69 protein-coding genes and 3 tRNA genes are annotated in these 88,065 nt (G+C 38.7%); 38 read left to right on the top strand and 34 right to left on the bottom strand.

The window, feature by feature from the left end:
• Positions 1-249 precede the first annotated feature (249 nt).
• A complete protein-coding gene (gene queE, locus D5018_RS05710; RefSeq protein WP_121838050.1) occupies positions 250-918 on the top strand; it encodes a 7-carboxy-7-deazaguanine synthase QueE in 669 nt (222 codons plus the stop codon).
• A gap of 97 nt (positions 919-1,015) precedes the next feature.
• On the top strand, positions 1,016-2,206 hold the full coding sequence (locus D5018_RS05715; RefSeq protein ID WP_121838051.1) for a hypothetical protein: 1,191 nt from the start codon (positions 1,016-1,018) through the stop codon (positions 2,204-2,206).
• A gap of 46 nt (positions 2,207-2,252) precedes the next feature.
• Here the strand turns inward: D5018_RS05715 and D5018_RS05720 are convergent, their stop codons facing one another.
• From D5018_RS05720 to D5018_RS05745, 6 genes are all read right to left on the bottom strand, one after another.
• Positions 2,253-2,696 carry a hypothetical protein gene (locus tag D5018_RS05720; protein ID WP_133309240.1) on the bottom strand — a complete coding sequence of 148 codons (444 nt, stop codon included), beginning with the start codon at positions 2,694-2,696 and terminating at the stop codon, positions 2,253-2,255.
• Between the two features lie 114 nt (positions 2,697-2,810).
• On the bottom strand, positions 2,811-3,140 hold the full coding sequence (locus D5018_RS05725) for a hypothetical protein (protein ID WP_133309241.1): 330 nt from the start codon (positions 3,138-3,140) through the stop codon (positions 2,811-2,813).
• Positions 3,141-3,234: 94 nt separating this feature from the next.
• A complete protein-coding gene (locus D5018_RS05730) occupies positions 3,235-4,278 on the bottom strand; it encodes a PLP-dependent cysteine synthase family protein (RefSeq protein WP_121838054.1) in 1,044 nt (347 codons plus the stop codon).
• A 79-nt stretch (positions 4,279-4,357) separates the two neighbouring features.
• Positions 4,358-4,442 (bottom strand) — tRNA-Tyr (locus D5018_RS05735).
• 42 nt (positions 4,443-4,484) lie between these two features.
• Positions 4,485-4,569, bottom strand: a tRNA-Tyr gene (locus tag D5018_RS05740).
• 32 nt (positions 4,570-4,601) lie between these two features.
• A tRNA-Tyr gene (locus D5018_RS05745) sits at positions 4,602-4,686 on the bottom strand.
• Positions 4,687-4,811: 125 nt separating this feature from the next.
• On the opposite strand from D5018_RS05745, the gene D5018_RS05750 reads away from it, so the two are divergent.
• The 3 genes from D5018_RS05750 to D5018_RS05760 all read left to right on the top strand — a co-directional run bounded on the left by D5018_RS05750 (position 4,812) and on the right by D5018_RS05760 (position 7,886).
• Positions 4,812-5,246: a VC2046/SO_2500 family protein gene (locus tag D5018_RS05750; protein WP_121838055.1), complete on the top strand. Its 435-nt coding sequence runs from the start codon at positions 4,812-4,814 to the stop codon at positions 5,244-5,246.
• A 70-nt stretch (positions 5,247-5,316) separates the two neighbouring features.
• Complete coding sequence (locus D5018_RS05755) at positions 5,317-5,607, top strand: DUF406 family protein (RefSeq protein WP_121838056.1); 291 nt, start codon at positions 5,317-5,319, stop codon at positions 5,605-5,607.
• A 95-nt stretch (positions 5,608-5,702) separates the two neighbouring features.
• Positions 5,703-7,886, top strand: coding sequence for an EAL domain-containing protein (locus D5018_RS05760; RefSeq protein ID WP_121838057.1), 2,184 nt, complete (start codon positions 5,703-5,705; stop codon positions 7,884-7,886).
• A 66-nt stretch (positions 7,887-7,952) separates the two neighbouring features.
• On the opposite strand, the gene D5018_RS05765 is transcribed toward D5018_RS05760, so the two are convergent.
• Both D5018_RS05765 and D5018_RS05770 read right to left on the bottom strand, forming a co-directional pair.
• Entirely contained in the window at positions 7,953-8,438 is a 486-nt protein-coding gene (locus D5018_RS05765; protein WP_121838058.1) for a YchJ family protein, read from the bottom strand.
• Positions 8,439-8,440: 2 nt separating this feature from the next.
• Positions 8,441-8,989, bottom strand: coding sequence for a hypothetical protein (locus tag D5018_RS05770; protein WP_121838059.1), 549 nt, complete (start codon positions 8,987-8,989; stop codon positions 8,441-8,443).
• Between the two features lie 177 nt (positions 8,990-9,166).
• On the opposite strand from D5018_RS05770, the gene D5018_RS05775 reads away from it, so the two are divergent.
• Positions 9,167-10,348: an anthrax toxin-like adenylyl cyclase domain-containing protein gene (locus D5018_RS05775; RefSeq protein ID WP_121838060.1), complete on the top strand. Its 1,182-nt coding sequence runs from the start codon at positions 9,167-9,169 to the stop codon at positions 10,346-10,348.
• Between the two features lie 643 nt (positions 10,349-10,991).
• On the opposite strand, the gene D5018_RS05780 is transcribed toward D5018_RS05775, so the two are convergent.
• Positions 10,992-13,355, bottom strand: coding sequence for a hypothetical protein (locus D5018_RS05780; RefSeq protein WP_133309242.1), 2,364 nt, complete (start codon positions 13,353-13,355; stop codon positions 10,992-10,994).
• Positions 13,356-13,712: 357 nt separating this feature from the next.
• Entirely contained in the window at positions 13,713-15,563 is a 1,851-nt protein-coding gene (locus D5018_RS05785; RefSeq protein ID WP_121838062.1) for a M2 family metallopeptidase, read from the bottom strand.
• Between the two features lie 415 nt (positions 15,564-15,978).
• Here D5018_RS05785 and D5018_RS05790 point away from each other — a divergent pair, with 415 nt between their 5' ends.
• The 6 genes from D5018_RS05790 to D5018_RS05815 all read left to right on the top strand — a co-directional run bounded on the left by D5018_RS05790 (position 15,979) and on the right by D5018_RS05815 (position 27,739).
• The gene (locus D5018_RS05790; protein ID WP_121838063.1) at positions 15,979-19,095 is read left to right on the top strand and encodes an ankyrin repeat domain-containing protein; all 3,117 of its coding nucleotides are present in this window, start codon (positions 15,979-15,981) and stop codon (positions 19,093-19,095) included.
• A gap of 141 nt (positions 19,096-19,236) precedes the next feature.
• On the top strand, positions 19,237-22,206 hold the full coding sequence (locus D5018_RS05795; protein WP_121838064.1) for an ankyrin repeat domain-containing protein: 2,970 nt from the start codon (positions 19,237-19,239) through the stop codon (positions 22,204-22,206).
• Between the two features lie 76 nt (positions 22,207-22,282).
• Positions 22,283-22,903 (top strand): TetR family transcriptional repressor PsrA, encoded by a 621-nt coding sequence (gene psrA, locus D5018_RS05800; protein ID WP_121838118.1) that lies wholly within the window; start codon positions 22,283-22,285, stop codon positions 22,901-22,903.
• Between the two features lie 59 nt (positions 22,904-22,962).
• Positions 22,963-25,239, top strand: coding sequence for an acyl-CoA dehydrogenase (locus D5018_RS05805; RefSeq protein WP_121838065.1), 2,277 nt, complete (start codon positions 22,963-22,965; stop codon positions 25,237-25,239).
• Positions 25,240-25,436: 197 nt separating this feature from the next.
• Positions 25,437-27,092 (top strand): ankyrin repeat domain-containing protein, encoded by a 1,656-nt coding sequence (locus D5018_RS05810; protein ID WP_121838066.1) that lies wholly within the window; start codon positions 25,437-25,439, stop codon positions 27,090-27,092.
• Between the two features lie 20 nt (positions 27,093-27,112).
• Positions 27,113-27,739: a hypothetical protein gene (locus D5018_RS05815; RefSeq protein ID WP_121838067.1), complete on the top strand. Its 627-nt coding sequence runs from the start codon at positions 27,113-27,115 to the stop codon at positions 27,737-27,739.
• A gap of 46 nt (positions 27,740-27,785) precedes the next feature.
• Here D5018_RS05815 and pyk read toward each other — a convergent pair whose 3' ends face one another.
• Together pyk and D5018_RS05825 are read right to left on the bottom strand one after the other, a co-directional pair.
• A complete protein-coding gene (gene pyk, locus D5018_RS05820; protein WP_121838068.1) occupies positions 27,786-29,225 on the bottom strand; it encodes a pyruvate kinase in 1,440 nt (479 codons plus the stop codon).
• 260 nt (positions 29,226-29,485) lie between these two features.
• Positions 29,486-30,340: a MurR/RpiR family transcriptional regulator gene (locus D5018_RS05825; protein WP_121838069.1), complete on the bottom strand. Its 855-nt coding sequence runs from the start codon at positions 30,338-30,340 to the stop codon at positions 29,486-29,488.
• 349 nt (positions 30,341-30,689) lie between these two features.
• On the opposite strand from D5018_RS05825, the gene zwf reads away from it, so the two are divergent.
• The 5 genes from zwf to D5018_RS05850 all read left to right on the top strand — a co-directional run bounded on the left by zwf (position 30,690) and on the right by D5018_RS05850 (position 37,097).
• Positions 30,690-32,162: a glucose-6-phosphate dehydrogenase gene (zwf, locus tag D5018_RS05830; RefSeq protein ID WP_121838070.1), complete on the top strand. Its 1,473-nt coding sequence runs from the start codon at positions 30,690-30,692 to the stop codon at positions 32,160-32,162.
• Between the two features lie 58 nt (positions 32,163-32,220).
• Positions 32,221-32,922: a 6-phosphogluconolactonase gene (pgl, locus tag D5018_RS05835; RefSeq protein WP_121838071.1), complete on the top strand. Its 702-nt coding sequence runs from the start codon at positions 32,221-32,223 to the stop codon at positions 32,920-32,922.
• A gap of 121 nt (positions 32,923-33,043) precedes the next feature.
• Entirely contained in the window at positions 33,044-34,870 is a 1,827-nt protein-coding gene (edd, locus tag D5018_RS05840; protein WP_121838072.1) for a phosphogluconate dehydratase, read from the top strand.
• Between the two features lie 15 nt (positions 34,871-34,885).
• Complete coding sequence (locus D5018_RS05845) at positions 34,886-35,530, top strand: bifunctional 4-hydroxy-2-oxoglutarate aldolase/2-dehydro-3-deoxy-phosphogluconate aldolase (RefSeq protein WP_121838073.1); 645 nt, start codon at positions 34,886-34,888, stop codon at positions 35,528-35,530.
• 505 nt (positions 35,531-36,035) lie between these two features.
• Complete coding sequence (locus D5018_RS05850) at positions 36,036-37,097, top strand: diacylglycerol/lipid kinase family protein (protein WP_121838074.1); 1,062 nt, start codon at positions 36,036-36,038, stop codon at positions 37,095-37,097.
• Positions 37,098-37,654: 557 nt separating this feature from the next.
• On the opposite strand, the gene pheA is transcribed toward D5018_RS05850, so the two are convergent.
• Entirely contained in the window at positions 37,655-38,833 is a 1,179-nt protein-coding gene (gene pheA, locus D5018_RS05860) for a prephenate dehydratase (RefSeq protein WP_121838076.1), read from the bottom strand.
• 99 nt (positions 38,834-38,932) lie between these two features.
• Here pheA and D5018_RS05865 point away from each other — a divergent pair, with 99 nt between their 5' ends.
• A complete protein-coding gene (locus tag D5018_RS05865; RefSeq protein WP_121838077.1) occupies positions 38,933-39,529 on the top strand; it encodes a class I SAM-dependent methyltransferase in 597 nt (198 codons plus the stop codon).
• Here D5018_RS05865 and D5018_RS05870 read toward each other — a convergent pair.
• The gene (locus D5018_RS05870) at positions 39,492-41,426 is read right to left on the bottom strand and encodes a hypothetical protein (protein ID WP_165905005.1); all 1,935 of its coding nucleotides are present in this window, start codon (positions 41,424-41,426) and stop codon (positions 39,492-39,494) included. The two genes, D5018_RS05865 and D5018_RS05870, sit on opposite strands and share 38 nt — an antisense overlap.
• Before the next feature lie 232 nt (positions 41,427-41,658).
• Here D5018_RS05870 and D5018_RS21640 point away from each other — a divergent pair, with 232 nt between their 5' ends.
• From D5018_RS21640 to D5018_RS05880, 3 genes are all read left to right on the top strand, one after another.
• The gene (locus D5018_RS21640) at positions 41,659-41,802 is read left to right on the top strand and encodes a hypothetical protein (RefSeq protein ID WP_165905006.1); all 144 of its coding nucleotides are present in this window, start codon (positions 41,659-41,661) and stop codon (positions 41,800-41,802) included.
• Between the two features lie 330 nt (positions 41,803-42,132).
• On the top strand, positions 42,133-43,071 hold the full coding sequence (locus D5018_RS05875) for a chemotaxis protein CheV (protein ID WP_121838079.1): 939 nt from the start codon (positions 42,133-42,135) through the stop codon (positions 43,069-43,071).
• Positions 43,072-43,176: 105 nt separating this feature from the next.
• Positions 43,177-43,821, top strand: coding sequence for a hypothetical protein (locus D5018_RS05880; RefSeq protein WP_121838080.1), 645 nt, complete (start codon positions 43,177-43,179; stop codon positions 43,819-43,821).
• 408 nt (positions 43,822-44,229) lie between these two features.
• On the opposite strand, the gene D5018_RS05885 is transcribed toward D5018_RS05880, so the two are convergent.
• The gene (locus D5018_RS05885; RefSeq protein ID WP_121838081.1) at positions 44,230-44,724 is read right to left on the bottom strand and encodes a hypothetical protein; all 495 of its coding nucleotides are present in this window, start codon (positions 44,722-44,724) and stop codon (positions 44,230-44,232) included.
• Positions 44,725-44,858: 134 nt separating this feature from the next.
• Positions 44,859-45,224 carry a DUF2750 domain-containing protein gene (locus D5018_RS05890; protein WP_121838082.1) on the bottom strand — a complete coding sequence of 122 codons (366 nt, stop codon included), beginning with the start codon at positions 45,222-45,224 and terminating at the stop codon, positions 44,859-44,861.
• A 78-nt stretch (positions 45,225-45,302) separates the two neighbouring features.
• Between D5018_RS05890 and D5018_RS05895 the strand changes: the two genes are divergently transcribed.
• On the top strand, positions 45,303-46,505 hold the full coding sequence (locus D5018_RS05895) for a lytic murein transglycosylase (RefSeq protein ID WP_121838083.1): 1,203 nt from the start codon (positions 45,303-45,305) through the stop codon (positions 46,503-46,505).
• A gap of 48 nt (positions 46,506-46,553) precedes the next feature.
• On the opposite strand, the gene D5018_RS05900 is transcribed toward D5018_RS05895, so the two are convergent.
• From D5018_RS05900 to D5018_RS05910, 3 genes are all read right to left on the bottom strand, one after another.
• Positions 46,554-46,973 (bottom strand): secondary thiamine-phosphate synthase enzyme YjbQ, encoded by a 420-nt coding sequence (locus D5018_RS05900; RefSeq protein WP_121838084.1) that lies wholly within the window; start codon positions 46,971-46,973, stop codon positions 46,554-46,556.
• A 12-nt stretch (positions 46,974-46,985) separates the two neighbouring features.
• Positions 46,986-48,770 carry a DUF3413 domain-containing protein gene (locus tag D5018_RS05905; protein ID WP_121838119.1) on the bottom strand — a complete coding sequence of 595 codons (1,785 nt, stop codon included), beginning with the start codon at positions 48,768-48,770 and terminating at the stop codon, positions 46,986-46,988.
• A 103-nt stretch (positions 48,771-48,873) separates the two neighbouring features.
• Entirely contained in the window at positions 48,874-49,086 is a 213-nt protein-coding gene (locus tag D5018_RS05910; protein WP_121838085.1) for a YejL family protein, read from the bottom strand.
• 74 nt (positions 49,087-49,160) lie between these two features.
• Between D5018_RS05910 and yejK the strand changes: the two genes are divergently transcribed.
• Positions 49,161-50,192: a nucleoid-associated protein YejK gene (gene yejK, locus D5018_RS05915; protein ID WP_121838086.1), complete on the top strand. Its 1,032-nt coding sequence runs from the start codon at positions 49,161-49,163 to the stop codon at positions 50,190-50,192.
• Positions 50,193-50,197: 5 nt separating this feature from the next.
• On the opposite strand, the gene D5018_RS05920 is transcribed toward yejK, so the two are convergent.
• Positions 50,198-50,704, bottom strand: a complete 507-nt coding sequence (locus D5018_RS05920; RefSeq protein ID WP_133309244.1) for a hypothetical protein — start codon at positions 50,702-50,704, stop codon at positions 50,198-50,200.
• Positions 50,705-51,080: 376 nt separating this feature from the next.
• Between D5018_RS05920 and D5018_RS05925 the strand changes: the two genes are divergently transcribed.
• A complete protein-coding gene (locus D5018_RS05925) occupies positions 51,081-52,589 on the top strand; it encodes a hypothetical protein (RefSeq protein ID WP_121838088.1) in 1,509 nt (502 codons plus the stop codon).
• 77 nt (positions 52,590-52,666) lie between these two features.
• On the opposite strand, the gene D5018_RS05930 is transcribed toward D5018_RS05925, so the two are convergent.
• Positions 52,667-54,013, bottom strand: a complete 1,347-nt coding sequence (locus D5018_RS05930; RefSeq protein ID WP_121838089.1) for a dihydroorotase — start codon at positions 54,011-54,013, stop codon at positions 52,667-52,669.
• A 223-nt stretch (positions 54,014-54,236) separates the two neighbouring features.
• Between D5018_RS05930 and D5018_RS05935 the strand changes: the two genes are divergently transcribed.
• A complete protein-coding gene (locus D5018_RS05935; RefSeq protein ID WP_121838090.1) occupies positions 54,237-55,106 on the top strand; it encodes a 6-carboxytetrahydropterin synthase in 870 nt (289 codons plus the stop codon).
• A 26-nt stretch (positions 55,107-55,132) separates the two neighbouring features.
• Here the strand turns inward: D5018_RS05935 and D5018_RS05940 are convergent, their stop codons facing one another.
• The gene (locus D5018_RS05940) at positions 55,133-55,906 is read right to left on the bottom strand and encodes a hypothetical protein (RefSeq protein WP_121838091.1); all 774 of its coding nucleotides are present in this window, start codon (positions 55,904-55,906) and stop codon (positions 55,133-55,135) included.
• A 113-nt stretch (positions 55,907-56,019) separates the two neighbouring features.
• On the opposite strand from D5018_RS05940, the gene D5018_RS05945 reads away from it, so the two are divergent.
• Complete coding sequence (locus tag D5018_RS05945) at positions 56,020-56,859, top strand: M23 family metallopeptidase (RefSeq protein ID WP_121838092.1); 840 nt, start codon at positions 56,020-56,022, stop codon at positions 56,857-56,859.
• Between the two features lie 59 nt (positions 56,860-56,918).
• On the opposite strand, the gene D5018_RS05950 is transcribed toward D5018_RS05945, so the two are convergent.
• Positions 56,919-57,416, bottom strand: a complete 498-nt coding sequence (locus D5018_RS05950; RefSeq protein WP_121838093.1) for a hypothetical protein — start codon at positions 57,414-57,416, stop codon at positions 56,919-56,921.
• A gap of 102 nt (positions 57,417-57,518) precedes the next feature.
• The gene (locus tag D5018_RS05955) at positions 57,519-57,929 is read right to left on the bottom strand and encodes a YccF domain-containing protein (RefSeq protein WP_121838094.1); all 411 of its coding nucleotides are present in this window, start codon (positions 57,927-57,929) and stop codon (positions 57,519-57,521) included.
• A 144-nt stretch (positions 57,930-58,073) separates the two neighbouring features.
• Between D5018_RS05955 and D5018_RS05960 the strand changes: the two genes are divergently transcribed.
• Positions 58,074-58,985, top strand: coding sequence for a 1-aminocyclopropane-1-carboxylate deaminase/D-cysteine desulfhydrase (locus D5018_RS05960; RefSeq protein WP_121838095.1), 912 nt, complete (start codon positions 58,074-58,076; stop codon positions 58,983-58,985).
• Between the two features lie 48 nt (positions 58,986-59,033).
• On the opposite strand, the gene D5018_RS05965 is transcribed toward D5018_RS05960, so the two are convergent.
• Both D5018_RS05965 and D5018_RS05970 read right to left on the bottom strand, forming a co-directional pair.
• Positions 59,034-59,543, bottom strand: coding sequence for a hypothetical protein (locus tag D5018_RS05965; RefSeq protein WP_121838096.1), 510 nt, complete (start codon positions 59,541-59,543; stop codon positions 59,034-59,036).
• Entirely contained in the window at positions 59,536-62,244 is a 2,709-nt protein-coding gene (locus D5018_RS05970) for an Ig-like domain-containing protein (RefSeq protein WP_121838097.1), read from the bottom strand. Before D5018_RS05970 ends, D5018_RS05965 begins: the two co-directional genes overlap by 8 nt.
• A gap of 206 nt (positions 62,245-62,450) precedes the next feature.
• Here D5018_RS05970 and D5018_RS05975 point away from each other — a divergent pair, with 206 nt between their 5' ends.
• The 4 genes from D5018_RS05975 (at position 62,451) to D5018_RS05990 (ending at position 67,041) form a co-directional block, all read left to right on the top strand.
• Entirely contained in the window at positions 62,451-63,323 is an 873-nt protein-coding gene (locus D5018_RS05975; RefSeq protein WP_121838098.1) for a prohibitin family protein, read from the top strand.
• 9 nt (positions 63,324-63,332) lie between these two features.
• Complete coding sequence (locus tag D5018_RS05980) at positions 63,333-64,007, top strand: alpha/beta hydrolase (protein ID WP_121838099.1); 675 nt, start codon at positions 63,333-63,335, stop codon at positions 64,005-64,007.
• A gap of 340 nt (positions 64,008-64,347) precedes the next feature.
• Positions 64,348-66,396: a bifunctional metallophosphatase/5'-nucleotidase gene (locus D5018_RS05985; protein ID WP_121838100.1), complete on the top strand. Its 2,049-nt coding sequence runs from the start codon at positions 64,348-64,350 to the stop codon at positions 66,394-66,396.
• A gap of 159 nt (positions 66,397-66,555) precedes the next feature.
• Positions 66,556-67,041 carry a hypothetical protein gene (locus D5018_RS05990; RefSeq protein ID WP_121838101.1) on the top strand — a complete coding sequence of 162 codons (486 nt, stop codon included), beginning with the start codon at positions 66,556-66,558 and terminating at the stop codon, positions 67,039-67,041.
• A gap of 81 nt (positions 67,042-67,122) precedes the next feature.
• On the opposite strand, the gene D5018_RS22240 is transcribed toward D5018_RS05990, so the two are convergent.
• Entirely contained in the window at positions 67,123-67,602 is a 480-nt protein-coding gene (locus tag D5018_RS22240; RefSeq protein ID WP_121838102.1) for a prepilin-type N-terminal cleavage/methylation domain-containing protein, read from the bottom strand.
• 140 nt (positions 67,603-67,742) lie between these two features.
• Complete coding sequence (locus D5018_RS06000) at positions 67,743-70,151, bottom strand: TonB-dependent receptor (RefSeq protein WP_121838103.1); 2,409 nt, start codon at positions 70,149-70,151, stop codon at positions 67,743-67,745.
• A gap of 265 nt (positions 70,152-70,416) precedes the next feature.
• Between D5018_RS06000 and D5018_RS06005 the strand changes: the two genes are divergently transcribed.
• Together D5018_RS06005 and ushA are read left to right on the top strand one after the other, a co-directional pair.
• Entirely contained in the window at positions 70,417-71,694 is a 1,278-nt protein-coding gene (locus D5018_RS06005) for an APC family permease (RefSeq protein ID WP_121838104.1), read from the top strand.
• Positions 71,695-72,013: 319 nt separating this feature from the next.
• Positions 72,014-73,765, top strand: coding sequence for a bifunctional UDP-sugar hydrolase/5'-nucleotidase UshA (gene ushA / locus D5018_RS06010; protein WP_121838105.1), 1,752 nt, complete (start codon positions 72,014-72,016; stop codon positions 73,763-73,765).
• Positions 73,766-73,794: 29 nt separating this feature from the next.
• On the opposite strand, the gene D5018_RS06015 is transcribed toward ushA, so the two are convergent.
• Positions 73,795-74,997, bottom strand: coding sequence for a multidrug effflux MFS transporter (locus D5018_RS06015; RefSeq protein ID WP_121838106.1), 1,203 nt, complete (start codon positions 74,995-74,997; stop codon positions 73,795-73,797).
• 110 nt (positions 74,998-75,107) lie between these two features.
• On the opposite strand from D5018_RS06015, the gene D5018_RS06020 reads away from it, so the two are divergent.
• The 3 genes from D5018_RS06020 to D5018_RS06035 all read left to right on the top strand — a co-directional run bounded on the left by D5018_RS06020 (position 75,108) and on the right by D5018_RS06035 (position 78,172).
• The gene (locus tag D5018_RS06020) at positions 75,108-75,305 is read left to right on the top strand and encodes a hypothetical protein (RefSeq protein ID WP_121838107.1); all 198 of its coding nucleotides are present in this window, start codon (positions 75,108-75,110) and stop codon (positions 75,303-75,305) included.
• Positions 75,306-75,995, top strand: a complete 690-nt coding sequence (locus D5018_RS06025; protein WP_121838108.1) for an IS982 family transposase — start codon at positions 75,306-75,308, stop codon at positions 75,993-75,995.
• 905 nt (positions 75,996-76,900) lie between these two features.
• Entirely contained in the window at positions 76,901-78,172 is a 1,272-nt protein-coding gene (locus tag D5018_RS06035) for an ankyrin repeat domain-containing protein (RefSeq protein ID WP_121838109.1), read from the top strand.
• A 484-nt stretch (positions 78,173-78,656) separates the two neighbouring features.
• On the opposite strand, the gene D5018_RS06045 is transcribed toward D5018_RS06035, so the two are convergent.
• From D5018_RS06045 to ppk1, 3 genes are read right to left on the bottom strand one after another with little or no spacing between them, the layout of a single operon-like run.
• Positions 78,657-79,307, bottom strand: a complete 651-nt coding sequence (locus tag D5018_RS06045) for a glutathione S-transferase (RefSeq protein WP_121838111.1) — start codon at positions 79,305-79,307, stop codon at positions 78,657-78,659.
• Positions 79,308-79,331: 24 nt separating this feature from the next.
• A complete protein-coding gene (gene ppx / locus D5018_RS06050) occupies positions 79,332-80,813 on the bottom strand; it encodes an exopolyphosphatase (protein WP_121838112.1) in 1,482 nt (493 codons plus the stop codon).
• A 1-nt stretch (position 80,814) separates the two neighbouring features.
• Positions 80,815-82,899 carry a polyphosphate kinase 1 gene (gene ppk1 / locus D5018_RS06055; protein ID WP_121838113.1) on the bottom strand — a complete coding sequence of 695 codons (2,085 nt, stop codon included), beginning with the start codon at positions 82,897-82,899 and terminating at the stop codon, positions 80,815-80,817.
• A gap of 600 nt (positions 82,900-83,499) precedes the next feature.
• Here ppk1 and D5018_RS06060 point away from each other — a divergent pair.
• A complete protein-coding gene (locus tag D5018_RS06060) occupies positions 83,500-84,255 on the top strand; it encodes a hypothetical protein (protein ID WP_121838114.1) in 756 nt (251 codons plus the stop codon).
• Here the strand turns inward: D5018_RS06060 and D5018_RS06065 are convergent.
• Positions 84,153-86,318: an ATP-binding protein gene (locus D5018_RS06065; RefSeq protein ID WP_121838115.1), complete on the bottom strand. Its 2,166-nt coding sequence runs from the start codon at positions 86,316-86,318 to the stop codon at positions 84,153-84,155. The two genes, D5018_RS06060 and D5018_RS06065, sit on opposite strands and share 103 nt — an antisense overlap.
• Positions 86,318-86,998: a proteobacterial dedicated sortase system response regulator gene (gene pdsR / locus D5018_RS06070; protein WP_121838116.1), complete on the bottom strand. Its 681-nt coding sequence runs from the start codon at positions 86,996-86,998 to the stop codon at positions 86,318-86,320. Before pdsR ends, D5018_RS06065 begins: the two co-directional genes overlap by 1 nt.
• Before the next feature lie 197 nt (positions 86,999-87,195).
• Between pdsR and pdsO the strand changes: the two genes are divergently transcribed.
• Positions 87,196-87,927 carry a sortase-associated OmpA-like protein PdsO gene (pdsO, locus tag D5018_RS06075; RefSeq protein WP_121838117.1) on the top strand — a complete coding sequence of 244 codons (732 nt, stop codon included), beginning with the start codon at positions 87,196-87,198 and terminating at the stop codon, positions 87,925-87,927.
• The last annotated feature ends 138 nt before the right edge of the window (positions 87,928-88,065 follow it).

Raw genomic sequence — 88,065 nt, forward strand, 5'->3', positions numbered from 1 at the left:
TTGTGCAAACAAATCCATTTTTATCGTCAGTTGAAGGGAATTTGCAGATCTGATCGCCACTTTTTCAAACAGTTCCATGAAAAAGTTTAATTGCTTAGAAAGTGATCACATTGTGTAGATACCTATGGGTATGGGCGATTTAATATCTTTTATTCTTCGCTTTTGAGAGAGTTGTACTTGCAGCTAAAGTAAAAATCCTCTATAACAGCGTCCCTTAATTCAAAGCTCAACAGTAAAATTGGTGTCTCAATGCAATATCCAGTAAATGAAGTGTTTGAAACCATTCAAGGTGAAGGTAGTCATACTGGAGTTCCTGCAATTTTTGTTCGTCTTCAAGGTTGTCCTGTAGGCTGTAGTTGGTGCGATACTAAGCAAACGTGGGAGCAGGAGCTGCATAATCAAGTTGCACCAGAAGAAGTCATTCAGGTTGATGGTACGATAGGGCGCTGGGCAATGCATTCCGCTGAATCTTTAATGTCCGCTTTTCAAGATAAAGGGTTTACTGCCAAATTAGTTGTGATAACTGGCGGGGAGCCATGTATTCATGACTTAACGGAATTAACGCAAGGGCTACATGCCAACGGTTATCAAGCCCAAATTGAAACCAGCGGCACATTTGCAGTTAAGTGCGATGAGCAAACCTATGTGACAGTGTCACCGAAAATTAATATGAAAGGCGGGTATAAGGTTTTAGATCAAGCCTTAAAGCGAGCGAATGAAATTAAGCATCCAATAGCCAAGCAAGGGCATATTGATGAGCTGGATGAGCTACTTGACGGCGTTGATCTATCTGAAAAGACGATTTGTTTACAGCCCATTAGCCAAAAGCCTAGAGCTACTGAATTAGCCATGGCAACGTGTATTAAACGTAACTGGCGTTTATCAATTCAAACCCATAAATATTTAGATATTGATTGATATTTGCTCACTGTAATAGATTGATTAATAGATATTAACGTGACAGTTTTAGTTATTTGTAATATTTTTGAAGCGTCAATGTTATTATTGTTTCATTATGTCTATTACCACTTCCGCACCTACATCTCGAGTTGAGTTCATTAATGCTGCCGACTTTTATACATCAGAGGAAGCGTTAACTAATTTAGAAGATGGTTCATTTCATCAAGGTTCTGTTATTCGATTGCATTTGAATGACGGAACCTTTGCTTTCTATTATGTTAATTCGCCACTGCCAACTTCACCTGAAAATAGGCAGCTTTTGATTTCCCATTATTTGAATAAAACGGAAGGGTACACATTTACAGAGGCTAACAAATTAGTTAAGGAACACCTAAAGACTTTTGCACTATATACAACAGAGTTAAATACGCAGGACAATCAGATTCACCACGCATTGCTGGCTGCTTTTCATTGTATTGAATTAAAACAGAAAAAGCAGGCTCAACGCCTCAGCGAGCAACAGGCTTCGTTGATTAATAATCAAGCTAACTATCTAGCAGCACTGACAATCTTTATGATGTTTTTTAAACAGACAAGGTGCTTTGAAAGACAGGCGATAAAAATATTAGATGGTGAAATTAATTCGTTAGAAACAATAGCGAAGGGCATAATCCCTAAGTCTCTTCTGGGGGCGGTAAGGCTAAAGAAATTACTTCAACGTTCATGTAAGCCTGATGCAATTTCGCAAAATATAGATGCTTATCTTCAACGGTTTATGAATATATATTTTCGACTTTTGACGATCTTCTTACAAATCCACCAGGCTTATTCTGAGGTTCATGCAAAAGAAGTGGCAGATTGTCTTAAAAATGCGTCTGAATTCCGTATTGAAATTGGGTGTGGACGAGGAATGGCGACAGCAGCGCTTAATCCATACTTAAAAGTTAGTGCAGCCAGCGATTTGGCACGTCCCATAGATCCATGGCCTAATGTGGAAGTCTTCCAAAATAGCATTGTAGATACCATTAAGTTCTATAGTGAACATGATGTTTTATATCTACTTCATCATCCCATTGGCCGTTGTATTAGTGAAGTTGTTGAAACAAAACTTCCAGTTCTAATTTATGCGACGGGAAAACGAACTCTATTCGAAGATAAAGAAAATGTTCAGCTACAAATCTTATCGTTTGAACATCAACCAACTTGCCTTGATGATGATATAGCTTGTTTGCTTGGTATCAATATGACGAGTGAAAAATTTCGTGAAAAAGTTGAACTAATCCCTGAAAAATATTTAAAGAAATAAACTGAAACAGAATTTAGATTATGGCCAACATAAGCTGGCTTTTTAGTTACCATGTTGAGTTAGTTGAATTGCATAGGCTGTTGTTTCCATGACCAAAACATACGCCAATGACTGCGAAAAAGAGCAGAAGAGAAATGGCTACCGCTACAATTGTTACAATAAAACAGTCCTTCGTTTGTTTGTGGTGACAGAATCTATATAGTTTGCTTGAAGGTGCTTTTTCCTGAGAAGCTCTGATAGATTTATCATTAGCTTGAACCAGCTCTCTTGAGCCACTTAAATTAATAGTACTCGCTTGCGTTTCAGGTTCTGCACTAAAATAGGCTGAATTCGTTTGAGTCGATTTACTACAGCTTTTAGAATGTGAAATCAACTTATAGGTTTTATCTTCTATGATTAGCTTTTCTTGAGACTGAGAAGCAGGAGTGTTCGGTTGTTGATAAGCAATTTCTGGAGACAAGTGGTCAAAAAATTCAATTTTTGCAGCCATGATCTGTAAATCTCTTAAATTCATATGCGCCTACACTTACGCATACAGGACTCAAAGTACAATGAATTATTGTTCAACTATTAAACTTAAATTAGTTGAGGATTAGGTCTGGTTTTAATTGGCTTGAGCAAGCATTAATAAAATGATGATTACCCCTATGCCCAAGCCAAAAGATAAACTTGCAAGGATGAAAGCACATGATACAACATGACTGTCCTTCATTGTCCACTGCTTTGAACGTGCAGTATCTGTATTTCTAGGCTTTCCATAGAAAACTTGCTTTTCTGGATCATGTGTTACTTTCACATTTGTGTGAAATGTTGAGTGCTGCAATGCTGAGCCATTTAACTCTGTTATTTGATATTTTACATCTACATCTAGCGTTAATGGCATAGCTGGAGTGTGGCCGTTGGCTTCACCCTTATAAGGATAGGCAGAATCCATTGGATTCGCCGATAGTTGAGTAACCATAACAATACAAAAAATAAATTTGTTCCATTGTTATATTAACGAGCTGCCAATCCTAGTTAATTATTGTTTAAGCAAACTGCTCCAGCCAAGACTTCGATTTTGATAAATCTCCGATATTAGCTGTCACCCAAGTATCATCATAATAAGTATTTAAATAGCGGGTTCCTGAATCACAAAGTAAGGTGACAATTGATCCTGTCTCACCATTGTTTTTCATTTTTTCAGCAAGCAGCAAAGCACCATATAAATTTGTACCAGTAGATGCCCCCGCTTTTTTACCTATGATTTGTTCAAGCCAATGAATTGTTGCGATTGAAGCTGTGTCTGGAATTTTAAGCATATGATCAACCACACCAGAAATAAAAGAAGGCTCTACTCGCGGGCGGCCTATGCCTTCAATTTTACTGCCTGTTTTACAGGTGAGCGCTTTGTTGCCAGTTTGATAGTAATCATAAAAAACCGAGTTGTCAGAATCGACGACACAGAGCTTAGTGTCTAATGCCTGATAACGAAGATAACGACCTATAGTTGCTGATGTCCCGCCTGTCCCTGGACTCATGACAATCCACTTAGGAATTGGGTGAGGCTCTCGTGTCATTTGTGTAAAAATAGAATCGGCAATATTGTTGTTACCACGCCAGTCAGTGGCACGCTCTGCATACGTAAACTGATCCATATAGTGACCGTTAAGTTCTTTAGCTAAACGCTCAGATTCGGCATAGATTTCACTTGAATGATCAACAAAATGGCATCTACCACCATAAAATTCAATTTGCTGAATTTTCTTTTTAGCAGTACTGCTAGGCATAACGGCAATAAAGGGCAGACCTAACAATCTTGCAAAATAGGCCTCAGAAACCGCGGTGCTGCCAGAGGAGGACTCAATAATCGTAGTATCTTGTTTTACCCAGCCATTACAGATGGCATAAAGAAACAAAGAGCGTGCAAGGCGGTGCTTTAAACTGCCTGTAGGGTGCGTACTTTCATCTTTTAGGTAAATATCTATACCAGCAAGGCTTGGAATATCTAGTTTGATTAAGTGAGTGTCAGCACTACGCTGATAGTCTGCTTCGATTTTTTGTATAGCTTGATTTACCCAAGAATTACTCATTGAAAATTCCATCTAAATAGATTCTGAGTAAAGGATAGAGAAATTAGTATGGAAAAAAAAGCTTGTGGGTCAAAGAAATTGGTGGAGGGAGAAGGATTCGAACCTTCGAAGGCGGAGCCGTCAGATTTACAGTCTGATCCCTTTGGCCACTCGGGAACCCCTCCACATTTGGAATTGTGCTTTGTTTCAAAATAAGAATAAATAAATGGTGGAGGGAGAAGGATTCGAACCTTCGAAGGCGGAGCCGTCAGATTTACAGTCTGATCCCTTTGGCCACTCGGGAACCCCTCCATGACTATTTATTTATATTTTGATTGCAAAAATGGTGGAGGGAGAAGGATTCGAACCTTCGAAGGCAGAGCCGTCAGATTTACAGTCTGATCCCTTTGGCCACTCGGGAACCCCTCCTTATTTTGCGGCGGCAATAGTAGTCAGATTTTTTCAAACTGTAAAGGGTGAAAGTCAAATAAAGCTAAAGTTCTAGCTTGTATGGTCGATAAATTACCAAAGAAAGTCTTTTTTGATGAAAGTTTATGCAGCTGAAGCCAGTAATAGTTAATGAGTTAGATATAGGAGGCCAATTAAACAAGGCCACCACGTCTAACCATCGCAGCGAGTTTTCACTGTTACTGGCACTGATGTCGCAAGATGTTCAAGCTATGGCTCCGTTTTCTGAGAACTGCGCTCAGGAGTTAGTAACCGATCTATCAAAAGATGAAAATCCAATCGATAATGGCTCTATTTTTCATAAATATGGTTTAACAGAGTTCAGACTTCAGCAAGAACTAAAGCCTGAAGCATTAGTGACTCGAGGATCAAGATACTTTGGTCTGCAACAAGCGATTGAAAATTGTGATATCCATGTTCAGCTAAAACATAACCCTGTTAAGCAAAATCAAAAAAAATTAGAACTAAATTTAGTTGAGAGCATTCAAAAGCAGGAGCAAATGCTCGATTTAGTGATCTAAGTCAGAGTTGAGGAAGAGGAAGATGACGATGACATATAATGCCGATTCTTTCTAAACAAAGAGGTTCGCCATGAAAAGCATTAAACAAAACCAGTTATTGGATGTGAATGATACATGCAACACATGCGGTGCTTTTGTTGATGTTGGTGCCGTGATTGGTGAAGATGATAAGCAGCTAGTGGTTTCTTTATCTGGTGACAGGGCTGAGCAAGAAGCTCAAGATTTAATCGCAGCAGCTACCAGTCAATTTAGCGATGTGAGTTATCATCTTGATTCGATTAACAATGAATTAGTATTAACTTTTGATTTTGTAGTTGCAGTAGAGAAGATGCTTTTTCAAATGCAAAATAAATTAGTATAGAATATTGTCATTTGGACAATGCAGGCTTGAATTACCCTCTTTTTATAAAGTAATCTTTGGCCTCATTGAAGGTTTGGCTTTCATAAGGGATATATGTGAAGCGTCGTAAGTATCAGCACATTGTTGAATCCATAGTTAACTCAGAACAAAAACAACAGGGAAATTTTAAAGAAACCGCTGAGTTGGTTACTGATTTGTTACTAAAGCACCTAAACATCACAGGTGTCAGTGTTTGGTTGTTCAATCGTGCTCAAGAAGCGCTAAGTTTAGTTTCTCATAGTGGACTGAAAAGCATCAAGGATGGTGAAAATTTCGTCCAAATTAACATCTACCCAAATTATTTAGAGCAACTCAAGAGCTGTAGAGTCATTGATGTCAACGATACTTCGACAGACCCAAGAGTCGAAGAGTTTATCGAAACTTATATCAAGCCTAGTAATATTAAGTCCTTTCTAGATGTGCCTATTCGTATCAATGGTCATCTTGAAGGTGTTATTAATTTAGAACGAACTGACCAACAAAAAAATTGGACGGATAGCGAAATCTATTTTGTTTCTCAGCTTGCAGACCAATTAGCGTTAACTCTGGCCACGAATCATACCTATGCTCAAGATGAGCAAATATCTCTATTTAAATGTGCCGCTGAACAAGCTCAGCAGATTTTCATGTTAGTAAACATGGAAACTCAAATAGTAGAATTCGTAAATGATGCCTATGAAAAGATAACAGGTGTAGCCAAGGAAACTTTTATGGGTAAACCTATTACTGAGTTGATGATATTTAAATCTCGACCAGATGTTGCAGAAAATATGCTTGCTGCTCTCAAAAAAGGAGAGAAAGTTGTAGGTGAAGTTAAAGTTGATACACCTTCAGGTAAAAGTTATTGGGCTGGATATAACTGTAGCCCGTTTATAACGTCGAGAGGGAAAAAATACGCTCTGATTAATAATGAAGATATTACTGAGAAACGTCAGCAACAAGAAGAGTTAGAGCGCTTAGCATGGAATTGTACGCTCACTAATTTAAAAAACCGAACCTATTTTAATAGCTTATTAGAACGCAGCTTTAATGGTTATTTAGTATTAATAGACCTTAAAAATTTCAAGCATTTTAATGATACTTATGGGCATGAAAAAGGCGATGCACTATTAATAGAGGTAGCGAGAAAGCTTAAACACTTCGCTGAGGTTAAAAAAGCAAAAGAAGTGGCGAGAGTTGGCAGTGATGAGTTTGCCATTATCTTAAGCAGTGAATTCTCGATGGATGAGATTGAGCATTTAGCTTTAGAACTTTATCAAAATCTAAGTAGTAAAATTCAAATTAAGCGACAAAGTGTTGAGCCTAAACCTGCTTTGGCCATTGTGGATATTGCTGAAGTGGCTAATTTAGTCTCACCTTTGACCAGTGCTGATTTGGCTTTGCAAATTGCCAAGAAAAAAGTGACGATACCCATTCAGTGCTTTAACCACGACTTATTATCCTCATTTTTAGATAAAGCACAGATTGAGCAAGACCTGCATGTGGCGATGAATAACCGCCAATTCGAGCTTTATTACCAGCCATTGCGTGATTTAAAAACCGGTGAATACACAGGAGCAGAAGCCTTGATTCGCTGGAATCATCCCAAAAAAGGCGTCATTTTCCCGGGGAGTTTTATTGAGATTGCAGAACAAACCGGTTTTATTAATGTTCTGGGAGATTGGGTATTAGAAGAAGCGTGTCGGAAATTAAACCTGTGGCATCACCAAAAGCCTGATTTGACTATGAATGTCAATGTATCCGCGAGTCAATTATTCAGCGACGACTTGTTTGAAAAAGTTTGGAATTTGCTTAACAAATATCAGCTAACGCCTCAGTCACTTATTTTGGAGATAACTGAAACGGAAATTATGACTGATATTCAAATGGCTACAAATCTTTGTCAGCAATTATCAGAGCTAGGTGTTGGTTTAGCTATTGATGATTTTGGAACGGGATATAGCTCAATGCGTTACTTGAAACAGCTGCCTATTTCAAAATTAAAAATCGATCGCTCGTTTATTTCGGATATTACCGACAGCCACGAAAGTCGAGAAATTGTTAATGCTATTATCGCGATGGCAAAAGCATTGAACTTATCTTTGACGGCAGAAGGGATTGAAACAGGAGAGCAAGAAGGCTATTTGATTGCACAGCATTGTCATCAAGGGCAAGGATATTTATACAGCCCAGCGATTCGAGAAGCGGACTTTATGAAGTTTCTTGAGATTGGGGAAGTAAAAGCTGAATGTGTCATGTAATCCAGCAATCTCATTTTCTAGCTCAGCCTAATTCAAACAAATTTCTGGTTATTCTGCACCTGTAGTCTAGACCCTAAAAGACTCAACCACTTTTGAACAACATTTTTTGAACTTTAACCCACTACCACAAAAGCAAGTATCATTACGAGTAGGGAGTGTAACCTTAAAGTGCTCTCCATCAGTATAAAACCAGCGTCCATCTTTCAATATAAAATTAGATTTTTCAAAAATAGCGTCGAGCTGATTTGACAAGCAATACCAAGCTTTAAAGGTGACAGTACCAGAGTGGGCGTTTTGTGTTGACTCAATAACATTCAAAGCAAGCCAATAGGGCAGAGGAGGAGTTGCTAATTGCTCTGCCGTAATCCCAGGGTGAAATGCTTCATCTTGAGTTGCAATAATATATTCGAAGTTTCTCTTTACAAAAGCACTATAGCGAGAGCGCATTAATTCTTCTGGAGAGTTTGCATAGCGTGTTTGATTATGTAATGCGTAACAACAATCCTGATATGGTTCTTGAAACCCACAAGGGCAAAGTGGAGTATCACTCATTGTTATTCCTTAGAGAGCATTTTTGTTTTACTGAAAAATAACAATTTTTCTGGTGTAAGTCCAAAGTAATGACGAGGCTTTGTATGGGTATTCATTTCGGTTTTCCAAGAGGTGACTTCAGGAGAGCTTCTGTCACCTATTATCAAAAATTTGCTCGCAAACTCAGAGACACCTTGTTCAGTATGGGAGGCGGGAAATACACGAATTAATAGATACCCTATATCTGTTACTCTCTCTTGGGTGATTTCTCTATTTATAATTCGAAACCCAACACTAACCTTAGCGTTTTTGTGTTTTACACGATTAAAAAACTTTTGATAAATCTGCTCAATATTTTTGTTTCCGAATACGAGCTTATCTTTTCGATGTTCGGAAATGTAAATGGCATCTTTGTGATAAATGTTTGCTAGACGTTTACTATCAAGAGCAGAAAACGCTTCAATATAAGCCTGATAGTTTTGATTCATTTTTTGGTTGATCTGCAGTTGTGAATTAGCCAATGAGTGATGGCTCAATACAAAAATACTAATGAACAGCAAAATAGAACGCATGAAATGTACACTTTTAAAAACTTAATTTGTAATATAAATTAAAGTCTCTTTGAGCAACAGAAAATAATATTTACAAAGTGTGTCTAACTGCCTATTCTGTGGCTTCAGTTCAAAAACAAATCTATTTTCAATCGACTTTTAGCTTATTCTTGTCACTCAACTTAATGAGTTAGCGCAATGAAATATTCAAACAACGCTGTAGAAGCTTCTGGCGTAGTTTCATCTCATGCAGCTGTTCTGTTCGATGTAGCAAAACGAAATAACGCCATTATCTTAGTTAGACCCGTCAATCCTGACTCAACTACCCTTATCGAAGAAGGGTTCGCTACTAAAGATCTTCATGTCAAAGGAAAAAGCTCTAATTGGGGGCCACAATCTGGCTTCATTTGTTGTAACCAAGCATACAGTAAACTGGCAACTAAACCTTCAGCTGACATTGGTGCTTTTAATAAAAAAGTAAAAGAAAGTATTTCTGGTCACTACGCGAAAGCTGTGCCTTTGATTATTTCTCGTGAACGAGTCTTTGAATTAGAAAAACATCTAAAAATCAAAACGATGAGACAAGAAAATGGCACGTTAAAGGTTTTTAGTCCTATCAAACCCAATGTGCATTTTCTTTTGTATCCCAACCAACAAATGCCCACTGGAGATCATGTACTGGTTTATAAAAAATATCGCATGGAAGCTGCCAGAATGATTAAGAAGGTACCTAAGTTGCATCAAGGGTATTGGGTATTCACTGAAATCGATTTTGGTAGTGGTCAAAAAGATTGGGAAATTATGCAGGTGTTAGCCGATCAACAAACATGGCTACCATTGACAGCGGATTATGATCTTTTTTCAGTAACTCCTCATTTATCAAACTTTGCCAGCCTTGCTAAATTTAATGGCAATCGTTTTAAAGATGCAGCAGCTGCTGTATCTAAAGCTACTGGCTCCAAAGAGCGCATGTTTGTGCTTCCTAACTTTGGAAGAGTTACCGCTTTTACATTAACGGTAAGAAACGAAATAAATAATGGTGTCGCGGGTCTTGGTGCTCAAAAGGTGGTTCATCATGGTTGTGAGGTTGATAACCCAGTTACCGAATTAGATTATCCAATTACCGCATTCACTCCTTGGAGAGAAGTTGTGGGTGCTGAAAATCAAATGCAGTTGGAGACCTTGGTGAAAGACATACAAAAATTGGGATATGTTTTTTACGGTAATCGACTGTGGAGCCAAAAAGGGGCGGTGACCAGCACGACTAAAGTTAAACAAGACTATCAATGGAACGATAGGGTGGCCGAAGCTGAATTACAATCGATAGAAATCTTTAAAATTTCTGATGTTGAAAAAAAACGAATTATTGTTGGTGGTTAGTAAATGTGGTCGAGTAATAAAGTGTAATACTCGACTCTCTTGAAACCGTGATTCTTGTATCTAAATTTTGTTATAGAAGATGATAAGTATCGTGCTAGGTTCCTCCGAAGCACCTTTCTAGAGGAAAGTTGGAGTAATAAATATTATACCGAACGAAACACGTTACTGGACAAAATCGCGTTATGATAAAAAGTCTAATAAATATTTATCAGAGCAAAGAAATGCATCTTCGATTCATTAAAGAGAATTTTCTTAACCCATATGAATATACTCGTGATACCTGAAGATGCAGGATTTCAGCGAGAATTAATTGTCATTTAGGCAAGGCACTTACCTGTAGTAATAGTTATTCTATTACAAAGGAAAGTAACGCAGTATAAATGGCAATTAAACTCGCACTACGTGGGCTTTTCAGCATTGATTCTTCTTTGTTGTGAAAGCTTGAATTAGCCCGCTAGTTCTGCACTTTCACGCCTCGAATAATGCAACGCTGAATAAGCCCTGAAAGTCGCATCTTCAAGTATCACGAGTATAAAACTTAATATCAACCTAAAAAAGCAGTTCGGCGCATAAATTTCAATTAGAAAAAGCAGAAGCAATTCACTCATCAAAAGACAAATCTATATAGTTAGACAACACTAGTTCATGAAACTTTTAATTGATATTCGCCCTTATCAAATGTGCTTGATTCAAGTGCATCAAGATTTAACAGAACGAATCCACTTGAAGCTCCAACATTTTTTGCAGGTTGGTCTTGATTACTAGTATTAGCTGTATCCAATAATTCTGGGGATGTTTCACGTACGGCCTTAAGGGAAAGCTCTTTTACAACTTGCTTGGCCTGTTCTGCATTGAGCTCAATACCTTCCACACGGAATCTTTCTTGCACTCGCTGTATTGTTTTGCACTTAACGCAGCAAATCACCACACCTGAAGCCGTTATTAAAATAGTTACTCCTGCAAAAATGACAATACCGATAACAATAATGTTTGTATTAATGCCCTCATCAATGTTGTGAACTGCGGATGTGACACTTGGATCTAAACTTGGTAGGACATATTTTTTCGAAAATGATGTTGATGTCACTTTATCTTGGGTTACATTACGATTAACACTGTTTGTTGGCGGCGCTGATGATAAAGAAATATCTTGAGTTTCTGTAGAATGCGTTAATTTTTGTGAAGTTGAAGTTGAAGTTGAAGTTGAAGTTGAAGTTGAAGTTGAAGTTGATGGTGTTGGCTGATTGGGGCTGGTTACAGAGCTTGAGCTTGAACTAGAAGGCTCAGGCAAGTTTCTTAAATCTGTGATAGTTAAATTTTCATGGCTGAATATGTCACTCCCGTTCAAATTAATTATTCGTGCGTTATCACGTAAAGTAATAAATGAATTGGCGGGTACGTCTATTAACTGAATAATTGCATCGTCGATGGCTTCCATCTTTGTCTGGAACGATTCGCCTTTACTAACATTAGCAAACGTTACTTTACCTTGGTCTTGGACAAATAAGTTAGCGGCTTTGCCAGAGCCACCTCTAAACAAAACAGTTCCATTTTGGCAAATCGTAACATTTGCCTGAAGCAGTGCAGTGCCAGAAGCCGCTAGACCTAAGCCACCCGTGTTTTGCACATTAAGTGTAGCGTTGTGAAGTGATTTACCATTGGCATCAACACCGTTCCCTGCGGTATTCACAATAATTAAATTACATCGCTTACCTGAATCTTCTTTAGAAACAAATCCGATACCACCAGAATTATTGATTTTCATATTGGCATCGGCACAGGCTTGACCAAAAGACTGTAACCCTATTCCATTTGAATTCTCAATCAATACGGTTGCACCAGCGGCTGCATTAGATGATACATTCCCTCCTACATAGTCGTTATTTGTTAACACAAGAGTGGCATTAATTAACGTGTTGTTTAACCCTACAAAGCCAACAGAGCCTTTATGGTGATAGTTAATGTCAGTAACGTTTACATAGGCTCTATACCCTGCACTGCCTTCCAACAAGCACAAAGCAGGAACTAAATGAAAACCATGCTCATGCAAATCAAGGAAAATTTGCGCCTCTCTTGCTGCACTTTCATTCAAATGCAAAAAGCCAAAATTGACAACTAGCTTTGCTTTTTCAGCTGAATGTCCCTTTGCAGTCCATGCATAAGCTCCATCGAGTATTGCTTCACCACAGTACCCATCATTCCCTGAGATTGTCTTGTTCTTGGGAAAAATTATTTCAGGTCTTGGCATTGTGCAGTTTTGAACAGGTGGTAGCGGGTCTATATATTCTTCATCTAAAGACAATAATTCACGCATCACCATTCGCTTTGGCTGCAAACTGTCTTTAAGGTTTGGAGACTCAAGGTGCCGTTTTATTAATGGTTCTTGTGGTGCATCATAGTATGCATCGCCATCTGCATCGATAACCACACCCTGATCTGTGCTTGTTGACTTAGGCATGGCTGGAATACGGCTGTTTATGTAATCCACTACACCATCTGCCACTTGACCAGCGGCATAAGCCCCCATTGCACCAAAGACAGCATTTGCTCCACGGCGAGCATAACTATCTTTGGGGACTTTCAATTCTTCCCAAACGGTATCTGAAGCTTTAGCTGCAAACTGCCCACCTACTAAACCTGCAGTCGCTTTTATCGTGCCAGCAGCAAAACCAGACGGAGAAAGAGCCCCCATCGCTGCGCCTTGTAATAGTGTACTGCTAGCCTTGACTGCATATTTAACACCTTGTTTGCTTCTTACTGATTGAGGTAATAACTCTGTTCCTTTTTCTTCGATAAATTGAACCATCTTTCCTGTTTGCTGAGCGGCGACACAATAAGCTAAACCCATACCCGCAGCGCCAATACCACCTGTCGCTAAACCTGCACCAGTGGCTATCGAAGCAGAGAGCACTGTCTCCGCTGAAGGGAGGTGCTGATATATTTGATTGGCGGTATCTTCAAGCTTATTAACTAGCCCTAGAGCTGAGGAAAAGGGTACGGTTGCCATGCACATAATGTCTCCTTAATACATTAAAAGTGTGCTTTTATATTTGGAGAAAGGTTAAACAACGTATTGATAGTAAATCTCTTTTTGTGAACAAAAGTTAACCTACTAATTCGATTAAAAATTTATTAAGTAAAAGATATTGGAATAAGTGATTAATTCTGTTTTTGAATGGATGCCTTGGCTTATGGGATACAAGAGGTAGATTTTTTATGCTAACACGGAATGTGGAAAAAGTGAGTCAGCTAGAAAAAATCAAAGGCAATTCAGTATGATACTTAAAACTTGGTGTGATTTTTTTATGACTCTATAACAGTAAATAAAGCCTGCTCTGCAGGCTTTATTTGAGCTATTAAGTTATTACCAACCACACTGGTTATTTTGCATTTTATTTTGCTTATCTAACCACACTTTAAGTGGTGCAAAATAATCGAGAACCGCTTGTGCATCCATATCGCGTTTGCCCGTAACCACTTCAAGAGCGTCAGGCCAAGGCTTACTTGCGCCCATTTCAAGCATTTTGTTAAGCTTTTCACCAGCGGCTTTATTGCCGTATATTGAGCAGCGGTTAACGGGGCCTTTATCCCCAGCAATATCACACAATGCTTTGTGGAATTGGAACTGAAGAATATGTGCTAAGAAGTAACGAGTGTAAGGAACATTGCCTGGTACGTGATATTTAGCACCCGGATCAAAGTCGCTTTCGTCGCGAGCAACAGGAGGTCTAATGCCTTGATATTTTTCTCTTAGTTCCCACCAAGCTTTGTTATATTCACTCGGTTTGATTTGACCACTAAAGACCTTCCAGCGCCATTGATCGATCATCAAGCCAAATGGCAAAAATGCGACTTTATCCAGTGCTTGTTTTAGCAATAAACCAATGTCTTTTGACTGATCGGGCACTTGTTCAAGTAGACCAATTTTTTTCAAATATTTTGGCGTAATAGATAGCGCAATGGTATCGCCAATCGCTTCGTGGAAGCCATCGTTAGCACTGTTTTGGAATAAGAAAGGTTGTTCTTTATAAGCACGTTGATAGAAATTGTGTCCAAGTTCATGGTGAATAACGGTAAACTCTTCACCGGTTTTTTGGATACACATCTTGATACGAATATCGTCTTTGTTATCAAGATCCCATGCAGATGCGTGACACACTACGTCACGATCTTTCGGTTGAGTAAACAAAGAGCGAGTCCAGAAAGTTTCTGGTAAAGCATCAAAACCTAGAGAGGTAAAGAAACCTTCAGCTTGTTTGACCATTTTCTTTTCATCGTAGTCGTGCATAGCTAATAGTTTAGTCACATCATAACCAGGGTCACCGTTTTCAGGTGCTACATCATCATAGATATTGCCCCAAGACTGTGCCCACATATTACCTAATAAATGAGCAGGGATAGGGCCAGATTTTGAAACCACATCATCACCGTACTCTTTATTTAGTTCACCACGAACATAACAGTGTAACGATTCATAAAGTGGTTTTACGTCCCCCCATAAGCGATCCAGTTCTTGTGAGAAGTCGTCAGGTTTCATATCGTATTGGCTACGCCATAAAACAGATAGGTCTTTAAAGCCAAGATCACGGGAACCTTCATTGGCTAACTGAACCTCACGCTCAAACAAAGGGCGCATCGGTTTAGATATTTCGCGCCAACCCTCCCAGACTTCTTCAAGCAATTTAGGATCGTGTGATTCAGCCATGATGGCAGACAACTCAGGTAGAGTCATGCATTTGCCATCTTTAAAGCAGTATTTCCCTTTACCATACATGCCATTGAGTTCGGCACTGATATTAGCAAGTTCTGCATTCTTTTTAGGATCTAACGGAGCGGGTAATACCAAACTTGTGCGTAACATGTTGAGCTTTCGCTCGTTCACTGGGTCAAGCTTTACGCTAGCAAATCTAGCGGCTTCAGTGGCGAATTTCACAGAGTTTGCAGTGTACTTTTCACCAACGGCTGCGGCTAATGCTGCAGTATCTTCAGTGATAAAGTTACTGTAAATCCATTCTGCGCGGTTAGCTTCAATAGACATATCAGCTAATTTACTTTCTGCTTTATGGATAAACTCTTTTGCTTGAGCTGGTGTCGGTTCTGTATTGGTGTTTGTAGCGGCATTTTCCTGTGCTTTTTGTCCACCACAGGCACTTAATCCTATGCTAACGGCAATAAGCAATGACAATCGCGCAGGTTTTTGACTAAAGGCTTTCATCTGAGATTCCTCATTTTTATTTTCGCTTATACTCGTGATATTTGAAGATGCAACTTTCAGGGCTAGTTCAGCATCGCATTATTCGAGGCGTGAAAGTGCAGAACTAGTGGACTAATTCAAGCTTTCATAACAAAGAATAATGCGATGCTGAACAGCCCACGAAGTGCGAATTGAATTGCCATTTATGCTGCGTTGCTTCCCCTAAAAATAGGATGGCTATTTCTGCGGGTAAGCGCCTTGCCTAAATGGCAATTCAAGCTCGCTGAAATCCTGCATCTTCAGGTATCACGAGTATAGTTTATCTAAGAGTCTTAGTTGTAACAATTGAAGCGGATGAAATTCATAAAAAGTTGGATAAGTAATTGTTCAGCAAAATAGCCGTATAGTTAACAAAATACACTTACATTCAAAAACTATGAGTGTTCAATGTGTTCAACTGGCATCGAGTGAATTTACGATTTCTGAAAATCCTAAAATTCATTTCTTATACGCGTGCACCACTGGTGATACCCATCAATTGTCACAGTGTATAGATGGCATAGATGATTTGGCTGCCACAACTGATGAAAACGGCTTCAATGGTTTACACCTAGCTTGCATGAATGGCCACGTAAAGGTGGCAGAATTTTTGCTCCAAAAAGGTATTGATATTGACTATCCGACCAGTAATGTACTTAAAGAAACCTCGCTGCATATTGCGATACGTTGCAAAAAACAAGAGCTTGTACAATTACTACTGAAGAATGATGCTGACGTAACGAAAAATTGCGCACTCAACGGTGGTGATGCTTTACGCTTAGCGATTGAAGTCGAAGAACCTAAAATCGTTAGGATGTTGCTTGAAAAGGGAGTAGACCCTTTTTTTATCAGTAAAGCATATCCGCAAAGTGCATTTGAATTAGTGTGCGAAAGGCAAATGCGGCCTATTGTGTTTTTAATGTTAGAGCACTTTTCAACAGAGCATAAGAGATCATACGCTCCACAAATTATACAAAGTTTATTGTTACTGTTGCCTAATCCAGACTCTATGGCTTCGCAGTGTAAATGCAGAAGAGCAGGGCAAGCTCTCAATACTATGTTGGTTAAGCATAATGAATACTTCAAAGAAACACTTAAACGACATGAATTAATCTTACCTAATCTGCACAATCGAAATTCAGTATTTTGCATGCAACTCGCAGTCATCTATGATGATTTTCTGGTCTTTCAGCATCTGATGTCGCTGCACAATGAACCGCTGAAAGACGCTAAAAATGCTCTTTCGTATTGTGAGCTGGCTATTTGGTTTGAAAGCACGGAAATCCTTAAAGTCTTACTCCAACACAATCCGCAAGCAGCAACAGAAATAAGCGTTGTAATAAAGCCGTTTTCTCTACAAACAATAGGATTTTTTACCAGTGCAGATGTAGTAAAAGTGTTAACAGAGCATTCAAACTTGAGGGTAGCTGAACCTGCATTTAGGGATCAAAACTTAAATGCTATAGGATTGGCTATAATGCTGCGCGATTATCAACTTCTGACTTTTTTGCTGCAAGACGGGCAGGATTGCTCCTTTGTTGCTGGTGCAGATTTGGCGCATTCGATGCCAGCGATTCACTATGCTGTGTTAAGAAATGATGTTATGGCTTTGAGCATTATTCTGCAATTTACTTCAAAGTTATTACCTTCATTAGAAAGTCCAATGATTCGTTTGCTTTGCAAAAAAGATCCACAGGGAAGAACACCACTGAATATCGCTTTAATTTCAGAACATCATAATGCAGTTGGATTTTTATTGGCTAGGATTCCACTAAAACAACTTGAGGTTGATGACGCGAATTTATTAGCTCAATACTATTTAAAAAATGATTTAGTGTCCAAATTAGAAGAAGCAATTCTATCAAGGCAATTGAAGTGCAGTCGCAATAGCTTATTGAATGCTGTTATATCGGCAAAGAATATTTCAGCTCTTCGGTCTTTGATGAAGTACATTGATTTTTCTAAGGCAACCTCAAGTTGGAAAATACTGGAGCTGTGCCAAGATTCGCCTGAAATGTTTGCGTACCTGATTCAAATCCAAAAAATCAGGCCATTTTTAAACGCATCAGAGTTGATTTATTGCTTTATGGTTTTTTGTTCGAATCTAAAGCTAGAATGCTGTAAAAAAATGTTAGAAATCGAAAGTATTGCAAAGTTTGTATCGTCTGCTGAAATAACAAAGTATTATCAAAAATTATTCAGTAACATGAGCTTAGACTTGCTGCTGTTACTATTAGAACATGGTTTTCGAGTGGATCAAGCGGATAGAAATGGAAAAGAAACAATAGAGTATGCTTTCGAAACATCACTTGAAATTACAGCCTTTATATTAAGTGTCGGAGTGATACTAAAACGGCAAGCTAATGGTACAGCAGGATTATATACGGTACTGCCAAAGTCAGAGCTTTTTTTTGATGATAATACACATCTTGATGAGTTAGATGTACTCATTAATAAGCCTGTTGCACTAAATGCATTTTTAGGTGAATTTAATAAAGAAATAGCAAATCAACCAGCTGATCCAATGACGCATCTGTCAGAGATGTTAAGAAAAGAGCAACGAGAGTGGTTTGCGTTCTTAAGCCATACTCCTTCGAAAGAATATGTGAAGTCTTGGTTAGATGAACACCCTAATGCCCGCCATTATCTGAACCGTTATTTTTGGGTCACAGGTTGGACAACGATACATTATGTGATTCATTTAAAGCGCATAGACTTAATCCCATTATTAATTGAAAGAGGAGTTGACCCTTTAAGGCAAACTCAAATCACTAAACAAACGGCAATGCATTTAGCTGTAAGGGTTGATGATGTTGAGGCTGTAACATATTTAGCTAAATTTCAGCCGTTATATTGGATAAAAAACATCGATAGTGAAGGTGCGTATGATGTTGCGATAAAAGAGCATCATTATAAGTTGAATGGTGTTTTTGATATTTTACTTAGGCTGAGAAAATTTAGGCCGAGAGGGCAGTCTTTTGGGAAAGGCACTCAAACGGAAAGTTTATCAAATTTATCTGATTTAACTCGAGTTATTTGGTGTGATTATGAGCTTTATGTACTTCAAGATTATTTATCACAAAGCAAATACAAAGCCCTTGTTAACCAACGATTATCCTGTCGTGAATATAACCCGTTAGAAGTGGCTGTTGTTCGAAAACGTGAGCAGCACGTGCGTTGTTTACTTGTTTCTGGTGCGGATTACAAAGCGTTAGTGCCAAATTGCAGACACAATGTTTTCCACCTCTTATGCTCGAGTGTTTACAGTGATACTGAAGATTGTAACAAAGTATGGAGTGTGCTTATTGAGCATATTCCTGCGCCTATTGTAATGAAGATGCTTAGCCAGAAGGATGCTAAGGGAAAGAATCCCATTGAATTAGCCCAACACTTGCAAGTCACCTTGTTAACAGAATTATTCCAGCAGTTTGTCGCTCCCAAAGTGACTGAACCAAGTGTTACATATTCAAAAATTGAAGAGCCAGGATATGTTGAATTGGATCAGATAAGATAAATGGATAAAAAGCCCTGAAAATTGCATCTTCAAGTATCACGAACATAACACCCTGTAACGACTTCATTTTGCTATTTAAAAGCATCTATTCAGCAACAATATTATAAAGTGAAGTAAATAGATTATTACTTGGTAATAAGTATGGTTGCCTCTATTTTTAGAACACTTGTGGCAGGTGGTAGCGATAACACCCCAATCGAAGAGTTACATCAAAAGTTTCTCGATGAGTGCAGCGCTGGAAATTTAACATCGGTAAAAACGCTATGCTCCAAGGTAGAGGTTGACGATAGTCTTTGTGATTCAAATGGACTTAATGGTTTACATCTTGCCTGTAAAAATGGTCATGTAGAGGTGGTTAAGCGTCTGATAAAGTCTGGATATGATATCAATGCACCAACAAATAATGAGGAACGTTTTACTGCACTTCATATTGCTATCAGTGAAGAAAAACATGATGTTGTTGAGTTTCTGATGACTAATGGTGCTAATCCTAGCTTAGCTTGCGCTAGTGACGAAGCTCAACCGATTCATTTAGCTGTGGGTAAGCGAAACGCTCAATTAATGAAATCCCTACTATCAGTGCAAGTACAAAATACTGCAGAGGGAATTAATTGCTTAGCAAAAGATTCAAATGGAAAAAGTGCCTTCTCTATCGCATGTGAAAAAGGAGATCGAGATATTGTTGGGTTAATGTTGGAGTTTATATTTAGGCAAGATAGCGAAGAGCAACCCCATAAACATGAAGTACTAACAGCATTAATTTTACTATTACCCCCTCCCCAAACTGAAACCACTCTTAAGACTCAAGAGTTGGTCAAAGACAATTTTAAAGCGGTGAATAAAGTTGTACTTGATAAAGAAAGTACAACGGCCTCTCCTGTTTTAAAGCAGCTTTTTGAAACTCATCAAGATCACCCTCTAGAGTATGCTGCATTATGTAATGATCAATTTGTTTTTGAGTCACTCACTAAATATGGTCTTGTCGCTGTATCTGCTTTGACATTAGAGGCCGCAGTTTGGTCTAAGAGCCTAGATATTACTAAAAAAATTATTACTCAACACCCTAACTTTGGCACTGATACTAGTGCCGCTATTGACCATTTGCCAATATGTTACATCGCAGTGATGACGGATGCAGAAATGACCGAAATTCTTTATCCGTGCATTAATAAGATTGGTGTAACTGCCGACTGTATTAAATATAGAGCATTGGGGTATGCGGTATTATCGCACCAATTAAAATGTGTGAAATGTTTGGTTCCAAAAGAGTCTGATCTTTCAAACCTTAGTGCAACACCCAATGAGTGTTTATCTGCGATACACCTTGCGATTCGTGATGAGGAGTGTCTTCCCGTTCTAGAGTATTTATTAGATTATCAGTTGGGGAGTAAGGAGCAATCTAAACCTTCAGCTGAAGCGCGTAAATGCTTGTATGTATACAATCATAATAATCATCCGCCTTTATATAGCGCATTATTCAGGGGCAAGCGTGGAGCTGCTTCTATGCTTCTTGCGAGAATGAAAACCGATGAATTTAACTTAGGTGAGCAATATAAAATAATAAAATTCTTACACAACAACAAGTTAATTGAAGAAGTTGTTTGGTTATTGCAACAAGAGCTATTACTTGAAATGCCTCTTAAAGAAAAAGTCTTATTCCGTTTATATGAGGATACTGAGCTTGTTCATCAGTTAGTAGATGTAAGAGTTTCAAAAAAATATCTTGGAACACCTGATTGGGTGCAATTGTTGTTAATTTATTTATCAAGAAAAGAATATCAGCATTGTGAGTACCTATTAAAGATAGACAGAGTCCGTTTTTTCTTTGCAGAAGGCCAGTTTTATTCCAAGTTCAATTTTGAGCTTTTTCTTGGAACGATAGGTGTAGATGGATTAAAATTTTTGATCCAAACAGCAAAAATAAAAGTCAATAAACCTGACGAAAATGGCTGCACGCTTCTGTTTTATGTTGTGGGTCACTCACTAGAGTTTGTTGCTTTCTTATTAAATGCTGGTGCAATTCCTGGACATAAAAATAAAAATGGTAAAACGGCATTTGAGCAATTCGTAGGTTCTCGTAACCCTTTGAGTATTGAGTTTTGGCAATTAAAAATACTTTTAACTCATCCTGCAGTTATAGGGCATAGGCTGTTGTTCAAATGGAATACACCGCCACAGCAAAAAATTTCCGAGGTGACATTTTCTAGTGAAGAAAGCAAAAAAGCTGAAGAGTGGTTTCAACTTTTACAAGATAAATCAGATGTAGCTCAGTTATCCGCTTGGCTTGAAAGTACAGAAAATGAATCAAAATACCTCAATTTATACAAGGGGGTAACAGGGCAAGCTTCTGTGCACATTGCTGTTTATCAAGAGCGATATGATTGTTTGCCAATTTTTGAGCGTCATGGTGCAAATCTACTATTTCCAACACAGGTGACCAAAAATACGATTATGCATCAGGCTGCAATGAATAATAAAGTTGAACTCGCTAAACTGTATTGTCAGGATCACAGATTTTACAGCCTCACAAATAGTGATGGTAGAACACTAATCATGGAGGCAATACATTTTCAACATTTTCAAAAGGGTCATGTACTAGATATTTTTCTGGAACATCGCCCAATCGTTGATGATTCTTCAAAAAATTCAGTTAAAGCAGAGGTAAGAAAACAAGTAGCAAGGCTTCAAAGACTTCTTTGGTGTGACTATGAGATTACCGTATTTCAAGAAACGTTGAATCACAGTTTAGTTACCAGCAACATCAACATCCGAGATTTCGAATTAAACTATACGGCTGTCGATGTCGCTGTGATTCGCGGTAAGCATAACCAACTTCGACTTTTATTCGAGCACAAAGCAAGGGTAGAAAAATCGACGTCTTCTAGTAATGAAAATCTATTGCATCTATTACTTCGCTTTGACAAAACACCTGAGACAGATCAATTAGAAACGTGGTCAGTCTTAATCAGCAATTTAAAACCTAATATGTTAAAAGACTTTTTGATGCAAAAAAACAAATCGGGTTTTACTCCTATGGAACTTGCGGAGAGAGTCGATAAATCTGAATTACTTCAAGCGTTTCAAGGTTTTCTGGAATCATTAAAAAAATAGCGCTTTCTATTTGACATTTATACCCTTAAACGATAATTTTAAACAACTGTTTGAATTTGAGTTGTGAGTGAATGGTATGGCGTCAGTGAAAGGCACAAAAACCAAAATTCTCAATGCTGCAGAAAAGCTATTTGCAGAACGCGGGTTTTCTGAAACATCATTACGTTTAATCACCAGCAAAGCAGAAGTAAATTTAGCTTCAGTTAACTATCATTTTGGTTCCAAAAAAGAATTGATACGTGCTGTATTAGCGAGATACCTCGATGTTTTCATGCCTGCGGCAGTTGCTTCATTAGAGCAATTACCTGATGAAAGTAGCTTGGAGGATGTATTTTCTAGCTTAGTAAATCCATTACTAGAGTTAAAACGCATACATCCTTATGGTACGAGTAATTTTTTACAATTGATCAGTCGTGGTTATATTGAAAGCCAAGGCCATTTACGTTGGTTTTTTACTACCCATTATGGAGATTCCCTTTCAATCTTTATTGATGCTGTAAAAAGCTGCGTTCCAGATATTCCTGATTCAGATATGTTTTGGAAATTGCATTTTACATTAGGCACTGTGGTTTTCACTATGGCTTCATCGGATGCTTTGATGGAAATTGCTGCGGCTGATTTTGAGGAACACAACGACATTGAAACTGTGATCCGAAAACTGATCCCTTATATGGCTTCAGGCGTAACTAACTCATAAAGAGTATTTAAAATAACCCTTTAGAGACCATTTTCTAAACTAATTTAGGTTTTGTTGTTATGAGCATTGTTGTTTTACTCTTAATTGCTGTTGCCATTGTTTTTGGTGTCCACAGCATTCGAATGCGTCTCATCACTCGTCCTGCGTTTGCATTTTTTAAACGCGTGTTGCCACCACTTTCAGATACAGAACGTGAGGCAATGGAAGCAGGGGATGTTTGGTGGGAAGGTGAATTATTCCGAGGTAAACCAGATTGGAATAAACTCCATGGTTATGGTCAACCAACCCTTACGGAAGAAGAAAAAGATTTTATTGATAATCAGGTGAAAACCGCGATGACCATGATGGATGATTACGATATCGTCCATCATCGCAAAGATCTTCCACCTGAGTTATGGGATTACTTGAAGTCTCAAGGCTTCTTTTCATTAATCATTCCGAAAAAATACGGTGGTAAAGAGTTCTCGGCTTTTGCTAATTCAACTATTGTTGCTCAATTAGCCACAAGAAGCATAAGTGCTGCAGTAACAGTAATGGTGCCAAACTCATTAGGTCCAGGTGAGTTGCTTACCCATTACGGTACCAATGAGCAAAGAGATTATTGGCTGCCTCGCTTAGCAAATGGTGAAGAAATTCCATGTTTTGCACTAACAGGACCTGAAGCTGGCAGTGATGCTGGTGGCATTCCTGACACTGGTATTGTTTGTCGTCGAGAGTTCGAAGGCGAAGAGGTGCTTGGTTTATCCTTAACTTGGAACAAGCGATATATCACACTTGCTCCGGTTGCTACGGTTCTAGGCTTAGCGTTTCAAATGCGAGATCCAGATAAATTACTTGGAGATACCATTGATTTAGGGATCACTTGCGCGTTAATACCAACAAGTCATGAAGGAGTGAATATTGGACGCCGCCATAACCCAATGAACTTAGCGTTTATGAATGGTACAACGCATGGCGAAGATGTTTTCATTCCTTTAGATTGGATTATCGGTGGTCCTCAATATGCGGGCAAAGGCTGGCGCATGCTGGTGGAATGTTTATCTGCAGGACGCGGAATTTCATTACCTGCACTTGCAACCGCTTCTGGGCATGTTACTACTCAAACCACAACGGCATATAGTTATGTTCGTAAGCAGTTTGGTTTATCCATTGGTCGGTTTGAGGGTGTGCAAGAAGCAATGGCTCGCATTATTTCTAACACTTATCAACTTGAAGCGGCAAGACGTCTTACGACAACTGGCCTTGATTTAAAAGTTAAACCTTCGGTCATAACGGCAATCGCTAAATATCACATGACAGAATTAGGTCGTGATGTGATGAATGATGCGATGGATATTCAGTCAGGTAAGGGTATTCAGCTAGGTAAAAAGAATTATCTCGGTCATGGTTACATGGGAATTCCAATCTCGATAACCGTTGAAGGTGCGAATATTTTAACTCGTTCTTTGATGATTTTCGGCCAAGGTGCTACTCGATGCCATCCATATGTGCTGCCTGAAATGGAAACCGCACAAATGGAAGACCAAAAAGCAGCATTAGATCGCTTTGACCGCTTGCTAATGGGACATATTGGATATGCTTGTCGAAATGCATTTAGCAGTTTAGGACATGCGCTTTCACGCAGTAGCTTTGCTTCTGCGCCGGTAGCAGGTGAGACCCAGCAATACTATAAAGACATGACTCGACTTTCTTCGGCATTAGCTTTTATGAGTGATATTGCTATGTTAATCCTTGGTGGAGATCTAAAGCGCAAAGAAATGCTTTCAGCAAGGCTTGGGGATGTATTGAGCCAGCTGTATTTAGGCTCTGCTACTTTAAAACATTTTGAGGATAATGGTCATCAGCAAGATGAACTTCCTTTAGTGCACTATGTGATGCAAGAGCGTTTACACATAGCGGCTAAGGCTCTACAAGAAGCGATTGCTAACTTCCCTAATCGTCCAATTGCGTGGATTTTGAGAGGTTTGATTTTCCCACTTGGAAATCATTTCGATAAGCCAGCGGATGATTTAGCCATTAAACTTGCAGAATCCATGAGCAAACCGTCACCAGCTAGAGAGCGATTGACCTTCTTAAGTCGTGTATTTGAAGGGGATAACAGTGGTATTGCGGAAGTTGAGAATGCCTTCATCGCACAATATGAGTGTCGTGACATCATGGCAAAAATATCTTCTGCACAGAAAACGGGCACTTTAGAACGTAAAGTTCGAGGTATGGCTTTATTTGAGTCGGCGCAGGAAAAAGGTGTAATTTCTGAAGCTGAGTTTAAGCAACTTAAAAAAGCTGATGAGTTAAGATTAGAAGCGATTCATGTCGATGATTTTGACAAGCTTTAATAATTTGTAATTAAACAAAGCGCCACAGCCGATTCGCTGTGGCGTTTTAGTTTGTATCCATAAAATATAACCAAATGCTTTTTGGAGCTTAAGTTTTTAGTGATAATCTCGCCCAAAGAGTGCAAATAACTTCCTCATCTTGCTCTTCACTAACGAGTAAACAATTAGAAATCACTTATGTTTAGGGAGGTAAGTCAATGGCAATATATGTAGATCATACCGGTCAATCTGTAGACGAAAACCAAGTCCCAAACCTTTTAAATGCAAAGCAAGTGACGAGGGTCGCTCGTCAGGCTGGCCAAGAGCTTCTTATCGTTACTAGGAGTGATGAACATAATCGGGAACTTTCTCTATTTTATGTTTGCCAAACCCCCAGAAACTTTGAAATTCAGCCAATACGTTTTGGCTTTTTTCAAAGATACATCACCAATCCGAGTGATATTCAATTACGAGAACAAGCTTATAAGGACTTAATTGAGCAGTGCCCTCTCGAACACTCGCCGCGATTATGTAAATTGTATACCATTAGACACTTTCCTAATCAATTAATACTATCATTGCCAAACGGTACTTCAATAGCCATGGCTTTTGAATTTTTGAACCGTGTGCGTATTCCAAATTTTTCTCGATTTATAGAAATGTTCGAAAATATGAATCATGACGGAATACAAGAAATGTTGGAGAGACCAATAAATATCGATGCTCCGATGAAAAATGGCGATACATTGCTGATGGTTGCTGCAGGTTATTACGACGCCACCATGGTTAATGCATTACTTAATGCCAGTGCAAACCCCAATAAAAAAAATGAAAGAGGGAAAACTGCGTTAAGTTATGCCGCTAAATGTGGTCAGGTAGCTTCATTGGAGCTTTTGCTTGCAAAAAAAGCCGATAGTCTTATTACTGATAAATGTGGACGTTTACCATTACACTTTGCAGCTAGAAATGGTCATGTTGAGTGTATGAAAAAGTTACTTGCAAGTGATCACAGTACAATAAACCAAACGGATAGCTTTGGATACACTCCGCTGCATTGTGCTGTGAGAGAAGGGCGTAAAGAAATCGTTGAGGAGCTTTGTGCCACCGTTGAAATGAGATTTAATACTCCTGCTTTTATTAAGTTTGCTCTCTCAGCAGGCCAAACAGGAATAGCAAAATTATTAAAAAGTTATACGAATACAGATATTGGAAGTGATATCACCATTTCATCTTTATTAAGAGAAGAATCAAGTGAAGACACTCTTACTCATCAGATATGGAGTGCCATTGAGCATGCCGATGAATTAGAACTAAATGCTCTTCTTTCAAGTGGCAATTTACCTAAGAGTTTAAACCTTGGTAAATTAGTCGACCGTTCTGATGGATTTTTTTTATTACATAAAGCCGCTGCCTATGCTAATGCTGAATGCTGCCAAAGACTATTGCGCTATATAACTGATAAAAATTTAAGGTTGCCAGATACTGGTTTCACCCCTTTACATATTGCCGCCATTTTTGACAACCAAGGAGCCTTGGAGTGTTTGGGTAGGAGTATTCCAAGAATTGTTAATATGCAATGCTCTGTTGGGGCGACAGCAGCAAGTTATGCTGCCATGAGAGGGAGTGAACAAGGTTTACGATGGTTGGTGAAAAGGGGAAATGCTAACTTATTAATTAGTTCTGACACAGGTAAAACTCCGCTCCATGTGGCTGCGTATCATGGACATATAAAATGCGTTAAATTTATATTGAACCAAGACGTTCCTTACAAAACAAAAGATAATCAGGGGGCTACCCCAATTCGGTTGGCGACAGAAAATGGTCATTGGGAGGTTGTGAAGTATATCGAAGACTTTGATCGTGTTCCTAGCTAGTCCCTTTAGAGACTTAAGTTATGTTTGAGCAATTAACAATAAATGTGGATTACGCATTTTTTTTCCCTTCGAATAAGAAAAAAAGTCTTGGTAATTGCGCTTTGCTCAAACAAACCTGTTTTAAAACATCTGCAGGTCTAACTCACATCTATCAGGTTTATTCTTCAAAAGAGGAAGGAAATGTATTCTATTTTTGTAAAGGTGAATATCATGGAATTATGTGCAGTAAAAACATACCAACTAGGGATAGATTAATTTTATTTTTTGGTAATACCCCACAAGCAAAAGCTTTTATTGACAGCAAAGTAACCAATCAAAGTCCCCTGCAAGACGTTCATTTATTTTTTCATTACCGATATTATCCGGAGACGCAAAAAGGAAAGCTTGAAAAAGCTCAAGTTTGCCTAGAAACAAAAGATGTGACTCCAGAAGGGAAAGAGGTTTCGATATCGGTCGTTAGAGAGCAAGCTAGTTCATTGGTAACCTTTTATTCACAGGGAACAAAGGCTTCTTCTATATACAGGATTTATGAGCCAGTTCTTTCAAAACATCTTACTTTATTTTTAGATAAGTCTGAGCTTGCAACGAAATTTATCAAGGCTTACGAAGAAAATTCTGCGGTTGCTATTGCTCTAGAGCCTTTATAAAAAAGGAAGGCAAGTAGCCTTCCTAAAAAATAAAATCTATTTGCTTTTAAGCAACAATTACAACCTTACAAGTGTTAGTGCCGCCAACCGTTTCCATTGCGTCACCTTTAGTCATAAGAACCATGTCACCAGACTGTAGATCACCAGATTTTACTAACTCATCTAAGGCGCTTTTAGCGAGAGCGTCAGCGCTGAATTGAGTTGAATCGAAGTAAACTGGCTTAACACCGCGATATAACGCCATTTTAGCTAAAGTCTTATAGTGGCGAGACAGTGCAAAAATAGGCAAAGCAGAGCTGATGCGTGACATCAATTTTGGCGTTGAACCTGACTCAGTCAATGCGATAATGGCTTTAATGCCTTTCAAGTGATTAGCTGCATACATAGTAGACATTGCGATAGTTTCTTCGATGTTATCGAATGTCTGATCAAGTCTATGCTTTGATACTCGAATACTAGGGTGTGCTTCAGCACCAACACACACATTACCCATTGCCGTTACGGTTTCTTCTGGGAAGTCACCAGCAGCAGTTTCTGCAGAAAGCATTACCGCGTCAGTACCATCAAGAACAGCATTTGCAACGTCCATTACTTCAGCACGCGTTGGCATTGGGCTGGTGATCATAGACTCCATCATTTGAGTTGCAGTAATTACAACTTTATTCAATTGACGAGAGCGGCTGATTAATTGCTTTTGTACTGCAACTAGGGCTGCGTCACCGATTTCAACACCCAAGTCACCACGAGCTACCATTACAACGTCAGAAGCTTTGATCACATCATCCATAGCTTCTTGAGTTTCAACGGCTTCTGCACGCTCAACTTTAGCTACGATCATTGGATCGTGACCTGCTTCGTTAACTAGACGACGAGCATAGTCTAAGTCAGCACCTGTACGTGGGAATGAAACAGCTAGGAAATCAACTTTGATTTGAGCTGCTGTGATGATGTCAGCTTTATCTTTGTCAGTAAGAGCTGCAGCAGAAAGGCCACCACCTTGCTTGTTGATACCTTTGTTATTTGAAAGAGGACCAGCAACAGTAACAGTTGTGTGAACTTTACGACCTTCTACTTTTTCAACACGTAGTTGAACGCGACCATCGTCAAGCATCAAGATGTCGCCAATGTTTACGTCATCAGGAAGTTCTTTATAGTCGATACCAACTTGGTTTTTATCACCTTCACCTTTTGCTAGTTCTGCATCAAGAACGAAAGACTGACCAAGGTCTAGTTGTACTTTTTTGTTGTCTTTAAAGGTAGAAACACGAATTTTAGGGCCTTGTAAATCACCTAAAATAGCGACGTTAACACCAAGTTCTTTAGCAATGCTTCTTACATCATTAGCACGCTTTAAGTGGTCTTCTGGTGAGCCGTGAGAGAAGTTTAGACGAACGACGTTTGCACCTTTTGCAATGATTTTACGTAAATTATCATCGCGGTCAGTAGCTGGGCCAAGGGTGGTAACGATCTTAGTTCTTCGGAACATGGGATACTCCGTTAATGCATCAAAATTATGGAAGAATTCTGTTTAAAAAAATTATTCAACATGCAACTTGTCAATACTTATTTTTTGAAATATTGAAAGTCTGCATCTTGAATAATTTTGAAATATCTTACCAAAGTTCTTACTGTAATGTAGGAAAGTTACACCAAAATGATAGGTTTTATAGAATTATTTGTGAGCAATGACAAAATTTTTGAGAGTAATTGACAGAAGTTCAGAAAGAACCCCTGTCATAATTTGAGCTATTCCGTCAGATCTTTATTGATTCTTGACTCTTTCAATACTTCTTTCACACGCTTTAAGTTATCTCTAAAGCGAGGACCGCGACGAAGCATGAAGCCAGTTGATAACACATCTACCACAACTAATTGAGCTAAACGTGAGGCCATTGGTAAGAATACATCTGTATCTTCGCCAACTTCCATCGTAACAGCTAAAGTACACTCAAGAGATAGCGGAGAGTTTCTTGCTGTAATGCCTATTACTGCTGCACCATTTTCTCGGGCGAGCTTGGCAATTTCAATAAGAGATTTGGTACGCCCAGTGTGCGAAATCAGCACCACAACATCACCATCATTACAGTTGATGCAGCTCATACGTTGCATCAATACATCATCAAAGCAAATTACTGGGACATTAAAACGGAAAAACTTATTTTGAGCATCGTGAGCAACAGATGAAGATGCGCCTAGGCCAAAAAATGAGATGGTTTTAGCTTGTGTAAGGATATCAACAGCGCGATTGATCGCATTCATATCAAGGCTTTGACGAGCTAAATCCAAAGAAGCCATTGATGATTCAAAGATTTTGGTGGTATATGAATCAGCTGAGTCATCTTCTTCTACATGTCGACTTACATAAGGTGTACCATTAGCCAGGCTCTGGGCTAGGTGCAGTTTAAAATCAGGGAAACCTTTAGTGTCCAAGCGACGGCAAAAGCGGTTAACCGTTGGCTCACTTACATCTGCCATTTTGGCTAAGGTTGCTATGCTCGAGTGAATGGCCGTTTGTGGTGATGCTAAGATTACTTCAGCAACTTTACGCTCTGATTTACTAAAGTGGATTAGACTGTTTTGAACTTTTTCTAGGGTGTTCATGCTATATGTGTCCGCTCTATATAAGTTGTAATAATTCTATAGCTAAATCGACATAAATGAGTGCTCTCAGAGCTGCCAATCTATATTGATTTAACTATATGTTCTTCCCTGAAATGAACATGCGCGTAACTTTTTGTATCAAATCTGAAAAGATTTTTATAACTACAGTAATTAATGAACAAAAAGAATACCAGATTTTGATCAGAACTGGCTACATAAGAAAACTTGTATTTTTTCAATTTACAGGTGCAATTGGTCGATTCTGTTGTTATATTACAACAAAATTGTGTGATGATTTGCCAATTTTCTCTGGCAAGTGTCACAGATATTGAAAGGAGTGAGGTTGGTGATGGGTAAAAAAAACTCAGACGCTAAAGCTTGTGATTTTGTATTGTTTGGTACTAAAGGTGATTTGGCAAGAAGGAAGCTTTTGCCATCTTTATATCAGCTAGATAAAGCGAATCTACTGGCTGAAGATACAAGAATTATTGGTGTTGCCAAAGACGATTTTAGTCAAGAGGAGTACCATCAACGAGTAACGGAAGCGCTGGAAAAATTTGTAAAAGAAGACCTATGTCCAGAGACACTATCAAGGTTTGTTAAGCGTTGTTTCTATATTGGTGCTGAATTTACAAACGCTGAAAGTTACGAGAAATTTCATGACATAATTGATCTTAAAAAACGCGTTATGGTCAATTATTTTGCAACGCCTCCTTTTCTATTTGGTGACATATGTCGCTGTCTAAATGAACAACAATTGATCAATTCTGAAACTCGTGTGGTTCTAGAAAAACCAATTGGTAATGATCTTGAAAGTTCAAAAGTCATTAATGATCAAGTTTCCACCTATTTTAATGAATCCCAGATTTATCGTATCGACCATTATTTAGGTAAAGAGACGGTTCAAAACCTTATTGCACTTCGCTTTGCTAATTCGCTATTTGCGTCTAAATGGGACAACAGAACCATTGATCATGTGCAAATCACGGTAGCCGAAGCCGTTGGTATAGAAGGTCGCTGGGGTTACTTTGACAAAGCAGGTCAAATGCGAGACATGATCCAGAACCACTTATTGCAGATTTTGTCTTTAGTGGCAATGGATCCACCTGTTGACCTTGATGCCGACAGTATCCGTGATGAAAAAGTAAAAGTGCTTAAATCCTTGCGTCGAATTAATCAAGATAATGTCTATGAAAATACGGTTCGTGGGCAATACAGCTCAGGTTTTCTAGAAGGCCGAGCTGTTCCGGGTTATCTAGAAGAAGAAGATGCAAATGTTGACTCTAACACTGAAACCTTTGTTGCATTGAGAGTTGATATTGATAACTGGCGCTGGGCGGGTGTTCCGTTTTATTTAAGAAGCGGTAAGCGCATGCCATTAAAAAGCTCTGAAATTGTGGTTTATTTTAAAAACCCTCCACACAACTTATATCGTGACAGTTATCGCAATCTCCCTCCAAATAAGTTAACGATTCGGTTACAACCACATGAAGGTGTGGAAATTCAGATGATGAATAAAGTGCCTGGGTTGGAGCAAAAACAGCGTTTACAAACCACCAAATTAGATTTGAGCTTCTCTGATACTTTCAAAAACGATCGAATTGCTGATGCCTACGAACGTTTGCTTCATGAAGCAATGAAAGGCAATCAGGCTTTATTTGTACGCCGTGATGAAGTAGAGCAAGCGTGGCAATGGGTCGATGGCATTATGGAAGCGTGGGATCATGCTGGTGAAAAACCTAAAGCATACCCAGCAGGCTCGTGGGGGCCCGTAGCTTCGGTTGCTTTGATCAGTAAAGATGGTCGTTCTTGGGACGAATAAACTCATTGATTGCAAAGAAGCTTAGCTTCTTTGCAGTGAAAACTTTGGATTGGATACAATGAAAGAAGCTGTATTTAAGTCTTTTGATAGTGCAACACAATTGGCGGAAAAGCTTGCTGATAAAATTGCGACCTTATTACAAGAAGGCGTTGATAATCGCGGTACTGCTAGCCTAGTGGTATCTGGTGGCTCAACCCCTATCGAGCTTTTTAAATTATTGAGAATTAAAAATATCGATTGGCAAAATGTGTATATCACTTTGGCTGATGAGCGCTGGGTTGATGCTGATGATTCGGCTTCGAATGAAGCTTTAGTTCGTGAGTACTTACTGAAAAATAAAGCGTCGTCAGCCAAGTTTACTGGCCTAAAGAACATGTTTGCTACCGCAGTTGAAGGGGCAGCATTAGCCAGTGAAAAGCTAGAGCACTTCCCTGAAAAGTTTGATGTTGTGATATTGGGTATGGGAAATGATGGTCATACATGCTCTTGGTTCCCGTGTGCTCAACCTTCAGAGTTAGACAACGCGCTAACCAATGAGAAAACGTGTGTTGCCGTGACCCCAACCTCTGCACCACATGAACGGATCACGTTAACCAAACCTCGAATCCTTTCTAGTCGACAAATATTTTTGCACCTTGTAGGTGAATCTAAGCTTGAAGTATATCGTCAAGCTAAGGAAAGTGCTGATGTGAACGAAATGCCGATACGCGCCGTTCTTTCTCAGTCAAAAACTCCTGTAGATGTTTATTGGAGCTGTTAATTTTTCAAGTTTATCCATTTCGATTTTTATTGATGATTCCAGCCTCAGTGGCTGAATTAGTCAACAAAACCTTATGGTAAGCAGGAATTAAGTAAAGTTAAAAATGCCCTTAGGAGGCAACATGCATTCAGTTATTCAATCCGTTACTGACAGGATCATAGAGCGCAGTAAAGAGACTCGTTCTCGTTATCTTGCAGCTTTGAAGGATGCACAAACAAAAGGTGTCCACCGTAGTTCCCTAAGTTGTGGCAACTTAGCACATGGCTTTGCTGCTTGTAGCGTAGATGATAAATCGTCATTACAGCAATTTAATAAGGCCAATATCGGTATTGTTACTGCGTACAATGACATGTTGTCAGCTCATCAGCCTTATGCTGATTATCCTGAAATTTTAAAGAAAGCCTGTAAAGAAGTAGGTAGCGTTGCTCAAGTTGCGGGTGGTGTGCCAGCTATGTGTGATGGTGTGACTCAAGGTCAGCCGGGTATGGAGCTTAGCTTACTTAGTCGTGAAATCATTGCTATGTCTTCGGCGGTAGGCTTATCTCACAACATGTTTGATGGTGCTTTACTCCTCGGTATCTGCGATAAAATCGTCCCGGGCTTATTAATCGGTGCATTAAGCTTTGGTCACTTACCTATGCTATTTGTTCCTGCGGGACCGATGAAGTCGGGTATCCCAAATAAAGAAAAAGCACGTGTACGCCAAAAATTCGCCCAAGGTCTAGTCGGTCGTGACGAGTTACTTGAAGCTGAGTCTAAGTCATATCATAGTGCTGGTACTTGTACTTTCTATGGTACAGCAAACTCTAACCAGTTAATGCTTGAAGTAATGGGACTGCAATTACCAGGCTCTTCATTTGTTAATCCTGATGATCCTCTACGTGCTGCGCTGAATGCGACGGCTGCACATCAAGTGTGCCGCTTGACTGAGCATAGCGGTCAATATTCTCCTATTGGCGAAATTGTTAATGAGAAGTCTTTAGTCAACGGTATTGTTGCGTTACTGGCAACAGGCGGCTCAACAAACTTAACTATGCACATGGTTGCTGCTGCTAGGGCGGCAGGCATCATCATTAATTGGGATGATTTCTCAGAGCTATCAGATGTTGTGCCTTTATTGGCTCGAGTTTATCCAAACGGACATGCTGATATTAACCATTTCCATGCGGCAGGTGGTATGGCTTACCTGATCCATGAGTTACTTGAGGCTGGTTTATTGCATGAAGATGTAAACACTGTCGCAGGCTATGGCTTGAAGAAATATACCCTAGAGCCAAAATTAATCGATGGTGAATTAACTTGGGTTGATGGTCCAACAGAAAGTTTAGATAAAGAAGTTTTGACGGGTGTTAAGTCTCCATTCCAGCCAAACGGTGGCTTGAAGTTAATGAAAGGCAACTTGGGTCGTGCAGTATTGAAAGTTTCAGCTGTTCAGCCTGAAAACCGAGTTGTTGAAGCACCAGCTATCGTGATTGATGATCAAAATAAGCTGCAAGCTATTTTTGATGCGGGTGGTTTAGATAAAGATTGTGTTGTCGTAGTTAAGGGGCAAGGGCCTAAAGCTAACGGTATGCCAGAGCTTCATAAACTGACTCCTTTACTTGGCTCTCAGCAAGATAAAGGTTTTAGAGTCGCACTTCTGACAGATGGTCGTATGTCAGGTGCATCAGGCAAAGTTCCGGCGGCGATTCACCTCACTCCTGAAGCCTTAGATGGTGGGTTGATCGGTAAAATCCAAGATGGAGATCTGATCCGAATCGATGCACACACCGGTGAACTAAGCTTGTTGGTTGATGAGACTGAACTATCAAACCGTGAAGCTGAAAAACTTGATTTAAGAAAGTCTCACTATGGTATGGGACGAGAACTATTTGGCGCGTTACGAGCGAATCTCAGTAGCCCTGAAACAGGTGCTCGCAGCACTCAAGCAATCGATGACGTGTATTAATACAAGGAACACGAAATGGTAAATAATAATTGGTCTTTACAACCAGCAGATGTTTTTGAAAGAAGCCCTGTAGTTCCTGTTATGGTCATCAATAAGCTTGAGCATGCCGTACCATTAGCTAAAGCTTTAGTGGCTGGGGGAATTTCTGTATTAGAGATTACCTTACGAACTGAATGTGCATTAGAAGCAATTAAGCTGATCAAACAAGAAGTGCCTGAAGCGTTAGTTGGTGCAGGTACGGTGTTGAATGAAGAACAGCTTCAACAAGCGATTGATGCGGGTTCTGAATTCATTATTACTCCAGGCGCATCTGTTGATTTATTAAAAGCAGGCACACAATCTGGTGTTCCAATGTTCCCTGGTGTGGCTACGATTTCTGAAATCATGACCGCTTTAGAGCTTGGCTATAAGCACTTAAAATTCTTCCCTGCTGAAGCATCTGGCGGTGTTAAAACATTAAAAGCCTTTGCAGGCCCTCTGCCGAAAGACATTCGTTTTTGTCCTACTGGTGGTATCTCACCTAAAAACTATAGAGACTACCTTGAGTTAGACTTTATTGATTGTATTGGTGGCAGTTGGATTGCACCTTCAGATGCGATTGAAGCTGGTGACTGGGATAGAATTACTGGGCTTTGTAAAGAAGCATTAGCTAATATTTAATACCAATTTGAAAGTTATACTTGCGATACTTCCCTTTATGCACTGTGACCAGCTTACTTTGGTGGTTAAATCTCACTGATTGAATTTTGAATGTGTGTTGTTATACCAATTATAGTAATTAAATGCACAGCTCAGAGCTATGTATGTGTTCAAGGTACAAGTGAAATTGATGAAGATATAGTTACTTTACATCGAGAAAATTTTGCGCAGTAATTTGGACACATACAGGCTCCCAGAGGACAAGGCTAAAGCCTTTCATTGCTACGATACAAGTTTTTGAATTATCCCGGTAGTACTTCAAACTTGCGCCTTGTACAGAAAGCCTTTAGCTCTTGCTGAGCGGGAAGTTAATTACTGTAATTGGTATTAAAGTAGCACGGAATTCTTTAGAAGATCACCCGCTAATCAAAAAATTCTATTCACTTCTATTCCTATGAATTCAACCTTGATTCAGTCACATTAATATAGAGTTGCCTCGTTATTAATAAATTTAAGAGGTTATGCTATGACAACATCAATTGGCTCCCCTATAACCCTTAATGCTCCTAAAGATACCATATTTCTAGTAAATCCAAGTGCGAATAAGTCTAAATGTGAGCGATATTTTAATAGTTTTTACGCCTCATACAGCGATACTTCCTCAGAGGATAAAATGTTTTTTTCTACTGAAGGAGAGTCGCTTGGTGATATTGCTGTGAAATTCTTTGAAGAGAATATAGATGTTAAAAATTACACAAATAGTGAACCATTAAGATTCATTGTTGCAGGAGGCGACGGTTCGGTGTCTGAAGTTCTCTCAAAATTTCATAAAAGGTTTTCAGATGTTCCTAATGATCAACGGGCTATTCAAATTGGAATATTGCCATTTGGTACCAATAATGATCTTGCGGGTAGCTTAAATATTCCAAAATTTAACCGTAGAAATTATTCTGCACTAAAAAACTATGTTAACGGAAAGCAAGGAGCACAAATAGGACATTTCGAAGTGTCAGATAGTTACCAGACTCTGTTCGCTTGGGAAGAGTTTGATATGGGGTTAACAGAAAGAACTATGGCATCTTATCAAACTGGGAATCATTGTGTACCGTTTTTACCGTGGATTGCTATAAAGGAAGGTTGGAATTGGCCTAATGTAAGATTGAAAATCCAAAGAGGCGAACAAATTGAGCCAATTTTTGAAGGAAATTATGTTTTTGCTGCAGCATCAACTTGTGGTCGATTTGGCGGTGGATTTAAACTTAATCCAACTATAACTCCTAAATGGGAGTACTCCCAAGGTTCTTCAGCACAACTTATTGTTTATTCTCAACCTCAGTCATCACTCAGTCTTGTTAATAATTTAACTCTGATAAAAAGAATGATCAATCTCAAAACTGGAGAGCATCTTCATCAGTCATGGGGAGTGCAATTACCGCTTGAGCCCAGTGAGTCATACAAGTTTACTCTTAACGAGAGCATGAATGAAACTAGAATGCAAATCGATGGCGAGCTAATTGAATGTAAGTCACAGGTTGAAGTAACTTGGAACCCAAATTCAGTAATTTTAGTTGCTGGTGATAAGCCTTAATAAATTATACCAATTACAGTAATTAACTTCCCGTTCAGCAAGACCTAAAGGCTTTCAGTACAAGGCTCAAGTTTGAAGTACTATCTGGATAATTCAAAAACTTGTAACGTGGTAATGAAAGGCTTTGGCCTTGCCCTCTGGGAGCTTGTATGTGTCCAAATTGCTGCGCAAAATTTTCTCGATGTAGAGTAACTATATCTTCATCAATTTCACTTGTACTTTGAACACATACATAGCTCTGAGCTGTGCATTTAATTACTGTAATTGGTATTAGGGCGTGTTGATCTTTTAGGATTAAATTTTGTGCTATTTGAGCACTTTTCTGTTCAAGGCGTGAACAGTGAAGCTTAGCCATCTAAGTAAGCTGGTCACAACACAGAACAGGAAGTGCTCAAAAGCATCGAAGACAGCGTAAATTGGTCACTTCTGCTGCGTTACCGTTTGTTTATGTGGAATAACCACACTGCACAAACTCTGCCTTGCATAAGATAACCAATTTATCGCTGCAAAAATAATCACGAAAGATCAACACGCCCTAGCTAGTTGTATAACTGTACTTAGTTTATTTTTACCTGAGTTGGTTTTACATTTTCACTTGGGTAACAACCCAGCACCTTTATATGAGTTGTTAACTTAGTTAATTCAGCTAGAGCTTGCTGCATATTTTCATCATTAAGATGTGCTTCCAAGTCGACATAAAACATTTCTTCCCAAGGATTCCCCATTATTGGGCGGGATTCGAGTTTGGTCATGTTAATGCTGAATTTTTGTAACACAAGCAAAGTAGAAACAAGAGAACCCGCTTGTTGAGATGTAGACATGATCAAGGTAGTTTTTGCTGGAATTTGTGAAGATACTTCAACCGGTTTTCGAGCTACGATAATAAAGCGTGTATGATTTTCTGTCTGGTTAGCAATATTGCCTTTGATCGGTTGCAACCCATAAAGCTTCGCTGTTGTTGCGTTACCTATAGCCGCAGTATCTCTCTTGTCTAGCGCTTTTACTTTATTCATAGCATCAACGGTGCTGGAGCAAGAAACTAAATTAATTTTGGGTAAATGGCTTAAAAATTCACTACATTGCTGATATGGCTGAGGGTGAGAATATAAAGTTGTCACTTCTTCGAGCTTGGTTTCTGAAGTAGCGACTAAGCAATGTTCTATCGGCAAAGTTAGCTCACCTACGATATATAACGTGGTATGTTGAAGCTGATCATAAACCTCATTAATCGAACCTGAGCTGGTATTTTCTATTGGTAAAACACCATAATCGGCATGGCCTGATTCAACTGTTTTTATGATTTCTCTAAAGTGTTGGCAATTAAGCTTAATGAGGTCAGTATTTTTGCGACTAAAATATTCTTGGCTGGCAAGGTGGGAATATGAGCCCTTATCACCAAGAAAAGCCACTCTTGCTAATGGCTTACGACAGGTTTCTGGGTTTGCCAAATTTTGTAAGTAGGCTTGCTGAAGCAATACCGAATCTTCAATAATGGTATGAAACAGCTTGGTAATGTATTCAGCATCGAGCTGATATTTATCTTTTCCAGCATTGATTAATTTTACTAAAAGTTGCTGCTCTCGAGCTGCGTCTCGGACAGGTTTGGCTGTTTGTACTTTACTCTTGGCAACTTCAAGACTCATTTTACGGCGCTCAGAAAGTAAACTGAGAAGTTCATCATCAAGTTTATTTAGGCGAAGTCGTATATTATCTAAAGAGTAAGTAGTTTCAGTCATTCCATTTTCTCTAATAATTGCGTATTTACCTTATATTACCCCTCTGATTTTCTGTGAGCCAGTTATACTGTGAAATACCAATACAAAATACTTTAAATCATGAAATTAAACACGTTTGAAAAATTTATTGTGAACAGTTCGGTTAGATTTTGGGTACAAAATCTTATTGAAATGCCTACATTGATGTCGATGTTTGCTCAACCACCTCAATCACCTACTAGTGTATTAGAAATCGGTTGTGGTTATGGCAATGGTATTGAAGTGATAAAACGACATTTAAACCCTGAGCATATTACTGCGATTGATTTTGATGATGAAATGGTAACGGCTACTCGCAAACGTTTTTTAGGTTCAAATCATATCACTATTAAACAGGCCGATGCGGCTCAGTTGCCATTTGAAAATGAGCAATTTGATATGGTGTTTGAGTTTGCCGTTTTTCATCACGTTCCTGATTGGCAAAAAGCAGTACAAGAAGTATATAGAGTGCTTAAACCTAATGGGTATTTTGTTGTTGAAGATTTATATCGCTCAGCCATTTGTAACCCAATTTCTAAACGACTCTTTGAGCATCCACAAACAAATCGATTCGATCACTCTGAACTAGTTGTTCAGTTAGTCGATTCAGGGTTTAAGATAATCGAAGATAAGCATTTCCTTAACTTGCTTGGAGCTGTTGTTGTTCAGAAGATTTGAGGACGGCATTAGCTTTATGGCAAATATCTATGCAACTCACGCCTTGCATTTTACCTTCATCTCTTAATTGTAGGTATTGATGAACCCAAATATTTTCCTTTTTATGCTGTGATTTTGAGATGCGTTTTTGTATCTCACTTTGGAAGTTAAAAGGGTGGTTATTCAACTCTTCAGTAAGGGTTGAAATAATCAGTTCTGGATTAAAACCATGGTGTTTCAATAATTCTAAATGCTCCCATAATTCAAAAATAAGCTTTACATTTTCTTTTAACTTCTGTGGAAGTTCATTTCTTCTGGTGAATTTTCTTGCCTTAAAGAGAGAAAAAGGCTGTACCCTAGCAACCAGGTATTTACGGAGATAATTGGTGCCGTTTATTTGCGATTGCATCTTTATGCATTCTGATATTTTTGGAGGTAGTGTTAGAAGGATCTGATTTTCAAGTATTGTTAATTGCGAAGAAGTTAATAAAGAACAGGGTGTTGTGTGTGTTAGCACGTAATTATAGGTGATGTTTAGTCGTTTTTCTTGCGCTGAAATTCTATGTGTATTCGGCTGTTTTATGTGAACGAGTTCAAGCATACCTTGTTGTGTAGCCAGATACCGTTCTAAAATTGTATTTGCAGATTCTTGGGCTGTTTTAAGTACTTTAGAGGCAGACAATAGACTTTGAATTTGGGGTGTGGGGTTTTCAAGATATATGATTAACCAGCAAGCTTCTATAAAGTATGTAGAACCTGCAATTTTGAATATCTCTTTTAGTAGGTCAACATTATTTTTAATGTTCTTACACTGGTTGAGAAAACACCATAATTGAGATGTATCTATACTTTCGCGTTCAAGAGGAATGAGGTTTGATTCAACCAAACTGATTAATTGCAAAATCATTGAATTTTGCTCATTTGCGACTCTGACTTGATTAAAATCAAATCTAAGTTCATCGTTAACAGGTTGAAATAGTTCGACTTTACAATTTGGTTGCAGCTGTTGAATGATGTTTTGTGATAGCCATTTTGCAGCATTTCTCAAATCAATATTGTTAATATTTGTAAATCGAATTGGAAGATCTTTAAAGGTTACTCTTTGTTTTCCTGTTTCGATGTCTTTTAATTTTTCTTGCCAGCAAGAAAAGTCAAAAATTCTATCGTGTTCGTGAAGAATAAATGCAATAACCAACTCAACGGCTGGTATTTTCACCCCTTTAACTTTTTTAATATTTTCATAAAATTGGCGTACTTGTGTCTCTATTACTTCAGCATTGCACTCTGATTCATTTAATTGATTAAGCAGCTTTAACAATTTAACAATCAGGTGAAGAAGATCATGTTCAAAAAAGGTTGCAGGGCACATATCAAGGCCATCTGCTTTTATCCACGTTGAAGTTGTTACCCCAACTAACCAAATGGGACGGAAAAAAATCAGGTTTAAATCGTCAATATCCAATTCGTTTGTGCAAGGAACAAGAAGATGTTCAGAAGATAGAGCTTTAAGAGCAGGTAAATCTTTTATATTGATTACTCTTGAATAATAGAGGAACTCTAATTGTCGATTAAATTTTTCGTGATCTTGAAACAAACATGGCCAAGGCAATTGCTCAATTAAAGCTAAAGAGCAATATGGCGCATAATGATGAATAACGTCAACATCAAGTTTAGAGTGAAAGTCAGCGTCTTTGCGCAGCCTCTGTTGTTCTGACCAAATATTAAATTTATAATCACTAAAGTTCATAAGTATTTTTGTTTTTTGATAGTCAAGAAAAGACTTATAGTGCAAAAATTGATAGGTAAGTCTAAACGATTCTTGGTATGGAAATCCTTTTTCGGGAAGGGCAACTAGCTTTGTTTTTAATCGAAGCAAAATTACCTTTTCTTCTTCGGCTATAGCTTCATCAATGAGCAAAGTATCCATGCATGCAAGTAATACTGATAATGTTTGCTTCATTGCTGGCATGGGAAAGCTATCTGGGTACTTTTTTGCGCACTCCTGTAATCGAGAAGCTTCATCTGAGGGCATTGTCCGTAACGTTTTTTCGAAATGGGTATCTTCACTGTAATCATGTAATTCTTCTCCATTAGGTAGCAATTTAATTTTAAATTCCGACGATTTTAGGCTTAGAGATGGAGTATGGCGGGTGTACGAAGAACATCTTAGAGTAACTTGGCTGTCTAACTCAGCTCTTTGGGATGCAAAAAAACGCTCCATTTGCGCTTTCAACTGCTCATTTATTTCTGTGATTGGCTCCGCTGGAGGTGCAGATGAAGCTACAGATAAATGAGAAAAGTCTGGGAAGGTCAGTTCTAGATTAAAACCATTTTTGCATACTTGGGTAAGAGCCATGGCTATTTTTCAGAGATGTTTTAATTAAGTATTACTTATTATTACTTATTTATATGAACTTGAGTTTTTTGGGGTATTAATTCTGTTTAATGTAAAAAGAGCTTACATGATGCTGATGATCTTCAGGGTTAATGAGGTAGAAGGGTTGAACAAAATATTAACGCCATCAAATTTGGCTTAAATTTCTTTATAATGATTTCAACAAAGCTTAAGTTTTATCTCTATAATCCGATAACAAAAATAAGATGAGCGAAAAGCAGAGATATAGATGTCGAACGTATTAAATAGTGTCGATCAACGCACCAAATTAGTTGGTAAGAACCGCCTCGAACTCTTATTGTTTAAAATTAATGCAACTCAATTGTTTGCGATTAATGTGTTTAAAGTAAGAGAAGTTGTTAAGCTTCCGAAGCTAAATGCTTTGCCAGGAAGTCACCCTCATATTGAAGGTGTTGCGACAATACGCGGTGTATCCATTCCAGTTATTGATTTACGAAAAGCGATTGGTTTTACTCATTTACCTGAGCATCAACAAGCAAATCTCATTATTACTGAGTATAACAGGACTGTTCAGGGCTTTTTAGTCGGTGATGTTGAACGTATTATAAATATGACATGGGAAGATATCTTGCCTCCACCAAAATCAGTAGGCAAAAGTAGCTACCTTACTGCTATTACACGCATTGATCATCAAGGGAGTAACCGATTAGTATCGATTATCGATGTCGAAAAAGTACTCGCTGAAATTATTCAATATGATGTTTCCGTTTCTCAGGACGTGTTAGATGCTCAACTTGTTGATGAAATGATAGGTCGTAAGGTATTTGTTGTTGATGATTCAGCAACGGCAAGGCATTTGATTATTGAAACGCTAGCGCCACTAGGTATCGAAATCATTGAAGCATCAGACGGCCTTCAAGCACTCACTATGCTAAAAAGATGGCAGCAAGAAGGTAAACATGTCGCTGATGAAATTTTAATGATGATCAGTGATGCTGAAATGCCTGAAATGGACGGTTATAAGTTAGTTCATGAAATTCGTGCTGACGATGCTCTGAAAAATTTGCATGTAGTACTTAATACTTCATTAAGTGGAAGTTTTAATAATGCGTTAGCTGAAAAGGTTGGCTTTAATCGGTTTATTTCTAAGTTCCAACCCGATGCACTGGTTGAGGCTGTACAAGATCGGTTGAGAGAAATTTTATAGGAGCTTAGAAGCATTAAGCTTTGTTCACGAATCAATAAAATTAGTTGCTGCCATTACCTTTCTCTTTAACATGGAGTATGTCTTTTATTCTGTGAGGAATGAGTGATGGCAAATAAACTTCTTAAGTTGTCATTTCTTACGATGGCATGCCTGTTCTCAAAAGTGACATTAGCCCAACAAATTTGTTTAGGAGACCCCGGAACTCCAGCCAAGCTTGGAGATGGTACAAAATCAAACCCGTATAAGCTGGTATTAGGCTATGACTTTTGTGATATCACTTTAGTAAATAAAGCCGATGAAGATCCAAGTGCTAAAAATAAATCTTATCCTGAAGATAGCATTTATTTTCAATACGATTATAGCGATATTCCATACACCTCTCTTGGTGGAAATGCACTGACAGTGAGTATGGTCGTTAATGAGAAAAGCAGTGCTGAGTTCTCAGTTGTACAAGAAACGCCAAATGCAAAATGCGCACTAGCCGAAGACAATCAGCCAGAAAAAGAATCAGGGTATAAATATAAGTATTACGATGGAGGGTGCATTTATACCAAGCCGGAGAATGAAGGGAATGATTTCTCTGGTAGTATTGTTTTTAAAGTTAGCATTAGCAAGTCGCAGAAAATCAAACGCTTTATTGATAAAAATGGAAATTTAGAAAAAGGCCCACATGGAGGTTTATTAGGGGCAGGAGTCATTGAATTTAAATGGGTTACGCCTCCTCAATACTCAAACTTTTTTATAAAATAATATAACGATAATCTGGCGTAAATAACTTCAGAGTGAATCTATACTCGTGATACCTGAAGATGCAGGATTTCAGCGAGAATTAACTGCCATTTAGGCAAGACACTTATCCGCAGTAATAGTCAATCTATTTCAAGGGTAAGTAACGCAGTATAAATGGCAGTTAAACTCGCACTGCGTGGGCTTTTTAGCGTTGATTCTTCTTTGTTGTGAAAGCTTGAATTAGCCCGCTAGTTCTGCACTTTCACGCCTCGAATAATGCAACGCTAAATAAGCCCTGAAAGTTGCATCTTCAGGTTTCACGAGTATATACCGTGGTGGTTTTAAGTTATTGACTGTAAAAAATTGACACAGGCTTTCATTATGATGGAAAGCCTGTTTTTTTATAACATCATCCTTGTAGTAATAATTTTATTCAGCACTAAATTGGTAAGGATTGGGCGATTTCCCATAAAATATGAATGCACTAAAATCAGCATGCTCGAGTGGACCTGATTTATCCGTGCTTATGGTCATTAGCCACTTACCAGATGCCATGGTTGAGATTGAATAATATTCGTAATTTGAAGCCGTACCCTTATATTTAGCTGATAGGGTTTGAGGGAATAAAGAGGATAAGCGAACTTGCTTTTCAAGGTGACCATCAATGGTTCCTCGACCACCATTGTCATCATAAGATAATTTAAACACTCCCATCGCTAAAGCTGAATTTTGGTAGATAAAATAAGTGGTTGAACTTTCAGGAAACTTTAGATCACAAAATCTGGTATTGTTTTTAATCACATAAGGAGAATTTTGAGTGCCGTTACCTTGAATGTCTGAAATACAGGGAAGTGAAGACGCTAATATCGAGGCACTAGTCATGCTACCGACAAGCATGGTGCCTAATAACATTGAATGTTTCATCGCGCTGATCTCTATTGTAAATAGAACGATTAGTATATCCCTCGATGATTAAATAAAGATGTCCCTTAGGTTAATTATATTTTGGCTAATTCAGATTATAAAAAAGCCGACTCAAAGATCGGCTTAAAGAAGTGTTAGTGCTCTTCGGCTTCAATTTCAACTAAATGTTTTGCAAGTTCAATAGGGTCGATTTCATGGCAGTCACCATCTAATATCCAATCAACGCCCATAAGAACACCATCATTGTTGAGGTCATCTACCCAGATCTCAAGATATTCACGAATACTAATTGCAGCAGGCTTATAGCCAGACCACTCTTCAATACAGTGTTTGTTAGCTTCTTCTTCTGAAGACCATACAGGCATGACGTCAGTTTCTTCATACTCAGATGAGTCACATACGACCCAGCCCTCACCAGTTTCATCAAGTAATGCCCAAAATAACTGCGATTCTTCTATGTTATTAATAAAAGCCGTCAGGGTTGGTGTGATTTCTGTCATAATGTGTTCTCAAAGGTAATTGAATTAAGGCATTATAAAGCCAAGTTATAAGAACGGGAAATCTAGGAGCAATTTTTTATGAATAAGACGAGCCTATTAGCATTTTGCCTCTTATTTAGCTCAACTGTAGCGAGCGCTCAAGATACAGAGTTTTATCAATGTCTGTCTAATTTAAAGCTGAAAGCTAAGGCAGAGGGCATAAGCGAAGCAACTATTGCTGATTCTTTAAATCGAGTAAAGCCAAGACCCAAAGTCGTTAAGCTTGATAAAAATCAACCTGAATTTAGCGCCACCTTTGAAAATTATTTTAACCGCAGGGTGAACGCTTGGCGGATCAGTAAAGGTCAAAAGTTGTGGCGAAAGCATCGTAAGTTACTGAATCAACTTACGGTTAAGTATGGTATTCCTGGGCAGTATATTCTCGCATTCTGGGGCCTAGAGACTAATTTCGGTGGTTACAAAGGTAAGATGCCGATTATTGATTCATTAGTGACCCTTGCCTGTAAACCAAGACGTGGGAAATATTTTACTCAAGAACTCATTCAGGCATTAAAAATCAAACAAAAGAATGGCTTCAGTTACGAAAAAATGAAAGGCTCATGGGCAGGGGCAATGGGGCACACTCAGTTTATGCCAACGGCTTATGCTAAATACGCAGTAGATGGTGACGGAGACGGAAAAGCAGATTTATGGAATAGTGAAATTGATGCACTAACGTCGGCTGCTAACTTTTTGCAGCATTTAGGTTGGACTCGAGGTGAGCGTTGGGGCAGAGAAGTGAAATTACCTCAGGGCTTTGACTTTAGCCCTATCGGCGAGCAACAAGACTACCAGTTGAAGAAGTGGCAACAGCTTGGTGTAACCATGGCTGATGGACGTCCTTTATCGGTTGCGAGTATGAAAGCAAAACTTTACTTACCATCAGGGCATACAGGGCCAGCTTTTTTAGCTTACAGTAACTTTAATACCATTATGCGTTGGAATAACAGTGTTTTTTATGCTATCTCAGTCGGCCATCTTGCTGATCGAATTGCTGGTGGCACTCGTTTAGTTGTTCAACCACCTAAATTACCAAGAATTCCAAGAGGTGACTTAAAAGCTATGCAGAAGTCATTAAATGCTTTGGGGTATGACACAGGAAAACCGGATGGGATTGTTGGCTCACGCACGATTCTTGCGATACAAAAATTCCAGAAAAAGAAAGGGTTAGTTGCTGATGGTTACCCGAATGAGGAAGTGTTAAACCTATTAGTGAAAAAACGCGAGAATTTAAAAAGTTAATGGGTACTGTTTGTGTGAGAGTATAGCAATACTCTCACACAACTGAACTTACTCTCCGTGTAAAGTTGCAACCAGAGTTCTACTACCACCGTGATTCCTGTGTTCCCCAAGGTATATTCCTTGCCACATTCCCATGTTCAAGCGTCCTTTTGAAATTGGAATAGTCACATTATTACCTAATAGGCTGGCTTTAAGGTGAGCAGGCATATCGTCACTACCTTCATAAGTGTGGCGGTAATAAGTCTCATTTTCAGGGACATGATGGTTAAAGTAACTCTCAAAATCTTGCCTAACTGTCGGATCGGCATTTTCATTAATGGTTAAAGAAGCCGAAGTATGTTGAATAAATATATTCAGCAATCCGACTTCGAAATGCTTTAACTCCGGAAGTTGAGCTACTACTTCTTCAGTTATTAAATGAAAGCCTCGTTTCTGGGGGGAGATTGAAAAGCGCTTTTGTACCCACATCTTATATCAATCCTAATTGTTGTATAGTCGACGACCTTCACGCATCACTTGTATCAATTCTGGTGCGCTCATTTTCTTTTTTAACCGATATTTGAACTCAGGATCATAGATACGATACTTCCCATGACGATCAATAACGGTAGTTTCATTTTTTTGGTAGATGGCAAAAATACGCTGATCACCCACATATACCCAATTATAGTCGCTTGGACTAAGTAGCGTGCTGCCACTACTGTAATCTGACACAGGGTTAGTGCAACCGAATACTTGAGTTAGCATTGTTGGTACAAAATCATAGTGACTCGTGCGGTAATTGATAACTTTACTGCCAGAATTAGGCAGATGCATGATAAGTGGTACATTGACGTTATCAGGTGACAACAAATCCTTATAATTATTATCGTTAATCTTTAACACGTTACCATTAATTCCAGCAATTACTACAAGGGTGTTTTTAGGCAGGCTTTCTACCAGCATTTCGATTTGTTTATCCACAAAGTAGGCAGACTGCCGATACTGATTAAACAGGACTCGTTGTGCAGGTGAGTAATCTTTAGGGGTTTTAATGGTTTTGATACCTAAAAAACCTACAGGCGTATCGTAAGTTGACGTCGAATCCAATGTTATGACCGAAAACCAAGGTTTAGATTGGTGATGTTGCCACTTCTGGAAAGATTCTATTTTATCGAGATCAGAAACCGTGCTGTTAGCATGAGGGCGAGCAAAGGTTTTCTCAAAATCGGCAAACATGGCCTTAGGTTGTGTGTAGTTCAGTTGGGTTTTAGTAGAAAAAAATTCTAGATTGTAACCTTTTTTCTTTAACTCCCGAGTAAAAATTGGGCTGGTGTAGTTAAAGGCTGCATTATCCATATAGCTGGTTTGTAGTGAATACAAAAGCGAAAACATGCTGCTATTGAACTGTGTCCCACCGGTAAGGTGGTTGTTAAACGAGATGTTTTTTTGAGCATATTGACTCAAAAACGGCATAGTTTCGTTATTGACAACATCACTGCGCAAACTCTTCACAGCGATCATTAAAATATTGGGTGTGCTGTTGGCTTGACACTGAAGCGGTGACATTGGGTAGCTTAATACTTTTTCACCTTGCGGACGTTTTACTTGTGTAGGGCGTTCAAAGCCGTGGCTTTCCATAAAGGTCTTAGCCGTTGCAGGATAAGATACAGGGTAGGCATCATCGTAACGGGTAATATCAATATAGTTCGTAGCATCAGCCCAAATATGAATTAAATGACTGCTGATGAAAGCGGCTCCAACAACAAAGAGTACTTTAGGGCCATAATTTTTCCTTTGGATTTTTACAATACGTTTCCAAAGAAAATTAGAGAGAGTTAATTGGAAAATTAATATTGCTATCGGGATGGCAAGATACGAGGTACTTTGTACTAAGGAACTAATATCTCCCCATGCTAACTCAAAAGCAAAGGGGCTTAGATGCAACCCATAATCTTCAAATACTATAGTGTCGTATATTAACGTGCACAGACCTAGTGTTGCGATAACAGCTGCAAACCCTCTTAATATTCGAGAGTAGGGTAGAAAGATCGTTATCGGGAAAATAAATACTAGATAAACGATAAAGGCCAAAAAGGTAAATTGGCCTAAAGTATAAAGTGAAAGGTAAGCTACGCTGATAAAAGTTTCAGGCTCTCCAATGCTAGCGATATAACTCCAGCCAACCATCATGGCTAACAGGCCATTTATAAATGCAAACCAGTGTCCCCAATTGATGAGGTTTGACACTTTGTCACGTCCAAGTTGTTTTTTTCTTTCAAAAATATCTGCTTGCATTCAAGTATGGCCTGTTAAATGTTGCCTAAGTTGTTATAGCATAAACTCATAGATTATACTCGAGGTTCATGTTACCACGAGTATAAAAACTCTATTTTGTTGACTGAGTTAAGGCTTTAGCAAATTGCTCAGTAATTGATGCTCTTGCTGCTTCTGGAATTTTAGTTTGTAATAAATGAGATACGCAGTTTCCTAACACCATTAAGCTTAAATCGGTTGAGGATTCATGCTTTTCAAGTACTGCTAATACCTCAGCAATAAGGGATTCAACTTGCTGATTATCGTATTTTGATTTAATAGCCATAAAAATGTTTCACAAAGAAAAGAATTAGCAGCATATAATACCCAAAATTTACCTGACTATCACTACAAAGCCTTATGACAATTACCATCGACCAAGCGATTATTCACGAAATTACTCAAAACAATGAAGGTAAGCTTTCTTGCCGATTACGTCCACAGCCGCTTCTAAATGGCCAAGCGGTAGAAGTGATGTTAGAAGAGTTGCATCAGACCTATACCAGTAAAGCAGGGAAGGGCTTCGGACACTTTGGTGTGCCAGAAGGTAGTGATGCCGAGGCAAATGATGCTTTTTCAAATGCTTTGGATGAATATCGTTCTGGGGATCTAGGTTTTGTTGAGTTTTCTGGAAAAGCTGGAAAGTTATTGCAAGATGAACTTGCTAAATATGACTTCAGCCAAGGTGGTTTTTTGTTGATGGCCTGTTACACCAGCTTAGCCAGTGAATTTTTATTTGTAGCTTTGCTTAATGCTAAATCTTCAATGACAGTATTAGATGACATGGAGCTGACTCAAAATAATCACCTCGATTTAAACAATCTTCAGTTAGCGGCAAGAATTGATTTAACTGAGCTTCAAGCTGAGCCGGATTCAAAAAAATACATTTCCTTTATTCGTGGTAGAGCAGGGCGTAAGGTTGCCGACTTCTTCTTAGACTTCATGGGTTGCGTTGAAGGTGTAAATACCAAAGTTCAGAATAAGAACTTGATGAATGCCGTCGAGGATTTTGTTGCGGGTAATGAGCTTACAAAGGAAGAGCGTCAAGAAGTACGTGAAAAAGTGTTCGACTTTTGTAAAGAGCGTAGCGATGAAGGCTTAGACATTGATTTAAAATCTTTGGCAGATGAAATAACCGAAGATGGCATGGATTCATTTTATGATTTCGCCAATACAGGTGATTACGAGCTGGATGATGAGTTTCCCGCCGATAAAGCAACGCTTCGTCAACTCAAAAAGTTCTCAGGAACAGGTGGAGGTGTGAGCTTAAGTTTTGATGGTAATCATCTAGGTGAGCGTGTCATTTACGACCCTGTATCCAATACCATTTTAATTAAAGGTGTGCCTGCGAACTTGAAAGATCAGTTAGATAGACGATTGAAAGGCGAGTAGCATTCTTACGGCTCTGGATCCTTCAGAGCCATTTTCTGGTTGCGATGATTGAAGTTGTTATCAATACCAAGAATATATTTTAAAGCGTCTTCTGCTCCCTTTTTACTATAAATAGTCGCTGTATCCACCTCATCAGAAAAACGAATAGAAAAATCTTTTTGGGAGTGATACAAAATCGGATCCATATCGTCCCACACGAATGGAGCTTTTACCCATTGCCCACCTATACATTGACTCTTCAGATTTGCTGCCACATTGTCAGCTAATGCTGATAGATGCAAAAATCGGAATTTTTGGGAGTTGCAAGGCTTGGCTTCAGTATAAGTGAAGACACAATTTTTATGTTCAATATTACAGCGAAAAACCAAAGCACGATTTGATGCTTTAACAGGAGTAGATGTTGCTGTGAGAATGTATCCTTCAGACGAAACTTCCCAGTCACCAAAATGCTTAATTGTTTGTGCTGCCATGACTGGATTGCTTAATGCTGCAATAAGCAATAGTGGTTTCATTTTATTTTCCCTTGATGCGCTTTTATAGACCCTAAGGAAAATAGTATCGCCAAAATACTTAATCCAAGCTGAAGTTAATGCTTGGTATAAATCTAATTGGGTTCGGTCACAAGTATGTGTTGATGCATTAACCTCAATCAAATACCCATCTTTCATCAAGCTGCGTGTTGAAAATCCACTTACCATCAGATATATGGTTTTTGTTTAGCCAAGTGCTAATCAAGGTTGGTTCACAAGTTTCGCTGTAAACTGCGCACAGTTATAGTGGTTGTGAAGGTTACTCAGTATGAACAAATGATCATTTTCAAAGGTGATTAAATTAATAGTGACTTACTAAGCTAAATATGTCTTGTTTTAGATTAGGTGTTTATTCTCTATGTCTATGTTTGCAGTTGAATCTCCGCTTGCTAGTACTTATGTTGACGCAGTTGTGCCGCCAGCAAAAGCCTCTAGTCAAATAAAGTCACTATTTACTTGCGAACGTTTCATTGATCTTACCAGATATGCAGAAGGGGTAGAGCAGCTTAAAAGTGCGCTCTGCGAACTGTATCACGAATACGTATTTGAAGTAGAAAAAGCCATTAATCACAACTGGAATGATCACGTTTTGAAATCAGCGAGTGCTGAAAATGCCATTTTGCTTTTATATCTAAACGGAACACTCGACGAAGTGGGTTATATCAATGCCGTTATAGTGGTTAAAGCCTTTCAGCAGTTTGGTTTATCTGAAAGTAAAACAGAGCATGACATTCCTTGTAATTCTTGTGAGGTCATTGATTTATCTTTAGATGAAAATGCTTCAGACAAAGATCGGATCTTGGCTATTTCAGAGTGGAGAGAAAGCGAAACAACGCAAAAAGAACTCGATTTTGCCAAGGTATTAAAGAATGCAAAACAAGATGGTGCTTTTGTTTTGAAAGTAGAACTTAGTGATGTGCCTATTAATCTAGAGCGTAGTGCTAACAACGAAAAGTTAACAAGTGCAATACATCAAATTGAAATATACAAAGATGCTCCGCAAGGTGTAGTTTTTTGGGATGAGGAAGCAAACACACTCTATATTCCTTTATTTGATGTTATGCAAGAAGCTATAAACCTAGAAGAATTCCCTATCCGTCCAACTCCCATTTTCGGTACTACATCAGCTGATGATTTAGCAGAACTTAGAGCTAAAGGAAAGCACCCAGTAATATTAACCAATGACTCAATTTTAAATAACTTCCATGATGTACATGGTAGGTTTGCGTCTAGGTTATTTCCACTTCTCCATGATGTTCAGCACACCATCTATTTAAGTAGAATTCCCGACGATTGGAAAACTTTTTTACTCTACTTGGATTCTGTAAATCAGCAAATAATAAAAACAAGGGGAAATGAAGAATATGATGATGTAAAAGTTAAATTGGAAAGTTTTTTTACTCGAATTTCCCCTTTTTTACAGAATAACAATGTTGCTGGTCTTGGTTCCCAAGAGTTAAGTGAACTTTTACTTACCCGTTTAAATTCGAAAGAATTTTTGGCGTTCATGGAGTCATATCAAGTAGAAAGATGCCTTCTTGATCAAGATATTGAAATAAGCGATCCCAAATATATGGGTGCAGCGGTTGCTTCCTTGTTTGAAAGATTTTGTTTTCAACTGGGCTCTGAACTGGCACAAGATGAGCTTTTACTGGTATGTGTTTATTTGGATTTCTTAAGCAACCAAAATAAGGAGAGTTTAGAAAAATTTAAGCAGCCATTTGAATTGTATTTAAAAGTAAAAAATCACCATATTAAGCTGCAAATGGAAAGATACTTTGTTGTTGATAAACATTTAAAACAAGCAGTTGAGATTACTGAATTTGAGTTGAAACTTATGTCATATTTATTAGAAGATATTCAATGATAAGTTGTGAGCAATTAAAAATGCTGACCCTGTTTTTGCAATATAAAGGCTGGAATCCCAGCCTTTATAATTTATGATTACCTATCAAATACCAATCTCTCACCAAATTGTTTGTTGATGATACGTTCGCCATCAAACATATGGTTACCATTCACCCATGTACCGATGACGCTTGATTGGAAAGTGTAACCGTTAAATGGTGACCAACCACAGTGATAGCGGATGTTTTCTTTAGTCACTGTATGAGGCTTATTAAGGTCAAGCAGCGCCAAATCAGCAATGTAACCTTCGCGTAAATAACCACGGTCTTTTAATTGATAGCGTTCTGCAACAGCGTGACTGGTTTTTTGTACGATTTTCTCAAGGCTGAAATTACCATTGTGATAATGCTCAAGTACAGAAACTAGAGCATGTTGAACTAATGGTAAACCTGACGGCGCTTTAAAATAACTTTCGTTTTGCTTTTCATCCCATGTATGTGGAGCATGGTCAGTAGCGATAATATCAATCACATCATCTTGAACCGCTTTAATGAGTGCAAGTTGATCGCTGGCTTTCTTAACCGCGGGGTTACACTTAATTAAGCTGCCAAGGGTGTCGTAATCTTTATCGTTGAAGAATAAGTGGTGAACACATACTTCGGCAGTGATGTTAGCGCCTTTTAGGTCGGCAAGCTGTTTGTTCTTTTGGAATAAGTAAAGTTCATCAGCCGTAGTTAAGTGAAGAACATGCAAACGAGACTTATGCTTAATCGCTAATTCAGTCGCTAATTTTGATGATGCTAAACAAGCTTCACGTGAGCGGATTTCACCGTGAAGATTCATCGGAATATTATCACCATATTTAGCTCGATATTCTTCTTCTAACGCTGAAATCATTGGTGTATTTTCACAGTGAGTCGCAATAACGGTAGGCGCATTGGCAAAAATGGCGTTTAGCGTATCTTCGTTATCAACCAGCATATTACCAGTTGATGCACCCATGAAAATTTTAATACCACAGGCTTGATTTGGGTTTAGGTTTTTAATCACCTCTAGGTTGTCATTAGTAGCACCTAAATAGAAACTGTAGTTGGCAAGAGAACCCTTTGAGGCGCGAACGTACTTATCTTCTAATGCTTCTAACGTGGTGGTTTGAGGGTTTACATTTGGCATTTCCATGAAGCTGGTGATACCGCCTGCAACGGCTGCACGTGATTCACTGGCGATGGTTCCTTTATTTGGAAAACCTGGCTCTCTAAAGTGAACCTGATCATCGATCATTCCTGGAATTAAGTGGTTACCATTAGCATCAACGACTTTAGCATCAGCAGGAGCCGTAATTTGGCGATCGATACGGCTAATGCGACCATTTTCAATTAAAACATCCTGAGTAGATATTTTACCTTCATTGACCAGTTGAGCATTACAGATAAGCGTTTTCATAGGGCACCTTATTGATGGGCTAATATGCACAATATCATACAACATTTCAGTGAATTATGTGCGCCAAATCACAGCATTTGATGTTTAAAATTCTTCACTCGCCACCAAGATAAAACTTGAGTAAAATACTCAGTTCTTTAAAGTTATATGGCCTATTGGCTTTCGCCGATGGGGCTAATCCGAAAGGATAAATGGTGGACTGTTTATCTGCCGAGGAGTGTTGATGTTACTGTTTGTAAATGACTTAACTGTCATTGATTTTTCATATTTGTGCGCTGAGCGCGGTATGGTTGGCGAGAGCTGGATCGTCGATGTTGTGCTTGAAGGTGGACTTGACGATCAAAATATGGTCTTAGACTTTGCCAAGGTAAAGAAAACCATTAAGCGAACCATTGATGATGTATTAGATCACCGCCTTGCGGTGCCTTCTTTGTCTCATGCGACTTCATATCAAGTTCAAGATGATGATACCGTTCGAGTTGATTTTAACTCGCAAAAAGGCAGTATCCATTTACGTTGCCCTGAACAAGCGTTTACGTCTATCGATACAAATGTAATCGATCTCGCAGCAACCATTCAGTTTTTAAATAATGAATTAAAGAAAGTTCTTCCAGATAATGTATTGAATATCGAGTTAACGTTACGTGCTGAGGAACTCAATCGTCCTTATTATCATTACAGTCATGGTCTGAAAAAACACGATGGAAACTGTCAGCGTATTGCCCATGGTCATCGCAGCCCAATTTCAGTATTTATTGATGGCGAAGAATCACAACAATGGAATGAATATTGGGCGAAGCGTTGGCAAGATATTTATTTAGGCAGTGAAGAAGATCTGGTTCAGCTTGCAGATTTAGATGTGAATAGCAAAGGCATTTCTGATGAAAGTCATTTTGCTTTTAAATATCAAGCACCACAAGGTGAATTTCAGTTAGCTATTTCTAAAGAAGTTTGCGACATCATTCCTCACGATACTACTGTAGAGCTTCTGGCAGATTTTGTTGCTAATCATGTAGCCAACGAGATACAAGATTCAAAAGTATTGGTTAAAGCCTATGAAGGTGTTGGCAAAGGTGCGATTGCAAAAGTATGAGTGTTGTTCACCAGCAAAGTGGTAGCTTAACTCAGAAAAGGAGTTAAGCTGCCACTTTCTGAGTCGTAACAGAAGCATGGAAAGTCTTGTCGTAGCTTCTCTTTTACCATAGTTCTGAAAGTCTTAAGTTGCATGCTCACTTTATTGCTTTCAGCTTTGGATTGATAACTTTGGAATTCTACAACAACGCCAAGAATTGAATCTTCGTTATAAGTGACAGTAAGCTCGTTGTGTTTTAAGCCTTTATCAATAGGTTGTTCTATATAATCTAGAAATTCGCTGTATGTTTCATAAAATTTAATAATGTGATTGTGTATTTCATTTTTGTCGCTTACGGGAGTAAGTCGCAAGTATTCCCCCGCATACTGGGTTTCTAAGTCGAAGCATTCTGTATTTTCATTATAAGCTCGGTAGTTGTGTTCTGATGTCATCCACTTGACTATTCGCTCATTGGAGTCAACACGACAAGTGAAGACCCAGTCCCCCCAAAAGCGCTTTATCTCGCTTTTGTGTATGTTTAAAATAAAACCAATATTTTTATACGGTGGAACATTAGCGCCACTTTTTATCAAGCTTGTACAGCAAGATTGCATGTAACCCATAGTCAATAATTCATCCAACTCTTGCTCAGTTTTTGCGAAAGGAGAAAATTGATCTTCATTTTCGCCACCACATAACATCCTTATTAAGCAGCCCTGGTTTTCGAACTGTTTCAGTGTATATAGATACTCAGTTTGGGTCTTAGGCAAAGCTTGAGGAGGAGGCAAATATTGAAGAGGTACACTAACTACAAGAGACATATAAATACTATTTACTGAATTTTATACTGTATTTTAACCATCGTTTGCTTGCAATTTACTGAATGATAGACTGTAAAATGCGTTGTAATTTTAACCAATTGAGCTAATTACTTATGAAAAAGCTAACTATTCACCTTTTCCTCCTATTCTCAATTCTGTGTGGGTGTTCGAATGTGGTATCAGCTAATACTGATATAAAACTCTTTGGTAAATTTGAACAAGGCACATTATTGAAAGGTTTGGTGCCGCCGGGTGCAACATTGGAACTTAATGGTCAAGCTGTTCGAGTGTCAAATTCGGGTAAATTCGTAATTGGTTTTGAACGAGAAGCCGATTTAACTAACAAGCTAGTAGTTACTTTAAATGACGGTACACAGCAATCCCGAATTATAAAACTGGCACCCAAACAATATCGAATTCAGCGAGTGAACGGTATTGCTAAGAAAATCATGAAGCCCGATCCTAAAGCCGTCGCCCGTTCTAAAAAAGACAGTCAACAAGTACGAACAGCTAGAAATATAGATTCAGACTTAGATGGTATTTTCACTCGATTTATCTGGCCTGCGAAAGGACCAATTTCAGGCGTTTATGGCAGTCAACGAGTTTACAATGGCGTCCCCGGTCGCCCACATTATGGAGTAGATGTTGCTAAGCCAACAGGTACCCCTGTAGTAGCACCAGCCAATGGAGTTATAACCTTAGCTGTTCCAGATATGTTTTATTCAGGTGGAACAATTATTATTGATCATGGCTACGGTGTAAGCTCTAGCATGTTGCATTTGAGTAAGTTAGATGTAGTTAAAGGTCAATCCGTAAAACAAGGGCAAAAGGTTGGAGAAATAGGTTCAACTGGGCGTTCAACAGGTCCGCATTTAGATTGGCGAATTAACTGGTATCAAATGCGTCTTGATCCCACCACCATTGTGCCTTCGATGAAAGAAGCAATGAAGTGAGTTCATTGATTTGAATAATGAGAGTGTTGAAACACTCTCATTTTATTTGGCTAAACCGACTATTCAGCAACCACACTAAATACTCTGCCATCTTCTCTCAAAATACAACGAGCCCCATTTAACTCAATAACTCTTGTTTCTGGATCTCCCGGTCCATGAGCGGCAATATAAACTAAACAAACTGGAGCAGGGTGTTCATGCTTATCGCCACTTTTAGGCTGATAGGCCATTGAAAACAGTAATCCTGTATCAAAATCTTCATTGTCCCCAAGTTGTTGTCCAGTGTTCAATCCTTGTGTTGGCGTAATGAGTGTTCCTGTGACTTCTTGTTTATCTTGGCTTGGATCCGTTCCCGGTTCGGTTTGGTTTAAAGGTGAGCACTGGTCATCTAAATCAACAATGTTGGCAATCTGATTAACATGCTCGGCTCTCACGACCCAATTACCGTGTTTGCTGGTAAATGTCATCTGAGTATGAGCGTTACAAGGTAAATCTGAAGCGAATAAATTTAGGGAGAATAGAGCGAATGGCAATGCCATCCAAATTAAGCGTTTCATCGATATGTCCTCTCAAAATTATTGGCAAGGCCTAATGAACCCTGCTTATAGTCTTTGAGAGGCACTGAATAACGCCTGTATGAGTTATTGGTTTTGAGGCTTTTAGCCTTGTTTAGCCACCACTGTTTGCCCAATTGGTGCCAATGTCAACAACGCAAGCTTTAAATGAGCTATACCAAAAGGAATACCAATAATGGTTATAAAGCAGGCTAGGGCGTGAGTTAAGTGGCCGATAGCTAACCAAATACCAAAACATAAGAACCAAATAACGTTTCCGATTGTACCAAGTACTCCTGTACCAATATCTTCAAAACCTTTTACATTACGACGATTGGTTTGCTCATTTCCAAATGGCCAAAATGCCATTTCACCAATGACAAAACATGCTCTGCCAAAGGGAATACCGATAATACTAATAAAACAAATCAATCCCGCCAACCACCAAGCTAAGCCCATTAAAAAACCACCCATAACGAACCAAGCAATGTTGAAGATTAATCGTAATACAGACATAGGAATTATTTACCTTTTAAAATTATTTCTAAATCAGATAAAGCAGTTTGTGTGCCAAAATGCTAACCGCTTAATTTTACGCTTAATATCGGAGTTAAGGTAGAATAGAGGCTATACCAAGTTAGTCATAATTACTAAACATTGATGAAATTAACCCAAAGCCCTGTTACTACCATTAATTTATTTGAACACGAATTACATATTAAACGTGATGACTTATTGCACCCTGAATTTAGTGGTAATAAGGCTCGCAAGTTTCATTATTATCTCGCCAATGAGTTTCCTCAAGTTGAAACGCTGGTGGGATATGGCTCGTGCCAAGCGAATTCTTTATGGTCGCTGGCGTGTTTGGTAGAGCTTAAAGGTTGGCACCTCAAATTTTATGTGGATCGTATTCCGACTCATTTGAAAGAGAATCCAGTTGGCAATTATGCCGGCGCGATAGCAAAAGGGGCTGAGGTTATTGCGTTTCCTCAAGAGTTGAATCTTACTGCTGATGAAAAACAAATATGGTTAGAGCAAAAATATCTTAATCAAACTTCAACTTTATTGGTGCCAGAGGGAGGGCGTTGTGAGTATGCTCGTTATGGAGTGTATTTATTAGCGCAAGAAATCGAGGGTTGGTGCATTGATAATGAAGTTAGTTCTGCCACGGTCTTTTTGCCTTCAGGAACAGGAACAACAGCATTTTATTTAAATGAATACCTTAGTCAGTGCGCTTTGAATATTCAGGTCGTCACATGCCCTGTCGTGGGGGAGGCAGCATACTTACAAAAGCAGTTTCAAATGCTGGCTACAAAAGATAGTGCTTTTCCCATAATCGTCAGCCCTGATAAAAAGTATCATTTTGGCAATTTATACCCTGAGAGTTATGCAATGTGGCAGAAGGCAAATACTTCAGGTGTAGAATTTGAGTTGCTCTATGATCCTGTTGGTTTAATCACATTAGAGCAACACATTAATTCATTTGATAGTGAGGCCATAATCTATTTACATCAGGGAGGGTTAAAAGGTAATGAAACCATGATTCAGCGCTATAAAAGAAAAGGAAAATAATCGTTGATTGCTTTCCTTATAAACGATATAACTTGTTAGTAAGTGGTGCTAATTCAAATTTAAAATCAAATAGTTAATTTGCGTTAACTGACTTTCGTCAATACAATCCAATGAGAACGAAAATGAATCTATCCAAATGACATAGTTTTGCTTTTCAATGCTAAATTGAGTGGCCTTTTTTATCGGTATTTTTAAGCGTTGATTCTTGATTGCTAATTCTAAGGCTGTTGGATTTTCGGTTGCAAAGAATCTAAAAATTTGTGTTTGATTTTTTTCTGTCAATGAAAGGAAGTTGGCGCCAGTGATTCCCCTTTGAGCAATAAGTCTATGACCATTTTTTAATATGAAATTATGTTCAATTCCCTGAGGAGTATGGAATTGGTTAGATTTTATATCACACTGTAAACATGGTAATGGCTTTTCTTCCCAGTTAAATTTCACAGCATTATGGAATAAATGCCCATTATTGATAGACCAACTATTTTTGAGCTCTGTAGAGGGTGCAGAACACCCGCTCAGAAGTATAATAGCCAATATTAGAAAGGCTGATTTAGTCATTTTTCAATGCTCTTATTTGTTGCAATAATTCCTGTGGTGGTTCCATTTCTTGAATGATAGGTTGAGTATCGTCGTTCATTACATTCACAGGCGTTACTGTACTTGTATTAAATCCAATTCCACTCACATTTCCACTCCAAGAACGATTAAACCTCAAATTGATCAACGCCCATTCATCAACATCTCTAAGCAAACTAATGCTTCCATCATTATTGATGCTTCGTGAATAAGGTAGATTATCAATATCATCATTACAGTTAAAATCAATAGCTACAGAGTTATCATAGCCAAAGCCTTCATCTTCTGTAATAGCCGCTTCATCAATATCCCTAGCATTTCCAGAAGAGTAGCCAATTTTAAAATTTTCAGGTGATTCGGTGTTACCAAATTTTAACTGGTTGTTTTCAAGGTTGCAGTTTAGGTTACCGTTAAAGAAACGGCGATAATATCGGTCTCCTTCTCGATCACCTATGGTAGGTAGCCCATCAAGTTGGTATAGATAGTTCATCACGCTTAAAAAATTAGGTTTGTAATTCGTATTTTCATTACCACCGTGCAGCAGACCTAAATTGTGACCTAATTCATGCATAATGGTTGAAGCTTGCATATTATAGGTTCTATTTTTAGACGGTTCGTTGCTTAGGTTTAACCCCCACCCACCCATACTAATTAAAAAATCATTACCGTCTATTTCTGCTACGCCTGAAGAGCCCGCACTTCCATCAGCTTTTTGGCTGTTTGCCATGAGCATATAGTGAAAGATAGGTTTACGGCGGACGTCAAAATTTTTCACTTTGTGCTCTATAAGACTAGGAGCTCCATCTCTAGGGGTAAAAAGCGTTTGTTTGTAAAATGTAATTTCATTACCACCGCCTAAATCCATGCTTTCTGGAGAAATACCATCAGCATTGTGATACAAATTTCCAACATCGAAGTGAACGTGATAATTCTTTCCTTTAAAAGCGTCGACAACTTTTTTTAATGCCGTTTGGTGGGGGATAACTCCTGCATCATTACTTTGCATATAATCGACTTCGATAAAAATATCTTTTTGATTTTTTCGGGCTCCCCATTGGTAAAGGGGCAAGCCTGCAAAGGTGCTGTTTTCAACTTCTGCACAATCAGGAATACCATCTACATCAATATCTTCTGTGCAGTTTGTTACATCATTAATTCCAGCTGGGGTTGCGAACTTTGCAATATTCCAATCACTCGCAGTATTGGTATCACTGTCATCAATATTTCGGACTAAGCTATAGCCTAGTGTTCGTTCCATTGGTGGTATTGCGATACCTAACCATGCATCTTGAGTCATAGGCTCTTGAGTAAGGTTTCCAAAACGGACAAAGTCGACAGTTTGAGTCCTTTGCGAATTGAGTAATTCAAGATATCCACTGTCTGACCAATATGGGCGAATATTATCATTACTGTTGCCGATGATTACTAATTGATCAGACTCCGCGTTACTGTTCTGAAAAGTTCCATTTTTAAAGCGGCCTTGAATGATGATACGTTGACCAGCCTTGACGATTCGATCGGGCAGCTGAAAATAGTCACTAAGGCTAGTTTCATTAGCATCTAAATTAACGCTCTGAGTATGAATAGTATAATCACTCAGATTAATATCGTTGTTGGTGCCGTTATAAAGCTCAATCCAACGATTATCATTAAGATATTGGCTAGCGGAAATTTCAGTGATCAGAAGATCTGCTTGATTAGTAGTGAAATGAGAAATGACTTTGGTTTCAGCTGCTGTACCTGCAAAATTTTTGACCTTATCGCCATTAACCTTCAGTTGGTATTTCGTACCAGATTTTAGTTCGGTAGTGGGCGTTAATCTAAAGTTTCTTTGGTTACTAAATTCAATGTTGAGTGGAATACAAGTTTTAAACTCGTCACTTGATAATTGAAATTCACTGTCACAGGCTGATGAAGGTGTTGAGCTTGCGAACACAATAATGTCATCAAAAGTAAGAGAAATGGAGTCAGTTTCGCTGATTTGCTTAGCTCCAGCACTTGGAGATATTTCCGTTACTTTTGGTGCTGTAGAATCCACCATGGGTAAACTGATAATAGCTGATGCTGTAAGCTTTCCATCACTGACTTTAAAGGTAGCTTTATCTGGTTGTATATTATCGGTTTTAGGAGTGTACCTGTAGCTATTAACCTTTGAGTCTACAAGTTCAATAGTGCCGTGATCTGGTTGTTTTTCTATTGAAATAGTTAAAGCATCGCCGTCTAAATCGGTTGGGTTAATTAAAAAAAGTTTGGCTTGATTAAACTCTACTTCAAAAGAGGCATCGGCTAACACAGGTTGTCGGTTAACGTTAACAATTTTGGTCGAAATTGTTTGGGAGCTGCTAGCACTTTCATTATCAGTCACTTTCACCAAAAAGGTTAGATTTGTATCCGATGTTACTTCAGGTACGATAAAGTTGATACTGGCAGTATTGTTTGTTGATAACGTTACCGTTGGTCCAGATGTTTGGGTCCATAAATATGAAGTAATACTTCCATCAGTATCAGTAGCATTAATTGATAACGTTGCTTGTGAACGTTCTTCTACGCTTACGGGTGTGTTATGTGAAAGTTGAGGAGCTTGGTTGCTCTTTTCGCTGTCGTCACCACCTCCACCCCCACATCCCCATAGAGTTAGTACAGAAAGAGTCAGAATAGAGAGTTTAGAAGTTGAAATGCCCAAAGCAAAATTCCATTTCAAAATAAAATGCCATTATTATCAAAAATAGCATCAAAACACCAGATGTTAATTTTATGTTTAATTTGTTTTGTGAGTATGCTCATTAGACTAAAAAACAATCTAAAAAGCTAAGGGTTTTATGATTTGTTGTAAATTTGTTTTTTATTGGTAAAGTGCTCTGTTCTTAAAATAAGAAAGGAGTAATAATAATGAATAAATTATCGGCAGGAAGCGCTATCAAAATTGCTGTTGGAGCCGTTGCCATTTTGGCTGTAACCAGCTCATTTTATACCGTAGATGAAGGTCATATGGGGGTTGTTAAACGTTTTGGTGAAGCTAAACACCAAGAGACTCCGGGTTTACATTTCAAAATTCCTTTCATTGAGACGGTTGAAACCATTGAAGTTCGAACACGCAAAAATTCCGAAAAAATGGCATCAAGCACAAAAGAGCAAATGCCTGTTACCGTCGAAGTAAGTGTTAACTGGACGGTAAATAAAGAAGCAGCGTTAGATTTATATAAAAAATACGGTGGATTAACTCAATTCGAACAGCGTATTTTAGATCCTCGTTTCCGTAGTGCCACAAAAGATACCATTCCTCAATTTGAAGCCGAGCAACTGATCCAAGACCGAGCGTCAGCCATTCAAGGTATCGAGCGTCGCTTATCTGAAGAAATGGCAGCTTTCCCTGTGATAGTCGATAACATACAAATCGAAAATATCGTGCTACCACAAAAATACATTAATTCGATTGAAATTAAACAAACAGAAAAAAACTTAGCGGCAGCTGAGGAGCATAAACTTGAGCGTCAACGCTTAGAGGCCTTGCGTGCGGTAAATACTGCTGATGCAAAAGCAAAAGGTATAATCAAAGTGGCAGAAGCTGAAGCTCAGGCTATTGAATTGAAAGGTCGAGCAGAAGCTAAAGCGATTAAAGCCAAAGCTGAAGCGTTAAAAAATAACCCATTGATAGTAAAATTAACCGAAGCTCAGGCTTGGGATGGTAAACTCCCTGCAACTATGTTGGGAAATGGTGCGATGCCAATAATGGATATGCGCTCATTAGAGAATAAAAAATAAGGTTATACGATGTCATTTGATCCTAAACAAGCCATTGTTATTGAGCCAAAAGAACCTGCTACGGCAACAGTAATTTGGCTGCATGGTCTTGGAGATTCTGGTGCAGGTTTTTCACCTGTAGTTCCTATGCTAGGGCTACCAGAAAATCATTCAATTCGCTTTATCTTTCCTCATGCGCCAGAGCAAGCCGTAACTATTAATGGTGGTTTTGTTATGCGTTCGTGGTACGACATTAAAAGCATGGATTTATTAGATCGGGCAGATCTTGAGGGAGTGGTAGCTTCTGAACAAATCGTGCATCAATTTATCCAATCTCAATTAAATGAGGGGATAGAATCTAATAAAATTATCCTTGCTGGTTTTAGTCAGGGTGGGGTAATGAGCTTGTTTACTGGATTACGTTACCCTAAGCCTTTGGCAGGAATAATGGCCCTATCATGCTATTTACCAAATGGTGATGCTTTGCCTGAAGGAGTGAGTGAGGCCAATAAATCTACACCGATGTTACAGCATCATGGTGAGCAAGATCCTGTTGTTCCTGTTAGTGCAGGGAAAATGGCATATAAAGCCTTAACAGAGGCCGGTTATCAATCTAAATGGCAAACGTTCACAATGCCCCACAGTGTATTACCTGAGCAGCTTGTGATTATCGGAGATTGGATTAAGCAATGTCTTGATGACTAAGGCTGTTTTTTATTCGTTCTTTTGTTGAGACAGTCATTGTTCTTTAAGTTTTTTTCAAATTATTAAAACAATTAAGCACTTAGGGTGAAATTGCCACCTTAAGTGCTTTTTATTATTTTCAGCCTGATAATTAAATCGTTATATACTATTTATTTTGTAAAAAAATGGTGTCAAAAAAACAAATAAAAAATAATGGTTTAGCTCACATATTTGAACTTTTGTTATCACTTAGTTGTTTTCCTGTTTGTTAGTATCCCGTTCTAACGAATTACGTTAATCAAGCGTAAATTCATATAAAAATTTGGCAAAAAGCCAAAAGTATAATTCGGGGTTGATAAACATGAAAACAAATTTTATTAAAGGGTTAGTGGCTACGGCTGTATTGGCTGCCCTAACTGGCTGTGGAAACAATAATGATTCTGAGCCTTCAAAAGAAGTGAGAGAAGGCCAACCATTAAGCTTGTCTGTTATTCATATGAATGACACTCACTCGAACTTTGATCCTGTAAAAGCTGACTTCAAATTGGGTCAAGTAGGTTCAACAGTATTTACCGAGTTTGGTGGTTATCCACGCTTACTTAAAGCAACGGATAGACTTATTGCTGAAAGCCAAGAGAAAAAACAACCTTCTTTAGTGCTTCATGGTGGTGATGCGTGGCAAGGAACCATTTATTTCCAGCTTAATAAAGGTAAAGCTAACGCAGCTTTATTAAAAGAGATGAAAATTGATGCTATGGCTTTTGGTAACCATGAATTTGATTTAAGTACGTCTGAAGTAAAAGACTTTGTAGATGCAATTAATTTCCCAATTGTTGCTGCGAACGTTGATACATCCGAAGACAGTGCGTTAGCAGGCAACGATAACATTAAGCCATATCAGCTATTTGCTTTTAAAGGTGCAGAAAAAAGAAGCATCAACGCTGTTTCAGAAGCAAAAAATGATGAGAGTATTCTTGCTGTTGTGGGTGTAGCGTTAGAAGATATGCCAAAAATTGCAGATGGCACTGGAGATCTTGCTTTTTCTAAAGAAATTGAATCTACCCAAAAAGTGGTTGATTCATTGAAAGAAAAGGGAGTAAACAAGGTTGTCGTACTTTCACACATTGGTCTTAAAAAAGATATATTGTTAGCCGAAGGCACAACCGGTGTGGACTTAATTGTTGGTGGTCACTCTCATACACTTTTAGGCGATTACAAAGAACTAGGTTATAAGAACGAAGGTACTTACGCACAGCAAATTACTCAAAAAGATGGAAAGTCGAAAACTTGTATCGTTCAAGCAGGCGATTTAGCACAAGCGATTGGGCGTGCTGAAGTCAAATTCGATAAGGAAGGTAACTTATTATCTTGTATGGGTAATAACACCCTTCTTTCTGACGATGAGTTTTTTGATAAAGAAAGAAGAACAGATCAAGATTTGATAACTGGTTACGGCAAAGACTTAGTTAACTTGTTTATTGATGCACAGAAAGTGATCACTCGTGAAGGCGAAGATGAAGCTTTAAGAGCCACAATCGATGCAAACTACAAACCTGAGTATATTAAAGCATTAGGTCGTGAACTGGCTAAAATTGAAAATACCATCAAGCATTTCAGAAGACCAACTGCTGAAGATAAGCATGGCTCAAAAGTGGCTCCTCTTGTCGCACAATCTTTCTTGGATTGGGCAAACAAAGCAGAAATTAAGCAATTGACTAATAAAACAGTCCACATTGCACTTGCTCCTGCTGGTGGTGTGAGAACTCACTTAAATGCTGTAGCGTTATGGGAAGGTCAAGTAACTTACGAAATGCTGCCGTTCAAAAATAGCCTTTCTATTGTTGAGCTGACAGGCTCTCAAATTAAAACGTTACTTGAATCAGTAATTACTCCAGTGTTAGATCCTGCTGAACACGCTGGTAAGTTCCCTTATGTTGCTGGCATGAGATACACCTACAAGCAAACTGAAAAGCTAAAAGAGGTTGACGGTAAAAAAGTAGGCAAAGGTGAAATTAGTGTACTTCAACTAAATACTGGAACACTTGAACAGCCAGTATGGGAAAACATTGAAGCAAATAAAGCCTACAATGTTGTACTAGATCAATACCATGCAAATGGTAGAGATGGTTGGACTGAAATCGCAAAAGCGCAAAATGCAAATGAAGGCAAAATTCGCTTTGATATCGCTAAGAAAGGCGACGCTTACAGTGCGTTTAAAGTAAAAGAGCTAACGTTTAATGCAACAAAGAAAAAGTACTACCCGGTATTTGATGGAGAAGCATTGAAATGTCGCGGTTCAGTTGAAGTTAACTGTGCAATGGACTCTGAAGCATTTATTCAGTTTGCAGACAAGCTAGATAAGATTGAACCAATTGCTTACCCAATGGTTACTATGGAATACCTTAAGTAATGATAGGTTTGTAACGATTCAGAAAAAGCAGCCTATGGCTGCTTTTTTGATCTTCCTTATTGACTTTCCCTATAGAAATTAATCTTTATTTACGATGCACTTTCCCGTATATGCATTAGGTAAGATGTTCCACCTAACACATTAGTAAGGTGTCAATTTATGGGAGCTGGAGTAGATTTAGGTGCAGCAATAGCTGTTTCATACAATGCAGCGTTAATAGACCGTCAATCGGCCAGAGTATATGCTCTGGAAGCGGTAAAGGGCTTTATATCTCATAATAAATTGATTGAGAATGGTGAGTTTATTGTTATTGGTCATGAACCATTTATGATTCAAGTAACAAAAGACAGTTCCTTGAATGATGTGCTTGCTGCTTATTTCCGAAAAAGGCCATTAGTATCAGATACAAGAATTACCTTGTCATATGGTGGTGGAAACAAAGAGCCCGGAGTATTGGGTGCTGTGGTTTTTCTTTTAAAAAATCTTTCTGGTGATACTGAATGGAGATATTTTGAGGAGGCAGGGGAGCAGTTGTTAACTCAGCTGCATAAAACAGAAGAGTATCAAGCTTATGCCAAAAAAGACGAGAGCTTTGATAGAAAAAAATTAGAATTGCTTAATTTTCTTAGTTTGAAACACAATTAACCAGTTAAAATTTTCGGTAAGAATAATGCCTAAAATAACGATAGCGAGCACCAATTTGATTAAAGTAAAAACCACCATTTTTTATTGTATAATCTCTAAAATTCTATTTCTGGGTTGATAATTAAAACCGATACTGGGATCTTCTTTTAAGCGAAATCTGCATGTCCAAGTAGTTCTATCATCAAGAGCCGTATACTCTTCTATTGGCTCGGACATTATTGCTCCCCAAAGATCCTCACATTCAGTTTTTCCTGCAAGCCCATCACCGTCATTGACATTACATTGAGCTCCGCTAGCACATTCAGGCCAGTGATTATAAAAAAGAATTGAGTGACCACTTATAGTCAGTTTACCGTTTTCACCAAGTCCAGCAATAGTCGCTTTTGACTCATAAAGCTTTACTGCACCTGAAAACGCAGAAAAGAAACCTTGATTTTTGGCTTTATAAGCATCGTCACTAAAGTTGATAAATTTAGGGGCAGCTGTAACTGCTAAAACACCTAAGATTACAATGACCACAACTAACTCAATTAGGGTAAAACCTGCAGTTTGCTTTGACATTTAATTCTTCCGTTCAAAAGCCCATATTCTGAGTAGATATTCTATCGTAAAAATAACAGAGATTACAGAGCCAAATTACTCATTGTTAAGGTATAAAAAAATGGCCTCAAATATGAGGCCGATTATACAATAGTTGACGATTAAAGCTTGTAGCTAACCGTTAACTTAACGTTGCGCTCTTCACCCGGTAAGCCGCCTTGGAATAAGGCTTTTTTGTAGTAGTACTTGTTGAACAAGTTGTTTAAGTTCAACTTAAAGCTCCAATTTTGTACTTGGTAGCTCGCTGCTGTATCAACGACTGTATAAGCAGGTACATAACCGCTTGGAACACCAAAATATTTTGAACCTGTTGTACGCTTATCCATATATTTTACACCAGCACTTAGTGATAATGGATTAGAAAGGCCGAATAGAGTGTTAGTGTACGTTATCCAAGTAGAGGCTGTTACACGTGGTACGCCTTTTTTCTTACCAGCTTCATCACCTTTAACTGTTGCTTCATAAGCGTCTTGATATAAAGCGTTTACATTAAATTTCCATTGGTCATTCAGTAATGCATTTACGTCTAGCTCAACACCTTTGGTTTTTTCTTCTTTGTCGTAGAAAAATTGAGGAACATTAGGAGTTGCGTTTTCATCTTCATAGTCTTTATTGCCGTATTGAATGTTGGTACGGGCAGTTTTAAAGAATACTAAAGATGCTAAAAGCTGATCATTAAAACCTTTGAAGCGGAAACCTAAGTCATTACTGATTGACTCAGAGTCTTCCCGTTTTTGGTCATCAACACCTATGCTGCCTAAAACACTGTATGCTGTTCTACCTTTCGCATGGTTAGCAAAAATAGACATGTTTTCAAATGGCATGTAAGTGATACCTAAATTATAGGTAACGCCATTATCTTTATTATCTGCCTCTGGCTTAGGAGCAGCACTTCTCATTCTAGCATCAACACCGCGATGTTTATAAGTTTGCTCAATTTCATTAAAAGCAACACCAATTCGGGTAGTTATCTGCTCAGTCCAATAGCCCACGTGCTGAACACCTACTCCCCACGCGTTTACAGACTTTAAGTAGTTTGCTGTAAGTAATGGATCGTAATCGTTGAATGATTTGGTTGGCCAGTTAGGATTACGAATATCTAAGATATAAGGAAGTTTCCCTGTGTAATCTTCATTTTTGTAATCTTGATCCCAGATAGAGTGACGAGTTAAGTCGATTTCTCTATCTTCGTAGTTAGTGTTAACTAGGATTTCATTGTTCATCTCACCAATTTCGAAATCATAACGAAGATCGGCAAAGTATTGCCAAGACTTCTCATCAGCATTCACACGACGATATTCTTGACGACGTGCTGCAAACGGGTGAAGCTTACCATCAATAACTAAAGGCGCACGCTCAGTTTCATGGATAATGCCGTTACGCTTCATATAAACGTAGTTATATGCACCTGTTTGGCGGGTAAACCCAGTTTTGTAATCTCGGTATTGTAATTGCTGATTCAAAAATAGATTATCAGTAAAGTGATAGCTATGGGTCAGTTTGAAACGAAGTTCTTCACCTTTGTTCGCTTTAGATAAAGGGGAAATTAAGCCTGTACCACCAAGTCTAAATGGCGTTTCACCATCATTTGGGCGAAGAGATGCTACAAGTTGTTTACGCTGCTCTTCTGTTAGCTGGGTCCCTTTTCCGCTTGGATCATTAATCAGGTCTTCCCAAGTGACTTCACTGGCTTTTTTTCCGTTAAGATCATTTGAGTTGAAGCTACGAATTGGATCACCAATTGAATCTACAGCAAGTGCATCATTAATGTATGCAGCTGAAAGCATGATGTCTTGAGTTGTGCTTGGCACAAATTTGATTGAACCATAAACTTCGTCGCGGTCGTTTTGTAGACCTCTAAAACCATCACTGCGAGCCGTTTTACCAACAAATCGGTATGCAACTTCATCAGTAATACCGCCTGTGCTATCTAGAAAAAGGCTTTTTGTATTCCATTGACCGATCTCTAGCTTCATTTCTTTGTGGTCAACAAATTGAGGCTTTTTCTCAATAAGGTTGATCACACCACCAGCACTGCCCATACCGTATAGACCGGTTGCAGGGCCTTTTAATACTTCAATAGCATCAACATTGGTTAGTGAGCGAGTAGGGTTAAAGCTGTTACCTAAGCCAGCACCACCATACATTCCGTCATAAGTGTAGTTAGCGCCTAAACCACGAACCACAATATTGTCACCGATACCATAGTTGTTACCCGATTGGATAACACCACTAATGTTGCGCAATGCACCTTGAAGATCATCTAAGCCCTGAGAATCAAGAAGCTGTTTATCAACGACAACAACGGCAGCAGGTGTTTCCATCAAAGACATGTTTGATTTAGTCGCTAGTCCAGAGTCCATTACAACTTTGTTTTGACGACCATAAACGGTAACACGCTCAATATCGTTATCAGCTTTTTCTGAATCGATTGTCTCAGCTTGAACAGTTGGGAAGAATAAAGTGCTACTACATGCAACAGCGAGTAGTGATAGGCGAAACGGCAACATCTATACAATACCTTAACGTTAAAAATTGACGCAAATGATATTGATTTGCATTTAGATTGCAAGGAGAAGTTCCATTTTTTTATAAAAAAGTTCAAAAAGTATGATCTTGCACAGCTATAGGTTGATAATTAACCTGTTTTTAGGCCATCTATATAAGCCAAGGAATGTCTTACTGATGAGCTATGAATAAATTTTTATTAACTTAGTAAATATTCGAATTAAAACAAGCTATAAATTGATTAGGTCGTCATTTTAGGAGTGAGTTTTGAAACGAGTCTTAGAGTTACCATCATTAGTGCTTTTTGGGTTAGCGTTTATGTCTCCGTTAGCTGTATTTGTAACCTACGGAGCAGTGCAGCAGGTGACTCATACTCACATTTCTTCTGCCTATATCATCACTTTAATTGCTATCATTTTTACCGCTATCAGTTATGGCAGGATGTCACGAGTTGTACCTAACTCTGGTTCAGCATATGCCTATGCGACAAAATCGTTTGGAACACAGCTGGGATTTTTAGTGGGATGGGCATTGTTGTTAGATTATTTACTTGCTCCCATGCTTTGTTATTTAGTTTTAAGTATTTATATGCATGATTACTTCCCTGAAATAGCAAAGAATTATTGGATATTCGCCGCTGCAATCGTCATGTTTGTGTTAAATGTATTGGGTATAAAATTGGTCAGTAAAATAAATTTGGCGTTAGTGGCTTGTCAGTTGCTATTTGTTGCAGCCTTTTTAGTGTTAAGCATTATAGTGTTGATGCATACCAAGGCCGAAATTGATTTTTTACAACCTTTTTATGACCCTAAAGTTAAGCTTTCTATGCTTATCAGTGGTTCAGCCATTTTATGTTTGTCATTCCTTGGTTTTGAATCCATATCGACATTATCCGAAGAGGCTGAAAAGCCTGAGTCAACGATCCCTAAGGCAATCATTTTATGCGTGTTATTAAGCGGAGCTTTATATACTTTGACGGCGTATATGGGGCAATTAGTGGTACCGCATTGGCCTCAAAATACCGATCCAGATACCATGGGGCTTAAGCTGATCAGCTTCGTTGGGGGAGAGAACTTTAAAGCCAGTTTTGTAGGCATGAGTTTGATTGGATGCCTAGCGACAGCAATGGCGGCCATTGCGAGTGTTAGCCGTGTTCTTTATTCAATGGGGGGCAATGGAGCTATTCCAACTATATTTGGCCGCTTACATAAAAAATATGAAACTCCCGTTGTTGCGATAGCTATAGTGTCGATTATCTCGCTTTTATCAATGTTTATGAGTTTAACTTTAGCATCTAATATGATCAGCTTTGGTGCCCTCGTTGCCTTTACTTTTGTGAATTTGGCGGTATTTAAGTATTTTTTTATTGATCAAATGAATCGTAATCTTGTTAGTAATTTACTGCTGCCACTCATTGGCTTTGGACTTACTATCTGGTTATGGACATCCTTATCTTCAACAGCAATTATTGTCGGAGCATCTTGGCTCGCAGTAGGCTTGGTTTATTTGATGCTAAAACCACAACAGCTAAAGATGGAAATTTAATACTTCATCAAACACATAATTTTTAATTGCAAAGAGAAGGTTACTTTTTTACTCAAATGTTGCTGATTTTGTTGTGTACTTGCAAATAAGGGAGATGGTGATTCAATTCATAATGTGATCTAAACGGCATTTTCCTTGAGTTATGTTGCCTCAAAAGACCATTCGGTCTAAAACTAATCATTCACTCTTATTGTTCAATATTTACCTTCCTAAGATCTGGTTTCTGGAGTGGAGCTGGATGCTAAATTGAAAATCTCTGTCAGGGCTGACTTTCTAATAACAGTTTTAGCAATTTGCTATGAGTTATGAGGTAGTTCCTATGAAAAATCTTTTATTAAAGGGGGCGGCAGTCGCATTAGCTTGCGCTGCTTTATTTGGTTGTGGAAGTAGCCACGATAAAAATACTGAATCATCATGTGCCACCGCAGGAGACAAGTGCGTCAAATTTACAATTCTCCATACTAATGATAACCACGGACGTTTTTGGGTTGATAAAGATGGGCAAGGAGGAATGGCTGCACGAAAAGCAGTGGTCGATAAGGTTAGGGAAGAAGTGAAGGACAAAGGGGGGACGGTTCTCCTTCTTTCTGGCGGTGATATTAATACGGGTGTTCCTGAATCAGATTTACAAGATGCAATTCCAGATTTTGTCGGAATGAACCTTGTTGGTTACGATGCGATGGTATTAGGGAATCATGAATTTGATAACCCGAAATCGGTATTAGATAAACAAGCGGATACAGCAGATTTCCCTTTTTTATCAGCCAATATTTATCAAAAAGATCCAGATGACAATACCAAGTTAGAACGGGTATTTACACCTTATAAGATTTTTACAGTAGGCAGTCTTAAAATTGCAGTGATTGGACTGACAACGACCGATACTAAAACAATAGGAAACCCTCAATTTGTAGGTGACTATACATTTACCAATCCTGTGGATGAAACTAAAAAAGTTATCGACGAAATTGGTGATAAAGCCAATGTCTTTATGGCCGTGACACATATGGGGTATTTCAAAAATGCCCAGCATGGTAGCAATGCGCCCGGTGATGTAACTTTAGCAAGAGGTTTGACGGATAAGTATGCCAATAAACTCGCAGCGATTATTGGTGGTCACTCGCAGAACTTAACTTGTACCAATGATTATACTCCGGGTGGAGCCTGTACCCCAGATAGACAAAATAATACCTACATTTTCCAAGCTGGAGATTGGGGGAAATATGTTGGTCGCGCCGATTTTGAGTACTATAACAACACCTTACATATGGTGAGCTATTCATTGATTCCAGTTAACCTTAAAGTCGATGATAAAGTCGTAGGTGACCCAGTTACACCTGATCTTAATACACAAGAGATCCTTCGTACTTACCAAATCAAAGGTCAGGATGAATTAAGTGACCCAATTGCAAAAACAACAGTGGCTCTCCAAGGCGATCGCTCAGTTGTTCGTGGTCAACAAACTAACTTGGGTAAATTTATTGCTGCTGCTCAAGTTGCAACTCAAAACAATAGGGCTAACTTTGGAGTGATGAATTCTGGTGGTGTAAGAGCTTCAATTGCAGCTGGAGACGTAACAACACGAGATGTTCGAACTGTTCAGCCATTTGAGAATGAAGTTTATAAAGTCACCATGACCGGCGCCGATCTTAAAAAGTATCTAGGTACGGTTGCCACTATTCAAGCTGGCTCTGGAGGCTATGCACAATTTTATGGCATTAAAATGACCATTAATTGTACTGGTAGAAGTGTTGATAATGTGCAAGTAAAAGATGTCGATGATAATGATTATTCTGCTATTGCTGACGCGACAAAATATGTCTTTACAATACCAAGCTTCAGCGCGTCAGGGGGGGATAGTTATCCTAAGTTAACGGGCTCAGACTCTGCATTCCCTAATGCCGAGCTTGACTCAGCGCAAGGTATTGTAGATTGGGTTGCATTGTCTGACTTCTTTAAATCAGAAGCGGCTAAAAATAATGGTACAGTGGATTTAGCACCTTATGCTCCTGTCGCTAGTGACTTAGTGTATGAAAATTCAAGCTCAAATAATGGATGCGTTATTCCATAGAAAGTAATTTTCCTTATTTAAAGACCTTCCTAAACAAGAAGGTCTTTTTTCTTTGTTTCTTGCCTTGCTCTAAATTGCAAAATATAAATCAAAATGACAGTAGTCAGTACTAACAAAGCAAACGGCATAGCGGTACCCGTATAAAAGAAAGCTAATATCGGGCCTGCAAGAGCACCAAAAGCAAAGCGAAGTGTACCGACAACTGCTGATGCGCTTCCGGTTTCTTTATGAAATTTCATCAGAACTAGCGCATCGCAACTGACAGAAATGATCCCTAAACTGGCTAAAAACGGCATAGTAAAGGCCATCATTCCTATATAGTTTGTACCGATCAAATTCACTGTTACCATGCCGACTCCTGCAATAATCCCTATGATCGCAGCGGCATTGAGCATTCGTTTGGCGCCAAAACGAGATGATATTCGTGAATTTAAAATGTTGGCGGCCATTAACGAACCAACATTCAAGCTAAATAGCAGTGCAAACATCTCAGCAGAAACACCAAACACTTCCATTAAAATAAATGAAGACGCTGTTAAGTAACCAAAAAAAGCCAGCGAGCTTAATACGCTACAAGCAATATAGGGACGAGCTTCCTTTTGATTTAGCACGGTGTGATAAGCACCAAATAAAGTTTTATCGGTACGAACAGACTTGTCGCTATCGCTAGGCAGTTTTAACTTCCAAAACACTATGGTAAACATCAAAGCACTATAAATGGCCAGTACAACGAAAATCATATGCCAGTGATAACTTTGCAATATAAAAGTACCCAATGCAGGGGCTACAAGCGGGGCTCCCATCATAATTAGCCTGACGTAAGACAAGCCTTTAGCTGTATCTTTGCCATAAATTTCTTTGATATACCCAGGGATCACCACTGTAGCAGCAGAGCCTGCAAAGGCTTGCAAAAATCTAAGCAAGAAAAACATATCATGCTCAGTGGTTTTACTCAGGAAAAAGCTAATAATAGAAAAGCCAAATAGTCCAAAAGTCACCAAAGGGCGACGACCTAACCGATCTGCAAGATAGCCGAAGCAAAGTAACCCGACAGCATAACCCGCTAAATAGGTACTTAAAGATTGCTGCATTTCACTGGTATCGGTACTTAACGAAAGTGCTATGGATTTAAGCGCAGGTAAATACATATCAATTGCCAGAGGAGTAATGGCCGTGATTGCAGCCAACATCGGAATCAAAAATGCTTTCGAAAGCGCTGGCGAGTTTTTCATAAAGAGCCTAATTTAAAGAATAAGAGTAACCTGATGTGTGATTAATTTCAGGTAGGCATGATCATACCTTAGAATGATTAATTCTAAGGTTCTTGACGGAGAATACGATCATGCCTGTCGAAGATTTTATCATTTATTTTTACTGTTTGGTTGATGATTTTTATCAGAATGAAATAACCGTTCCCTTATGGACTCGTGGCAGATCTCCGAAACTCACTGATCCTGAAGTAATTACAATGGAAATCGTGGGTGAGTGGACAGGGCATCATATTGATAAAGGGGTTTGGGAATACTTTAAAGGATATTGACTGCCTTTATTCCCCAATTTACCAGCTCGCTCTCAGTTTGTCAGGCAAGCAAGTAACCTTTGGAGAGTAAAACAGTTATTTCATCAACATTTATGTCATCAACTGAGAGCCGATACTTGTAATGTCCATTTGATTGACGGGTTTCCCATTGAGCTTTGCAAACTCACCCGAGTTAGAAAATGTAAAAGTTTTAAGGGGGATGCAAACCATAGCTACTGTGCTTCTAAGGATATGAAGTATTTTGGTTTTCATGGTCATCTGCTTGTTGACGGAAGAGGCATTCCAGTGGAATTCACTGTAACTGCAGCAAATGTTGATGAGCGTGATGCAGCATATGAAATCATCAATAATATCAAAGGACTTTTGATAGGCGATAAAGGTCTAATCAGACCCATACTCAATCAAGAGTGCTCTCAAGCAGATATTTATTTGCAAACACCTTTACGGAAAAACATGAAAGATGAACGTCCCAAATGGGTCGTAAAACAACTGATGAATGTAAGAAGAAAGATTGAAACAACCATAGGGCAACTTGTTGAATACTTTGATATTGAGCATATTAACTGTCGGGATTTGTGGCATTTAACAAGTCGAATGGGAAGAAAGATATTGGGATTAAGCATTGGGGGTTATCTCAACCTTGAACTTGGAAAAGATTCAATGAAGTTTGAGGGAATGTTGGCAGGTTAACTTCGCAACAGAGCCTTCAAACGTCCGTCATCCCCGCATGTAGTAAGCGGGGTTCTAGCTACATGGCTAAGGCGAAGACTGAGAAGTATTCAGCTCAGGCTATGGAAAAAGCCGAAAAGGTTACATAGGAGACTGAAGCAACTTGGCTTTAAGCCACCATTTAAGTATATCCATATGAGACGGTGGAGGAACTCAAAAAGTCCACTTGCTCATTATTCGATGCCGAATAAATGGTTTGCAGAGATGGGACTATACAATCTTGAAGAAGTACGAACGGGCTATGTGCTCAGCACAAAGTGATTGAATAAAATTAAGCAGGAGCCGTATACGAGACCCGTACGTACGGTTCTGTGAGAGGGATGGGGCACTAACGCCTCACCCTACTCGATTCGATTCTGAAAATACTGTGAACGATAAAATTTCGATGAACAATAGTCGCTCCTGCGTAGGCACTGAGGGCCCCCCAAAAATTTTCAAGTGATTGAATTTGCAAGGGATAGGGTAAGTAATAAGCTGAATGTCCGAGGCATGGGTGCCGAGGCCAAGCGCCCACGGATGGGCTTGCAGCGTTTCAGCGTTTGCTTATCCTCGCTTCCTATCAAAAAATGGGGATTCGTCAGTGCGTAGGCAGGAGTCCAGTGCCTTTATTTCTGTTCAAGTAAGACACTGGATGCCTGCCTGCGCAGGCATGACGAAATAAACAAAAATGCTGCTAAATTGAAGTCGATTCGTCGCAGGTATAATGAAATCCATCTATGTTCAGTAGGTTATACATATTCATTTTTTATTGTGTATAGAGGGCTGAAAAATAAAAAATAGCCAGCGTTAATTAACGTTAATCTTTCTGTTCGCTGTTCTGCGATTAAATTACTATGGAATGAGTTCTCTATAACCGAGTTGCTCCAATGGCGCTTTGTATATCATCAAAAGAGTGTGTTCGCCTGGGAATAGATAATCATGATAGTTTGCACCTTCCTCAAGATGTTTTATCCCAGCTGAAATGCCCTCAAAAAAATAAACTTGTAATAAGGGTTGGCACCTCTAACGGTGGCATGCTGCTTGGCTACCATTTCGAATATAAGGAACATCCATGTGATTTAAGGCTGTCAGAATGGTTTATGGAATATACCGAACCGTCTGTCGCTCGAGCGGCTGTTTCTTCTTTCAAGTATGCCGTTTGTTGTATCAGTAGCTCAGGCTATAAACCATTGTTACAAAATGAACCTGATAAAATTCAAAGCAAATTGATTAAAGCTGTTAAAGATAAATATTTTGAACGAAAAAGTTTATTTTGGGATAGCTGTAGAGAAGGAAATCATAAACAACTAAATAAACAGCTTGCATTAGGCGTAAATCTTAATCATCGAAATCGAACCGGTGTCTCAGGCTTGCATTTGGCAGCGGAAGCTGGACATTTAAAATGCGTGAAATTGCTTATTCGCAATGGCGCCAATATCAATGCAAAAACCTTTGATAAACATCAAACACCACTCTATTTAGCTTGCTGCCAGAATAAATTTGAAGTTGTACAATATTTGCTAAAGCAAGGTGCTAATCCATCCATTCCGAGAATTAAAGGCCGAACACCGTTGATGATAACCGTTTTCCATAGTCGCGTTATCTGCTTCGATATATTGCTAGATACAAACCTTCCTCTTGAGCAAAAAGATAGCGAAGGCAGTACTGCATTGCATTATGCGGTCAATATTGGTCAGTATCACCGAGCAAGAAGCTTGCTTGAGAGAGGTGCTAACCCCAATTGTGTTGATTGTGATGGCGAAACCCCTTTGTTTGATGCCGTCCATGATGAAAATATTGCAATGGTGAAATTGCTCATCGATTTTGGTGCAAACCCACTGTTTAATGATCGCGGAGTGGAGTTAATCGGTTATGCCGCTTATTGCTCTCGAAAAGATATTTTCCTTAGTTTACTAAACCCATTAAATGCTAGAGATAGAAATTGGTATATCAATCTTTACAAGTTCTTATATTGTATGAGTGTGAAGCCTGAAGCACCAAACATTTTAACGATAAAAAAATGTCATTTTGGTGATGACTACTTTGAACGATCAGAGGGGGGCAAAGTACAAGAAATACACAAGTGGATACTCTATTTAAAGAGGCCTAGTTTGGGGCCTGTTGTTGGTAAATTAAAAGCTTGGGAAGCATTTGTGTAATAAACAGCCTATAAGCTTGTTGGGGTATACCTGATGTGTGATTAATTCTAAGGTTCTTGACGGAGAATACGATCCGTCATCCTCGCATGTAGTAAGTAGGGTTCTAGAGCCTTTGTGCTAAAAAAAGAAAAAGACACTGGATTCCTGCCTTCGCAGGAATGACATAATAAGCAATTTCAATGAGTTATAAAAATCACACATTGGGTTAAGAGTAATAAGCAAGTATGTTTAGAAGAGTTTGAAAGTATCAGTATTTAGTTTCGTTCTGCTCTGGTTCAACAATTAACTCATAAGGAATTGTGACTCTATAAGCATAATAACCCAACGGTCCAAATGAGAGGCTAATTAAAGACCATAGAATTTTATCAGGTGTCGTGAGTCGAACACTTGAAACTGCAGCGCCAATCGCAAAGCAAGCGTGAGTAAGTAAGATACCCAGCAGTATAATTGTGTATAACGAATATGCAGAAGCCACTGCTTTTCCTTATAAGAAGTATTCTTGTTCGTGTAGCAACCAAGGTTGGTACTTTTTCATTATCGACTCAAACCAAGAATGTTCTAGCCAATAATTTAACCAGCATTGTAGGTTAGGGTACGGCAAGCTATCAAATTTCTTTTTGTCAACAAAAGCAAACTGCCTGATAAAAGGAAATATCGCAAGGTCGGCTATGCTTGGTTTAGCGCCAAACAGAAAAGTATGCTGCGACAGCCGAGTTTCTAGATTTTCTATGAATGAACAGGCCATGGATAAGTAATGACTTTGCCCATGCTCTGGAAAACGATCGGCATATTTGTATCTGTCTAGCCAATGTTTAAACTCTTGATCATTGCGTTCAATTAAAGCTAGTACAGTTTCAGTTTGCTGAGAATAAGTAGCAAGAATATGATGAGGGTCATTACTGGTTAATGCCCACAACATAATATCCAAGCTTTCTTCTATCACCTTTTTATTTTGTGAGTCGGATACAATCATTACAGGCACAGTGCCTTTCGGAGAAACCTCTAACATTGATTGCGGCTTGTTCTTCAATTCGATTTCTCTGATCCGAACTGGAATTTTTGCAACGAGCAAACCTAAACGAGCACGCATGGCATAAGGGCAGCGCCGAAAAGAATAAAGTAATGGGGAGGTCATAATGCTATTTGTTTATTCATATTTTTAACGCAATTCTAACTCAATATCTAACAAGGCCAAACGCTTTTGTTCTCGACGAAGATCTTTGATAAAAAGCTGGCTTTGCTTAGTTGCATGTGGCAACGAGAGCGTGAGGGTGTTTTCGCTGGCATGCGCCTTGTTGAAATCAAATTTACAGCCAATTCTTCCCAAGTTAGAAAGTACCGCAATACGTAAAATGCAGGTAAGGTAGATCAGACTTTGCTTATGCTGCGGGGCGAGAGTTTGAAAGTGGGTAATCGATGGCGTTTTACGGTGATTAGCGATAAGTGTGGCTAAGTCGCTTTGTAATTGCTCACTAAAACCAGGCAAATCACTGTTACTAATAATGTAACTACCATGTTTTTGATGCTGACGAGAGTTAATGTGAATGCCAATTTCGTGAAGACTTGCTGCAAAACCAAGCAGCCTAGCTTGATCTCGAATTCCCCATTCGTCAGCGACATGTTCAAATAAATCCATAGCCATGTTACTGACCTTATGAGCATGGTTAAAATCAACATGGTAAAGTTTCGCAATGCTCTGAACGGTTCTTAGTTGCACATCTTGGTATTGACCGATTTTAGCTAATTCGTATAAAACGCCTTCCCGTAAAGCGCTCGATGCAAAGCTAAGATTACTGATTGAAAGTCTTTTAAAACAACTTATTAGAATGGCTAGAGCTGCGGGAATTAAAAGAGTTCTTCGATCCTCTACATTTTCGAAGAAAACTTGTTCAATATTTTTGCATTCAATTAAGTGCTGCTTTAATGCTTTTAGGTTTTTTAAGGTAAGTTCAGTTTCACCAACAACTTCTTTCACTGCTTCGACAATAGCTTTTACTGAACCTGAACTGCCTAATACTGTCGTCCATTCAGTATTAAAATAGGTTTTTGATAAGGTTGCTAATTGCTTATCTGCGGCAGTCATGGCGGCTTTAAAGTGTTCTTTCGTTAGTTCCCCATGATGGAAAAAGTGCTCATGGAAGCTAACGCACCCACAGCGTAAACTCGATAAGTGGGTCGGCTTGGTTTTTTTTCCTATGACCACTTCTGTGGAGCCGCCACCAATATCAATCACTAAGTTGCGCTGAGTCAACACTTGGTTTTGAGCTATGCCACTGTATATGAGTCGTGCTTCCTCATGCCCTGAAATAATCTCAATAGGATAAGGAAGTACATTTCTAGCTGCTTGCAGAAATTCATTAACGTTAGTTGCAACTCTAAGCGTATGTGTGGCTACGGGTCTAACTTGGGTTTGCTCAAGTTCAGAAAAGCGTTGAGCGAAGTCTTTTAGGCAATTTACGCCTCGCTCAATAGCTTCTTGTGAAAGTTGATTTTTATGGTTCAGCCCTTGAGCGAGTTTTACTTGCTGCTTCTCTTTGTGAAGTATTTGTAAGCTGCCATCTTGTTCTCTAGCGATGACTAAATGGAAGCTGTTGGACCCCATGTCAATTGCAACGAAATGCTTTTGTAAAACTCGACTCATATTATTCACCAACCTTGTTTAGCCACTGTGCATTGTTGGCTTCATAATCTTGGAGGTATTCATAAATGGCTTGTTGAGAGCGAACTTTTTTCTTGTTTCCACGTCTTCGATATGGATTTGACTGCTCTGCATTTAATATTCTTGCTTTAGTATTATCGCTAAAGTGAATATTTAAAATATCTGATAGCATTTTTTTGAGCTTCGGCTCGTATATTGGTGTGCTTACCTCAATACGATTATCGATATTTCTGGTCATCCAGTCAGCTGATGACAGAAACATTTTTTGCTCACCTCCAGCATGAAATACCATGATACGTGAGTGTTCCAAAAAGCGATCTACGATACTAACAACCTCAATATTTTGGCTTTGTTCTGGTACTTTAGCAATAAGGGAGCACATACCTCGTACCAGTAATTTTATCTTAACTCCTGCGTTAGAAGCGCTATACAATTTGCGGATCAACTGTTTATCTACTAAGTTGTTGACTTTCAAGATGATGCTGGCTTTTTTGTTGCTTTTTGCAGCTGTAATTTCGTCTTCGATTAATCGATAAATACTTCTTCGAGAATTGTAAGGTGAAACAATTAAGTGGTTAAACTTATCTTGGCGATAAGGGTGCTGGATCAAATGAAACACTTGCTGTACTTCTTCAGCGATTTCTTGGTTGGCAGTAAATAACGAAAAATCGGTATAAATTTTGGCGGTTTTTTCATTGAAGTTACCAGAGCCAATATGACAATATAGGCGAGTTTGGTTGGCTTCATTACGACCAATTACACAAATTTTAGAGTGTACCTTTAAGCTGGGTATCCCGTGGTGAACCTGAACGCCTGCTTCAACTAGTTTACGTGTCCATTCGATATTTGCTTCCTCATCAAACCTTGCTCTAAGCTCCAAAATAACCATGACTTTTTTACCATTACTTACCGCATCTATTAATGACTGAATAATGCGTGAGTTTTTGGCAACACGATACAAGGAAATATTGATGAATTTAACAGCAGGATCATAAGCGGCTTGACGAATAAATTCAGTGACATAGGAGTATTTATGGTAAGGATAATTCAATAAAATATCGTTTTGGGCAATGGCTTGGAATACATTGTGATAATGGTCAAACAAGCTGCTAGGAATAGCCGTTAGTTTTTCGTATTCCAGTGACTTACGGCTAGGATTTGGAAATGCCATAAAATCTTTAAAGTTATGATAACGACCGCCGGCTACTAAAAACTCAGTAGAGCTGATTTGTAGTCGTGTTTTGAGCATTTGCAGCATGTGTTCTGGCATTTCGCGGTCATATACTAATCTTACAGGTTCCGCGGTTAAGCGCTTTTTTAAGCCTTTCGACATTCGCTCAAGCTGGGTATTATCCAATTCGTCAGTGATATCAAATTCGGCGTCTCTTGTGAGCTTCATGGCATACACATCGATATCATCGTATTCAAAAAATGGTCTAAACAGCTCATCGGCACAAAAGCGAATAATATTATCTAGCAAAATTAAGTGCTTTTTCGATTTGGTGCTTTCCGCAGGTAGTTTTACAAACCTAGGGACACTTTTTGTCGGTACTTCAATCAAACTATATTGACGGCGTTTATCCGTATATAAACAAATGCAAAGATAGGTAACGCCATCAGATATTTGTTGGGTTAGATCTCGGTTTTTACTGACGATAATAGGAGAGATATGTCGTTTTAAGTGATCTTTAAAATAAGTCATCAACCAAGATTGATGAAAACTAGAAAGTTGAAACTCATTAATGAGAAAAATGTTTTTTCTCGCTAGCTCTAGCATCAGCTCATTGTAATTTTTGTCAAATCGCTCTTGTAGCTCAAGCACTTTATCCTGAATAAGGTTCATTAGGGTCTGGTTATGCTGCATTTTATCTTGATTGAAATTATCAATCAGAATGGCACGCCTGATTTCTGCAACACGAACCCTGAAAAACTCATCAAGATTACTAGAAAAAATACCTAAAAACCTTACACGCTCAACAAGTGGAACGTTTTCATCACATGCTTCTTGTAATACACGCTCATTGAACGAAAGCCACGACAATTCTTTAGACATAGTAGGTTTGATCATTTTCGACACGAATGTAATTCCTTTAACAACGTGGGCTACTGAGTTCTTTGTTTGAGATCCCTAAATGGAAAAATTGGAGACTCTAAGAAAAACTTGGAGTAACAGTAATTTACCATGTAACTAGTATTAGCATTATTTCAGTTTTGTGACACTTTGTTTTTGGAATTCGATGAAACATGTACCAAAAGAAAAACTACTGAGGTCTATGCATAATTTGGTTAATAAGCTAAGTTTTAGGTTTATTTTTTAGAGAAAAGTACCACATAACAGCGGGTTTAATGAGAAACAAAAATAAGAAAAATAAAAGGCCAATGAGCATTCCTACCCAAGGGTTCTCTTTTGTAGCCCAAAGTATAAATTCCATCTTGAAACTCCTTCTAATCATTAAAATATTAATATATTAGAAAAATCTAATTTTACCTGTGAGTTAGATCAATTTTTTGTTTAAATTAAAAGTAAACAAAAGGTTAAATTAGGTTTACAAATATTGATTTGGGATCTACTCATGACCATAATGTATATCTGTTTTTAATGGTTTTTATAGCCATTGATATTTTGGTGTATGTATCTTTACATCCTCCCTAATTATTAGGAGTTTTTATGACTCTTGTTGTTACTCCAAGTTATTCTAAGATTCATGATTTTGCCCATTTCAACTGGGAGCAACCTAGTGCGGAATGTTTTATTGAAAGTGGTAAAAAATATCAAATTCGCAATTGCGCTCGTAGTAGCGAGCTTTATGTTGAAAGACTTAGTCCTTACAGTAGCGGTTTGAGAGGACTTTTTGAGTGCTTTTGCAGCTTTTTTCTAGCCAAAATCAATAGCCGTAATCGAGACGAGCTAGGTGACATTCTTAGAGGTGAGGGGATAAGAGCAGTTGGGAAGGCATCAGGGAATATTTTTGGACGATTTCAAGTGAATACTAAATATCGTACAAACTTGCATCAATTTTCAATGGAAAAACCAAAGTTATTCAAGCAGGCAAAGCAGCAAGTGGATATTTTACGTCAAGTTCCAAAGGCTGAATCAAGGTTGGATATCAATAGTTCAGATAGCCCGATCCAGCATCGCTGTCCGATATCAGGCTATATACTGAATCATACAAATGCGGTTGTGTTAGAACATAATGGTCAATCGCTTGTGGTTTCCCGCCAAGGTATACGCTACCAATTGCTGAATGATGATCCAAAATTCAGTAAAATCAGCCGTCAAATGATACTTGATTCTCAAATCAAAGCGTTGACTTCCGAAAATTACAATCTATCAAATTTTGGAGAGTGGTTGGTTGGCTTTCTCTCATCTTGTTCTCCGTTAGGTGTGAGCAAGGGAAAGTTGGCAGATATTGTCGTTGTGTGATTTTTAGAGCAACTTTTTGCCTGAATGTTGCCGTAGTGAAAGCGAGATATGATCGAAGAAATATAAAGCCCCAAGCCTAAATGGGGCTTTTGTTTATTCTCGTGTTCTCTAATTGATACCATTGAATTAAAAATTTCACTTTCCATCCCCTCAGGTAGCATTGGCCCTGTGTTGGTTATTGATAATTCAGCTTGTTGTTTTTCCTTGATAAGCTGAATAATGATTGGTTCATTGGGTTTCGAGAACTCTGCTGCATTGGCAATCACTTTATCAAACATTTGAGCTAAGTAGTCTTCAACACCTAAGATATGAATATCAGCTTGAATTTCAGCGTGGAATTGATGTTCAGGATAAATTTGCTGATAGATATCAAAGCAGTTATTTACAAGTTGTGACAAGTTCACAGAACTACGGGGTTCTGAATCTATAGTTTGCTCTATTCGAGTGGCCTCAGACATGCTATTTAGAATACCATTAAGCCTTTGCAGTCCTTCTTGAGCTCGAAGCAGGTACTTACTGTCATTTTCACTGCCTTGCTGTAGCTCTAAGTGCTCTAAAGAGGAGCGTACAATTGTAATTGGCGTTCTTAATTCATGAGATAAACGAGAACTCATGTTTTCGAGGTAATGGTTATAGTGTTCTACTCGTGTCAGCATACTTGAAAAACTTCGGATTAAGTCGCCAATTTCATCTGCATTCTGGCTATTAATATCAATCGCATGAATTTTTCCATCTGAATCGATAACGGATTCGGCCTGATCTCGTAATTGCGTTATTCTGCGTGAAATGGAAGTGGCAAAAATCAGCATGCTAACACTGGCTAAAATAGTCACAATTAACGCGGTATTGAGTAATGATGTCATGGCATGGCTGCGTAATTCTTGAATGCCTTGGGTAGTTTGTTGAGTTAATACAGCACCTACAACCACACCTTGATGCCATATAGGGGTGATACTGGACAGCAGCTCCGTGTCTGAATCAGCGAGGGCTGTTTCTGATTGACCTTTAAAGCCACTCAACGCTCTGTGGGTCATAGGATCATCAAATTGGATTTGTTGTTGGTTAGGGTCAACAAAACTCAGGTTTTGTGTTCCAATAAGCCAATGGTAGATAGGCTTTAAAATATCAGGAACTGAAGAAATGGTGCTGACACCTGAACTCCAACTTTGTCCACTAGCATGAATATCGCCACCCTGTGCCAGCACTTGTCCAGCATGATTCAGTACCCAAATTCGAGAATCAGAGTTATCTAATGAATCAATTATCTGCTCAATATCACTGCTAGGTTCAATTAAACGTCCTAGTGTGAGGGGCGAATTAACTGGGCTTGAAGTAATACTTGTTGTGCCATGAATGGTATGGAAAAAGCTTTCAAACGCCATGGCTTCTCCTAACAACCCTTTAGGTAATGTCAGTTGAAGCAGAATACCGTCATTAGTGAGTGTCCACATTCCCTCAATGACTGATTCTGGGGTGAGAGGTGTCATCATGGCGGGATCGTCAGGTAACAAAAATCCATTTAGTTTTCCGCTTGCTGAAATTGTTATTAAATAGCGATTAAAGCGGTGATCTTTTACCGTTGAAATTTGTAAGTACTGGCTAGCGTAAGGAGAATGTGAGCTGTGGTTTAAATCAAGGTTAGGTACTGTAATATGAAAACTCATGAACACTTGGTTTTCGTATTGACCAACTTGAATGATGGCTTGGCTGCTTGAGTTATGAGAGCTGAAGATCTTGGCTGGACTTTGTTTTAATGGCAAATCATCTGTGCTGCCAGTGAAATGCACTGGATTACTTAACGGATATAAATAAAAGTCTTTGGGCTGAATTTTATCGCGAGAAAAATTTAATCGTTCAAAAAGTTTAGGGCGTTGCTGTAATGCTGTCGCGACGGCTTGTGAGGTATTAGACAAGTTATGCAGTTGAGTTTGCTTTAAGTAAACGTCAAGCTCATTAAAGTACCGGTAACCAAACCAAGGTAAAGCCGACAAAAAAAGCACAATAACCAAAAATTTGGTTCTAAGGCTGAACTTTGGGAGCTTAAGATAGAGTAATCGCCGCATTATTGATTCCAGCGATAGCCCATGCCGTAGACGGTGTTGATATGATCAAAATCAGCATCAATCGCCATAAACTTTTTTCTGATCCGTTTTACATGAGAAGTAATGGTGCTGTCATCAACATAGATTTTTGCATCTGACATTAGATCTTGTCTGGAGCGAACATGACCTGGTCGCTTAACTAATGCGTGTAGCATCCAAAACTCGGTTACGGTCATTTCTAATGCTTTCCCTTGCCATTGTACCGTCATTTTATCTAAGTCCAGTTGTAGCTGGTTAACCTCTATGATTTCATTTTTGGTCTGTGTTGCTAAATCACTTCGACGAAATAGCGCTGCGATTCGTGCCATTAGGTGCGGAAAGCTAGTGTTTTTCGTAAGGTAATCATCTGCGCCAAGTCGTAAACCGCTTACGACATCAAAATCACTATCTCTCGCCGTGAGAAAAATAATAGGTAAAGTAGGGGACATGGCTCTAAGAGACTGACAAAGCATAAAACCCCCATCAGGTTCATCTTCTAATCCAATATCAATAATCGCAAGATCGGGTAAGCGAATCTCAAACGCTTGCATAGCCGTTGAGCGATTAGCGAAGCCTTGAACTTGATAACCATGGTTTTCCAAAAGCTCTTTATAGTTTTCACGGATGATGGTTTCGTCTTCTACTATGGCTATGCGTTTCATCTTTACTAGGTTTTAAGTGTTTTACAGCAATATACCGAAAAAATAGTAAGAAATCAGCGTGCTGGGTTAATTGCCATTTTTCTGCCACATTTTATCCCTAATGCATCATTTTAGCTCCCCAATATTGCCAAGTTGCTTTGCTTTAATAATCCCCATCGAAACACTTTCGTTATAAATTTAACTACATGGAGCAAGCTATGAAAAAGGCAATCATCTCAACACTAATCATTGGTTCAATTGTTACAAGTAATATGGCGATGGCCAACACTGAAGAGCCACACGGTCAACAAGAACAGTTAGTTGGATTTGGTTCAGGTTTATTATTAGGTGCAGCTGTTGGTGGTCCTGTTGGTGCTGTTATTGGTGCTATTACAGGTGGAGTAATAGGTAAGAGCGTGGCCGATGATGAAAAGCTCACCGCTCAAGATGTTAAGTTGCAGCAACAGCAAGTGAAGCTAGCCAAATTGAACGAGCAGCAACAAGATTACCAACATCTGTCACATCAATATCGTTTAGCACAAAACAAGCTACAACAGTTAGGTGAAATGAGAACCTTAAAACAATTAGATTTAGGGTTGAATGTGCAATTTAGAACGGGTTCAGCTCAAATCGAACCTTTGTACCAGAAACAACTTGAAGAAGTAGCAAAGCTGATGAATGCTCAGCCCGAACTTAAGTTAGACTTAAGCGGTTTTGCTGATAGACAAGGGCAAACTGATTTAAACCAGAAACTGTCTGAAAAGCGTATTTCTTCAGTTAAATCGTTATTGACCGGCCTTGGAGTGGATGAAGCGAGGCTTACAGCTAAAGCTTATGGTGATACAGCTCCAATACATCAAGAGCAAACTTTAGAAAATAATGTATTTGACCGCAGGGTGACGTTACAGCTTAGTCCTGAAATGGAATCCAGTTTAACAGCTAAGCAGTAAAGGATTTATTTTCCCAATCTGTAACTATTCAGCCCATCTGACTCAATCTGCTTAAAATAGCAACGGTTGAGTCACCATTTTACTTGATCCTCAATGATCATTTGACCGATCTTCCCAGTATGTCATGCTGACCAAATA

The sequence above is a fragment of the Parashewanella curva genome (genome assembly GCF_003675895.1).
GTDB lineage: Bacteria > Pseudomonadota > Gammaproteobacteria > Enterobacterales > Shewanellaceae > Parashewanella > Parashewanella curva.

Bases quoted from the DNA above. Each gene is read 5' to 3' on its own strand.
- D5018_RS05845 (WP_121838073.1), top strand. From the start codon at position 34,886: ATGGTAAATAATAATTGGTCTTTACAACCAGCAGATGTTTTTGAAAGA.
- D5018_RS05755 (WP_121838056.1), top strand. From the start codon at position 5,317: ATGAAAAGCATTAAACAAAACCAGTTATTGGATGTGAATGATACATGC.
- D5018_RS05935 (WP_121838090.1), top strand. From the start codon at position 54,237: ATGTTACTGTTTGTAAATGACTTAACTGTCATTGATTTTTCATATTTG.
- ppk1 (WP_121838113.1), bottom strand. From the start codon at position 82,899: ATGATCAAACCTACTATGTCTAAAGAATTGTCGTGGCTTTCGTTCAAT.
- yejK (WP_121838086.1), top strand. From the start codon at position 49,161: ATGACAATTACCATCGACCAAGCGATTATTCACGAAATTACTCAAAAC.
- D5018_RS05975 (WP_121838098.1), top strand. From the start codon at position 62,451: ATGAATAAATTATCGGCAGGAAGCGCTATCAAAATTGCTGTTGGAGCC.
- D5018_RS05765 (WP_121838058.1), bottom strand. From the start codon at position 8,438: ATGAGTGATACTCCACTTTGCCCTTGTGGGTTTCAAGAACCATATCAG.
- D5018_RS05720 (WP_133309240.1), bottom strand. From the start codon at position 2,696: ATGGCTGCAAAAATTGAATTTTTTGACCACTTGTCTCCAGAAATTGCT.
- pdsO (WP_121838117.1), top strand. From the start codon at position 87,196: ATGAAAAAGGCAATCATCTCAACACTAATCATTGGTTCAATTGTTACA.
- D5018_RS05810 (WP_121838066.1), top strand. From the start codon at position 25,437: ATGGCAATATATGTAGATCATACCGGTCAATCTGTAGACGAAAACCAA.
- D5018_RS05895 (WP_121838083.1), top strand. From the start codon at position 45,303: ATGAATAAGACGAGCCTATTAGCATTTTGCCTCTTATTTAGCTCAACT.
- D5018_RS05900 (WP_121838084.1), bottom strand. From the start codon at position 46,973: ATGTGGGTACAAAAGCGCTTTTCAATCTCCCCCCAGAAACGAGGCTTT.
- D5018_RS05920 (WP_133309244.1), bottom strand. From the start codon at position 50,704: ATGAAACCACTATTGCTTATTGCAGCATTAAGCAATCCAGTCATGGCA.
- D5018_RS05805 (WP_121838065.1), top strand. From the start codon at position 22,963: ATGAGCATTGTTGTTTTACTCTTAATTGCTGTTGCCATTGTTTTTGGT.
- D5018_RS05890 (WP_121838082.1), bottom strand. From the start codon at position 45,224: ATGACAGAAATCACACCAACCCTGACGGCTTTTATTAATAACATAGAA.
- D5018_RS05715 (WP_121838051.1), top strand. From the start codon at position 1,016: ATGTCTATTACCACTTCCGCACCTACATCTCGAGTTGAGTTCATTAAT.
- ushA (WP_121838105.1), top strand. From the start codon at position 72,014: ATGAAAAATCTTTTATTAAAGGGGGCGGCAGTCGCATTAGCTTGCGCT.
- D5018_RS05950 (WP_121838093.1), bottom strand. From the start codon at position 57,416: ATGAAACGCTTAATTTGGATGGCATTGCCATTCGCTCTATTCTCCCTA.
- D5018_RS05960 (WP_121838095.1), top strand. From the start codon at position 58,074: ATGAAATTAACCCAAAGCCCTGTTACTACCATTAATTTATTTGAACAC.
- D5018_RS06000 (WP_121838103.1), bottom strand. From the start codon at position 70,151: ATGTTGCCGTTTCGCCTATCACTACTCGCTGTTGCATGTAGTAGCACT.
- queE (WP_121838050.1), top strand. From the start codon at position 250: ATGCAATATCCAGTAAATGAAGTGTTTGAAACCATTCAAGGTGAAGGT.
- D5018_RS05730 (WP_121838054.1), bottom strand. From the start codon at position 4,278: ATGAGTAATTCTTGGGTAAATCAAGCTATACAAAAAATCGAAGCAGAC.
- ppx (WP_121838112.1), bottom strand. From the start codon at position 80,813: ATGAGTCGAGTTTTACAAAAGCATTTCGTTGCAATTGACATGGGGTCC.
- psrA (WP_121838118.1), top strand. From the start codon at position 22,283: ATGGCGTCAGTGAAAGGCACAAAAACCAAAATTCTCAATGCTGCAGAA.
- D5018_RS06015 (WP_121838106.1), bottom strand. From the start codon at position 74,997: ATGAAAAACTCGCCAGCGCTTTCGAAAGCATTTTTGATTCCGATGTTG.
- D5018_RS05880 (WP_121838080.1), top strand. From the start codon at position 43,177: ATGGCAAATAAACTTCTTAAGTTGTCATTTCTTACGATGGCATGCCTG.
- D5018_RS05785 (WP_121838062.1), bottom strand. From the start codon at position 15,563: ATGAAAGCCTTTAGTCAAAAACCTGCGCGATTGTCATTGCTTATTGCC.
- D5018_RS05865 (WP_121838077.1), top strand. From the start codon at position 38,933: ATGAAATTAAACACGTTTGAAAAATTTATTGTGAACAGTTCGGTTAGA.
- D5018_RS05910 (WP_121838085.1), bottom strand. From the start codon at position 49,086: ATGGCTATTAAATCAAAATACGATAATCAGCAAGTTGAATCCCTTATT.
- edd (WP_121838072.1), top strand. From the start codon at position 33,044: ATGCATTCAGTTATTCAATCCGTTACTGACAGGATCATAGAGCGCAGT.
- D5018_RS06060 (WP_121838114.1), top strand. From the start codon at position 83,500: ATGACTCTTGTTGTTACTCCAAGTTATTCTAAGATTCATGATTTTGCC.
- D5018_RS05790 (WP_121838063.1), top strand. From the start codon at position 15,979: ATGAGTGTTCAATGTGTTCAACTGGCATCGAGTGAATTTACGATTTCT.
- D5018_RS06065 (WP_121838115.1), bottom strand. From the start codon at position 86,318: ATGCGGCGATTACTCTATCTTAAGCTCCCAAAGTTCAGCCTTAGAACC.
- D5018_RS05770 (WP_121838059.1), bottom strand. From the start codon at position 8,989: ATGCGTTCTATTTTGCTGTTCATTAGTATTTTTGTATTGAGCCATCAC.
- D5018_RS05815 (WP_121838067.1), top strand. From the start codon at position 27,113: ATGTTTGAGCAATTAACAATAAATGTGGATTACGCATTTTTTTTCCCT.
- pheA (WP_121838076.1), bottom strand. From the start codon at position 38,833: ATGACTGAAACTACTTACTCTTTAGATAATATACGACTTCGCCTAAAT.
- D5018_RS05980 (WP_121838099.1), top strand. From the start codon at position 63,333: ATGTCATTTGATCCTAAACAAGCCATTGTTATTGAGCCAAAAGAACCT.
- D5018_RS05775 (WP_121838060.1), top strand. From the start codon at position 9,167: ATGAAATATTCAAACAACGCTGTAGAAGCTTCTGGCGTAGTTTCATCT.
- D5018_RS05885 (WP_121838081.1), bottom strand. From the start codon at position 44,724: ATGAAACATTCAATGTTATTAGGCACCATGCTTGTCGGTAGCATGACT.
- D5018_RS05925 (WP_121838088.1), top strand. From the start codon at position 51,081: ATGTCTATGTTTGCAGTTGAATCTCCGCTTGCTAGTACTTATGTTGAC.
- D5018_RS05875 (WP_121838079.1), top strand. From the start codon at position 42,133: ATGTCGAACGTATTAAATAGTGTCGATCAACGCACCAAATTAGTTGGT.
- D5018_RS05965 (WP_121838096.1), bottom strand. From the start codon at position 59,543: ATGACTAAATCAGCCTTTCTAATATTGGCTATTATACTTCTGAGCGGG.
- D5018_RS05940 (WP_121838091.1), bottom strand. From the start codon at position 55,906: ATGTCTCTTGTAGTTAGTGTACCTCTTCAATATTTGCCTCCTCCTCAA.
- pyk (WP_121838068.1), bottom strand. From the start codon at position 29,225: ATGTTCCGAAGAACTAAGATCGTTACCACCCTTGGCCCAGCTACTGAC.
- pdsR (WP_121838116.1), bottom strand. From the start codon at position 86,998: ATGAAACGCATAGCCATAGTAGAAGACGAAACCATCATCCGTGAAAAC.
- D5018_RS05945 (WP_121838092.1), top strand. From the start codon at position 56,020: ATGAAAAAGCTAACTATTCACCTTTTCCTCCTATTCTCAATTCTGTGT.
- D5018_RS05780 (WP_133309242.1), bottom strand. From the start codon at position 13,355: ATGGCAACCGTACCCTTTTCCTCAGCTCTAGGGCTAGTTAATAAGCTT.
- D5018_RS05825 (WP_121838069.1), bottom strand. From the start codon at position 30,340: ATGAACACCCTAGAAAAAGTTCAAAACAGTCTAATCCACTTTAGTAAA.
- D5018_RS05850 (WP_121838074.1), top strand. From the start codon at position 36,036: ATGACAACATCAATTGGCTCCCCTATAACCCTTAATGCTCCTAAAGAT.
- D5018_RS22240 (WP_121838102.1), bottom strand. From the start codon at position 67,602: ATGTCAAAGCAAACTGCAGGTTTTACCCTAATTGAGTTAGTTGTGGTC.
- D5018_RS06045 (WP_121838111.1), bottom strand. From the start codon at position 79,307: ATGACCTCCCCATTACTTTATTCTTTTCGGCGCTGCCCTTATGCCATG.
- D5018_RS05750 (WP_121838055.1), top strand. From the start codon at position 4,812: ATGCAGCTGAAGCCAGTAATAGTTAATGAGTTAGATATAGGAGGCCAA.
- pgl (WP_121838071.1), top strand. From the start codon at position 32,221: ATGAAAGAAGCTGTATTTAAGTCTTTTGATAGTGCAACACAATTGGCG.
- D5018_RS05795 (WP_121838064.1), top strand. From the start codon at position 19,237: ATGGTTGCCTCTATTTTTAGAACACTTGTGGCAGGTGGTAGCGATAAC.
- D5018_RS06035 (WP_121838109.1), top strand. From the start codon at position 76,901: ATGGCGCTTTGTATATCATCAAAAGAGTGTGTTCGCCTGGGAATAGAT.
- D5018_RS05985 (WP_121838100.1), top strand. From the start codon at position 64,348: ATGAAAACAAATTTTATTAAAGGGTTAGTGGCTACGGCTGTATTGGCT.
- D5018_RS05955 (WP_121838094.1), bottom strand. From the start codon at position 57,929: ATGTCTGTATTACGATTAATCTTCAACATTGCTTGGTTCGTTATGGGT.
- D5018_RS05990 (WP_121838101.1), top strand. From the start codon at position 66,556: ATGGGAGCTGGAGTAGATTTAGGTGCAGCAATAGCTGTTTCATACAAT.
- D5018_RS05725 (WP_133309241.1), bottom strand. From the start codon at position 3,140: ATGGATTCTGCCTATCCTTATAAGGGTGAAGCCAACGGCCACACTCCA.
- zwf (WP_121838070.1), top strand. From the start codon at position 30,690: ATGGGTAAAAAAAACTCAGACGCTAAAGCTTGTGATTTTGTATTGTTT.
- D5018_RS06020 (WP_121838107.1), top strand. From the start codon at position 75,108: ATGCCTGTCGAAGATTTTATCATTTATTTTTACTGTTTGGTTGATGAT.
- D5018_RS05930 (WP_121838089.1), bottom strand. From the start codon at position 54,013: ATGAAAACGCTTATCTGTAATGCTCAACTGGTCAATGAAGGTAAAATA.